The organism is Rhodanobacter lycopersici, assembly GCF_040812335.1.
In the GTDB taxonomy this organism is placed as follows: Bacteria; Pseudomonadota; Gammaproteobacteria; order Xanthomonadales; family Rhodanobacteraceae; genus Rhodanobacter_A; species Rhodanobacter_A lycopersici.
Window position 1 is genome coordinate 227,084 of the sequence record NZ_JBFOHK010000002.1, and the last position, 114,543, is coordinate 341,626.

Here is a 114,543-nt window from a genome sequence, read left to right on the forward strand (position 1 = left end):
GTGCGTTTCCTGCTCGACTGGCAGCACGCGAGCCCCGCCACGCAACTGCGCGGCCCCGACGCGCTGTCGGCGGTGCTGGCCCAGCTGGAAGGCTACGAGGCGGCGGCTGGGGCCTGGGAGGCGGAGATCCTGCCCGCACGCATCGCCGACTACTCGGCCAGCTGGCTGGACGGGCAGTGCCGCGCCGGCCGCATCGGCTGGAGCCGGCTGCGCGCGGGTGGCGGCAGCGGCCCGGTGCGCGCCACGCCCATCGTGCTGCTGCCACGTCGGCAGATGGCCGTCTGGACGGCCGTCGCGCAAGACGATTCGCCGCAGGAAGGCCTGCTGTCCTCGCGCGCGCAGGCGGTGGCCGACGCGCTGCGCGAGCACGGCGCGCTGTTCTTCGACGAACTGCAGCACATCGCCCACCTGTTGCGCACCGAACTGGAGGACGCGCTGGGCGAGCTGGTCGCCGCCGGCCGCGCCAGTGCGGACAGCTTCGCCGGCCTGCGCGCGCTGCTGCTGCCCGCGGCGAAGCGCGAGGCGCCGCGGCATCGGCGGATGCATCGGCATGTATTCGGCGGCATCGAGGATGCGGGGCGCTGGTCGCTGGTGGCTCGTTCCCTTCTCCCCGCTGGGGAGAAGAAGGTGCCCGGCAGGGCGGATGAGAGGCGGGTGCTCGCGGGAAAGTCGGATGCAGCGTCAGCGCAAGACCAGCCCCTCACCTCAATCCTCTCCCCGAAGGGGAGAGGAAGCGATGGCGGCGCTTCGCGCGATGTTTATTCGATGGAAGCGGAAGCCGTGGAGCACGTGGCGCGCGCCCTGCTGGCGCGCTACGGCGTGGTGTTCTGGCAGCTGCTGGAACGCGAGGCGCCGTGGTTGCCGCGCTGGCGCGAGCTGCTGCGCGTGTATCGCCGGCTGGAGGCGCGCGGCGAGATTCGCGGCGGCCGTTTCGTGGAAGGCCTGGTGGGCGAACAGTTCGCGCTGCCCGCGGCGATCGCGCCGTTGCGCGCGATCCGCCAGCGCGCGGACGATGGCGAGCTGGTCGTGGTCGGCGGTTGCGATCCGCTGAACCTGCTGGGCGGCGTGCTGGCCGGCGACAAGGTGCCGGCGGTGCCCGGCTCGCGCGTGCTCTATCGCGACGGCATGCCGCTGGCCGCGCAGGTCGCGGGCAAGTTCGTGCCGCTGGCGGAGCTGTCCGCCGCAGAGACGCAAGTGGCGAAGCAGGCGCTGCTGCAGCGCGCGTGGCGCACGGGCGGAGATGCGGGGCCGCGCGCCGCGGCGGCCATTTGATCCATGCCGGGCATGGATGGGCGCCGTCGCGGCGCGGACAAAAAAAGCCGCAGCCCTCGCGGGCTGCGGTGGGGAAGACGAAACGTTGCCGGTGCCTCGTGCTGAAGTGATGCTCAGAAGTCGTAACTGATCGACATGCGCACGTAGCGCGGCGCCTGCCGGTAGACCACGCGGTCGTAGCTGTCGGTGGGTACCGCGCCGGTGCTGCCCCAGCCGTAGCTGAGCAGGGTCGGGCGCTGCTGGTTGAGCAGGTTGAACACGTACAGGTCGAAGGCCAGCTTCCTGCCCGCCCATGCCGGCCGGTATTCCACGTTGGCCGACAGCTGCCACTGCCAGGGCAGGCGCCCCGCGCGGCCCGGCGGCTCCGCCTGGTGGTTGCAGAAGTAGTAGGCCGAGTAGCCGTAGCTGATCGGGTCGGGGTTGCTGTCGTCGTAGCCGTACGAGCCGAGGCAGCTCTTGGGCGCGCCCGAGCTGACCGCGAGGTTCGCGCCGACCAGCCATTCGGGCGCCAGCTGGTAGTAACCGTTGAACTTGAACTGGTGGCGGCGGTCGCTGGCCTGGTCGCCGTTCGAGTTCACCATCAGGGCGGGGTCGTCCCACGAGGTGGTCGCCGAGATGTCGGACTGGCTGACGTCGGTGCGCACCTGGCCTTCGGTGTTGCCGTAGCTGCGCGAGAACACGTAGTTGAAGGAACCGTACCACTTGCCGTCGAACGGATGCTCCAGCTTGAACTCCAGGCCGTAGTACTTGCGCTTGAGCTGCGGGAAGCCGTAATCGGCGTTGCTCACCCGCACCGTCTGGTGCGTGCCGGCGTTGGTCAGCAGCACGTAGTCGTTGGCGACGCCAGGGTTGAAGATGCGGCAGCCCTTGAGCGGTGCGAGCGTGCTGGTGTCAATGCCCTGTGCCGCGGCGGCGGCGAGGATCACGTCGGTGTCGCAGACGTCGTCGATCGCGCTGCGCAGGTTGCGCACCGTGCCCTTGACGCCATAGACCCAGGCCGGGGTGAGCTGCTTCTCGAAGCCCAGGATGTACTCGTCCTGGTATTCCGACTTCAGGTTCTGCGCGGCCACTGTGGCCGGGTCCGGCGCCACGCCCAGCTCGCCGTCGGGCGACACCGGGTGGTATGGCGGCAGTTCGGTCAGGCCGGTCGGCGTGCCGTCCGCATTGATGCCGGTGTAGGTGTAGTAGTGGTTGGTGTACAGACTGCCGCCGGCGGCGCGGATGGCGACCTGGTTCGGCAGGGCGAGGTAGTAGCGGCCGACGTTGCCGAACACCTTGAAGCTGGCATCGCCGTCCACGTCCCAGGCGAAGCCCAGGCGCGGCGCCCACTGCGGCTTGGTCTGCCGCACGTAGGGCTCGCTGTTGACGTTGTAGTTGGTGAACGTGTCGTTGCGCAGGCCCAGTTTCAGCAGCAGGTGGTCGTTGACCTGCCACGCGTCCTCGACGTACTGCGCGCGCTGCACGGTGCGCGCCGAGGCCATCGCGTTGTACGAATACTGGCTGACGTAGTAGCCGGTCCCGCCGCCCGGATAGCCGACCGGGGCGGGCACGCCGTGCGCCGGATCGATCGGCGCGGTCGGGTCGTTCGAGGCGTTGTGGTAGATCCACCAGTAGCCCGGGCCCGAGGTGAGCGAACCCTGGTCGATGGCGCGCGCCACCTGGTTGTCGATGCCTGCGCTCAGCGTGTGGTCGCCCAGGTGCCAGGCCAGGTCGATGCGCAGGTTGGTGGTGCGGTTGGCGGCGCCGGGGGCGTTGATGTAGCCGAACGGCTGCGGGCTCTTGACCGGGTTGCCGCCCACGATCGCCGGGTTCTCGGAGGTGATGCCGCTGATGTACGTCTTGCTCGGGTCGTAGCCCGGGTAGTCGGTGTAGTTCACCTGGCGCATCTTGCCGTAGAGCACGTTCAGGGTGAGGTCGTCGGTGAGGTAGCCGGTGTACTTCAGCACGCCCATCTTGCTGCTGTTCTTGGTGGGCGAGCCCAGCGAGCGGAAGCCGCCTTCCGTGTCGGTGGCGTAGTCGTAGTTGTACTGGGTGGAGTCGTACGTTGTCTTGGACGAGGCGGCGGTGAACTCGAGGATGTTGCTGTCGGTGATGTTCCAGTCGACCTTGGTGTACCAGCGCGGCATCTTGTACGCGTACTGCGTCTTGTACGGCGCGTCGATGCTGCCGACGCTGCTGCCCTGCTGGCGTTCCGACTCGTAGGCCGCGTACAGGAACAGCCTGTCCTTGATCAGCGGGCCGCTGAGGTAGCCGCTGACGTCGGTGTCCCAGCTGCTGTTGTGCGCATAGCGGCCGTACAGCTGGCCACGCTTGCTGCCGCTGACGTAGTAGGTGTTGGCCGTGTCCGCGTGCAGCGAGCGCGGCGTCCACGACGCATGGGCGCCGAAATGCCATTCGTTGCCGCCGCGCTTGCCCACCTGGCTGATCACGCCGCCGTCGGAGCGGCCGTACTGCGCACCGTAGCCGCCGGACAGCACCTCCTGCTGCTCGATCGCGTCGTAGGGCAGCTGCATGCCGCCGATGTTGGTGAGCGGATTGCTGGTGTCGAAGCCGTTGATGTAATACGCGTTCTCGCTCACCGAGGAGCCGCTGAACGACACCGCGCTGCCGAAGGCGGGGCTGCCCGCGACCACGCCGGGCGCCAGCATCGCCACTGCTTCCGCGTTGCGCGCGATCGGCAGCTTGGCGAGCTGGGTCGCGGTGATCACCGTGCGCGAATCCACGCTCGTCACGTCGATCGCGGGCAGGGCGCTGGCACTGACTGTCACGCCGGAAAGGCTCTTCGCGTTGTCGCTGCTGGCAGCGGTGGCCGCGAACGACACCTGGGTGCTGGTACCCACGCGCAGCTCGACGTCGCGGCGCGCGTCGAGCGTCTGCCCGCCGCGCTGCAGGCTGACCGTGTAGTTGCCGATCGGCAGCGCCGTGGCGCTGAACCGGCCCTGCGCGTCCACCGGAACCTCGCGCAGCAGGCCCGAAGTGGTGTTGCGGATCTGCACCGTCTCGCCCTGGGCGGCCGGGGCGGTGCCGAAGATGCTGCCGGTGGTCGACTGCGCCATGGCGAGTCCGTTGCCGGCCAGCATCAGGGCGACGCCCAAGGCGGTACGGCGGCATCGGCTCAACGAAAGGTTTTCTTGCGAATTCATGTGTTCGGATCCCTGCAACGTATGAAATGACAAGTAATCGAAATATCGCGGCCGCATCGGGCCGTGCCGCACAAGAGCCTTGTGCAGCAAGCAGGACAGAAGAATCTCGCGCTCCCCAAAGCGCCGGCAGATGACGATCTGCCGGACCAAGCTAAACTTGCGAAAAAGAAATTGTCAACATTCGAAAGCAAAAAATGTTACGTAGAGGTTTCACTTGAAACTTGATGTGCAAGCCACGGTGGCGCGGCGGCGCGCATGCGTGGCCGGCCGGATGGGGCGGATGGCTGATCGCAGGAGCGTGCGGGGCAACGCCGCGAGTCCACGGACGTCGAAGGAAGATCCGCAGCGGGCTCCCTGACGGACGTGGCGCATCGCGCTCACGTCATGGCGCACGGGTCCCCAAGGCTAGCGCCGATCCATCCGCCGCCCGGCATGCCCCGGTGGTCGGCGCATGCGATTCCGATGGACGCAATCGTTGGCCGGCAGCATGCCGGTCACGGCAAGGTCACGCGAGGCGTCGCGGAAAGCGGGGTGTGCGCATCATGCGTGATGTCCCGTTGCCGGCACAGGAGCACCCCGTGCGCGAATGGCCCGTCATGGAGAGCCACTCGCGCACGGGCTGCACTCCGGCCGCGGGTTCACGGCCTGGACTGCAGCGACACCCGGCCCAGTGCGTACAGCGGCCCGTCGATGGGTGCGGTGTAGATCAGGCACAACGCATGCTCGCCGCTCTGCGCAGGCAGCTTCGCATCAAGCCTGAACTGGCGCGGGCTGTGTGCGGGATCGGGCAGCGGCATCGTGGCCAGCACCGGCCCGTCGCAGCGATCGGCATGCACTACCAGTTCGCCGAACGGCGTGGTGTGCGGGCGCGATACCACCAGTTTCTGCTCATGCGCCAGCGCGAAGTTGCGCGGCAGCCGTACCGCGTCGACATGGATCGCGTCGACGCCGCCCATCAGCGTGGGCGGGAACAGCTGGCAGGTGTCGAACACGTTCACCGCGTACACCGGCTGCGTGCTCGTCGCGTCGGGCATCGGCTGCACGCGCAGGCGGAAATCGCTGCCGGGGCAGTTCCCCAGTGCGGTGCCGGGCAGGCTCAGCAGCGCGGCGCGGTCCAGCACGCGCTCGCGTGGCGCGGCGAGTTCGCCGCCGTCGGTGGCGAAGTTGGCGGCGCGCACGGTGGCGGGCAGCTTCACGTTGAACGGCGCGTCGTAGCGCGGCGAGGCCGGCGTGGGCGCGCTGCCGTCCAGCGTGTAGCGGATGGTGCCGAAGCCGGTCTGGTCGGTGAGCGTCACCGTGGCGTTGCCGGTGGCCAGCGTCACGTTGCGGTCGGCCTGGATGTCCACCGCGAAAGCGCTGTCGGCATAGCCGACGTGCTGCGCGCGATAGCGTGCGAGCTGCGCCGGCAGGCGGGCGAGGAAACCCTGCCAGTCGTTCGCGGCGGCCGGTGACCAGGCCACCTCGCTGAGCGCGTCCAGTCGCGGGAAGATGGCGTGCGTCACGTGCGCCATCGTCGGCAGGTGCTCGGTCCACACATTGGCCTGCACGCCCAGCACGTGCTTCGCCTGCGTGGCGTTGAGCACGTCGGGCACGGCCTGGAAGCCGTACACGTCCTGCAGCGATTCCACGTCGAGGCGGCCGGAGTATTCGTCGGCGAGGTCGCCCTGCACGTGGTCGAAGTAGAGGACCGGCGACGGCGACATCACCACGTCGTGGCCGAGCAGTGCGGCCTTGATCGCGCCGTCGATGCCGCGCCACGACATCACGGTGGCGTCGGCGGGCAGGTTGTCGCCTTCGAGGATCTCGTCCCAGCCGATCAGCTTGCGGCCGTGCCTGTCGAGGTACCGGCCGACGCGGCCGATGAACCAGCCCTGCAGCGCATCCTCGTCGGTGATGCCCAGCGCGCGCATCTTCGCCTGCACCGTGGGCGAGGCCTTCCACTGGTCCTTGATCGCCTCGTCGCCGCCCACGTGGATGTACTGCGATGGGAACAGCGCCATCACCTCGTCGAGCACGTTGTCGATGAAGGTGAAGGTGTCGTCGTCCACGTTGTAGAGCCAGGGGTTCACCCCGGAGTCGACGGAAACCTGCGGCCGCTTGCCGGTGACGCCGACCTGCGGATACGAGGCCACCGCGGCCTGCGCGTGGCCGGGCATGTCCAGCTCCGGCACGATGGTGACATGGCGTGCAGTGGCGTAGGCCACCACGGCGCGGATCTGGTCCTGCGTGTAGTAGCCGCCGTAGCGCTTCGGCTCGCCGTCGTGGCCGGCGTCGGGCGGCGTGCGCCATGCGCCGATGCGGGTGAGCTCGGGATAGCGCTTGATCTCGATGCGCCAGCCCTGGTCGTCGGTGAGGTGCCAGTGCAGCACGTCGAGCTTGAGCTGGGCCATCTGGTCGATCAGCTTCTCGATGTCGGCCACGCTCTGGAAATGGCGCGCGGAATCCAGCATCAGCCCGCGCCAGGCGAAGCGCGGCCAGTCGCGGATGGACAGCGCGGGTACGTCCACCGCGCCCTGCTCCGCATCGGGCGTCAGCAGCTGGTACAGCGTCACCGCGCCGTGAAACAGGCCGGCACCGTCACGCGCGGTGATGCGAATACCCTGCGCCGTGACGTCGAGCGCATAGCCGCCGGCCTGCGTCACCGGCGCTTGCGGGTCGAGCTGCAGCACGATGGCGGAGGTCGCCATGTGGCCCGGTGCCACGAGCAGATGCAGACCGCGCGTACGCGCCACCAGGTCCATGAACCAGGCCGCCGTCTGCCGCGTCGAGGCGGAACGGTCGGCAAGCACGATCGGCGTGCGCGCATCGACATGGAAACGGCCTGCGGCCATCGTCATCTGCACCGGCTGCGGGATCAGCGACGGGGATGGCGCGACAGCACCGGCAGCGCGGCCCGGAGTCGGCAGCATGGCCGCGCAGGACAGCAGGGAAGTGCACAGCAACCCGACAAAACGATGTGTCATCGGTCATCTCCAGAGCGAGCGGCGCAGCATGTCATGCACGGCGTGACATGTGGAGTCGATACCAAAAAAAACGGGCCCGTAAACAGCATGCCGGACCCGTTCGGGGAGAGTGCAGAGCCGTCCCTGGCTCGCGATTTGGATGCAACCGGCAACTCAGAACTTGAAGTGCGCCTCGAGCTCGAACTGGCGCCCGGTCACATACTCCTGGGCGATCTGGTTCTTGCTGCCCAGGTACTGGTAGTACTTGGAGTTGAGCAGGTTCAGCATGTTGAGCGACAGCGAGAAGTTTTTGCTGATCTGGTACCCGGCCGAGGCGTCGAGCTCCTTGAAGCTGGCCGTGTTGGTCGGCGCCGCGCCGGCGACGTAGCCACCTGCGAGGTAGCTGCTGCGCCAGTTGTAGGCGATGCTCGCGGTATACGGGCCCATCTCGAAGTACGGCGCGATGTTGTACGAGTTCTTCGAGTTGTACGGCAGCGCACCACCGTCGCTGGTCTTGGCATTCGAGTAGGTGTAGTTCGCGCGCAGACCGAAACCGCTGCTGCCGAACGCCTGCTGATAGCTGAGCGTGGCGCCCTTGACCTTGGCGTGGCCGCCATCGACAGGTGCGGTCACGCTGTACTGGCAGATGCCCGCCGCGGTGCAGAGGCCGGCGGCCACTTGGGCGTTGCCTTCAGCCTGCATGTAGCCGGGCAGCGTCCAGGAACCGTTGATGCGATCCTGGAAGGTCGCCGCATTGACGATGTAGTTGATGATGTTCTTATAGAAACCCGACAACGCGATGACGGACTGGTTGTTGAAATACCACTCCAGCGAGGTATCGAAGTTCACCGAGCGATACGGATTCAGGTCAGGATTGCCGCCAGCCGCCGTGAGCACGGTGTCGTTCGACTCGAAGTACGGAGCCATCTGGTTGTAAGGCGCATAGGCCACCGTCTCGGACGCCGCGCCGCGCAGGATGAGGTCCGGCTGGATGTTCCATGCGATGTTGGCTGCCGGCAGCCAGTTGCTGTGCGTGCTCTTCTGGGTGATGTAGCCGAAGCCTGCCGGGAAATCGCAGTCAAACGTATCGGCGGAAGAGCATGCATTGGGCACGTTGAAACCGGAAGACGTGTTCGCGGTATGCACGTAGCGTGCGCCAATGTTGCCACGCACGTAATCGTTGCCGAAATCAGCCTGCAGATAGAAGGCGCTGTTCTGCTGCTGGATGTTCCAGGTATTGTCGTAATAGACGTTCGCGTCCTTGGCAACGCCAAAGCCGGGTGTGCTGAGAACGGCATTCTTGATCGCATTCAGACCCAACGTCTGCACGTGGGCGATGAAGCTCTGGGTGAGCCCCAGGCTGCGCGCACCCGACAGGTCACTCAGGCCACCGTAGCCGATCTGGTCCAGGGTCAACAGCTGCGGACCCGTGAACGCGTTCTCGACCTGGCTTTCCCAGTGGCTGGCGTAACGCACGCCAACGTCCAGCTCGTTGAAGAAGCCGTCGAAATCCTTGCTGAAATCAAGCTGGCCGTAGGAGTCCTTGGCCTTGTACAGGATGGTTTCTTCGTTGCCGCCCCAGCCATTGTCGGCCCAGTAAGCGGGGTTGTCGGCCGTGCTTGGATCCGTGTACTGGGCACCCTGGTTGATATTCCAGTTGAACGCACCGCCGTAGTAGATCTCCTTGTTGAATTGAGTCATCGGGTTGCTAGACGTGCTGATGCCCACATCGCCACCGAGCCGCCAGCCATCACCGAAATACGTGCCTTTCCAGTCGGCACCCTTGGTGCTGACCATCGATTGGCGCGCATAGTTGTCCATGGTCGTATTCGCCGAACTGTTGCAGGTGGTGGTGTTGTAGCAAGGCGTGCCCACCTGCTTACCGGCAACGATGATGCCATTCGGACCCTCGGTGAGCGACGTGATGCCACCCGGCTGGTTGGTGGCCCACGGATACATCGACTGGTTGACGTTGTTCAGCCCGTCCTTCATGTACATCAGGCTGAGCGTGCTGTCGAAATTGTCATTCGGCCTGTACTGCAGGTTGATCAGCACGCTGTTGCGCTTCTCGGTCTGCTGGAAGTTCGACGCGCTGACCTCGTTGGGGATCTGGTCCGTCGGCTTGATCTGGCCGGCATTGATCTCGTTCTGGATCGCGTCGTTGCCGGCGGCCAGTGCCCCCGCATTCACCGAAGCAACACTGCTGTAGCCGTAGTTCTCCATGCCCTCACGGGATGTGTACTGCTCGTAATGCTGGGCGGAGACATCGACGCCGAAGGTCTTGTCGTCGTTGTGCCAGGAGTAGAGCAGCGAGCCGTTCGGGCGGGAATTGCCCACCATGTCGTTGTAATTCGCGCCGAATGAACCGCTCACCGTGTTGGACGGCAGATCGAGCGGCTGCAGGGTATGCATGAGCACCGTGCCACCCATGCTGCCCTCGGGCAGGCGGGCTTCGGGGCTCTTGTAGACCTCCAGCGAACCGAGGATTTCAGGCGGCAGCAAGGAATAGTTGAAACCGCGGTTCGGGCTGTCGCCGAACAGCCAGACAGCCTGTGCCACCGGATGGCCATCGAGCAGGCTCAGGTTGAGGCTCGGATCCATGCCGTCGATGCTGACGCGCTGGGTGCCCGGAATGCTGCGATCCAGCGTCACGCCGGGAATCTGCGCCAGCGCCTCGGCCACGTTGGTGGTCGGGAACTTGCCGATGTCAGTGGCGGTGATCGCATCGACGATGGCGTCGGCATTGCGCTTGGTGTCCAGCGAGGCCTGCAAGCTGGCACGAATGCCGACGACGGTGACCGTCGCCAACTCCTTTGCGTTCTTCGCGTTGGGCTTGTTGTCGCTGTTCGTCGTACCGGTCGTCGGCGTGGTGCCGCTGGTTTGGGTATTGCTGTCCTGCGCGTACGCGCCGACGGACAGGCACAGGCCGGCGACGATGCTCGCGGCAAGCAGTGTCTTGCGGTGGTTCATGATGTCCTCCCCTCAGAGGCTGGATCGGTCTGGGACCGTGTGGTCGTAGTGGTGCTTGGTTGGTTGGTTGGCGGTGTTCGGCGCCGTGTCGCTAGAGCGGTGGCATGGCTGGATCTCCCTGCCGCTCGTCCAGAAACCAGCTGGCGGCGCCGATGACACCTAGCTGGCCGTGCTCGATCAGTCGTACGGGAATCTTTTGCAGGAAGGCGCGCATCACGCCCTTGTCCAGATAGCGCTGGGCGAAGCTGCTGGCGCGCAGGAAGGCGTGGATCTGCGGCAGGATGCCGCCGGCGAGGAACACGCCGCCGCTGGCGCCGTACAGCATGGCCAGGTCGCCCACGAAGCTGCCGAGCAGGCCGCAGAACACCTGCAGCGTTTCCTGCGCCGCGGCATCGTGGCCGGCCAGTGCGGCGGCGGTGATTTCCGCCGGCGTCATCAGCGCCACCGGGCAACCGCGCAGTTCGCACAGCGCGTGGTAGAGATTGAGCAGGCCGGGGCCGGAGAGCGCCGCCTCGTAGGAGACGTGCGTGTGGCCGCGCGCCAGCACGCGCAGGATCTCCATCTCGCGCTCGTTGCCGGGCGCCAGCGAGATCTGGCCGGCCTCGGTGGGCAGCACCTCGGCACGGCCGGCGCGCGGCAGCAGTACCGCCGAACCCAGCCCGGTGCCCGGGCCCATCACCAGCACCGGGCCGCGGGCCGCGGGCTGCGTGGTCTCGATCACCGGCAGCGTCTCGTCGGCATCGAGGAACTGGGTGGCCCAGGCCACTGCCTCGAAATCGTTGATGACTTCCAGCTGGGTCAGGCCGAGCTGTTCGCGCAATGCACCGATCGATACCGGCCAGGGCAGGTTCTCGTTGACGATGGTGTCGTCCAGCACCACGCCGGCACAGGCCACCACGCAGCGGCGGATGCGTCCCTGCGCCGTGGCGTGACCGGCCGATGCCAGTTGCGCCACGAAGTCGCACAGCAGGGCACCGAGGTCGGACCAGTCGGCGCAGGGGTAGCGGTGGTAGTGCAGCACGCTGACCGGATGCCGATGGTCGGATGTGCCGAGCACCAGGCCGATGCGCGCGTGGGTGCCGCCGACGTCGGCGGCGAGGAAAGGCTCGCCGTGGTCGCGCATGCCGCTCTGCGCCGACGGTTGCGGCGACGGTTGGGCGGCATGGCGCTGGCTGGCGAGCTCTCCCACGTGAAATTCCCCTTGTCCGCTGCAGTCAGCCGGTGTGGATGCGCGGTCCGCGCACAGCTCCCGGCAAGCGATGGGGATGGAGTCTGGAATCGGCATGACAACGTTGTCAAGTGACTGTCCCGGAATTTTCACCAGCGGGCGTGAAGCGTTGCAACATGACCCTTGGCAGGGGTTATGGCACTGGATCGATTTAAATTTTCCCGACGCGCCAGGTGCTGTCGTGTTGACCCTTGCGGCCAGCGGCGGGAGCAGGAAAAAACGCCTGTGGAATTGCCTTCCGCGCGTGAAGGACTTGCGCCTGGAGCGGAGCCGGAAGTCATCGCGCAGGGGCGGTCGCTCCCATGGGGGCTTGTCGGCGGGTTCAGGGGAGGCCGATGCAATTTCTGTTGACAACGTTGTACTTCGCAGCCAATAAAGGTGCTTCGGCGGCCGCTTGTACCGTTATGCTCATGGCCGACCACGCCGTTCCTCGGGGAGAGTCTTCAATGGCAAGCACGCTGGCGGCCGCGCCGTCCGAACGTTCCTACATCGGCCCGATGATCATCATCGGCGTGCTGTTCTTCATCATGGGCTTCTTCACGTGGCTCAACGGGCCGCTGACGATCTTCGTGAAGCTCGCCTTCAAGCTCGATGACGTCAGCGCATTCCTGATCCCGGTGGCGTTCTACCTGTCCTATTTCGTGCTGGCGCTGCCTTCGGCGGCGATCCTCAAGCGCACCGGCATGAAGCACGGCATGGCGCTGGGCCTGTTCGTGATGGCGATCGGCGCGGTGCTGTTCGCCGAGTTCATCAACCTGCGCGTCTATCACGGCGCACTGGTGGGCCTGTTCGTGATCGGCGCCGGCCTGTCGTTGCTGCAGACGGCATCCAATCCCTACATCAGCATCCTCGGCCCGATCGACAGTGCGGCGCAGCGCATCGCGGCCATGGGCATCTGCAACAAGTTCGCCGGCTTCCTTGCCCCGTTCGTGTTCGGTGCGCTGGTGCTCAGCGGACTCGACACCTTCGCCGAGCAGGTGAAGGCGGCGCCCAGCCAGGCGGCGCACGATGCCCTGCTCAACAGCTTCGCGGCGCGGGTGTACTGGCCGTACATGACGATGGCGGTGCTGCTGGTGCTGCTGGCGATCTGGGTGGTGCGTTCCTCGTTGCCGGCGATCAAGGCCGCCGGTGCGAACGACGAGCATGCGATCGGCCACGCCGGCCGCAGCGTCTTCAGCTTTCCGCACCTGTGGCTGGGCGTGCTGTGCCTGTTCCTGTACGTGGGCGTGGAGGTGATGGCGGGTGACGCCATCGGCATCTACGGCCAAGGGTTCGGCCTGCCGCTGGACGCGACCAAGCATTTCACCGCCTATACGATGTTCGGCATGCTGCTGGGCTATATCGTGGGTCTGGTGCTGATCCCGCGCTTCGTTTCGCAGCAGCGTTACCTGGCGGTGTCGGCGGTGCTCGGCGTGCTGTTCGCGGTCGGCGCCTACGCGACCACCGGCTACACCTCGGTGACCTTCGTGGCCGCGCTGGGCTTTGCCAACGCGATGATGTGGCCGGCGATCTTCCCGCTCGCGATCAAGGGCCTGGGCAGCCATACCGAAGTGGGTTCGGCGCTCCTGGTCATGGGCATCGTGGGCGGCGCGCTGATCCCTCAGGTGTTCGTGCACCTGAAGGAGGCCATCAATTTCCAGCTCGCGTTCCTGCTGGTGATCGCGCCGTGCTACCTGTACATCCTGTACTACGGCCTGCGCGGCCATCGCGTGGGCCAGCACGTGGCGGGCTGAGCGCCGTGTCGCGCCCGCGTATCCGTCCGCTAGACTGTGCCGCGCGGCCGCCTGGCCGCGCCCGCGTCGTTCCATTCCACCACGGCATCTGAGGTCCAGCGGTTGCGCAGCGCCACCATCAAGGATGTAGCCGAGCAGGCGGGCGTCTCGCTGAAGACGGTCTCGCGGGTCATCAACAACGAACCCTCGGTGCACGCGCGCACGCGCGAGAAGGTGCAGCGAGCGATCGACGCGCTGGGCTACCGGCCCGACCCTTCCGCGCGCAGCCTGCGCAGCACGCGCGCCTACGCGGTGGGGCTGGTCTATGACAACCCCAACGCGCACTACATCATCAGCATGCAGAGCGGCGTGCTGGCGGCCTGCCGCGCCAACGGCTACGGCCTGCAGATCCATCCCTGCGACTCCACCTCGCCGCGGCTGGCCGAGGAACTGGTGGCGTTGGCGGCGCATGCGCGGCTGGCCGGCCTGGTGCTGGCGCCGCCGATGTCCGAGCAGCCGGAGCTGATCCGCACGCTGGCGGCGGCGAAGATCCCGTTCATGCGGGTGATCTCGGCGCGGCGGGACCCGCAGGACGGCTACCCCTGTGTCTACGTGGACGACCGCGATGCCGCCTACGCGATCACCGAACACCTGATCCAGCTCGGCCACACCCGCATCGGCTTCCTGTGGGGCGGCCGCGACCATCGTTCCAGCCCCGAGCGCTACCAGGGCTACGAGGACGCGCTGAAGGACTACGGCATCGCGCTGGACCGCAAGCTGATCCTGCCCGGCGACTACTCCTTCGACGACGGCTTCCGCGGCGCGCGCAAGCTGCTGGCGCTGAAGGACCGCCCCACCGCGATCTTCGGCTCCAACGACGAGATCGCCGCCGGCGTGCTGGCCGCCGCGCATTCCGGTGGCATCAGCGTGCCGTGGGAGCTGTCGATCGCCGGCTTCGAGGACAGCCCGTTCTCCAAGCAGTCCTGGCCCGCGCTCACCACCGCGCGCCAGGCCACCGAGGAGATCGCCCATCACGCCGCCCAGCGGCTGATCGGCAACCTGCAGCGCGCGGCCAACGGCGAGCCGCTGGAGGAGGGCAACGAGGGCTTCAGCCCCGAGCTGGTGGTGCGCGGTTCCACCGCGCCGCTGCGGAGTGCGCCGGCGAAGCGCTGACGCGCGCCCTTCTCCCTCTCCCCAGTGGGGAGAGGGAGAAAGTAAGGCGCACCCGCGCCCACCCTCATTCGCTGTAATCAGCGATATAGATCAGCCTTCCGTCATGCTGGCGAAACTCGCTGCGCCCTTCGAGTGCGATCGACTGCCCCGCGCGCACGCCGCTCGGTAGATCGATTGCGAAGGTACCCTCGAAGTGGATGTTGGCGTGGGCAGTGTCGCCATCCTCGCGCCATGCAGTGATGGTCTGCCGGCGCATCGAGAACAGGTGGCGCGAGCTTTCGGCGAGGTGTCGCAATTCAGTGATGCCGATGGTGCGCAGGGCCAGCACGCCGGCGGTGTAGTTCTCGAACACCACCTCGTCCTGCATCGTCGCCAGCATGGCGGCGACGTCCATGCGGTTGTAGGCATCGATGTAGCGATCGATCAGGGCGCGCATGTTCGTTCCGGCTTCAGGCGGGGCGTGCATTTCAGCACGCGACCGCGGTGCCCGCCAGCCACGCTCAGTGCTTCACGTTGTCCGTGTTCTCGATGAAGCGCGCCACGTTGTCGTGCAACTGCTTCAACGAGGGCTCGTGCGCGTAGACCATATGGCCGGAGGGGTACCAGTGGTAAGAGATGTTCTGCTGCAGCGAGTCGGGGATGGGCAGGTGGTGCATCTCGTACTCGGCGGCGTAGAACGGCGTGGCGAGGTCGTAGTAGCCGCCGTTGAGCATCACCTTGAGGTCGGGGTCGGTCTTCATCGCCATCGCGAGGTCGGGCATCACGTTGGTGGACTGCTGCAGCGCCTCGTGGCTGCCGGGCGCCTTGTGCGCCATGTCCCAGTGATTGATGTCGGCGTATTCGCGGTAGTGCTGGCCGTCGCCGTATTTCAGATCCTTGCGCACGTAGTCGTTGAACGCGGCGATGTAGGCCGAGCTGATCGCCGAGGACTGCGGGTCGTATTCGGATTCCTTGCCCAGCGGATCCAGCGAGGGGCCGGAGAAGCGGGTGTCGAGGCGACCGGTGGTGGTGTCGTCGTTCGCCTGCAGTTCGTGCTCGAACATGCCGCCGGAGACGCGCAGGTCGGCCTTGACCCAGTACGCCGCTGGCAGGCCGGTGTACTGGTACAGCTTCTCGGCGACGGCCTGCTTGCGCGAGGCGTCGAGCTGCGAGCCGGCCATCAGCGCCTGCGCGTATTCGCCTGTGGCGAACTGCTCCACCTCGCCGAGCAGGGTCTCGAGGTCGGCGGGTGGCGACGGCAGCTTGTGGTGGTAGTACGCGGTGGCGGCGTAGGTGGGCAGCGCCAGCTCGTAGGGCTGGTCCACGCCGGGGTTGGTTTCCGGGCCGTCGATGCTGTTGTCGAAGCTGAGGATCTGCGACAGCAGGATCACGCCGTTGAGGTCCACGCTGTCCTCGTTGGTGAGGATGTTCGACACCACCGCCGAGCGGGTGGTGCCGTAGCTCTCGCCGAACAGGTATTTCGGCGAGTTCCAGCGGCCGTACCTGGACAGGAACTCGGTGATGAACTGGGCGAACGCATGGCCGTCGCCGTCCACGCCGTAGATCGCCTTCTTGCGGTCCTTCATCTGTTCCGCGCGCTTGGCCGGATCCTTGTCGTCGGCGATCAGCCGGCTGAAGCCCGCGCCCGGCGCGTCGATGAACACCAGGTCGGAGGCGTCGAGCAGGCTGTAGTCGTTGTTCACCAGCTGGTACGGCGCCGCCGGCGTGTGGGTGTCGTCGGCGGTCACCACGCGCTTCGGCCCGAACGCGCCCATGTGCAGCCACACCGTGGCCGAGCCGGGACCGCCGTTGTAGATGAAGGTGACCGGTCGCTCGCCCGCCTTCGCGCCTTTCTTGAAATAGGCGACGTAGAACATGCTCACCGTGGGCTCGTGCTCCTTGTCGCCCGAACCGTGCAGCACCAGGGTGCCGGCCACCGCCTGGTAGCCGATGCGGTGACCCTCCACCGACACCGAACCCTCGCTGGCCGACGACTGCGGCTTGACCAGGGCCGCCTCGGGCGCATTGGCCGGCTGCTCCTGCGCGTGCTTCTTGCCGGTGTCGGCGGCGACGGCGGTGCTGAGCAGCAGGGCGGCCACGGCCGCGGCGAGGGGAAGCTTGCGCATGGGCGAATATCCTCGGGGTTGCGGAGGCGTGCGACGCCTCGTGGAGCGGACAGCATAGAAACCGCTTCCGCACCCTCGCATGCCCCGGAAGTCACTGCCTTCCAGCAATATCCTGCTTTCGGCTCAGGTCCAGGCCAGCAACGTGATCGCCAGCAACGCCAACAGCAGCCCGGCGAGGTTCGTGCGGCTCAGGTGTTCGCGGAACAGCAGCACGCCAGCCAGCGCGCCCAGCACCACCACGCCGAGGTTCATGCTGGCGAACACCAGCGCCGGGTGTTGCGGCAGCGCGCGGTGCGCGCGCAGGTAGAACAGGATGTTGCCGAAGTTGAAGAGTCCCAGCAGCACGCCGCCCAGCGTGTTGCGCAGGGTGAAGCGTGCACCGCCGCGCGCGGCGCGCCACGTCGCCAGCACGAACGCCACCGGCAACGCCAGCGCGAACATCGCCGCGAGCGAGGTGCCCAGCGGCACGCCGGCTGCAGCCACGCGCTTGAACAGCACGTCGATCATGCCGAAGCCGGCGAACACCAGCAGCGGCCACAGCCATTGCGCCGCACCGCCTTCGCCGCGGCCCTGCCCTGCCCGCCACACCATGCCCAGCAGCGCGAGCAGGCCCAGCACGCAGCCAAGCGCCTTCGTGGCGTCCAGCCGCTCGCCGAACAGCAGGAACGCCGCCAGCAGCGAGAGCAGCAGCGACAGCCGCTGCGCCGCGTCCGAGCGCACGATGCCCGCATGCCGCACCGAGGCGCCCAGCGCCAGGAAGATCGTGGGCAGCAGCACGCCCAATCCCGCCAGCGCGAACCACGGCGCAGCCGGCTGCCGCAGCGGCGCCAGCGAGGGTTGCAGCAGCAGCGCGGCCAGCGCAACCGCCGCCGCATAGTTCCACGCCACCATCTGGCCGATGTCCAGCCCGAAGCGTCGCGCCAGCTTCAGCAGCACCGACACCAGCACGCTGCAGATCGCGCTCGCCAGCACGTAGATCATCGAACGGTCCCCGATCCGGAAGGATCGGCGAGCTTAACGCCTGTGGCGCGGATTGCCGCGAACCGCATCGCCGTGGAAGGATGGCTGCCCGGCACTTTTCACTGCGCAATGGCAGACGACTTCCATGGAGATCCGACTGCTCGACCGCCGCGATGCTTCCGCCTACCAGGCGCTGCGGTTGCAGGCGCTGCGCGAGAGCCCGCACGCGTTCAGCGCCAGCCATGAGGACGAGGCGGGCCGCAGCATCGACGAGGTGGCGGCGCGCATCGTGCCGGCCGCGGACGGCTCGGCATGCGTGTCCGGCATCTTCGAAGCTGGCGTGTTGGCCGGCTTCGTGGCCCTTGTCCATCTGCAAAGGAAGAAGCTGCGCCATGGCGCCGAGCTGGCGGGCATGTACGTGGCGCCGGCATACCGTCGGCGGGGGCTGGGCGCCGCCTTGCTGCGGGCGGTGATCGTACATGCGCGTTCCATCGACGGCGTGCGCCAGCTCGGGCTCGGCGTCAACGCGACGAATGCGGCGGCGCAGGCGCTGTACCGCTCGGCGGGTTTCGTGAGCTGGGGCGTGCAGCCGCGGGCGCTGCAGATCGACGGCGTGTTCCACGACGAAGAACACCTGCTGCTGCGCTTCGACGCCGCAGGCTGAGCTTCCATCGGAAGCCTCCGCGGGCCGCGGTCGATCCGCCGCGCACGCACCTGCGCAGCCCGCCGGCACGGAACCAATCGATGCGTGGCCGGTCTCCGCCAAGGCCTGTGCGTCGTTCGGCGCCGCATGACCGGGATGGAACCTCGCAGCATGAGTGGACGAAGGGCATCGCTGGAGCGGAGGGCCCCGGGCCGGCATGGCCACCGCCTGCGCTGGGCGCGTGTCGCCACGCTGGCGGCGGTGCTGCTGGTCCACCTGGGTTTCCTCGCCTTCCTGCTCGCGTCGCCGCCCGGCTGGCGCTGGGCTGCCGCGGAAATGTCGGCCGCGTCGCCGGATGCGCTTGTCGTGCGCTTGCTGTCGCCGCGGAGCAAGCCGACCGAACCGCTGCGACCGGCCATGCCACGGCCGCCGCAATCTGTTCGTGCCGCCTACCCGGCAAGCCGCTCGAGGCCCGTGGCACAGCCCACCCATGCGACGGCGCAAGCGGCGCCGCCGACACCGGCTGCGGCGCCGCGTTCCATCGACAGCCTGATCGTCGCCGCGCCGCCAAGCTATGTTGCCGGTGGCGGGCGGTTGTCCGGCCCGGGCTACGGACGGCAGAACGTCCGCGTGCCGGGCAGCAGCCAGCCGGTGCGCGGCGTGCCGGTGTTCCGCATGGCCGATCCGCGCATGCAGGGCATTGCCGGCGTGGTCCGCTTCATCGGCCACCTGACCGGTGCCGTCGACCCGCATTGCCTCAAGCTCGACGCCGAGAGCGGCATGACCATCCGGGAACGCATCGCGAACCACGTCGATGCCGACGATGCGCAGATGGCTGCCACCGCCGAACGCTATGGTTGTCCCGATCCGCTGAAGCCGGGCGCTCCGATGTACTACCTCACGCATTGATACCGGTTGCGGCGCCGTCATGCGGGCGTTCCGATTCGGTCCGGCAACATATTTCGCCCGGGTGTTATTGACATTGCTTTTGACCCGGGCAAAATAGGTGGCCGATTTCATCCGGATCGTCACCATGTCCTCGCCCGACAACTCCAGCTGTACTGCCTTCGACGGCCATGTGCTCATCGCCTCCGGTGCACTTGCCGAAGTGGCGCTGGCGGTGAAGCGTCTGCTCGACCGCCACCCGGCACGTACGCCACTGATCCTCGACGACGCCACCGGCCAGCCGGTGGAGGTCGACTTCCGCGGCAGCGCCGACGAGGTGCTGGCCCGCCTGCAACCGGCCGCGAGCGACGAAGCGCCGCGTGGCGCGGGGCGGCCCCGGCTCGGCGTGGTGGCGCGCGAGGTGACCTTGCTGCCGCGCCACTGGTACTGGTTGAACAGCCAGCCCGGCGGCGCTTCGGCCACGCTGCGTCGGCTGGTCGAGGAGGCTCGGCGCAACGGCAGCGCGAAGGATCGCGCGCGCCTCGCGGGCGAGGCTGCCGACCGCTTCATGCGCGTGGTCGCCGGTGACCTTGCCGGCTATGAGGAAGCCTCGCGCGCGCTGTGGCGCGGCGACCGCGATGCTTTCAACCGCCATACTCGCGGCTGGCCGAAGGACGTGCGCGAACACGCCCGCCGGCTCGCCGCCATCGCCCGCGATGCACAGGCCGAGGCCGGCTGAATCGTCGCGTGCATGCGCAACGGACACCTCATTCAACCGGAACTTCCATGCCCTCCTCTCCCACTGCTTCGCCGCTTGCCCAACGCGACTTCCGGCTGCTGTTCGGCGGCAGCGGCATTTCCGCGATCGGCGACCAGTTCACCCTGGTGGCGCTGCCGTGGCTGGTGCTCAAGCTCACCGGCAGCCCGGCCGCGCTGGGCCTGGTACTGGCGACGATGGCGCTGCCGCGGGCGGCCTTCATGCTGATCGGCGGCGCGGTGGTGGATCGCCTGTCGCCGCGCCGGGTGCTGCTGGCGGGGCGCGGGGTGAATGCGCTGCTGGTGAGCCTGCTGGCCGCGCTGGTGCTGGGCGGCGCCATCCACATGGGGTTGGTGTATGCGCTGGCGCTGGGCATCGGCCTGGCCACCGCGTTCGCCTATCCGGCAGGCTCGGCGATCCTGCCGCAGCTGGTGCCGCCGGCGCAGCTGCGCGCGGCCAATGCGCTGTTCATGGCGATGCGCCAGCTGAGCATGCTGGTGGGGCCGGCGCTGGCCGGCCTGCTGATCAGCGTGGGGGCGCATGGCGGCCACGGCAACATGGCCGACGCCACCGGGCTCGGTCTCGCCTTTGGGGTCGATGCGCTGAGCTTCTTGTTTTCGCTGGCCTCGCTGGCATTGATCCGTATCCACGGCGACTACCATCCGCGCCCGCGCGATGGCGGCGTGCTGGCCAACGTCAACGCAGGCGTCCGCGCGGTGTGGGCCGACCTGCCGCTGCGCGCGTTCGTGCTCTATGCCGCGGTGGTATCCGTGTTCGTGGGCGGCCCGATCCAGGTCGGCCTGCCGATGCTGGCCGACACGCGGCTGGATCTCGGCGCCGCCTCGCTGGGCATCCTGATGACCGCGAACGGCGGCGGCATGCTGGTGGGCAGCATGCTGTCCGGCTTCGCCGCGAAACTGGTGCGCAACCGGCTGGGCCTGATGGTGCTGGGCATCGACAGCTTCGCCGGGCTGGCGCTGGCCGCGCTGGCCTTCGATCACTCCACGCTGGCCGGCGCCGCCCTGCTGGCCGCTACCGGCGTGCTGGGCGGCATCGTGCAGGTCACCATCGTCAGCTGGATCCAGCACCGCGTGGCGCCGGAAATGATGGGCCGCACGATGAGCCTGCTGATGTTCACCTTCATAGGGCTGGGCCCGTTGTCGGCGGCGGTCGCCGGCAGCCTGCTGAAGGTGGTGTCGCTGCCCGCACTGTTCGCCGGCGCGGGCCTCACGCTCACGGCGATCGCGCTGGGCTGCATGAGCAGCCCGGCGCTGCGCAGCATCGGTACGCCGCTGCGCGTGCCGGCGGAAGCCTGAGCGGCGACTAGCGCGGCGCGCGCAGCGCCGCGGCCTCGCGCGCCAGTTGCTCGATGCCGGCCCAGTCGCCGGCCTGCAGCTTGTCCTTCGGCGTGAGCCAGGAGCCGCCCACGCAGGCCACGTTGGGCAAGGCGAGGAAGTCCGGTGCGCTGGCGAGGCTGATGCCGCCGGTGGGGCAGAAGCGGATCTGCGGCAGCGGGCTGGCCCAGGCGGCCAGCAGTTTCGCACCGCCCGCGGGCGCGGCCGGGAACAGCTTCAGGTGCCTGTAGCCGCGTTCGAGCAGCGTCATCGCCTCGCCTGCGGTGGCCACGCCGGGCAGCAGCGGCAGCGCACTGGCGTCGGCGGCGTCGAGCAGCTTCGGCGAGACGCCTGGCGATACGGCGAAACGCGCACCGGCGGCCCGTGCGGCTTCGAGCTGGGTACCGTCGAGCACGGTGCCCACGCCCACCACGGCGCCTTCCACTTCGCTGGCGATCGCGCGGATCGCGTCCAGTGCGGCCGGCGTGCGCAGCGTCACCTCGATGCTGCGGATGCCGCCGGCGACCAGGGCGCGCGCCATCGGCACGGCGTGGGCCACGTCGTCGATGATCACCACCGGCACCACCGGGGCGAGGGCGAGGATCTCGGCGAGGACGGTCTGCTTGTGGTCGTTGCTGTTCATGGGTTGGCTCGCGAAAGAAGGTTGGTGTCGTAGGGGCGGTCGTAGGAGCGGCTTTAGCCGCGATTCCGAGCCGGTCGCGGCTGAAGCCGCTCCTACGGAGGGGCGGATCAGGCGTCGGCGGCGTGGTGGCGGTCGTGCCTGGCGAAGATGGTGGCGCCGGCGTCGGCCGAGCCCACGGCATTGCGCAGGCTGGCGAACAGTTCGCGGCCCATGCCCACGTGGTGCGCGGAAAGGTCGGCGTGCACCTGCGCGCGCGCGGCCCACTCGGCGGCGTCCACCTTCGCCTCCAGCGTGCCGGCGATGGCGTCGAGACGGACGAGGTCGCCGTCGCGCAGCTTGCCCAGCGGGCCCGCGTCGATCGCTTCGGGGGTGACGTGGATCGCCGCGGGGATCTTGCCGGAGGCGCCGGACATGCGCCCGTCGGTGACCAGCGCCACGCGGTGTCCGCGCGCCTGTAGCACGCCCAGCGTGGGGGTGAGCTTGTGCAGCTCGGGCATGCCGATCGCCTTCGGTCCCTGGAAGCGCACCACGGCCACGAAGTCGCGGTCGAGGTCGCCGCGATCGAAGGCCTGCTTCACCTCATCCTGGTCGTGGAAGATCACCGCCGGCGCCTCGATCACCAGGCGGTCGCCCGGCACCGAGGACACCTTGATCACCGCGCGGCCGAGGTTGCCTTGCAGCACGCGCAGGCCGCCGTCGGCGCGGAACGGTTCGCCGGCCGGGCGCAGCACGTCGAGGTTGCCGCTGGCGGTGACTTCGTTCCATGCCAGCTGGCCGGCCGCGTCCAGCGCAGGCATGCGGCGGTAGGCGTCGAGGCCCTTGCCCCACACCGTGTGCGCGTCGCCGTGCAGCAGGCCGGCGTCGATCAGCGAGCCGATCAGGAACGGCATGCCGCCGGCCTGGTGGAAGTGGTTCACGTCGGCGTGGCCGTTCGGGTACACGCGCGCCATCAGCGGCACCACCCCGGACAGCGCGTCGAAATCCTCTAGCGTCAGCACGATGCCGGCGGCGTGCGCCATCGCCACCAGGTGCAGCAGGTGGTTGGTCGAGCCGCCGGTGGCGTGCAGGCCCACCACGCCGTTGACCACGCTGCGCTCGTCGAACATGCGGCCCAGCGGGGTGTAGTCGTCGCCCAATGCGGTGAGCGCCGCGGCACGGCGCACCGCGGCTTCGGTGAGCGCATCGCGCAGCGGTGTGTTCGGGTTGACGAAGCTGGCGCCCGGCAGGTGCAGGCCCATGATCTCCATCAGCATCTGGTTGGAATTGGCGGTGCCGTAGAAAGTACAGGTGCCGGGCGCGTGGTAGGAGGCGGCCTCGGCCTCCAGCAGCTCCTCGCGCGTGGCCTTGCCCTCGGTGTAGCGCTGGCGCACCGCGGTCTTGGCGTCGTTGCTGATACCGCTGGGCATCGGCCCCGCCGGCACGAACACCGCGGGCAGGTGGCCGAAGCTCAGCGCGCCGATCAGCAGGCCCGGCACGATCTTGTCGCAGATGCCAAGGAACAGCGCGGCGTCAAACATGTCGTGCGACAGCGACACCGCGGTCGCCATCGCGATCACCTCGCGCGAGAACAGCGACAGCTCCATGCCGGCGCGGCCCTGTGTGATGCCGTCGCACATCGCCGGCACGCCGCCCGCCACCTGCGCGGTGACGCCGGCCTCGCGCGCCACGCGGCGGATCAGCTCGGGGTAGTGCTCGTACGGCTGGTGCGCCGAGAGCATGTCGTTGTACGCGGTGACGATGCCGAGGTTGGGCACGGTGCCCGCGCGCAGCGCGGCCTTGTCGTCGGCGCCGCAGGCGGCAAAGCCGTGTGCGAGGTTGCCGCAGGACAGCTGGCGGCGGTGCGGGCCGTTGCCGCGTGCGGCGTCGATGCGTGCCAGGTAGGCGGTGCGGCTGGCGCGGCTGCGCTCGGCGATGCGGGCGGTGACTTCGGCGAGGAGGGGATGCAGGGTCATGACACGAATCCGGGAATCGACGGGAATCATCAAGCGGAGCGGGCAGCGGGCCAGGGATGGCCCGCCCGCGAAGCAGGCGCTTTGCGCCTGTTTCGGCGGAGCCTGCGCCGGGCTATGCCCGGCACAGGCGAGTCGACCATGGGCAGGAGCCCATGGTCGACATCAGGCACGGCGCTCTTGATCTGGTGCCGTGCCTGCAACAAGCTCCGCCTTTTATCGAACCGTCAAAAAGCGAAGCCTTTACTGATGCCATGCGAGTGCAGTCCTGCACTTGCATGGCTCGGCCAGCCCGGCTGCGCCGGCCTGACCTCCGTCGGTCCACGGTGAAGCCGGTGACCGACGTGCGGCCCCTCCATGGGCCGCGACCGCTCCGATCAAGGACACCAGTAAACCGCCAACGGTACGCGATCCTGCCGTACGACAGCGCGCACCGGATAATTCTTCGCCTCCGCCAGCCCCAGTCGCACATCCGCCAGCAGATCGCGCTTCTTCTCCCCGCTCACCAGCAGGTACAGCGCGCGGGTGTCCAGCAGCACGGGCAGGGTGAGCGTGATGCGCGGCTCGCCGGCGCCCGGCGCCTGCATCGGCAGCACCTTCGCCGTGCCCTGCGGATCCAGTGCCGCGGCCAGGTGGTCGCCGCCGGGGAAGAAGGAAGCGGTATGACCGTCCTCGCCCATGCCCAGCACCACCACGTCGAATGGCACGGGCAGCGCAGCGATGCGCGCATCGGCCTCGGCCAGCCCCGCTTCCGGAGTGGGCGCGCCGGTGTACAGCGGCACGAAGCGGGCGGCCCGGGCCGCGTTCTGCAGCAGGGTGGTCTCCACCAGCTTCGCGTTGGAGCGCGTGTCGGTGTCCGGCACCCAGCGTTCGTCGACCAGGGTGATCGTGACCTGCGCCCAGTCCAGCGCCTCGCGCGACAGCCGGGCGAAGAAATCCCTCGGCGTGCTGCCGCCGGAAACCGCGATCACGGCGTGGCCGCGTGCCGCGATCGCCTCGCGCAGTTGCGCAGCGACGCGCTCGGCCAGCGCCACGGCCTGGGCGTTGCAATTCGTGAAGCTGTGCGTGGTGACGTTCGACATCGCGTGTGTCCGTTTACTCGCTGTCTTCGTGCCAGGTGCGGCCGTCGCGCTCGATCAGCGCCACCGAGGCGCTCGGACCCCAGCTGCCGGAGGCGTAGGGGCGCGGCGCTTCGCCGCTGGCGGCCCAGGCGGCGAGGATGGGGTCGGCCCAGCGCCACGCCGCCTCCACCTCGTCGCGGCGCATGAACAGGGTGGGGTTGCCGCGCACCACGTCGAGCAGCAGGCGCTCGTAGGCATCCGGCTGCGCCACGCCGAAGGCTTCGGCGAAGCTCATGTCCAGCGGCACGTGGCGCAGGCGCAGGCCGCCGGGGCCGGGGTCCTTGATGGTGAGCCACAGCTTCACGCCCTCGTCGGGCTGCAGGCGCAGCACCAGCCGGTTCTGCGCCAGCGGACCCGCGCCGGCGCCGAAGATCGAATGCGGCACCGGCTTGAACGCCACCACGATCTCCGACACGCGCTCGGGCAGGCGCTTGCCGGTGCGCAGGTAGAACGGCACGCCGGCCCAGCGCCAGTTCTCGATCTCGGCCTTCAGCGCCACGAAGGTCTCGGTATCCGACTTCGCGCCATTCAACTCGTCCGGATAGCCCGGCACCGACTGGCCCTCGGCCACGCCGGCGCGGTACTGGCCGCGCACGGTGAGCTGGCTGGCATTGCTTTCGTCGATGCGCTTGAGCGAGCGCAGCACCTTGAGCTTCTCGTCGCGCACCGCGTCGGGCGTCAGCGAGGCGGGCGCTTCCATCGCCACCATGCACAGCAGCTGCAACAGGTGGTTCTGCACCATGTCGCGCAGCGCGCCGGCGCGGTCGTAATAGCCGGCGCGGCGGCCCAGGCCCAGCGTCTCGGCCACGGTGATCTGCACGTGGTCGATGTGGCTGGCGTTCCACAGCGGCTCGAACAGCGCGTTGCCGAAGCGCAGCGCCAGCAGGTTCTGCACCGTTTCCTTGCCGAGGTAATGGTCGATGCGGTAGGTCTGCGACTCGGCGAACACCTGGCCCACCGCGTCGTTGATCCGGTTCGCGCTGGCGAGGTCGCGGCCGATCGGCTTTTCCAGCACCACGCGCGAGCGTTCGCCGTTCAGGCCGCACTGGCCGAGCCGGCGGCAGATGTCCTCGAACAGCTCGGGCGAGGTGGAGAGGTAGAACACGCGGACGTGCTCGGGCTGCTCGCCGATCAGCGCGGCGAACGCATCCCAGCCTTCGTCCTTGCGCGCGTCCAGCGGGCGATAGAACACCTGCTGCAGGAAGGCATCCAGCTTGGCGGGATCGGCGCCGTTGCCGGCCAGCGATTCGTGCAGCTGGGCGCGGTAGCCGGCATCGTCCAGCGGCTCGCGGGCCACGCCGACGATGCGGCTGCCGGCCGGGATCTGGCCGTCGGCGTAGCGGTGGAACAGCGCGGGCAGCAGCTTGCGCAGGGCGAGGTCGCCGGTGCCGCCGAAGATCACCAGGTCGAAGGTGTCGACCTTCTGGAAAGTAGCCGTCACGCAATCACCTCAGATACGGGTAGAGACAGGCGGGCTGGAGGGGAGTTCGGCCCGTGCCGTGACGATAGTACCAGTGGAATACCAGAGCAAGCACGGCCGTGCATACGAATTCATTGGCACCCGGCATGCCGCCTGGGGACCGGGTTTTCATCGGTATGCAGGAAATGGACATCCGGCCGACTTGCGGCCAATGGTTTGCTATTGGTATCTTCTACGTATGGAAACCGCATTGGCCCGCGAATACCGCCGCATCTGCCGCGACCCGACCAGCCACCAGCCGCTGGCCTACCTGCGGCTGCGCAGCGCGATCCGCAACGTGGTCGAGCACCGCGCGATCGAGCCGGGCCAGGCGCTGCCCAGCGAGCGCGACCTGTCGCAGGCGCTGAAGCTGTCGCGCGTCACCGTGCGCAAGGCGATCGCCGGCCTGGTCGAGGAAGGCCTGCTGACCCAGCGCCACGGCGCTGGCACCTTCATCGCCGAGCGCATCGTCAAGCCGATGTCGCGGCTGTCCAGCTTCACCGAGGACCTGCGCGACCGCGGCCTGCATCCGCGCTCGGAATTCTTCGAGCGCAGCGTGGGCGAGGTGACGCCGGAAGAGGCGATGGCGATGAACCTGTCGCCGGGTTCGCTGGTGGCGCGCCTGCACCGCGTGCGCTACGGCCAGGACGAACCGCTGGCGATCGAGCGCAGCGTGGTGCCGGCCAGCGTGCTGCCCGACCCGATGCTGGTGCGCGATTCGCTGTACGAGGCACTGGAGACGCTGGGTTGCCGCCCGAAACGCGCGCTGCAGCGCCTGCGCGCGGTGTCGCTGGGCCCGCAGCACGCTCGCCTGCTGCACGTGGCCGCCGGCAGCGCCGGGCTCAACATCGAGCGGCGCAGCTTCCTGGACGATGGCCGCGTGGTCGAGTTCACCTGCTCCTGGTATCGCGGCGACATCTACGACTTCGTGGCCGAACTGCACGCCGACTGAGGTGTGCCGGCCCTCCAACCTCGCTTCGCCGGACCGTGGCGGGGCTCACCCTGAATGAGATCACCATGCACGCCAGCGACACCCTGATGTACCGCGAAGCGCACGAATCCGCCGACGTGGTGGCGCGCCAGTTCGCCGCCAACGAGCGCGTGGTCGGCGAACTGGCGGCCGCGCTGCGCGCCCGGCCGCCACGTTTCATCGTCACCTGCGCGCGCGGCAGTTCCGATCATGCCGCCGCCTACGCCAAGTACGTGTTCGAGACCCAGCTCGGCATCGTCACCGCTTCGGCCTCGCCCTCGGTCACCTCCGTGTACGCGGCGCCGCAGCAGTGGGAAGGCGCGCTGTTCATCGCGATCTCGCAGTCGGGCAAGAGCCCCGACCTGGTGCGCAACGCGCAGGCCGCGAAGACCGCCGGCGCCCGCGTGGTGGCGATGGTCAACGTGGAGGACTCGCCGCTGGCCGCGATCGCCGATACCGTGATCCCGCTGCACGCCGGCCCCGAACGCAGCGTGGCCGCCACCAAGAGCTACCTCGCCGCGCTGGCCGCGATCCTGCACCTGTGCGCGCGCTGGCATGGCGACGCGAAGCTGCTCGCCGCGCTGGAGGCCTTGCCCGGCGCCCTGCGCGCAGGCTGGGACGCGGACTGGTCGGCGCTGGTCGATGGCCTCGCCGACGCGCACAACCTGTTCGTGGTGGGCCGCGGCTTTGGTTTCGCGGCCGCGCTGGAGGCCGCGCTGAAGTTCAAGGAAACCTGCGGCCTGCATGCCGAGGCGTTCAGCGCCGCCGAGGTGAAGCACGGCCCGATGGCGCTGGTCGGCCCGGACTTCCCGGTGCTGTGCTTCGCCCAGGACGACGGCACGCTGGAAAGCACGCTGGCCGTGGCGAACGAATTCCGCGGCCGTGGCGCACAGGTGCTGGTGGCCGCGCCGGGCCTCGCCGGCGAAGGCTTCCTGCCGCTCGCCTCCGGCCTTCCGGCGATCTGCACGCCATTGCTCACCATCCAGAGTTTCTATCGCGCCGCCAGCGCGCTGGCGCTGCGCCGCGGCTACAACCCCGACGTGCCGCCGCACCTCAACAAGGTCACCGAAACCGTCTGAACCCCGTAGGAGCGGCTTCAGCCGCGACTAGGAGGGAGAATCGCGGCTGAAGCCGCTCCTACGCCGCTCCGACGGCCGCTCCTGCCGATCGTTTTCCATCGAGTTTTTGCCATGACCACCGCCCTCACGAACGCCCGCGTCCTCACCGCCCACGGCTGGCGCGACGATCTCGCCGTGCTGGTCGAGGGCGGGCGCATCGCCGCGCTGCTGCCGGATGACCATGCCGCCGTGCGCGCCGTGCAGGCGCAGGACCTCGGCGGCGCGCTGCTGGTGCCGGGCTTCATCGACGTGCAGGTGAACGGCGGCGGCGGCGCGCTGTTCAACGCCGCGCCCACGGTGGAAACGATCCGCACGATCGGCGCGGCGCACCGCAAATTCGGCACCACCGGCTTCCTGCCCACCCTGATCAGCGACGGCACCGACGTGATGCGCGCCGCGCTGGCCGCGGTGGAGCAGGCCTTCGACGAAGGCGTGCCGGGCCTGCTCGGCATCCATCTCGAAGGGCCGTACCTCGCGCCCGAGCGCAAGGGCGTGCACGACCCCAGGTGGTTCCACGTACCGGGTGAGGCAGAGCTCGAACTGCTCTGCGCGCCGCATCGCGGCGTGCGGCTGCTGACGCTGGCGCCCGAGCGCGTGCCGCACGAGATGATCGCGCGGCTCGCCGCCGCCGGCGTGGTCGTCAACGCTGGCCACACCGCCGCCGACCACGCCACCATCCGCGCCGCGCTGGCTGCCGGGGTGCGCGGCTTCACCCACCTGTTCAACGCGATGACGCCGCTCGGCAGCCGCGAGCCCGGCGTGGTGGGCGCGGCGCTGGACGATGCCGGCAGCTGGTGCGGCATCATCGTCGACGGTCACCACGTGCATCCGGCCAGCCTGCGCAACGCCGTCGCCGCCAAGCCGCGCGGCAAGATGCTGCTGGTCACCGACGCGATGCCGCCGGTGGGGGCGGATTCTCCCGAGTACGTGCTCAACGGCGAAACCATCGTGGCGAAGGATGGCATCTGCCAGACCGCGAACGGCGTGCTCGCCGGCTCGGCGCTGGACATGGCCGCTGCGGTGCGCAACACCGTGGACATGCTCGGCCTGCCGCTGGACGAGGCGGTGCGCATGGCCAGCACCTATCCCGCCGATTTCCTCGGCCTCGGCGCAAGCCACGGCCGCATCGCGGTCGGCTATCGCGCCGACCTCGTCGCGATGGATGCCGACTGCAACATCCGCCGCAGCTGGATCGCCGGCGAATCGCCGTAGGAGCGGCTTCAGCCGCGATGCTTTGGGCGGAATGTTCGAAAAGCCGAGAAGCTATCGCGGCTGAAGCCGCTCCTACGCCGCTCCTGCGGCAGCGTGTACCGGGCGTGTGCGGCCGTCCCCAGTCCACGACCTGCTAGACTGCGCGGCGTCCAGGTGTCCCGGCGGCATTCGCCGCAGGGATGAAACGGGAAGCCGGTGCGTGGTGTTCCACACCGCAAGGCTGGCGCTGCCCCCGCAACGGTAGGCGAGTACACGCGCGGCCATCCGCCACTGTGTCGAGGACACGGGAAGGCGCCACGCGGGACGGTGCAGGCATCGTCCGCTCGCAAGCCCGGAGACCGGCCCGGACATGACTGCTGGCTCGCGGTGGGCGAGACCGGACAGACGCGTCCGGCCCTTGCCGTGCCTGCCTGTTCCCGTCTCCCCGTACCCGCCTGCCGGTCCATGGAACACCATGTGCCGTGCGGTGCGCGCGGCCGAGGAACGAGACGTGAAAAAGACCCTGCTGGCCGCGGCGCTGCTGTGCTGCCTGCCTACCGCCTACGCTGCCGACCAGAACGACGCGAGCACGCTGAATCCGGTGGTCGTCACCGCCACCCGCACGCCGATCACCGCCGATGACGCGCTGTCCTCGGTCACCGTGATCACCCGCGCCGACATCGAGCGCCTGCAGCCGGTCTCGCTGATCGACCTGCTCACCGGCCTGCCTGGCGTGAACCTTACCCAGAGCGGCGGCATCGGCCAGGTGAGCACGCTGTTCATGCGTGGCACCAACTCCACGCACACGCTGGTGCTGATCGACGGCGTGCGGATCGGCTCGGTCACCGCCGGCTTCGCTTCGCTGGAGCAGATCCCGATGGAGCAGATCGAGCGCATCGAGATCGTGCGCGGCCCGCGCTCCAGCCTGTACGGCGCCGACGCGATCGGCGGCGTGATCCAGATTTTCACGCGCCACGGCCAGGCCAACGGCGGCATCGCGCCGTCGCTGAGCATGACCGCGGGCAGCCACGGCCTGTTCGGCAGCCAGGCCGGCCTGTCCGGCGGCGACCAGCACGCCTGGTACAACCTCAGCCTGGGCGGCGAATACACCAGCGGATTCCCGGGCTGCAAGATGGGCGCGGCCGAGGCGATGGCCGGTTGCTTCGTGGACGATCCGCGCGACGACGCCTACCGCAACTGGAACGGCGCGGCCGATTTCGGCTACCGCTGGGACAACGGCACCGAGCTGGCCTTCACCTGGCTGCGCAGCAAGAACGACGTCGAATACGCCGGCAGTCCGTACGGCGGCGACGATGCCGTCAACGAGCAGCGCGTGGCCGGCGTGCGCCTGAGCTTCTCGCCGCTGGAGGCATGGAAGGTCACGTTGAACGCGGGCCAGAGCAAGGATCTCGCCACCACCTATTACCAGGGCACGTACTACGGCGAGTACTACCCGCTGGCGCAGACCGGCTACTTCAACTCGCGGCGCAACCAGTTCTCGTGGCAGAACGACATCGCGCTCAGCTCGAACCAGTTGCTGACCGTGGGCGTGGACTACCAGCAGGAACACCTGGACAGCAGCACCGGCTACCTGGCCGACAGCCGCGCCGACACCGGCGCCTACGCGCAGTACCAGGGCACGTTCGGCCGCAACGAAGTGCAGCTTTCCGTGCGCCACGACCACAACCAGCAGTACGGCGACCACGACACCGGCGCGGCATCCTGGGGCTACCACTTCGACCACGGCCTGCGCGTGTACGCCAGCTACGGCACGGCCTTCCACGCGCCGACCTTCAACGACCTGTACTACCCGCCGTACTACGGTGTTCCGTCGGCCAACCCCGACCTGAAGCCGGAGAAGTCGCGCAGCGCCGAAGTGGGTGTGGCCCAGCAGCTGGGCGTGTGGAACTGGGGCGTGAGCGCCTACCAGACCAGGATCGACGACCTGATCCTGCTCGACCCCAGCCAGAACTATGTGCCGTTCAACGTCAGCAAGGCGCGCATCCGTGGCCTGGAGGGCCAGGTCGGCGCGGACCTCGGCGGCTGGCAGGTGCAGGCTTACCTCACGCTGCAGCAGCCGAAGGACGTCGGCAGCGCCACCGCGGACGCCAACAGCGGCAACCTGTTGCCGCGCCGCCCTGAGCGTATGGCGCGCATCGACATCGACCGCCGCTTCGGCGCGTTCGGCATCGGCACCACATGGTATGCCGCGGGTCGCAGCTACGACGATGCCGCCAATACGCACCGCCTCGGTGGCTACAGCACGCTGGCGCTGCGCGCGAGCTGGCACTTCACGCAGGACTGGCAGGTCGAGGCCAAGCTGGCCAACGCCTTCGACCACGAATACGAGACCGTGTACTACTACAACCAGCCCGGCCGCACCTGGTACCTGACCCTGCGCTACAGCCCCGCGGCGCACTGAATCCCGTCGGGCCAGGGAAGGCCTGCCGCGCAGGGACAGGGGAGGAGACATGAACAGGGACGTTCGCCGCCGGCGCCCTGCGGACCTGCCGCAGACAGGGCGGCCCCTGCCTTTCGACAGGGGCCGCCTTCAGGCATATACATCGCGGCGCGAGGTCAGGCATAAAGGGCACATGGTCGGGAACCCGTTCATGCCGCCGCAGGTCGCGTGTGTTCTCCCGCTATGCTTGCGCGCCACGGAGGACACGTGAACATCTTCGCTCCCATGATCCGACGGCCCGTCGGTACTTCGCTGCTGGCGCTCGGCCTGGCCCTCGCCGGTTTCTGCGCCTACCTGCTGCTGGGCGTGGCGGCGTTTCCGTCGATCGAATTCCCGTTCATGGCCGTGTCCGCGCAGTTGCCGGGCGCCAGCGCGCAGACCATGGCGAACACCGTGGTGGCGCCGCTGGAGCGGCACCTGGGCCGCATCCCCGGCGTGTCGCACATATCCTCCACCGCCACCGAAAGCGGGGCGCAGATCTTCCTGCAGCTGGACTTCGGCCGCAGCCCCGACGAGATGGCGCGCGACGTGCAGGCGGCGATCAACGCCGCGTTGCCCGACCTGCCGCAACTGCCCAGCCCGCCGACCTACTTCAAGGCCGACAGCTCGCAGATCCCGATCCTGCTGGTGGCGCTGACGTCCACCAGCCTGCCGCCGGACAAGCTCTACGACCTCACCGATACGCTGCTGCAACCCGCCGTGGCGCAGATTCCCGGCGTGGCGCTGGTGCAGGTGGGCGGCGGCGCGCCGCATGCGGTGCGCGTGGCGCTGAACACCGCCGCGCTGGCGCACGCCGGCATCACCGCGAACGACGTGGCGAACGCGTTGCGCGCGGCCAATGTCACCTCGCCGCAGGGCACGATCGGCAACAACGCGACCCAGATGACGGTGAGCGCCAACGATGCGCTGCATACCGCGCAGGACTTCGCCCAGCTGGTGATCGCCACCCACAACGGCGTACCGGTGCGCCTGGCCGACGTGGCCACCATCACCAGCGGGCAGCAGGACAACTACGCCGCGGCCTGGTTCAACGACCAGCGCGCCGTGGTGCTGCGGATCACCAAGCGCCCCGAGGCCAATGCGGTGGCCACGGTGGAGGCGATCCGCGCGCGGCTGCCCGAGTTGCGCAACCTGCTGCCCGCCGACGTGCAGATCACCCCGATCTTCGATCTCACGCCCACCACGATGTCGGCGCTGCACGAGGTGGAGGTGGCGCTGCTGATGAGCGTGGTGATGGTGGCGCTGGTGATGCTGGTGTTCCTGCGCCGCAAGCGGCCCACGGTGATCGCGATGTTCAGCGTGCCGCTGTCGCTGGCCGGCGCGTTCGTGGTGATGTGGGCGCTCGGCTTCACGCTCAACATCTTCTCGCTGGTGGCGCTGGTGCTGTGCGTGGGCTTCGTGGTGGACGACGCCATCGTGGTGATCGAGAACATCGTGCGCCACATGGAGAAGGGCATGCCGGCGCTCGAGGCCGCACTCACCGGCGTGCGCGAGATCGGCTTCACGGTGATCTCGATCACGCTGTCGCTGATCGCGGTGTTCGGGCCGATGGTGTTCGGCAACAACATGTTCATCCTGCTGATGCGCGAGTTCTCGGTGACCCTGATCGCCACCATTGTGATCTCGGCGCTGGTGTCGCTGACGCTCACGCCGGCGCTGTGCGGCCACTGGCTGGCCGGCGACGACGTGCATGCCGCGCGCCGGCCGGGGCGGCTGGAACGCTGGGCCGAGCGGTTCGACCAGGGCTTCCTGCGGCTGTACGAACGCGGACTGGACTGGTCGATGCATCACCGCCGGCTGATGCGCTGGCAGCCGCCGATCCTGCTGGTGCTGACCATCGTGCTGGCGGTGCTGGTGGGCATGACCGCGGGCGGCGGGCTCATGCCCAAGGAGGACACCGGCCTGATCAACGCGAACATCACCGCCGACGCCAACATCTCGCCCACCCTGATGATGAAGCGCACCCAGCAGGTCGTGGCGCAGATCCATGCCGATCCGACGGTGCTGGACATCACCGCGTCGGTCGGTGGCAACGTCGGGTCGACCGCCAACCAGGCGAACCTGTTCATCGACCTGAAACCGCTGGGCGACAAGCCCGGCGACCGCCGCGACTCCGCGCAGCAGGTGGTGGACCGGCTGACCAGGAAATTCAAGGATGTGGCGGATCTCGACGTGACGCTCACCGCGCAGCAGTTCATCAACATGGGTGGCGGCGGCAGCAGCGGCGTGGGTCGCTACTCGTTCCAGCTCACCAGCATCAGCGGTACGCCGCTGCAGCAGCCCACCCTGGACCTGGAACGCGTGATGCGCGGCATGAAACAGTTCCGCGACGTCACCTCGAGCTTCGACAGCATCGGCAAGCAGCAGATGCTGGAGGTGGACCGCAATGCCGCCGCGCGGCTGCAGCTGGGCATGGGCATGATCGATTCGGCGCTGTACGACGCGTTCGGCCAGAACCAGATCTCGACGATCTATTCGGACATCAACCAGTATCGCGTGGTGCTCACCTCGGACAAGGCCGACACGCTGAGCCCGGACGCCCTGCTCAACACCTACGTGCGCAACAGCGCGGGCACGATGATTCCGCTCTCCGCGGTGGCGCGCATCCAGCCGCACATGGCGCCGGTGAGCGTGCAGCACTACGACCAGGTCGAATCGGCTTCGATCAACTACAACCTGGCCGAGGGCGTGACCCAGGCGGACGGGCTGAAGCTGGTGGACCAGGCGATCTACGCCGCCCACCTGCCGGACGGCGTGCAGAAGAAGTACACCGGCGAGAATCAGAACCTGCTCGACGCGCTCACCAACTCGCTGCTGCTGCTGCTCGCGGTGATCGGCGCGATGTACGTGGTGCTCGGCATCCTGTACGAGAGCCTGATCCATCCGCTGACCATCCTTTCGACGCTGCCGGCGGCGGGCATGGGCGCGTTCCTGGCCATGCTGCTCACCCACACCCAGCTCACCGTGATGTCGGTGATCGCGGTGCTGATGCTGATCGGCATCGTGAAGAAGAACGCGATCCTGATGGTGGACTTCGCCCTGGTCGCCGAGCGCGAGCACGGCATGGCGCCGCCGGCGGCGATCCGCGAAGCGGCACTGGTGCGTTTCCGCCCGATCACCATGACCACCCTGGTGGCGATGGGCGCGGCGCTGCCGCTGGCGGTCGGTTTCGGTGCCGGCTCGGAGATGCGCCAGCCGCTGGGCATCGCGATCCTCGGCGGCCTGTTCGTGTCGCAACTGCTGACCCTGCTCAGCACGCCGGCGATCTACCTGTGGCAGCACGACCGCCGCGAGCGCAAGGCGAAGCGCAGGGCGCTGCGCGAGGCGATCCGCCGCCAGCGCCTGCTGGTGAAGCAGGTGCCGGCGCTACCGAAGTAGGAGCGGCTTCAGCCGCGACTGGCGCGGGAGTCGCGGTTGAAGCCGCTCCTACGGCCGCTCCCTCGACAGGACAAACCTGCTCGTCACCTGGATGGCGAGCCTGCGAAAGCGATCCGGCCGCGCCTTCCGCCCGCGAACCAGGCCGGCGTACCGCCCCTGCCTTTCGACAGGGGCCGTCTTCAGGCACATACGTCGCAGCGCGAAGCCGGGCATAAAGGTCGCATGATCGGGAACCCTTCCATGCCGCCGCTGGTCGCGTGTGTTCTCCCGCCACGCTTGCGCGCCACGGAGGACACGTGAACATCTTCGGCCCCATGATCCGACGGCCCGTCGGCACCTCGCTGCTGGCGATCGGCTTGGCCCTCGCCGGTTTCTGGGCGTACCTGCTGCTGGGCGTGGCGGCGTTGCCGTCGATCGAATTCCCGGGCGTGGTGGTGTTCGCCTCGGCGCCGGGCGCCAGCGCGCAGACCATGGCGAACACCGTGATGGCGCCGCTGGAGCGGCACTTGGGCCGCATCCCTGGCGTCAAGCAGATGAGCTCCAGCGCCAACGAGGGCGGTGCGCAGATCCAGATCATCTTCGACATGAGCCGCAACGCGGACCAGGCCGCGCGCGACGTGCAGCAGGCGATCAACGCCGCCATGCCGGACCTGCCCGCCGGCATCGCGCCGCCGCAGTACTTCAAGTTCGACACCTCGCAGATCCCGATCCTGCTGGTGGCGGTCACCTCCACCAGCCTGTCGCCGGACAAGCTCTACGACCTCACCGACACGCTGCTGCAGCCGGCGGTGGCGCAGGTTCCGGGTGTGGCGCAGGTGCAGGTGGGCGGTTCGCCGCACGCGGTGCGCGTGGCGCTGAGCAGCGCCGCGATGGCGCATGTCGGCATCACCGCGAACGACGTGTCCAACGCGCTGACGGCGGCCAACGTCACCGCACCGCAGGGCACGCTCAGCAACGGTGCCGTCCAGTTCACGGTGAGCGCAGACGACGCCCTGCACACCGTGGGCGATTTCGCCAGGCTGGTGATCGCCAGCCGCAACGGCGTGCCGATCCGGCTGGCCGACGTGGCCACCATCACCGGCGGCCAGCAGGACCAGTACGCCGCGGCCTGGTTCAACGACCAACGCGCCGTGCTGCTGCAGATCAGCAAGCGGCCGGAGGCGAATTCCGTGGCCACGGTGGAGGCCATCCTCGCCCGGCTGCCCGAGCTGCACAACCTGATGCCGGCGGATGTGCAGATCCGCCCGATCTTCGACCTCACCGCCACCACCAAGTCCGCGCTGCACGAGGTGGACGTGGCGCTGCTGATGAGCGTGGTGATGGTGGCGCTGGTGATGCTGGTGTTCCTGCGCCGCGTGCGGCCCACGATGATCGCGATGTTCAGCGTGCCGCTGTCGCTGGCCGGCGCGTTCGTGCTGATGTGGACGCTGGGGTTCACGCTCAACACGCTGTCGCTGGTGGCGCTGGTGTTGTGCGTGGGCTTCGTGGTGGACGACGCCATCGTGGTGATCGAGAACATCGTGCGGCACATGGAGGAAGGCATGCGGCCGCTCGAGGCCGCGCTGACCGGTGTGCGCGAGATCGGCTTCACGGTGGTGTCGATCACGCTGTCGCTGATCGCGGTGTTCGGGCCGATGGTGTTCGGCAACAACATGTTCACCATGCTGATGCGCGAATTCTCGGTGACCCTGATCGCCACCATCGTGATCTCGGCGCTGGTGTCGCTGACGCTCACGCCGGCGCTGTGTGGGCACTGGCTGGCGCATGACGAGGTGCAGGTCGTGCGCCGGCCGGGGCGGCTGGAACGCTGGGCCGAGCGGTTCGACCAGGGCTTCCTGCGGCTGTACGAGCGCTGGCTGGACTGGTCGATGCATCACCGCCGGCTGATGCGCTGGCAGCCGCCGATCCTGCTGGTGCTGACCGTCGTGCTGGCGGTGCTGGTGGGCATGACCGCCGGTGGCGGCATGATGCCGAAGGAGGACATCGGCCTGCTGCAGGCGCAGATCACGGCGGACGCCAACATCTCGCCCACGCAGATGGCCGTGCGCACGCAGGCCGTGACGGCGGCGGTGCGCGCCGATCCCGACGTGCTCGACGTCACCACCCTGCTCGGCGGCAACAACAACAGCGGCGCGGTCGGCAACAACTCCACCCTGTTCATCGACCTCAAGCCGCGCGGCGACGGCCCGGACAGGCGCCGCGCCACGGCGCAGCAGGTCGTCGACCGGCTGGCCGAACAGTTCAAGAACCTGGCCGACATGAACGTGTCGCTGACGCCGGTGCAATTCCTCGGCGGCGGCGGCGGCGGCGGGGGCAGTGGCGGGCCGCAGTTTTCGGTCCAGCTCACCAGCACCAGCGGTACGCCGCTGCAGCAGCCCACGCTGGACCTGGCCAGGGTGATGCGCGGCATGAAGCAGTTCCGCGACGTCACCACCAGCTTCGACAGCATCGGCAAGCAGCAGATGCTGAAGGTGGACCGCGATGCGGCGTCGCGCCTGCAGGTAAGCATGGGCGAGGTGGACGATGCCTTGAACAAGTCCTTCGGCCAGACGCCGGTGTCGACGATCTACTCGAACATCAACCAGTACCAGGTCGTGCTCACTTCGGACCAGGCCGACTCGCTGAGCCCGGAGAGCCTGCTCAACACCTATGTGCGCAATGCGCAGGACAAGATGATCCCGCTGTCGGCGATAGCGCGCATCCGGCCGCAGATCGCACCGGTGAGCATCAGCCACTTCGACCAGATCGAGTCCTCCACCATCAGCTACAACCTCGCCAAGGGCGTGACCCAGATCGAGAGCCTGAAACTGGTGGACCAGGCGATCTACGCCGCCCACTTGCCGGACGGCGTGCAGAAGAAGTACACCGGCCAGAACCAGGATCTGCTCGACTCCCTCACCAACTCGTTGCTGCTGCTGCTCGCGGTGATCGGCGCGATGTATGTGGTGCTCGGCATTCTGTACGAAAGCCTGATCCACCCGTTGACCATCCTCTCCACCCTGCCGGCGGCGGGCATGGGCGCCTTCCTGGCCATGCTGCTCACGCATACCCAGCTCACCCTGATGTCGGTGATCGCGGTGCTGATGCTGATCGGCATCGTGAAGAAGAACGCGATCCTGATGGTGGATTTCGCCCTGGTCGCCGAACGCGAACGCGGCATGGCGCCTCCGGCGGCGATCCGCGAAGCGGCACTGGTGCGTTTCCGCCCGATCACCATGACCACCCTGGTGGCGATGGGCGCGGCGCTGCCGCTGGCGATCGGTTTCGGCACGGGTTCGGAAATGCGCCAGCCGCTGGGCATCGCGATCCTCGGCGGCCTGTTCGTGTCGCAGCTGCTGACCCTGCTCAGCACGCCGGCGATCTACCTGTGGCAGCACGACCGCCGCGAACGCAAGGCCAGGCGCAGGGCGCTGCGCGAGGAGATCCGTCGCCAGCGCCTAGTGGCGAAGCAGGTGCCGGCGCTACCGAAGTAGGAGCGGCTTCAGCCGCGACTGGCGCGGGAGTCGCGGCTGAATCGCGCTTGCGGGGAAGGGAAGCGTGCAGGCCAGACATCGCAGGCATGGTCCAGCCGGGCTTGTTGTGGTTGTCGGTCCCGCGGCCTGGCCTGCCGCCCGGTTCGCGCCGCCACTCCGCAAGACTTGGCCGACGGCCGGCATGCCGGAAACGGACAGGCTGGATCTGGAAAGTCCCGGCCCGCAGCCGGCAGCGGCCACCGGGCGCTGAAAGACCTCTCATGCAGTACCCGAAACCCCGGCTCCGGCCGGGTTTTCCATGGGGCATGCACGAATCGGCGCTGCACGGTCGGCGCCTGCGGAATGGGGTTCGCCGCGGTCGCAAACACGGGCCGACGACGCTTCATTTACAATACCGTGCGGTATAGTTCATGAATGACGCCCCCTGTCCCCACAGGCATTCCTCATGGCTATTTCCCTCCGTTTCCTCCGCCTCCCCGTGGCGGCCGCACTGGCGTTTGCCGCTTTGCCTGCCGCGGCCACCCAGATCGAGCTGCAGGCCGGCCGCAGCTACATGGACAACCACGCCGCCAACACCGTGTTTGTCGAAAGCGTGTTCGACGAACATCCGCTCGGCAACACGAGCCTGCACTGGGCACCCGACGTGTCGCTGGGCTGGATCGACGGCCGCGATATCGGCCGCTACCAGCATGCCCGTTACGGCACGCGCGGCGCGATCTGGCTGGCGGCCGGCGGCGTGCGCCTGAACGCGGGCAGCTCTTCCGACTGGTACCACCATTTCTTCTACAGCTTCCAGGTCGCCCTGCACAGCGGCCGCACCCAGGCACTCAGCAGCGCCTACGAATTCGTCAACAGCGTGGGCTGGCAATGGCACCATTTCAGCTTCGAGATCCGCCACATTTCCAACGGCAAGCTGCACGAGCCGAACCGCGGCGAGACGATGGCGCTGGTGGGCGTCGGTTTCGATATCCAGTGACCGCAGCGTTGCGGCGCGCTCATTCGGCCGCGGCGCGGAACAGGCCGGCGGCCGCATCCTCCAGTTGCAGGCGCAGCAGGTGCACCGCGGCCAGCAGGTGCCGGCGCGTGGCGATGGCTTCGCCGGTGTCCGCACGGGTGAACCAGGCGGTCAGCGCGCGCTCGCCGCTGGCCAGCGACTGCAGCGCGCGGCGGTGCGTTGCTTCGTGCGGATGCTCGAACAGGCGGGCCAGCCTGGGCAACGCACCGTGTTCGATCCGTGCGCGCAGTGCGGGCGGCGGCGCGGCGGCAGCCAGTCGCGCGCGCAGGTCGAGCACACCACGGCCGGTGTTCATCACCAGCTGTGCCCATTGCACGGTGCGGGTGGTGGCCTCCGCGGACAGGCCGGGTTGGGACAACAGCTTCTGCAGCAGGTCGCGTGGCGCGGTTTCGAAGCGTGCGTGCTGCCCGGCCAGCGGCGCCCGGCAGGTCGCCACCACGTAGCGGCGCAGACCCAGCAGCATGCGCCGCCGCAGCCAGCGGCCACCCGCAGGCATGAACACGCTCAGCAGCACCAGCGCCAGCAGCACGCAGGAGAGATCGGCGAATACGTCGTTGAGCAGGCCGGCCCAGTCGTAGTCCATCGACACGCGGATGTTGATGCCGTCCACGAACAGGATGTTGAAGCCGGCGCCGATCGAGGCCAGCGCAGGCCGGGTGAGCATGTAGTTGCCCACGATCAGGAAGGGTGCCAGCGCGAAGGCCAGGGTGGCGAAATCGTGCAGCTGCGGCAGCACCAGGCTGTAGCACAGCACCGCGCATACCGCGGCGATCAGGAAACCGGTGACGAGGAAGCGCAGCGAGGCGATCGGGTTGGGGCTGGAGCCGTACAGCGCCACGAACACCGTGCCCAGGATCACCATGCCCAGCCCGCTGGGCCACGCGGTCCAGATCCAGATCGCCGAGCCGATCAGCAGCGCCAACCCTGCGCGCAGGCCGACCAGCAGATCCACCAGGGTGTCGGTGTGCGGCACGAAGGCATGCCGCCGCGAGGCCGGCTCGGCGCCCGCCTGCACGGGCGCGTCGCGCAGCGTGGCATAGGTGGCGGCGTAGCGCTCCAGTTCCTGCGCATAGTCGTCCAGCAGGCCCAGCGCCACCTCGAAATCCACCTGCGCCGAAGCATCCATTCCCGCGCGCAGCGCGGTTGCCTGCGCCGGCAGCCCGGCGCGGAAGCGCGCGAGTGCGCCGGCCAGTTCACGCGCCTGCTCGCCGGTGTGCGCACCCAGTTCCACCGCCAGCGCGTCGGCCAGCGGCCGGTACAGCGTCTCCACCGCAGTTACCACCACAGCGGCGGCCTCGTCGCACGGTGCTTCGCCGGCCTCGCCGCGACGCAGCCGCAGCCGGTGCATCCAGTGGTGCAGGCGCAGCAGCCGGGTGTTGGCGCTCATGAACTCCAGGTTCAAGCGCTGCACCATCGCGCTGCGCATCCGGGTCTGCGGGTTCTCGAAGATGGTGGAGCTGCGCTGCGCCTCCAGGCCGATCGCGTCGGTGACGAACGCGCGCCAGTGCGCCTCGATCCGCGCGTGGTCCAGCGCGCCGGTGAGCGCCGCGTGGCTGTAGCCGGCGAACTTGCCGAAGCGCGCACGCACCGTGCGCACCAGCGCGTCGCGCAACTGTTGCGGGAACACCACGGCGCCCACCGTGCCGGCGCAAAGGATGCCGAGCATCACCTCGGACACGCGCGCCACCGCGTCCTCGAAGATGTCGCCGGGCGCGGATACCGCGGGCAGGCCGATGATGCAGGCGGTGTAGCCCGACAGCACGAAGGCGTAAGAGGCGAAGTTGCGGTAGCGCGCCGCACCGAAAGTGCACAGGCTCACCCACAGCGCCAGCCCGAGCAGGAACGGCACGCGCTGCTGCGGCACCAGCGCATACAGCAGCAGCGTCGCGGCGGCGCCGGCGAGAGTGCCGATGGTGCGGTAGAAGCTCTTGGCCAGCACTAGGCCCGACTGCGGACGCATCACGATGAACACCGTGAGCATCGCCGTGTAGGGCTGCGGCAGGGCGAAGCGCAACGCCAGCCACAGCGCCAGCAGCGCCGCGGCGAGCGACTTGGCGACGAACAGCCAGGACAGCGCCTCGCCGTGCAGGAAGTCGCGCCACGCGACCTGCGCCGCCTCGGCCCGCCATGCCTGCATCACACCCATGTGCCGCCTCCGTCGCCCGGATCATGCACCATCGCGGCGGCTCGACGGAGACGGCGCCGCCGGCGTCAGTGGCCGCCCGACGCGGCTGGTCCCGCCTTCGGCGTGAACGGCGGCCTGGCCAGCCAGATCACCACGATCAGGCTCAGGAAGATCCAGCCCAGCGCATGCAGGACCTCGTTGAAGGCCATCTGGAAGCCCTGCTGCGTGATCATGCCGTTGAGTGCCTCGGCGCCGCGTTGCGGGTTGCCGTGACTGAGCTGCTGCAGCGCCGCTTGCGCGGTGGGGTTGTACGGGTTGATGTGCTCGGTGAGCTGCTCGTGGTGGGTCACCGCGCGGCGCGTCCACATCAGCGTGGTGATCGAGGCGGCGAAGCTGCCGCCCAGCGTGCGCAGGAAGGTGGCCAGGCCCGAACCGGCGGCGATCTCGTTGGTCTGCAGGTCGGACAGCAGGATGGTCAGCGTGGGCATGAAGAACAGCGCCACGCCCAGGCCCTGCCACAGCTGCACCATTGCCACGTGGTAGAAGTCCACCTGCACGTAGAAATCCGAACGCATGAAGCAGGTGCCGGCCATCACCACGAAGGACGCCGCGGCCAGCAGGCGCAGGTCCATGCGCGTGGCGTACTTGCCCACGAAGAAGGTCAGCAGCACCGGGATGATGCCCAGCGGCGCGGTGGCGAAACCGGCCCAGGTGGAGGTGTAGCCCAGGGTCTGCTGCAGCCACAGCGGCACCAGCAGCGAGATCGAGAAGAACGCGGCGTAGGCCAGCACCAGCGCCAGCGTGCCGGCGCTGAAATTGCGGTGGCGGAACAGTTTGAGGTCGACGATCGGGTCCTTGTCGGTGAGTTCCCAGATCAGGAACACCGCCAGCGCGATCGCCGAGACGACGCTGGTGATCACGATGAACTGCGAATTGAACCAGTCTTCGTCGTTGCCCTTGTCCAGCACGACCTGCAGCGCGCCCACGCCGATGATCAGCGTGACCAGGCCCACGTAGTCGATCCGCGGCCGCTCCAGCTTCTCCACCTTCTCGCGCAGCTGGTTCGCCACCACCACGCTGGCGAAGATGCCGATCGGCACGTTGATGAAGAAGATCCACGGCCAGGAATAGCTGTCGGTGATCCAGCCGCCAAGGATCGGTCCGGCGATCGGCGCCACCACCGTCACCATCGACAGCAGCGCCAGCGCCATGCCGCGCTTGTCGTTCGGATAGGTGCCGATCAGCAGGCTCTGCGTGATCGGGTACATCGGCCCGGCCACCGCGCCCTGCAGCGCGCGGAACAGCAGCAGCATGCCCATGCTCTGCGACACGCCGCACATGAACGAGGTGAACGAGAACAGCAGCGTGCACCACACGAACAGCTTCACCTCGCCGAAGCGGCGGGTGAGGAAGCCGGTCAGCGGCAGCGAGATCGCCATGCTCACCGCGAACGAGGTGATCACCCAGGTGCTCTGGTCGTTGCTCACGCCGAGGTTGCCGGCGATGGTCGGCAACGACACGTTCGCGATGGTCGTGTCCAGCACCTGCATGAAGGTGGCCAGCGACAACCCGATCGTGGTGACGGCGAGATTCGGTGGACGGAAATGGGTGCTCATGAGGTCGCGTTATTGGTGTAGGAGCGCGCCCTGTGCGCGAATGCTTTTGCTTCGATCAGCGCCAGAGCGTTCGCGCACAGGGTGCGCTCCTACGGGGGAATCAATGGGCCTGGTTGCCCGCCATGTTGGCGTGGATGATCTGCGCGATCAGCGCGTCGGCCTTGGCCGCCTGCTGCTCGTACACGTCGGTGCTGAAGGCCGGCTGCGCCGGCGGCTGCTGCGCCAGCATCGGGCCGTTCTGGTCGTGCAGGCTCACCTCCACGTCCAGCGACATGCCGATGCGCAGCGGATGTGCGTCGAGCTGCTTCGGATCGGTGAACACCACGCGCACCGGGATGCGCTGCACGATCTTGATCCAGTTGCCGGTGGCGTTCTGCGCCGGCAGCAGCGAGAACGCGCTGCCGGTGCCGATGCCCAGGCTCTGCACCTTGCCCTGGTACTTCACCGCGCTGCCGTAGACGTCGGACTCGACCGTCACCGGTTGGCCGATGCGCATGTGGGTGAGCTGGGTCTCCTTGAAGTTCGCGTCGATCCACACCTCGTGCAGCGGCACCACCGCCATCAGCGGCGCGCCCGGCGCCACGCGCTGGCCGAGCTGCACCGAGCGCATCGCCACGTAGCCGGTCACCGGCGCCACCAGGGTGGTGCGCTCGTCGTCGAGGTAGGCGGCGCGGAACTGCGCGGCGGCGGCCTGCACGTCGGGGTGCGAGGCGACCACGGTGTCGTCCACCAGCACCTTGCTGGTCTGGTACTGCTGCTGGGCGGTGACCAGCGCGCTCTGCGCGGCGGTCAGCTCGTCGCGGACGTGCGACAGTTCCTCGGCCGAGATCGCGCCGGACCTGGCCAGGCCCGTGCGGCGGTCGTAGTCCGCCTTGGCCTTGGCCACCGCGGTCTCGCGCGCCGCCACGATTGCCTGCTGGCCGTTGACGCTGGAATACAGGCCGCGCACCTTGCGCACGGTGTTGGCGAGGTTGGCCTTGGCCTCGGCCAGCGCCACGTCGGCGTTGGAGCGGTCGAGCTTCACCAGCACGTCGCCCTGCTTCACCAGGTCGCCGTCGTCGGCGCCGATGGTGACCACGGTGCCGGGGATCTGCGGCGTGAGTTGCACCACGTTGCCGCCCACGTAGGCGTCGTCGGTGCTTTCGTACCAGCGGCCGTCGAGGAAGTACCACAGCGTCCAGGCGATGCCGGCGATCACGATGACCGCCAGCAGCATGCGCAACAGGAAACCGCGCCGCTTGTTCTGCGGCGGTTGGGCGGCTGTATTGGCGGCCGCGGGGGAAGTCTGGCTGGACATGGATCTGCCTCAGGAATGGTGTTCGGATGCGGGGGAAACGGATGCGGTCGGTGCCGGCGGCTGGTCGGCCGCGGGGCGGTAGCCGCCGCGACGTGCCTGATCTTCAGGGCGGTAGCCACCGCCCAGGGCCTGGATCAGCTGCACGGACTGGTCGGATTGCTGGGCCTGCAGGGCGGCCATGCGCTGCTCGGCCACCAGCAGCTGCTGGCGCACGCTGAGCGTTTCCAGATAACTGCCCACGCCGGCCTTGTAGCGCTGCTCGGCGAGTCGTTCGGCGTCCCGCGCGGCGGTCAGCGCGCGTTGCTGCGCTTCGGCCTGCTGCAGCAGCGACTGCAGCGCATCGACGTCGTCGGCGACGTCGTTGACGGCGCGCACCAGGGTCTGGTTGTACTGCGCCACCGCGAGGTCGTATTGCGCATCCTTGCCGGAGAGGTTCGCGCGCCGGCGGCCGCCGTCGAAGACTGGCAGGCTCACCGCCGGTGCCACGTCGTAGAAGCGCGCCGGCAGCTGGAACAGGCTGGCCTCGCCCATCGAGATCAGGCCGACCATCGCGCCCAGGTTGAGGTTGGGCAGGAACTGGGTCTTGGCGGCCTTGATGTCCTTGCCGGCGGCTTCCACGCGCCAACGCGCGGCGACCAGGTCGGCGCGATGTCCCACCAGGTCCACCGGCAGGTTGGCCGGCACGGCGAGCGCGGCGGGTGACAGCAGGTGCGGGCGGCCGATCCCGCGGCCGCGATCCGGACCCTTGCCCAGCAGCACCGACAACGCCGACTGCGCGGCATCGATCGCGCGGCCAGCTACCGCCAGCTGCTCCTGCGCACTCGCTACTTCGGCGTCGCCCTGTTTCAACTGCATCTGGTTGTCGATGCCGGCGGCCACGCGCTGCGCGGTGAGCCTGCGCGCCGCGTCGGCGCGCTGCAGCTCGGCTTTGGCCAGGTCTTGCTGGGTATAGGCGTAGCCCAGTTGCACGTAGGCACGGGCCACGTTGCTGGAGAGCTCCACGCGCGCGGCGCGGGCCTCGATCTCGGCGGCGCGGGCCTGGCCCACCGCGGCTTCCCAGGCGGCGCGCTTGCCGCCCCACAGGTCGATGTCCCAGTTGAAGCTGCCGTAGACGTAGCGGGCCGGCGTCATGTGGCCGTTGCCCAGCCCCGGCAGGGTGGTGGGGATGCGCGCGTCGGCCACGCTGCCGCCCACGTTGAAGGTGGGCTGCCGCGTGGCGTCGGCCGCGCCCACCACCGCCTGCGCCTGATGCGCGCGGGCATCGGCGATGGCCAGCGTCGGGTTGTCGGCCAGCGCTTCGCCGATCAGTGCGTCGAGCTGGGGATCGCCGAGGCCGGTCCACCAGTCGGCGGACGGCCAGGCCGCGCTGGCCGGCACGTTCGCCAGGCTTTGCGCGGCCTTCAGCGATGACGGATCGATCGGCGTGCCGTCGGGATGCAGGCCGCCGCTGCTGGCACAACCGGCCAGCGCGAGGCCCAGTCCGACCGCTGCCGCAAGGAGATGCAGACGCATGAGCTTTCGGTCTCGAAGCAGAGTGGGTGTGTGGATCAGTTCTTGTTGCGGAGCGCGTGCAGCACGCGTTCCAGGTAGTCGTGCAGGTGCTTGCGCTCGGTGGCGTTCAGCGAACGCTGGGCCGCCTTGAGCACACGTTCGTTGCAGTTGGTGAGCTGCTGCCACAGGGCGTCGCCTTCGGCGGTGAGTTCGATGCGCAGCGCACGCCGGTCCTGCTCGTGCGGGCAGCGGCGCAGATAGCCGCGGCTCTCAAGCTGGTCGAGCTGGCGCGTCATCGCACCGCCATCCAGCTCCACCGAGCGGGCCAGCTCCGTGGCGCCCATCGGTCCCAGTTTGGCCAGCCGCTTCAGTATCAGGAACTGGGTGAAGCGCAGCTCAAGTCCCTTGGCCGCGATCTCGGCTTCCATCGCGCGCACGATCTCCGTCCGCACCAGGCCGAGCAGCACGCCGAGGCTCTCGCGGGAACTGGAATGGGCCAGGGGGTCGTTGTTCATGGACGCGCATTCTATTGCCGAAAATATATTTGTCAAGGCAAATATGTGTGCGTTGAATTTTGTTTCAGCAAGATCAGGCGCGGCGCTGCTGGCGCGCCTCCAGTTCGTCCCGCACCATGGCGTGCAGCGCCGGATCGCGGATCGCGAACAGCTCGAACACCCCCAGTGCATGCAGCGCGGGCAGCACGGCGAGCAGGCGGGGTTCGGCGCGGCGCCGCGCGGCTTCGGGCGTGGCCGGATCGAGCATCTCGTGGGCACAGGCGACGAAGGTTTCCAGCGGCGAACGGAACGGGGCGGCGACAGACGGCGTGGACGAAGACATGCGGGCTCTCCGATGGGGGCGCCGGGATGGCGAACGGGGAGGCGGGAAACCGCGAGCGATGGCAGCGGCAGTGCGATCCGGCAGTCGGCTCCGGATGCCAGCCAGCCTACACACGCGGGGCGGCAAGCTGATAACGTTATTTGGTCAACAAATATCGAGAACCGGACATGGGTTCCTGGCACGAACAGCTTCACGACCGCATCGAGCGCGCCGACGGCCCTGCCGTGATCGCCTACTGGGACGAGGGGGAGGCGGCCAGCGAACAGGACGGGGAGACGCGCACGCACGACTGGCACCGCCACCTGCGCGGGCAGGTGTACTGCATCGAGAGCGGCCTGGTGCATGCGCGCACCCGCTACGGCTCCTGGCTGCTGCCGCCGCATCGCGCGGGCTGGATGCCGCCGGGTGAACTGCACACGGTGAGCGTGAGCGGGCCGATGAGCGGCTGGGGTCTGTTCCTCGCGCCCGCCGCATGTGCGGGCCTGCCCGAGCGCCCCTGTGTGCTCGGTGCGAGCGAGCTGATGCGTGCCCTGGTGCGACGCGCCAGCGACTGGTCGATGGCCGGACAATTGCAGCCGGAACAGGAGCGCGTGTGCGCGGTGCTGCTGGACGAGTTGCGTCGCGCGCCGCAGGAGCCGCTGCACCTGCCGATGCCGGTCGACCGCCGCCTGCTGCGCATTGCCCATGCGGTGCTGAAGGCGCCACAGGACAACCGCAGCCTGGAGTCCTGGGCCGGGCACGCCGGGCTGTCGGCGCGCAGCCTCAGCCGGCTGTTCCGCAGCGAAACCGCACTGAGCTTCGCGCAATGGCGCCAGCAGGCGCGCTTGAGCCGCGCGCTGGAACGGCTGGCCGAAGGCATGCCGGTGGCGCAGGTGGCCGAGGCCACCGGCTACGCCAATACCAGCGCGTTCATCGCGATGTTCCGGCGCGCCTGCGGCCAGTCGCCGGCACGCTACTTCGAGCGCGCGTCGAGCTTTGCTTGAACCGGGGCTGCGTGCAGATACCGGACGGGCCCCCAGAGGCTGTTTACGCTCTCCGCAAGGCCCACGTCGCCTTGCCGTGGCCACCACGCGGCGGCAAGACAACGGGCGGATGCCGAACGGTAGGAGCGCACCCTGTGCGCGAAGGCTTTTGCTCCGATCGGCGCCAGAGCGATCGCGCACAGGGTGCGCTCCTACCCGGCCCGGGCTGCGGGGAGATCGTGAACAGGCCCTCAGCACCGGCGCTCCAGCAGTTCGTCGCCAACCATCGTGGCGAGTGCCGGGTCGCGGATGGCGAACAGTTCGAACACGCCCAGCGCCTGCAGCGTGGGCAGCAGCGCGAGCAGCCGCGGCTCGGCCTCGCGGCGTACCGCCTCGGGTGTCACCGGGTCCAGCATCAGTTGTGCATTGACGACGAAATCGGTCAGCGCGTCGGTTTCCACCGGCGCGTGGTTGGCGGTTTCGCTGTCGGTGATCAGCAACGGCATGTCGATCTCCTTCCATAGCAGCAGGGACGTGGGATGCAGCCTCGACGTTACCGACGGCGCGCGCGGGACTTCCATCCGGGGCGTGCGGGGGTGGGGTGCGAGGGATCGAAGGGGCTGCGCGTTGCACGCAACCGCGGGATGTCCCGGCCCGGCATGGGTCGTCCGTGACGGACGGGCCGGGACATCCGTTGGATCAGTGGGGTAGCGTCACCATAAATCCGTGGCCAGTACCATGGGGAGACAGTTCCCGCTGCTGGTATTCCCACTACCACCCGATGTCACGCGCATGCAGCATTCCCGGCAACGCACCGAGTTGAAGGCCTTCCTGCGCGCCCGTCGCGCCGCGCTCGCCCCCGAGGCGATGGGCTTGCCGCGCGGCGGACGCCGGCTCACCCCCGGCCTGCGCCGCGAGGAGGTGGCTGTGCTCGCCGAGGTGGGCGTCACCTGGTACACGTGGCTGGAACAGGGGCGCGCGATCAACGTTTCCGCCGCGGCGCTGGCGCGCATCGCGCGGGCGCTGCGGCTGGACGCCACCGACGAGGCCTATCTGTTCTCGCTGGCCGGGTTGGCGCGCGCCGAGCCGGTGCGCAACCACGTCGTGCTGCCGCCCACGATGCAGGGCGTGCTCGACCTGTACCAGGCGCCGGCCTTCGTGCTCGATCCGGCGTTCGACGTGCTGGCCTGCAATGCGATGGCCGAGCGTCTGTACCAGTTCCGCGAGTTCCACGGCCGCTTCGCGGCCAACCACCTGTGGAACGCGTTCATGAATCCGGCACGGCGGCGCCTGTACGAGCCCTGCTTCGAACCGGGCATGCTCAACCTGCTCGGCATCTTCCGCGTGAACCAGGCGGCGCATCCCGACGATCCGCGCTTCGACGCGCTGATCGAGGCGCTGGCCGAGGCCAGCACCGATTTCCTGGCGCTGTGGCAACGCCACCAGGTGGCGCCGCTGACGGCCTGGATCGCGCACTTCCGCCATCCCGAATTCGGCGAGGTGCGCGTGCACTCCAACCGCTTCCCGTTGCGCGATGCCGACGGCACCGCCAGCGGCGCCACCGCGTTCTTCTTCGTGCCCGAGGATGCGGCGACCGCGGCCAGCTTCGCGCGCATCGCTCGCCGCCTGCAGCGTTCCGGCGAGGCGGCGGCCGCGCCGGCCTGAACATAAGAGGCGTTTATCGTCTCCATCATCAAAACCGTCTTGGCTTATCGGTGCGTGGAGGCCTAGCATGCGGCGACGTTCATCCACGCCGCCACGAATCGCGAGGTCGCCATGCTCCGTCCGCTGCTCTCCAGCCTGCTCGTGCTCAGCCTGTTGCCCGCCGCCGCCATGGCCGGCGACAGCCAGACGCCCGTCGTCACCGCCGCCGGCGCGTTCCACCCGGTACCGCATGCGGCGTTCCTGCCCGACCGCAATGCCACCTACAAGGTGGTTTTCGCGATGACCAGGGCCAGCGACAAGCCTGATCAGGTCAATCCCGCGCTGGAGCGCGTGGCGCGCACGGTGAACCTGTATGCCGCCTCGGGCGTGCCGCTCGACCACCTGAAGTTCGTCGCCATCGCCTACGGCCCGGCCACCGCGCTGGTGCTGGATGACGCGCACTACCGCGCGAAGTTCGGCGTGGCCAACCCCAACCTGGCCGCGATCGCGCAGTTGCGCAAGGCGGGTGTCACGGTGGCAGTGTGCGGGCAGGCGGTGGTCGAGAACCATTTCGAGGACGCCTGGGTGGCGAAGGACGTGGAGGTGGCGTTGTCCGCGCTCACCACGATCACCGAGCTGCAGCAACAGGGCTATGCGCTGATGCCCCTGTAAAGGGGCATCAGCCGGGCCATGGATGGCCCGACGTCGACCCGGCGCGGCACCCGCCAGGGCGAACGGAGCCGGGTCCGGCCTTGCCGGACTCGGCGAGCCAAAAAGTGCAAGACGCACTTTTTGGCATCAAGCACGCGCTCTTGCTCTTGGGGAACACCGATGAAGCACAAGTACCCGTGGATGGCTGCCCTCGTGCTGGCCGCAACCTGCGCCACCGTCCAAGCCGCCGACCAAGCCAAACCCGATTTCCTCCCCCCATGGAACCCGCCGCCCGCAGGCCTGCAATTCAGCGTGCCGCCGTTCGACGCCATCGCCGACCTGCACGGCGACGTGGTTGATCCGCAGCTCACGGTGTTCTTCGCCGGCAACCAGTTCATGGTGGTGCACGACCTGGTCGCGGCGTTCAGGCAGGCGCATCCCGAATACCGGCGCGTGTTCGTGGAAACCCTGCCGCCCGGCATCCTCGCCAAGCAGATCGAGAGCGGTGCGCTGGTGATGGGCAACCTGCGTCTTGCGCTGAAGCCCGACATCTACACCGCCGGCAAGGGCGCGGTCGAACGCCTGCAGAACGAGCACGGCTGGTTCGCCGCCACCGCCGACTATGCGCGCAATCCGCTGGCGATCCTGGTGGCGAAGGGCAATCCCAGGCACATCGAGGGCCTGAAGGACCTCGGCCGCGCCGACGTGCGCGTGAGCATGCCGAACCCGGCCTGGGAAGGCATCGCGAAACAGATCGAGGCCGGCTACCGCAAGGCCGGCGGCGAGGCGCTGGACCATGCGGTCATGGTGACCAAGGTGCAGGACGGCAGCACCTTCCTCACCACCATCCACCATCGGCAGTCGCCGCTGCGCGTGCTGCAGGGCGAATCGGACGCCGCGCCGGTGTGGTCCACCGAGGCGTACTTCCAGCAGCAGATCCTGCATCACCCGGTCGAGACGGTGGCGATCCCCGCCGGGCAGAATGCCGTCGCCACCTACACCGCCGCGCGCATGAAGGCCGCGCCGCATCCGCAGGCGGCAAAGGATTTCCTCGCCTTCATGCAGAGCCCGACGGCGCAGGCGATCTACCGCAAGTACGGCTTCCAGCCGCCGAAGTGAGGGCCTGACGATGCGCCTGCCGCACTTCGCGATCGCACTGCTGCCGCTGGCCGCGTTGCCGTTCGCCGCCGGCGCCACCGATGCCGCCGCCATCGTGCACCAGGGTAATGGCAAGGGCGCGGCGCCCTGCATGGCCTGCCATGGCGTCGACGGCGGCGGCATGGCGGTCAATGGCTATCCCCGGCTTGCCGGTCTCGATGCCGCCTATATCCAGCGACAACTCGACGACTTCGCGAACGGCACGCGCGCGAATCCTGTGATGCGGCCAAATGCCAGCGCGCTCAGCGAAGACGAACGTGCCCAGCTGGCGAAGTACTACAGCATGCTGCCGGTGCCCGCACATGCCGCCACCACGCCGCCCGCCGACGATATCGGCGCGAAGCTGGCGACGCGCGGCGACTGGAGCCGCGAGCTGCCTGCCTGCGTGCAATGCCATGCGCCCGGCGGCGTGGGCGTGGGTGCGAACTTCCCGCCACTGGCCGGCCAGTCCACTGCCTACATCGCATCGCAGTTGCGGGCGTGGCAGCAAGGCACGCGCCACAACGACCCGCTGCAACTGATGCAGCACGTCGCGCAGCAACTCACGCCCCGGGAGATCGACGCCGTGGCCGCCTGGTTCGCCGCACAGCCGCTGCCGGCCAAGGGGAGCACGCCATGAAACACTTGCCGATCGTGCTGCTCGGTACGCTGGCGCTTGCCGCATGCTCGCATCAGGCGCCCGATGCGGCTGTCGCCGCGAAAAGCGCGCCGGCCGCATCGGGCGCCATGCAAACGGCCAAGGCTGCGCCGAAGCAGGCGCAGCCTGCATTCACGCCGCCGCCCGAATCGGCGATTCCCGCCGGCCCGCTGGGCGACGAGATCCGCCTGGGTCGCGCGATCTTCACCGACACGCCGGAACACGCCCACGACTACGTGGGCAACGGCCTCAGCTGCAGCAACTGCCACCTCGACGCCGGCCGCCTCGCGAACTCCGCGCCGCTGTGGGGCGCCTGGGGCATGTATCCGCAGTACCGCAAGAAGAACGGCCACGTGAACAGCTTCGGCGAACGCCTGCAGGGCTGCTTCCGCTTCAGCATGAACGGCAAGGCGCCGCCGCTGGACAGCGACGTCATCGTGGCGCTGGAAAGCTACGCGTGGTGGATGAGCAAGGGCGCGCCGAACGGCGTGAAACTGGCCGGCGCGGGTTATCCCAAGCAGGGCTTCAAGCCGCCGCAACCGCCCGACTATGCGCGCGGCGCCGCGGTGTACGCGCAGGACTGCGCGCTGTGCCACGGCGCCGACGGCCAGGGCCAGCAGGTGGCCGGGCGCAACGTGTTCCCGCCGCTGTGGGGGCCGCAGTCCTTCAACTGGGGCGCGGGCATGCACGAGCTGGACAACGCCGCCGCCTTCATCAAGGCCAACATGCCGCTCAGCCGCGGCGGCACGCTGAGCGACCAGGACGCGTGGGACGTGGCGATGTACATGGACGCGCACGAGCGCCCGCAGGATCCGCGCTACGCCGGCGACGTCGCCGCCACCCGCGCGAAATACCACGACACACCGATGTCGCTGTACGGCACCACGGTGAACGGCCACCTGCTCGGCAGCGGGGTGGCGAAGTGAACACGCCGGTGCATCGCCTCACGCCCGCGTTCGGCGTGGCCGGACAACTCGACGCGCACGACATCGCTGCGCTGGCCGCGCAAGGCTGGCGCAGCCTTATCTGCAATCGCCCCGACGGCGAGACGGCAGACCAGCCGGCCAGCGCCGGACTCCTGCAGGCCGCGGCAGCGCACGGCCTCGTGTGGTGCCACATCCCCGTCGTCTCCGGGCAATGGCGCGACGCCGATGTCGCCGCGTTCGCCGAGGCGCTGCACACGCTGCCCGCGCCGGTGCTGGCGTTCTGCCGCACCGGCACGCGCTCGATCCACCTGTGGGCGCTGGCGATGGCGGGCGCACTGGATGCCGGAAACATCCAGCGCATTGCCGCCGATGCCGGCTACGCGTTGCATCCCGCGGTGCTGCGTCGCGCACCGGGTGCATCGCCCTGATGCTGTCCGCCGACCTGTTGGCGCTGGCCTGCGGCTCGCTGGTAGGTTTTTCGCTGGCGCTGATCGGCGGCGGCGGTTCTATCCTCGCCACGCCGATGCTGCTGTACGTGGTGGGCCTGCACGACCCGCACCTCGCCATCGGCACCAGCGCGGTGGCGGTGGCGGCCAATGCCTTCATCAACCTCGTGCCGCACGCGTGCGCCGGCCACGTGCGCTGGCCCGCCGCGCTGGTGTTCGCCGCATGCGGCGTGCTGGGCGCGTTCGCCGGTTCCACGCTGGGCAAGCGCGTGGATGGCCATCACCTGCTCGTTCTGTTCGCCGTGCTGATGCTGGTGGTGGCGGCGCTGATGCTGCGCGGACGGCGCGGCGGCGCGGACGGCAGCTATCCGAAACCGCGGCTGTTTCCCCGTCTAGGTGCTACCGGCTTCGGCGCGGGCATGTTGTCCGGCTTTTTCGGCATCGGCGGCGGCTTCCTGATCGTGCCGGGCCTGATCTTCGCCAGCGGCATGGAGATCATCGCCGCCATCGGCAGCTCGCTGGTCGCGGTGGGCGCGTTTGCTTCCACCACCGCCATCAACTACGCCGCTTCGGGACTGGTCGACTGGCACATCGCCGCACTGTTCGTGGCCAGTGGCATCGCGGGCGGCTGGCTGGGGGCGCGTCTCGCGCAGCGTCTGGCACGCACGCGCGGCGCGCTCAACCTCGTGTTTGCGGTCGCTGTCATTGTGGTGGCGATATACATGCTGGTGCGGAACCTGCATGTTTGAGCCTGCTGGCGGCTGGATGGCACTTCACGTCGTTAAGACCTTAGCTTCCATTCTGCCCAGCGGCCATTGGTGGAAGCTGGCTGGGCTGAAGCCGGGCTGGCGGCACAACTGGCAGCCTCACCCACGTAGGCAAGAATGGGAGCCACCTCAGTCAAGGTGTAAGCCACAAGATTATCTTTGCTGTGTAGAACATTTTCTACGAAATCTAAATCGTCGAACAAGTCGCCTACAGTAAGTTCGGTTGGCTCGCTGTTCACTTTGTATTTCTCGCTGTCGCTGACCTTCCAGTAAAACTGCTCCTCTAAGGCGATGCTATCGGAGCCCTTATCAATGACGTGATCAAGAAGGAGGTTTATGGCCTCTTTCAATTTTCGAATCTCGATATTTCGCATGCAATTATTCTCCACCGTGCTCAGCCCGACACTTCGCAAGTTGCCTAGCGCGGGTTGGCAAGCCCCTGACGAAGACACGTTCTCCCGGTTCGGTGCGATTTTCCCTAGACGCGAGTTTCGGCTCGCATCCGGCACGCGCGCATACGAGACAGGCGTTCCGACTCATGCTCCGGTTTCAGTTGGCTCAGCAGCGGAGAAAGTCTCTCTTAGCGGCTCTTATCCAGCCACGGCTATTCACATTCATTGGGCAATTTTCCAAAACCATTTTTAATGGTTAAATCAGCGCCGTGCGACAACAAAAATTCGATAAGATCTTGGTTTTTACTCCTATACGCCCAATGCAGCGGAGTATAGCCCATATCGCCCATTTGATTGATATCCTGACCGGCGGAAATCAGTAGCTCAACAGTCCTAAGATCGCCCAAGCCTGATGCAATATGAATCAAGCGATCACCCGAGGAATCAATATAATTTAACGGGTCTATTGGATCATTCAACTCCTCGTTATTATTATATAAGTAATAGTAACGAGACTGAATTTCCGATTTCTCTTCAGGGGTCATTTCTGAGATTGACATTTGCAGGCCTTTTCAACTCGTTTCTGAGCATTTCGAACAGCATTTTCTGACTCTTGGATAGCCTGGGCATGCGTACCCGGTCCCCACTGAGCATCCCACGCAATGCGAGCCACCAATAAAGCTTCCTCGCGTGCCAATTGCCACTTAGCCTTTTCACACGGATCTAAGCCATCCGGCGGCGGTTGCCTGTATGCGGATTTATATGCCTCATACTCTGCGATTGCTGCCGGATCTGAATTCCAGCTCATCTGTTGACTCATACCAGCGACAGATCCCGCGAAGACGCCAAGCGCAACCAAATCGCCCACTGGATCTTCCGGGCCACCGCCCACTGCATCCACAGCCGCCGCGCGCTCGGCAGCAACTGTCCAGGGAGATGTAGGAATGGCTCCTACGGCCAACCCTAACGAATCCGTGTAACTCAGCGGGTCGTTACCAACCGCTGCATAGGTACTGATGCCGCCCTCCAGCCCCAGCGGATCGCTCTGCAGGAACCGCCACGCGCTCGTATCCCGTGTGCGGAAGCCGTTGCTGTTGAGGCCAGTCTCGGCATCGAAGTATTCGCCCGCGCTGCGCAGGTTGTACACGTAACCTGTCGAAGACGTCGGCGATAGTTCCTCGAAAGCGTTGCCCTGATACGGCCACTGCCAGATCGTCGCTCCACTGCCGTTGCTGATGGCCCGTGGCGTGCCCAACTGGTCAGCGGTAACGTAAGCGATGGTGCTGGTGGTGTCGGTGGTATCCACGTTCGCCACCGGGATGCCGTCCATCCACACGTAGTCCCGATTGGTGGCCCCCAGCTCGCTGAGCAGCTGCTGGCCTTCGTCGTAGCTGTAGCGCTCGCTGGCCGTACCGGCAACCTTCTGGATGCGCTCGCCCAGCGCATCGTAGGTGTAGCTGCCCACCGTGCTGCCGCCGACCTGGGCCACGACCATGCGGTTGCAGTCGCTGTAGCCAAAGCTGTAGTCGCCGCTGGCCCCGTCGATGGCCGTGGTGTTGCCGTCGGCATCCACCGTCCGCGCCATGTTGCCGGTCGCGATGAGCTGGTGGGTGTTGGAGTTGTAGCTGTACGCACCCGTGGCCAGGCCGCTGCCGGTCTTGCTCAGCCGGTCGCCCGTCGGATTGTAGGTGACGCCCTCCAGCACGCTGCCGTTGGCCTCGGTGATCTGCGTCAGCCGGTCCAGCGCGTCGTAGCTGTAGGTCTCCGTCGCCGGGTTCGCCCCCGGCGCGTTGCCGAGGGCCGTGATGTCCCCCATCGCATCCCGCGCCACGTGCAGGCTGAAGGCCGGGCTCGTCAGGTCCGTCAGCCGGTAGTTCGCATCGTACGTGCGCGTGATCGTCTGCCCGTTGCCCAGCGTGTAGCCGCTGACCGGGCCGAACGGTTGGTAGGTCACGCCGCTGACGACGCTGCTGGCCGCGCCGGAAGGTGGCGTGACACTCAGGCTCTGGATGCGTCCGTCGCCGTCACGGGTATAGGCGACCAACGTACCGCTGGGATACAGCAGGCCGCTCAGCCGGCCGGCGGCGGTGTACGCGTAGCCGGTGGTATCGGTGGTGGCGCCGGTGGCCTGCTGCTTCTCGATCACCCGGCCCTGGGCGTCGTAGCAGTACACCGTGGTGACGGTGGCCTCGACGATGCGGGTCAGGCGGCCGACCGGGTACGAGCTGCTGCAGCCGGTGACGCTGTTGGCCTCGTCGTAGTGGTAGGCCACGTCCTGGGTGCTGTCGGCGTAGCTGGTCCCCGTCAGCCGGTCCAGCGCGTCGTAGCTGTGCGTGGCCGTGATGCCCTTGGCGTCGGTGCCCGTGAGCATGTCGCCGGCCGTGTCGAAGATGCGGCTGGTGGTACCGGTGTCCGGGCTGGTCTGGCCAGTGGCGTCGTTGAGGCCGTCGTAGCGGTAGGTGGTGGCGAGCTTGCTGGGGTCGGTGACCTGGGTGAGCCGGTCCAGGCTGTCGTAGGTGAATTGGGTGGTGGTATTCGCCGTGGCCGTGTCGCTACCGTCGTAGTTTGCGATGGTGCTGACCAGCCGGTTCAACGCGTCGTAGCTGCGGTCCTGCTGGATGCCCAATCCATCCGTGCTCTGCAACAGGTTCCCGTTGGCATCGTAGTTGCCACTCGCGCTGGAGTTGAACACGGTGTTGTTGAGGCCATCCATCACCGTGGTGAGCTGGCCCAGCGCGTTGAAGGTGCGGGTGAGCTGCTTGTGCAGCGTGCCGCTGGAGTCGTAGACCTGTTCGGCGGTCTTGTTGCCGGCGGCGTCGAGGGTGTACTGGATGACATTGCCCAGCGCATCGGTGATCGAGGTCAGGCGATGCGCGGCGTCGTAGCCGTAGGTGGTGGTGACGCCATCGGGATCGGTGACGGTTTGCACCGCGCCGTAGGGGGTATAGGTGAAGCTCGTGGTGGCACCGCCCACGCTGCGCGAGGCCAGCCAGCCGCGCGGGGTGTAGGTCATGTCGGTGTCGACGCCGTTGGCGTCGGTCTCCCGCGTGATGCGGCCGTCGGCGTCGTAGGAGGCGATCGTGGTGACGTGGCCCAGGGCATCGGTCACCTGGGACAGATCGCCGGCCTGGTAGCAGGCGGCGCCGGGGGAGCCGCAATCGGTGGCGCTGCTGCTGGTGTAGTAGCTGTAACTCGTTGTTTGCGTGAGATCGGTGCGCGGGCCCGTGGCGGTGAGCATCAGGCCTGCGAGCGGACAATCGGTGCCGACGGTAGTGCAATAGGTATAGGTCCAGCGGCGGATACCGGCTGGAACGGTGCCGGTATTCGAGCATGCATACGACGTTGCACCCGATACCGAGGGGTTGGCATCACAGCGTGCGAGCACTTGGCCGGCGCCGTTGTACACCCATTCGGTCTGCGCCACCGGCGCGGAACTGGCGTTAAAGACGATCCGCTGGGTCGGGACATGGAACGTATCATTCCATGTGGTCATCGTCGTTCGTTGCGCGGGACTTCCCGAGCCATCGACCCGGTTGTTCTGCATGCCATCCACATCGTGTTGATAAGTAGTGATATTGCCGTTGAAATCCGTGGTTTTGCTTTGTACACCAGTAAGGTCGTACGACCAGGAACTGATGTTCGAGCAAGCCTCACACGTACCATTGATGCTGGCTACATGCGGAACCCCCATGATTGTACTGAAGGTGTGGAGGCGAGAAGTTCCCATCGGGTCGACCACATCGGCGGAACCGTCGCTGTTGTAGGTTATGGAATAGGACTCGACACCTCCGGCCATCTGGTTGTTGATGCCCTGGCCCGAAGCGTTGTAGCTGTAGCTGAAATAGCGATTGCCGTCTTCGTCGAGAATGCCGGTCAACAGTCCCGGAGTGGTATCGCCGCCGTTGTTGGGCGATTCATCGTAGAGATAGGTCCAGGTCTTGCCGTCCGGGTAAGTGACCGTTTGCAGTTCGTCATTGCTGTCGTAGGCATAGCCGTAAGTCGATCCATCCGGCGCGATGACCTGATTGATCAGGCCAGCGCCGTTGTAGATCAGTTGAATAGTCCGCTGCTGCGGATCGACCACCGAAATCAAATAACCCGATCCAGGCGCCACATTGGCGGGCGTGGCGGCCGTGCTGTAGTTGAGGGTGGTCACAAACCCGTTCGGGTCCTGGATGCTGACCAGCTGACCGGATGCGTTGAACAGCTCCGTACTCCGGTTGTCGACACGCAACAAGGTCCATCCGGTGGGATTTCCGCTGCTGTCTTTTTGCTCGGTCAAGGCATCGGGGACGTCGGGCTCGCCCGCCCATGTGCCGTTCGACAACGAATATGTGCTGACCCGCCCATCTTCGCGCGTGATGGTCACTGTGCCTGTGCCGGACGTCGACCCTGCTACGTAGTCAAGACTGCTGGCGTATGTATGACGCCAGCGCAGACCCAGAGTGCTTGTACCCGCGCTGGAAGCACTGTTGTAGAACCGCTCGAACTTGAGCCAACGACCCGCACTGAAGTCTTCATCCTCGCGAAAGACATTGCCCGTGCCGGCGTTAATGGGGTCACCCACACCATTGGAACCCGGCGGCTTTCCATTCTGTTTGCCGGAGGACGGTTGAGTGACACCATTGCACAAGAAGTCCACCGTCTGATTGGAGTAGCCCCCCAGGTATGTCCATGTAGCTTCCCACACCCCTTGGTAGCCACCCCCCGATGCTGCCGTCATGCTGTAGATATGGCAGGGATTGATGAGCGTCCAGTAACTCGTCTGCTCCGTTGCCTGCATTTCGGTTACACAGGTTTCATATGCACTTTCATAGGAAGCGTAACTTTGGCTTGGAGGTACGCACCAGCCGCTGTTCGCCATGACAGATGTTGGATAGGCGATAGCAAACAGCAGGAGAGCGAACAGCGCACCCAGACGTTTGAGGCCCGAGATGGGTGCTGTGCCAGCTGTCACTACCAATATAACGGCCAAGCAACGCGGCGCAGCAGTGCGCGGAACAAGCATGATTTACCCCCTTCAAGGATGAGCTCGAATGCTCACGCTGGGAAACCTATCACTATCCAATCTTGCATGATTGTGAACGACGCCCTCAAAAGTTGACGGGGGTATTGCTGATGATGGGGGTCAATTTCCTTCGCAACGATCAAGAGGTTGCTGCGCTACTTCCCGGTGGCTCGTCTGCACGAGCCACCGAGCGCATCCCACCTCCTTACGCACCACGCCGCTTCACGTAGGTATCGAACAACTCGTCGATCCGCCGGTACTCGTCGTACCAGTCGTCCGCATGCTCGAAGTCGTGGCGCTCCAGCGGGTACAGCGAGATCCAGAAGTTTTTCTTGTGCAGTTCGACGAAGCGCTGGTACAGGCGGATCGAGTCGCTGGCCATCACGTTGTCGTCGATCAGGCCGTGCTCGATCAGCAGCGGGTCCTGCAGGTTCTGCGCGTATTCGATCGGCGAGCTGGCCTTGTACGCCTCGGGATCGAGCTGTGGGTCGTTGAGGATGTTCGAGGTGTACTCGTGGTTGTAGGTGGCCCAGTCCGCCGGCGGGCGCAGCGCGGCGCCCGCCGCGAACTGGCCCGGCGCGCGCAGCAGCGCCATCTCGGTCATGAAGCCGCCGTAGCTGCCGCCGTAGATGCCAACGCGTTTCGGGTCGACGCCGTGGTGCTGCACCAGCCAGGCCTTGCCGTCGAGCAGGTCTTCCAGCTCGGGGTGGCCCATCTTGCGGTAGATCGCGTCGCGCCAGTCGCGGCCGTAGCCGGCCGAGCCGCGGTAGTCCATGTCGAGCACCACGTAGCCCTGCTGCACCAGCAGGTTCTGGAACATCTGCTCGCGGATGTAGTAGGTCTCCTGCTTCGACACGTCCTGCAGGTAGCCGGCGCCGTGCACGAAGATCACCGCGGGGCGCGAATCCGGCGCGTCGGTCTCGTCGGCGGGGCCGTAGTACTTGGCGTAGACCACGCCGGCGCCATGCGACGAGGGCACTTCGACGAACTGCGGCTGGATCCACGGCTGCGCGGTGTACGCGCTCTTCATGGTGTCGGTGAGTTCGCGCGGCGCGCCGCCGGCGGCGTCCTGCACGGCGAGCTGGCTGAGCAGGTACGGTGCCGAGTGCAGCACGGCGAGCCGGCTGCCGTCGGGCGACAGCGTGAAACCGTCCACGCCTTCGTACTGCGTGACGCGGGTGAGCGGACCGCCACCGGAAGGCAGGCGATATACGTCATAGCTGTACGGCGCCAGCTTGTTCGCCAGCACGTAGAACCACTGGCCGTCTTCGCTGAGCTGGGGCTGGCTGACCTCGAACCGGCTGTTGTCGATGAGCGCCTTCGCCTTGCCGTCCAGCGGCTTCACGTAGAGCCGCGACCAGCCGCTGGCTTCGCTGAGGTACCACAGCGTGCGGCCGTCCTTCAGCCAGCCGAAGTCGTTGAAGCTCCAGTTGATCCAGGCGCCGTCGTGCAGGCGGTCCTGCGGCACCAGGGCGTGGCTGGCGAAATCGACGCTGGCGATCCAGCGGTCCTTGTTGTCGATCGCGCGCAGCTGCACGGCGGCCTGGTTGCCGTCGTCGCTCCATACGATGCCACCGCCGCTGCCTTCGCTGGCGATGGTCACCGGGCGCACGGCCGGCGCCTTCAGCGCCTTGGCTTCGTCGCCGTGGCCGGCCTTTTCCAGCGCGGCGATGGTCTGGTCGCGGATCGCCTTCAGTGGATCGTCCTTGATGCCGGGCAGCGTGTTGGTGGCGAGCGGCCAGACCTTGTGCGCGGAGAGATCGAGCAGCAGCAGCGACTGCGGCGCGGGGTCGTTGCGGCCGACGTAGTCGCGCGCTTTCTGCACCTCGGTGTAACCCGAGTCGGTGACGTAGTGGATCACGCCCGGCGCCTTGCCGTCGTCGCGGTGCGCGGGTTCGGTGACCACCAGCATCCAGCGGCCGTCGGGCGACAGCTCGGTGTCCACCGCCTTGACCTTGTCGCCCAGCCAGAACGGCTGCGGCGCGCGCCCCGGATCGGCGACGTCCAGCGCCTGTTGCCGGGCATGGCGCGCATCGCGGTCGGCCTTCATCTCGCGCAGCGTGCTGAACAGCGCCAGCTGCTGGCGTTCCAGCGCGTCGGGCTGCTGCGCCTGCGGATCGTCGGCGAACTTCAGGATCGCCGTGGGCGACGTGATGCCGCTGGCGAGGTCGTAGCCGTACCAGTCGTTGCCGTCGCGGAACTGCAGCGTGCGACCGTCGGCGGAGAATTGCGGCGAGGATTCCGGCTGCGGCGAGCGCGTCACCTGCATGCGGCGGCCGCTGGCCAGGTCCACCAGGAACACGTCGCCGTGCAGGATGAAGGCGGCGTGCGTGTGGCTGCGGTCGTACACTGCCGGGCCTTCGGCCTGCGCCATCGCGGCGGGATCGAGCCTGGTGCCGGTGCCGCCCGCCGCGTTCACGTGGTAGAGGTCGCGCACCGGGTCGCCATCGCGCTTCAGCGAGTAGTACAGGTTGTGCCCGTCCACGCTCCAGTACGGGTTCTCCACCGGCTGGCCGATCCAGTCGGGGCTGGCCATGATCTGCTCCAGCGTCAGGCCGCCGGCGAGGGCCGGCGCGGCGGTGAACAGGAGCGCGGCGACAAAGGCGATACGGCGCATGGCGGTTCCCTGCGACAAAAGAGCGGAGCATAGCCGAGCGCGCCGGCCGGCCGGCTTCGCCCGTGCCGAAAGTCAGGTGCACGCGGGGCCGCCTGGCGTTACGCTCGAATACCTCGCCATCGTCTGGAGAATCCGCATGCGCACCGTGCTGGCCTTCTCTCTTGCGCTGTTCGTCGCCACCGCATCCGCCGCCGGGCAGCAAATGCCGTCGCCCGTCCGCAACGATGTGTCGCTGATCGGCGGTCACCCGCCGCTGCCACCCGCGTCGCCCCGCCATGACGACGCCACCGTGCTGCACGGCGTGCGCGTGGCCGATCCGTACCGCTGGCTGGAAAACGCCGGCCAGCCCGATGTGCAGCACTGGATCGCCGCGCAGAACCGCTACACCGACTACATGATCGCGGCGATGCCCGACGGCAAGACGATGAACGCGCGCGTGCAGCAGCTGGCGATCACCTCCACCACGCGTTCCTCGCCGCTGCTCGCGGGTGGCACGCTGTTCTACCTGCAGGAAACGCCGCCGCAGCCGCAGCCGCAACTGATGGCGCAGGCATGGCCGGACGGCAGGCCGCGCGTGCTGGTCGACCTCAACGCCGGCGGCGGCAACACCGCGATCACCGGTTACTGGCCCTCGCCCAGCGGCCGCTATCTCGCCTACGGCACCGCCGAGGGCGGCAGCGAACTCACCACCATCCATGTGCTCGATGTGCGCAGCGGCAAGACCCTGCCCGATGCCCTGCCCTGGGCCGGCGGCGGCACCACGCCGCAGGGTCTGGCCTGGGACGCCGACGAGCAGGGCTTCACCTACGTCCGCTTCCCGCCGCCGCCTGCAGGGCATGCAGTGGTGCAGTTCCACGCCGCGCTGGTGCATCACGTGCTGGGCGAGCCGGCCACGAAAGATGTCGCGGTATTCGGCAAGGATTACTCCAAGGTGGCCGAATACCGGCTGCTCTCCTCGCCCGGCGCGAAGCAGCTCGCCGTGCTGGCCAACAAGGGCGATGGCGGCCCGGCCGAGGTATGGCTGCGCGAAGGCGACACGTGGAAGAAGGCGCTGGGCGATGCCGCCGACGTGCGCTTCGCCGGCTGGGTGGGCCAGCGCCTGTACGCGGCCAGCTTCGCCGCCGCGCCGCGCGGCAAGCTGCTGGCGGTGGACGCGAGCGGCAAGGCCAACGAGGTGCTGGGGCAGCGCGAAGGCGCGTTGCAGCAGGTGGCGCCGATCGCCGACGGCTTCCTGGTGGTGCGCAGCTGGGGACCGGACTGGTGGGTGGAGCAGTACGATCGCGCGGCGAAGTTCGTGCGTCGCCTGCCCTTGCCGGCGCACGGCATCGGCATCGACGGCATCGCCGCCGAACAGGGCCAGGACCATGCGCTGATCGATTACGGCGGCTGGACCTTGCCCTCGCGCTGGGCCGAGTATGACGCCAGGGCCGGCACGCTGAAGACCGTGTTCGAGGTGAAGGCCGCCGCCGATTACTCGAAGGTGGAGGTGCATCGCATCGACGGCACCTCGAAGGACGGCACGAAGATCCCGGTCACCGTGCTGGCCATGCAGGGTGTGGCGCCGAACGGTGCACGGCCCGCCATCCTCTACGGTTACGGCGGCTTCGACATTCCGGTGGCGCCGCACTTCGTGGGCCCCGAGCTGGCCTGGCTTGAGCGCGGCGGCGTGCTGGCCGTCGCCAACATCCGCGGCGGCAACGAGAACGGCGAGCTGTGGCACGAGCAGGGCCAACAGCTGCACAAGCAGAACGTGTTCGACGACTTCCACGCCGCCGCGCTGGCGCTGATCGACACGCACTGGACCGACCGCCAGCACCTCGGCATCCTCGGCGGCAGCAACGGCGGCCTGCTGATGGGCGCCTCGCTGGTGCAGCATCCGCAGGATTACCGCGCCGTGGTGAGCATGGTCGGCATCTACGATGTGATCCGCCACGAGACCGAGTTCGCCAACGGCGCCTACAACGTGCCCGAATACGGCACGGTGGCCGACCCCGCGCAGTTCAAAGCCACGCTGGCATACTCGCCGCTGCAGAACGTGCAGCCGCACACCGCCTATCCCGCCGTCTTGATGACCACCGGCGCGAACGATCCGCGCGTGGCGCCGTGGCAGTCGCGCAAGTTCACCGCCGCGCTGCAGGACGCCACCACGTCGAACCAGCCGATCCTGCTGCTCACGCGCATGAACGCCGGCCACGGCATCGGCGCGCCGTTCTCCCAGCGCGTGGGCAACACCGCATTGATGCTGACGTTCTTCGCGCAGGAGCTGGGCTTGCCGGCGAAGTAGCTCCTAGCCGCCGCGAAATTCGCGGCGGTACAGCGAAGGCGTGGTGTGCAGTGCCGCACCGAAATGCTGGCGCATGGACAACGCGGTGCCGAAACCGGCGCGTTCGGCGATGCGCTCGATCGGCTGCGCGGTGGTTTCCAGCAGACGCTGCGCCAGCGCCAGCCGCTGCGCCAGCAGCCACTGGCCCACGGTGGCGCCGGTGTGCTGGCGGAAGTGGCGGGTGAAGCTGCGCCGGCTCATCGCGGCGCGGGCGGCCAGCGAGTCGAGGCTGTGCGCCTCGTCGAGGTGGCGTGCGGCCCAGTCCAGCGTCTTCGTCAGCGGCGTGTCGCGCGCGGTCGCCAATACCGGGTGCTCGATGTATTGCGCCTGGCTCCCCTGCCGGTGCGGCGGCACCACCAGGGTGCGCGCCACGCGGTTCGCCGCCTCCGCACCAAGGTGGTGGCGCAGCACGTGCAGGCAGCAGTCGATGCCGGCGGCGGTGCCGGCCGAAGTCAGCACGTCGCCCTCATCCACATACAGCACGTTGGGATCGACCCGCACCCGCGGATAGCGTTCTGCGAAGCGCGCGACCCAGCGCCAGTGCGTGGTGGCGCGGCGACCGTCCAGCAGACCGGCCTCGGCGAGCACGAAGGCGCCCACGCACAGGCCGACGACCAAGGCGCCGCGCGCATGCGCCCGCCTGAGCGCTGCCAGCAGCGATGGCGGTGGCGTCTCGCGCGGATCGCGCCACGAGGGAACCACCACGATGTCGGCCCAGGCCAGAGTGCGCAGCCCATGCTGCGCCACGATGCCGAAACCCGCACGGGTGCGCAGCTCGCCAGGATCGACGGCACACACCCGCAGGTCGAACGGCGACGCGTTTTCGCCGGCCGCCTCGCCGAATACCGCGCACGGTACCGACAGGTGGAATGGCCGTATCTGGTCGAACGCCACTACCGCCACGCGTGTCCTGGTCATTCCGGAACCCTCCGCATCGATTGGCCCGATTCTAATCAGGATTGGCAATCAGGCCACTGTCGGCCATGCCTGCGGATGCGGATCATGGCGTCACCGGGACAGGCCGTCCCATGTATCCCAGGAAAGCCACCATGACTGAAGTCCACACCCCGCGCCGTGCACTGGTCGTGATCGACGTGCAGAACGAATACGAGAGCGGTGGCCTGCGCATCCAGTACCCGCCGGTGGCCGATTCGTTGCGCAACATCGGTCGCGCGATGGACGCCGCGCATGCCGCCGGCATCCCGGTGATCGTGGCGCAGCAGTCCTCGCCGGCCGATGCGCCGCTGTTCGCCACCGGTTCGCATGGCTGGGAATTGCACCCGGCCGTTGCGGGTCGCCCGCGCGAGCACTACCTGCGCAAGACCCTGCCCAGCGCCTTCGCCGGCACCGATCTCGGCGACTGGCTCGAAACGCAGGCCATCGACACCCTGGTGGTGGTGGGCTACATGACCCACAACTGCAACGACACCACGATCAAGCACGCTTTCGACGCGGGTCTTGCCGTGGAATTCCTGATGGATGCCTCCGGCAGCGTGCCTTATGCCAACCGGGCCGGTCGTGCCAGCGCCGAGGAAATCCATCGCGTGTTCGCCGTGGTGGAGCAATCGCGCTATGCGGCGGTGATGACGACCGCGGAGTGGGTCGCCCACCTGGCCAGCGGCACCATGCCCGAGCGCGACAGCATCCACGCTTCGCACCAGCGGGCGCTGGCGCGGCTCGACGAGGCGGCCTGAACTGCGGCTGGCAGCGGGGAGGTGCAGGCAGGGATCGCCGCAGGCGCTAAGCTGTGCGCCTTTCCGCAACGATCCCGCCATGTCCGCCCTGCTCCCCGCCGTCGAACACGAAACCGCCGCCAGCCCCCGCTACAGCATCTTGTGGCTGCATGGCCTGGGTGCGGACGGCCACGACTTCGCGCCGATCGTGCCGGAGCTGGTGGCGGCGGACTGGCCGGCGCTGCGCTTCGTGTTCCCGCATGCGCCGGTGCGGCCGGTGACGATCAACGGCGGCATGGCGATGCACGCGTGGTACGACATCTACGGCTTCGACCTGGTGGCGCAGCAGGACGAGACGGGCATCCGCGCCTCCATCGCCGCCACCGAGGCGCTGATCGACCGCGAACGCGAACGTGGCGTACCCGACGAGCGCATCTTCCTCGCCGGCTTCTCGCAGGGCGGCGCGATCGCGCTGGCCGCGGGCCTGCGCCATGTGCGGCGGCTGGCCGGCATCGTGGCGCTGTCCACCTACCTGCCGATCGCCGACACGCTGGCCGCCGAGCGCAGCGCAGCGAATGCGGACGCGCCGATCTTCCAGGCGCACGGCAACCTCGATCCGGTGGTGATCCCGCCGCGCGGCAGCGCCAGCCGCGACCTGCTGCAAGGCCTCGGCTATCGCGTCGACTGGCACAGCTACCCGATGGCACATGCGGTCTGCGCCGAGGAAATCGCCGACCTGCGCACGTGGCTGGGCGCACGGCTGACCTGATCCGGCTCGGCGCTGCGGCATACTCTGCGCATGCGCGAACCTCTTTTCCGTACCCGCGACGAACCGAGTCCGCTGCCGGATTTCTGCAGCCTGCCGGTGCTGTTCACCCTGCTGGTGACCGGCGCGCTCGCCGCCACCGTGGTGTGGCTGGCCGCGGGCAACCATCGCGACTTCTCCGGCTACAGCGTGGGCATCCTGTTCGTGACCTGGCTGGTGCTGGTGCTAGGGGTGATGCTGTGCCTGCTGCGGGCGTGGCTGCAGCGCCTGCCCGGACACCTGCCCTACATCGCTGCGTGGCTGCTGATCATGCCGATCGTCGGCACGGCAAGCTGGGTGGCACATGGCCTGGACGAATCCCTGCGGATGGGGCTGCTGAGCGACGGCGCGACAACCTTCGTGTTCGACAACGTGCTGATCGCGGCCCTGCTCGGCGCGGCGATCCTGCGCTACTTCTATGTCGCTGCGCAGTGGCGATTGCGCCTTGCCGCGGTGACGCGGGCGCAGGTGGAGGCGTTGCAGGCGCGCATCCGTCCGCACTTCCTGTTCAACAGCATGAACACCGTGGCGGCGCTGATTCCGGTCGATCCGGCGGCGGCCGAACGTACGGTGGAGGACCTGGCCGAGCTGTTCCGTGCCGCGCTGGGCCAGCACGAGCAGGGCGACGGCACGCTGGGCGAGGAGCTGGCCCTGCTCGACCGTTACCTCGCGATCGAGCAGCTGCGTCTTGGCGAACGCCTGCGCGTGCAACGCGAGCTGGACGACCTGCCGCCCGGCTTTCCGTTGCCCCGCCTGCTGCTGCAGCCGCTGCTGGAGAACGCGGTGCGCCACGGCGTCCAGCCCCTGCGCGAAGGCGGTGTGGTGACGCTGCGCGGCGAACGCCGGGGCGACGCCATCGTGATCGAGATCGCCAACCCGTTGCCGTCCTCGCCCGCGCGCGGCGGCAACGGCCATGGCCTGGACAGCGTGCGCCGGCGCGTGGCGTTCCGTTACGGCCCGCGCGCGGCAGTGCAGGCCGGACCGCAGGGCGAGCGCTACGTGGTGAGCCTGCAGTTGCCGTTGGAGAACAAGGAGAGTGGCGATGCGCGTCTTGATCGTCGATGACGAGCCACTGGCGCGCATGCGGCTCGCCACGCTGCTGGGCGAGTGCGATGGCGTGGAGCTCGCCGGCAGCGTGGGCGACGGCGAGGCCGCGCTGGCGGCGCTCGGCGGACTGCAGCCCGACCTGCTGCTGCTGGACATCAACATGCCGGGCCTCGACGGTATGGCACTGGCTGCGCGCCTGGCCGGACGCGCGCGGCCGCAAGTGGTGTTTTGCACCGCCTACGAGAACCACGCGCTGCACGCCTTCGAACTGGAGGCGGTGGATTACCTGCTGAAGCCGGTGCGGCTGGAACGCCTGCGCGAGGCGTTGCAGCGTGCGCGCAAGCGTCTGGCCGAGGCGCCGCGCGCCGCCGCCGCGTGGCTGCATGCGCGCGTGCGCGACGAGCAAGTCCGCGTGGCGCTGGACGAGGTGATCTGCCTGCTCGCCGAGGAAAAATACGTGTGCGTGCGGCACGCTGGCGGCGAACTCCTGATCGACGAGTCGTTGCGCCAGCTGGAGGAAGCCTATCCCGCCCAGTTGATCCGCCTGCACCGCAACTGCCTGGTACCGCCCGCCCGCCTGCTTGGCCTGAGGAGCCTGCCCGATGGACGCGTGCTGGCACGCCTCGCCGGCACCGACTTCAGCCCCGAGGTGAGCCGGCGTAACCTGCCGGCCCTGCGCAAGCTGCTGCGGATGGGGTGAGCGGTCCGCGCGGCGCGTCGATTCGTCGCTGTCTGCGCAATCGTCGTGGCATCGGCGACAATGGTGCACGAGTCAGACCACGGAGCCTGCATGACCCCGAACACCCTGCGCATCGCCACCCGCAAGAGCGCGCTCGCGCTGTGGCAGGCCGAGCACGTGGCGGCGTTGTTGCGTGCGGCTCATCTGGGGTTGATGGTGGATCTGGTGCCGTTGTCCACGCGCGGCGACGAGATCCTCGACCAGCCGCTGGCGACGATCGGCGGCAAGGGGCTGTTCCTCAAGGAACTGGAGGTGGCGATGCTGGAAGGCCGCGCCGACCTTGCCGTGCACTCGCTGAAGGACGTGCCGGCGGAGCTGGAGCCGGGCTTCGCGTTGCCGGCGATCCTGCCGCGCGCGGATGCCGCGGACGCCTTCGTCAGCAAGGATCATGCAGATCTCGCCGCCCTGCCGCTGGGCGCGAAGGTGGGTACGTCCTCGCTGCGCCGGCAGGCGCAGCTGCGTGCGCTGCGGCCGGACCTGGAACTGCTGGACCTGCGCGGCAACGTGGGCACGCGGCTGGCGAAGCTGGATGCTGGCCACTACGACGCGATCGTGCTGGCCTGTGCGGGGCTGGAGCGGTTGGGCCTGGCCGCGCGCATCCGCAGCCGGCTGGCCGCGCCGGACTGGCTGCCGGCGCCGGGACAGGCGGCGATCGCGGTCGAGGCGCGCGTCGACCAGCCGGCCACGCTCGCCCTGCTCGCGGTGCTGGACGATGCCGACACGCGGCTGGAGGTGAGCGCCGAGCGCGCGATGAACCAGGCGCTGGGAGGCAGCTGCACGGTACCGGTGGGCGCGTGGTGCACGGTCACCGAACGCGGCCTGCACCTGAGCGGCCTGGTGGGCGATGCGGCCAGCGGCCGCCTGCTGCACGCGCAGGCGGCCGGCGAGGACGCCGTGGCGCTGGGGCATACGGTGGCGCAGGCGCTGTTCGCGCAGGGTGCGGCCGCGTTTCTGGGAGTCTGACTCCGGAACGAAAGCGGCCCCACCGGTGGCTGGGGCCGTTTTGCAGTTGCGTATCCCTGACATGATGTCGAGAAAGTGCTTGCCTGCACTTCCTCGACTCGCCAAGTCCGGCCTGCAGCCGGACCTGGCTCCGCCGATCAAGCCCCAAGGTGCCTGATCGGCGCGCAATCCATCCGTGGAATGCGCTGACCAGCGATCTGTCGGACGCTGGTCAGAAGTTGTAGACCAGGTTGGTGGTGGTCAGCGTGTCGGTCTTCTTGATGCCCGGCAGCACGCTGCTGTTGTGGCGCACCTGGAAGCCCACCTTCAGCGCCAGCTTCTTGGTCATGCTGACGGCAAGGCCAGCGTCGTTCTGGATGTAGGTGTTCTTGGAGCCCGCTTCAGTGAGGAACGTGTCCTCGAGCGAAGTATTGGCGGTGAGGCGGAGCTTGTAGTTGATCAGCCCGCGGGCCACCATCTCGTGTTCCACCGGCTGCGTCTGGTTGATGCTGACGCCGTCGACGAGTATCGGAAGCTCTGCCGGCCGGTATTCCTTGTAACCGGGGCCGATTTCGAACGACAGCTCGTTGCGTGCGTCCTTCAGCGCGATGTAGCCGTAGCCCAGCGAGACCACGCCCTGCCACAGGTTGGCGCCGAAGTCGTCGTGGTCGTAGCGCGCCGCGCCCACGATGTAGCTGCGCGGGTCGAGCTTGTAGCCCACCGAGGCGCCGCCGTCGTAGCGGTTGGCGGTGGTCTCGAACTCATTGACGGTGTTGCCGGCCGGGGTAACCACCTTCTCCTGCACCTTGGTGCGCAGCACGTCCAGGAAGAAGTTGTTCTTCCACTGCTCGTTTTCCTGGTTCAGGCCGAGCTTGGCATTGACGTTCTGCGAGCGGGTGTTGCCGGTGGCCGAGGCGTAGCCGAACTCGCCCGAGCCGCTCCAGCCGCCGTTGTTGGCGCTGTTGCCGTTGCCGTTGCCGGCGTCTTGCGCCTGCACGGCAAAGCTGGCGCAGGCTGCCAGCAGCAGGGCGGCGATCAGAGTCTTGTTCATCGATGGGGGTTCCATTTCGTTAAACAATTGTAAGTCGCACACCTTAACGGAATGGCTTGAATTTTCAATGAACACGAGCCGGTGGAGCGGGCCTCGCGGCTGCCGTATCGGTCAGCGCGACCTCGTACAGGTAACGCTCCAGCAACTGGCCAAGCACGCCACTGGGCGCGGCGAGCGCGGCCGCCAACAGGCTGCCTGCGGTGCCACCCAGCAGCAGTGCCATGCAGGGCAGCGCGTAGGTCAGCAGTGCCGCGACGAGGCGTGCGGGGAATCGGCTGCGGCTCGCCGTGACTTCGCCGGAGACGGCCTCGGGCTCGCGCAGGGACTGCCACATCCCGCTTTCGAGCAAGCCCAGGCCCAGTGCCAGTGCGAACAGCAACAGGATCCACAGGTAGGCATCGTGGCTGCCGTCGAACCCGCCTTGCGCCAGCACGCTCAGCCACAACCAGAGGCCGCCCGTATAGGCCGCGGTGGTGATGCGGCAGGCCGGCAACAGGGCGGTCGCGCGTTGCAGTGGGGCTGGCAGGCAGGCGCGATCATCATGGGTGGCCTGCAGCAGGCTGACGAGGCTGCACAGCATCAGCAGTGCGCCGGCCAGCCGGGTCACCCAGAAGCTGTTGTCGCCATGCGCCAGGCCCGCCACCGCCAGCACTGGCAACCAGGTGACCAAGGCTGTCAACGCGGAACGCGTGGGGCGATGGCCCGGGCGCGGCTGCCAGCCGTGCCAGTACGCGAGCCCCGGTATCCGCAGGCAGGCCAGCAGCAGGCCGGCACCTACCAGCACCGCACCCAGCCCCAGCGGAACCAGGGTACCGTTGCGGCCCAGCCGGCTCAGCCCCAGCAGCAGGGACAGGCCCAGCCACAGCCACACACCGTAGCCGCCGGTCGCCAGCACCTGCAGGAGTGCGGCGGCTCGGGTAGGGCGGACGCTCGGTGGTGCTGGCGGCGCGGCGCCGGCGGCGCTCGCATCGGGCCACTCGCGGGTGGACTGCATGGATGGGTACCGTCCGGGGAAGGCGGGAATTCCAAGCTTAAGCCAGCCGTCGTGTGCGCGGGTTAGGCAAACGTTCGGCAGGCTTGCGGGCGCCGGCAGGCGTACCCATGCTAGAAGTCCCGTCCTGCATCACTGCCCGCGACCACCGAGCCTGCCATGGACCGCTACGAACGCATCCTCACCCTGCATCGCCTGCTCAAGTCAGCGCATTACCCGGTGCCGCTGCCCAAGCTGATGGACGAGCTGGAATGCTCGCGCGCCACGCTGTACCGCGACATCGGCTTCCTGCGTGATGCGCTGGGCGCGCCGCTCGAAAGCGCCGGCGGCGAGCATGCCGCGTTCCGCTACGAACTGGGCGAGGGTGAGCGCTTCGAGTTGCCGGGGCTGTGGCTCACCTCCGACGAACTGGCCGCGCTGCTGGCCCTGAACGAGCTGATCGGCCGCAGCGGTCCCGGCGTGCTGGCCGGCGCGCTGGCGCCGTTCAAGTCGCGCATCGAGCACCTGCTGTCCGATCGCGGCAGCGGCAAGGCGCTGCCGGTCGAGCGCATCCGGGTGATCCCGTGGGGCGCGCGCAAGCTCGACCAGCAGGCGTTCCGCATCGTGGCCGGCGCCGTGCTGGAGCGGAAGCAGCTGCGCTTCCGCTACCGCGCGCGCACCACCGGCGCGGACAGCCGCCGCACCGTATCGCCGCAACGCCTCACCCATTACCGCGACAACTGGTATCTCGACGTGTGGGACCACGACCGCGAGGCGCTGCGCAGCTTCGCGGTGGACCGCATTGCCGAGGCGCAGGCGCTGGACGCTCCGGCGCGCGACGTGCCTGATGCGGAGCTGGACCAGGCGCTTGCCTCCAGCTACGGCATCTTCGCCGGCCAGCCCAAGGCCTGGGCCACCATCCGCTTCTCCTCGCACGCCGCGCGCTGGGTGGCCGACGAACACTGGCATTCGCAGCAGAAGGGCGAATGGCTGGCCGACGGCCGCTACGAGCTGCAGCTGCCGTATTCCAACTCGAAGGAACTGCTGATGGACGTGCTCAAGTACGGCCCGGACGCCGAGGTGGTCGCGCCGCTGCCGCTGCGCGAGGAAATGAAGATCCTGCTGCAGCTGGCGCAGGGCGCGTACCAAGGTCCGCCGCGGTAGGAGCGCACCCTGTGCGCGAATGGCCTGGTGCTTGATCGAAACCAAAAGCCATCGCGCACAGGGGGCGCTCCTACCGCAGCGTCGATTGCGACGCCGCGTAGCTCAGCTTGCCGTCCTCGACCTGCGCGGCCGAGCTCCACGGGTGCACCACGCCGTGTTGCAGGCCGAGGATATGGATCACCTCGATGCCGCGCTGCTTCAGCACGTCGGCGATGATCGAACGGTGGCAGCGCCACCACACCGCTTCGGCGCACATCACTGCGGTGCGCTGGCGCGCCGCGAACGCCAGCAGCCCGGCCAGCCCCTCGGCGAATTCCGCGCTGGCGAGGTGGTCGGCGTAGCCGCGGAACGCGGCGTTGCGCCAGGCGGTGTTCGGCGAGTCCGGGCGCGTGCGGCGGCGCCCACCCAGTTGGGGAAACCATCGGTAGCCGATGCCGTGTGCGGCCAGGCTGACGGCCAGTGCGTCGCGCGCGAACTGCGGCCAGCGCCGCGAACCGGGGAAACGGCGCACGTCGGCGACCGCCTCGATGCGGAAGGCCGCAAGCAGGGCGAGGAACTCCTCCAGCGTGCGGGTGGAGTGGCCGATCGTCCAGACCGTGGCGGGGGCGGCGGCGTTCACGCGATCTTCTGCAGCGCCGCGCCCTTGTGCATGGCGATGTGGTCGGTCTTGTCGCTCTTGATCTCGTATTGCGGGTCGTCCGGGCTGCAATGGCGCGGATAGCCCTTGTACAGCGTGTCGGCCGTGTGCACCTTCACGATGCGGCCGGTGACGTAGCCGGCCTCGGAATTCCAGCGCACATGGTCGCCGACGTGGAACTGCAGGCTCATGATGGCGGTCTCTGCCTGTTGACGATGCCCGTCATCCTTGCACCGGAGGCGTGCAGGCGGGGTCGCTGCCGGCAAGCCGTATCGCGACCGGCTAGGATGGATAGCAACTGACTGGAGTACGACATGCAAAGCGGCAATCCCGCACTCAACAAGAACACCTTCCTCGACGCGGCCAGCGGCACGGTGTTCAGCCGCGACGGCGCCGCGATGACCTTGAACGGCACGGTCAACAAGACCGGCCTGCTGCTGCTGCTGGTGGTGGTCGGAGCGATGTTCAGCTGGAGCCGTTTCGCTGGTCCGGCCAGCCTGCCTGCGATGGCGCCGCTGGTGCTCGCCGGTGCGCTGGCCGGTTTCGTGCTGGCCATGATCACTGCGTTCAAGAAGACCTGGGCGCCGGTCACCGCACCGCTCTACGCGCTGGCCGAGGGCGTGTTCGTGGGGGCGCTGTCGGCGATCTTCGAGATGCGCTATCCCGGCATCGTGATGCAGGCGGTGGCGCTGACCTTCGGCACCATGGCCGTGCTGCTGCTGGGCTATCGCAGTGGGCTGATCCGCGTCACCGACAAGTTCCGTGCGGGCGTGGTCGCCGCCACCGGCGGCATCCTGCTGATTTACCTGGCCAGCTTCGTGATGGGCTTCTTCGGCCATTCCTTCGGCTTCATCACCGGCAGCAGCGGCATCGGCATCCTGTTCAGCCTCGCCGTGGTGGTGATCGCGGCGCTGAACCTGGTGCTGGACTTCGACATGATCGAGCAGGGCGTCAATGCCGGCGCGCCGAAGTACATGGAGTGGTACGGCGCCTTCGCGCTGGTGGTCACCCTGGTGTGGCTGTACCTGGAGATGTTGCGCCTGCTGTCGAAGCTGCAGTCGCGGAATTAGCCGATAGCGGGGAAAGGGCTTCTGCCCTTTCCCCGCTCGTCGAATCCGGTACATGCCCGGATTCGACTCCTGCGAATCAGTCAGCTCGTGCTTGATTCGCGGGCCATCCATGGCTGGCCGCGGAGGGATCGGGCCGCGGGGTGGCATCGGCTAAGCTGAGCGCCGACTCCGCTGCCATGGATCCGCATGAGCCAGTTCGCCCTGTTCGGCCAGCGCCGGTTCGCGCCGTTCTTCTGGACGCAGGCGCTGGCGGCGTTCAACGACAACGCCTTCCGCAACGCATTGCTGGTGCTGGTGGCGTTTCAGCTGGGACTGGATGACCGCGCGGCCTCGATCTACACGAACTTCGCGCCGGCGCTGTTCATCCTGCCGTTCTTCCTGTTCTCGGCCAGCGCGGGCCAGTTGGCGGAACGATTCGAGAAGACGCGCATCATCCGCTGGGTGAAGCTGTTCGAGATCGCGGCGATGGTGGTCGCGGCGGCAGGCTTCATCACCCATCACGTCGCGCTGCTGCTGGTGGTGCTGTTCATGATGGGCCTGCACTCCACTGTGTTCGGGCCGATCAAGTACGCGATCCTGCCGCAGGCGCTCAAGCCCGCCGAACTGGTGGGCGGCAATGGCCTGGTGGAGATGGGCACGCAGCTGGCGATCCTGCTCGGCATGATCGCGGGCACCACCGCGATGGGTGTAGCCGGGCCATGGCTGGCGGCGGCCATCACCATAGGCGTGGCGGTGGCCGGCTACCTGGCCTGCCGCGCGATTCCGCCGGCGCCGGCCACCGCGCCGGAACTGAAGATCAGCTGGAATCCGTTCGGCGAGACCGCACGGGTACTGCGCATCACCCATGCCGACCGCGCAGTGTGGAACGCGGTACTGGGCATTTCCTGGTTCTGGTTCTTCGGCACCGTGCTGGTGGCGCAGCTGCCGATCTACACGCGCGAGACGCTGGGCGGCGACAACACGGTCTACACCCTGGTGCTCACCCTGTTCTCGATCGGCAGTGGCATCGGCGCGCTCGCCTGCGAGAAGCTTTCGGACCGGCGCGTGGAGATCGGCCTGGTGCCGCTGGGCGCGTTCGGACTCACCGCGTTCGGCGTGGACCTGTACTTCGCACGGCATGGCCTTGCGCCGGTGCGCGGACTGAACTGGCTGGGCTTCCTGCACACGCCGGGCAGCTGGCGCATGGTGCTCGACCTCACCCTGATCGGCGCCTTCGCGGGCCTGTACGTGGTGCCGCTGTTCGCCTACGTGCAGGCGCGTGCGCCGCGCGAGAAGCTCTCGCGCATCATCGCCGGCAATAACATCATGAATGCGGTGCTGATTGTGGCCGCGGCCGGCTTCGGCCTGGGCCTGGGCGCGCTGGGGCTGGATGCGGTGCAGATCTTCCTCGCCGCGGCGCTGCTCAACGTGCTGGTGGCGGCGTACATCTTCACCCTGGTGCCCGAGTTCATCCTGCGCTTTGTCACCTGGCTGCTCACCGGCACGCTGTACCGCGTGCGCGCGGATGGCCTGCAGCACGTACCGGAGGAGGGCCCGGCGTTGCTGGTGTGCAACCACGTGAGCTTCGTCGATCCGCTGCTCCTGATGGCGAACCTGCGCCGGCCCGCACGCTTCGTGATGTATTACAAGATCTTCAGCATCCCGCTGCTGAAGTTCCTGTTCAAGACGGCGAGAGCCATTCCCATCGCGGGGCAGAAGGAAGATCCAGCCGCGTTGCAACAGGCGTACGACACCATCGACGCCGCGCTGGCCGATGGCGAACTGGTTTGCATCTTCCCCGAGGGGGCGCTTACCCGCGATGGTGCCATCGCGCCGTTCCGTCCCGGCGTTGAGAAAATCCTCGCGCGTCGTCCGGTGCCGGTGCTGCCAATGGCCCTGCGCGGGTTGTGGGGCAGCATGTGGAGCCGGCGCGATTCCGCGCTGCATCGCGCGCGCCTGCCGCGGCGCTTCCGCGCGAGGGTGGAGCTGGTGGTGGATGCGCCAGTGTCGCCGGAACGTGCCAGTGCGGCGGCGTTGGAAGCGCGCGTGCGCGAGCTGCGCGGGGAGATGGCGTAGGCCGTCCCGGCGGGCGTAGGAGCGGCTTCAGCCGCGATTGGACATGAAATCGCGGCTGAAGCCGCTCCTACCGCTGGTTCATGGGCTCAGCGCAACCAGCCGCCGATCACGATCAGCGCCACCATGCTGAGCCAGGCCAACAGGGCGCGCAGCAGCGCGCTGCGCAGGCGCCGCAGTTCCAGCAGCACGTCGCTGCGTTCCTCGGCATAGCCTTCGCCACCTTCGATGTCGACCTGGATGTCCGCACGCGCCGCGGCACCGAGGAAGCCGGGTCCTTCGCGATACCAGCCATTCGGCAGCGCCTGCTGGTGCCAGCGCCGCCACGCACCGATCACCGCATCCCAGTGGCCGACCAGGGCAAGGGTGAACACCAGCAGCTGCGCGGGGAGCCAGTCCAGCGCATTGGCGAGATGGTGCGAGGTGGTGCGCGCCTCCCCGTCCAGTCGCAGCGTGTCGTCGTGGCCCAGCGCGCGGGTCAGCCGGTACAGCAGCGCACCCAGCGGTCCGAACAGGAAGAACCAGAACAGCACGCCGAAGCGTCGGCGCAGTGCGGCGTAGACGGTGGCTTCGCCCAGCTCGGCCGCGCTCCACGGCACCTGCTCGCCATCCTCACCCAGCGCCTGCGCGGCGGCTTCGCGACTGGCGCCGTCGGGTGCGGCCAGGATCGCCTCCAGGTCGGCTTCGAACGCGTGCGGGCCGCAGCAGAACAACAGCACCGCCAACGCGAACAGCAGCTGCAGCAGATCGGCCAGCGGCAACAGGTGCAGCAGCCAGATCGCCAGCGCACACAGGGCCAGCGGCAGCAACAGGGCCAGCACCACGCGACCGGTGCCGTTGGTGTCGTTCAGCTGGTCCACCCAGCGGCGGAAGCCACCATCGTTGCGCCAGTGTGCGAGGCGCGGCTGCCAGTGCAGCAGGCCGAGGGCAATCAGGGCGACGAGCAGACGGATGGCCATGTTAGAGCCTGTTCAATGTCTCTCCGTAGCCCGCGCCGGAAGCTGTTTGCGCGCAGGCCAAGGAAGAGCGAAGGAGTGGACGTCCGTCCACGACTGAGTGATGACGCAGGGATGTGGGCAAACGGACCCGGCCCTTCGGGTTGCCTTGCCGTGGCCGCCATGCGGTAGCGCGCGGCTTGACCTGCCAGCCAGGCAGGCGCTGCGCCACGCGCCACCACCTGACGGCCACGGCAAAGCAACGCGGGCAACGGGGAGACATTGAACAGGCTCTATTCTCCGGGGGATCGCCGCATTGTATGCGAGGCGCCTTGCCGTCACATGGCGCGCCGCGTTCGGCTCAGGCGTGTTCGATGCGCGCCGCGAGCAAGGCGTCGAGTTCCATCCCGGCGCGCTCGCGCAGCCAATGCTGCAGCAGCCGGTAGGACACCGACAGCGGCGTGGACGGCAGGAAGCTGCCGTCGGCGATGCCATCGGCGATCTGTCGCGGCGTGAACCAGCGCGCGTCTTCCAGCTCGCGGTCGCGCAGCCGGATCGTGGGGTCGCGTGCCACCGCGGTGAAGCCCACCATCAGCGAGGCCGGCATCGGCCAGGGTTGCGAGGAGTGGTAGTGCACCTCGCCCACGATCACGCCGGATTCCTCGGCCACCTCGCGGCGTACCGCGTCTTCCAACGCCTCGCCCGGCTCGATGAAGCCGGCCAGCGTGGAGTAGCGTCCGGGCGGCCAGCCGGCTTGGCGGCCGAGCAGGCAGGCGCCCTCGTGCTCCACGACCACGATGATCGCGGCATCGGTGCGCGGGAAATGCATGCGTCCGCAGGCGGCATTCGTGCAGTGCATGCGATGGCCGGCGGAAACGATGGCGAGCGGCGCGCCGCAGTATGCGCAGTGCCGCGTCTCGCGATGCCAGTGCGCGAGGCCCTTGGCGTAGGCGAACAGGCCGGCCTCGTCGGCGGACAGCAGCAGGCCGGCCTCGCGCAGGCCGGCACGGCGTGCAGACAACTCCACTTCCAATGCTTCGACGCTCGAATCGTCCTTCAGCGTCAGCAGGAAGTGCGGACGACCGTCAGCGATGCCGAGCAGCCACGCCGGAGCATCGGCACACAGCCGCTGGCGTTCGCCGGCGGCTAGCCAGCGCAGCGCGTCGTCGTCGATGTGCAGGAAGCCGCGGCCTTCGGCGTCGAGCAGCAGGTAACGTGCCGTTGGTGCCGCGGCCTGTGCAGCCACCCACGCCGCATCATCGCGGCGTTCGGCCATGCGGTCGAGGATCAGGCTGAGTCCGGCGAAGGTATTGGGCGGCGTCGCGGGCATGCGACGTTCAGGCCGAGAACGAGGAGCCGCAGCCGCAGGTGGTCTTCGCGTTCGGATTGCGTATCACGAACTGCGAACCGCCAAGGTTCTCGCTGTAGTCGATCTCGGCGCCGGTGAGGTATTGCAGCGACAGCGGATCGCACAGCAGGGTCACGCCCCCGCGCTCCAGCGCGAAGTCGTCCTCGGCCTGGGCCTCGTCAAACGTGAAGCCGTACTGGAAGCCCGAGCAGCCGCCGCCGGAGATGTACACGCGCAGCTTCAGCGCGGGATTGCCCTCTTCCGCGATCAGCTCGTGCACCTTGCGCGCGGCGGCCTCGGTGAACAGCAACGGTGCACCGCTGCTGCGGTAGTCGGGAACGGCGGGAAGCGGGACGACGGTATCCATGGCACTCAGATGGGGTCACTGGCGGACGGTACAAGCATACTTCGCCCGCCTTGCGGCGGCATGACCGTCGTCGCGGTCGGCACCTGTGGAGAATTCCCCAGGATGTGGAATCCTCCATCGGCGCGTCCGGCGCATGTCCATACGCGCCTCCGCGAATCAGTCACCTGCGTGACCGATCCGCGTCCGGCTATCCGTGGCCGGCCGAGAGGCTGAAAATTCATGGCCTCTCAGCCCTGCATCTTGCTCTGCAGGTAGCGCTCGGCGCCGATGTCCTTGACCAGGCTCTGCTGGGTCTCCAGCCAGTCGATGTGCTCTTCCTCGTCGTGCAGGATGCCCTTGAACAGGTCGCGGCTGACGTAGTCGGCGATGCCCTCGCTGTGCGCGATCGCGGCGCGCAGGTCCTTGGCCGCGGCCAGTTCCAGGTCGAGGTCGCCCTGGATGCACTCCAGCACGTTCTCGCCGATGTGCAGCTTGCCCAGGTGCTGCAGGTTGGGCAGGCCGTCGAGGAACAGGATGCGCTCGATCAGGCGGTCGGCGTGCTTCATCTCCTCGATCGATTCCTTGTACTCGTGCTCGGCCAGTTCCGCGTAACCCCAGTCCTTGAACATGCGGTAATGCAGGAAGTACTGGTTGATCGCGGTCAGCTCGTTGTAGAGCACCTTGTTGAGGAATTCGATGACCTTGGCGTCGCCCTTCATGGCTGTCTCCGCTGTGTGGGGATGCGACGACTATACGAAGTTCGCCACCCCAAGGGCGGAACACGAATGGCAATGGTTTGCGCGCGGGAACGCGCGGGCGGCTCAGGCGACCGCGACGAAGGCGGGTAGCGTGGCCGCAGATTCGTGCTGTTCGACCGCCTGCTGCAGGCAGGCGCGGGCTTCAGGTTCGCAACAGCCGCAGCAATCCGAGCAGCCGGTGCGCGCCTGCAGTTCGGCAAACGTGCGTACGCCGTCGGCGACTTCGCGGCGGATGTCGTGATCGGTGACGGCGTTGCACAGGCAGACGTACATGCCGCGCATAAGAACGCAAATGCGAATGATTGTCAACTATTTGGGGGTGTTGGCTCCCGCCGTTCAGGCGACGCGCCAGCCGTGCCCCGGCTCGTCCGCTGGAGCGTCGCCGGCCTCGCGCGGCGGCGCGTTGCCCAGCTCGATCCGGCACATGCCTTCCACCAGCGGCGCGAAATGGCGCAGGGCGCGCTCGTACACCTGCCGCTTGAAGTTCACCACATGGGCGGCCGGGTACCAGAAATCCACCCAGCGCCAGATGTCGAACTCGGGCTTGTCGCAGGCATCCAGCCGCAGCGAGGCCTCGTCGCTGACCAGCTTGAGCAGGAACCACACCTGCTTCTGGCCGATGCAGGTAGGGTGCTGGTGGTGGCGCACGTAGCGCTGCGGCAGCTTGTAGCGCAGCCAGCCGCGGGTGGCTGCCACCACCTCGACATGCTCGGGCGCCAGGCCGGTTTCCTCTTCCAGCTCGCGGTACATCGCCTCCAGCGGCGTCTCGTCGCTGCGCATGCCGCCTTGCGGGAACTGCCAGCCGTCGCGGTTGATGCGGCGCGCCCAGAACAGGCGCCCGTCTGCATTCAGCAGCACGATGCCCACATTGGGACGGTAGCCATCGACGTCGATCATCTCGTCATCCTCGGGCCTGGTCGCGCGCCGGCAGCGGTGACGCGCGCAAGGCGATGGCCCGATTCAACCATGCACGCCGGACCGCGGCAAGCCGAAAAGCTTGAACCGGAGCGTGCACGCCATTAAACTGCCGCGCCCCGCTTCCGGCATCGTCGCGATCCGGCGCGGCGGCTTTCCCCATGGCTATGTAGCTCAGCCGGTTAGAGCACAGCACTCATAATGCTGGGGTCGGTGGTTCGAGTCCACCCATAGCCACCATGCGCTCCATCCCGCGCCCGTGCGATTCGCGGTCGACGGATCGCCGGAGCAACAGCATGCGCATCTTCAAGGTTTTCCAGATCGAGGCGGCCCACCGTCTGCCCAACGTGCCGCCAGGGCACAAGTGTGCTCGCCTGCACGGGCATTCGTTCCGCGTTGAGGTGCATGTGGCGGGCGAGCCTGGCGCGCATAGCGGCTGGGTGATGGATTTCGCCGACGTGAAGGCGGCTTTCGCGCCGCTGTTCGAGCAGCTCGACCACCATTACCTCAACGACATCGAGGGGCTGGAGAATCCCACCAGCGAGGTGCTGGCGCGCTGGATCTTCCAGCGACTGGAGTCGCGCCTGCCGGGCCTCGACGAGGTAGTGGTGCATGAAACCTGCACCTCCGGTGCCAGTTGCAGCCGGGTCAATCGTTGACGCGGTGCGATGACAGGTTCGTGACATGCAAAAGGCTGTGTTACATGAATATTTTCCAACTGGTCTGGCCAGTCGACAAAAAATATATTGCATTGCACAAAATTGCCTGCTAGAGTCACTTCCACTAACCGCATACCCCACGAGGGCAAGCTCATGACTCAGCAGTTCAACAACCAGTTTTTCGCTTACACCAAGCAGGTCACCGAGGGCGCGTTCAAGGCGCAGTCGCTGGCCCTGAAGAGCCTGGAGACGGTCGCCGGTCTGCAGCTCAAGGCGCTTGAGCAGCAGACGCGTGATTCGGCCGCGTTCGTGGCCGAGGCGCTGGAGACGCGCGACGCCGATGCCTTGCGCAGCCTGTGGGAAAAGGGCGCCAGCCTGAGCCGCGAGCAGGCCGAGCGCGCGGTGGCGGTTTCGCAGGAAATCATCGCCGTGACGCAGAAAGCTGCGGAGTCGCTGCAGGCTCTGGTGCAGGAACAGCGCCAAGCCGCCAATGAGGCGGTGACTGCGCCGGCCGCCGTGAAGAAGGCCGCGAAGTAAGGCAACGCACAACCCCGAGTGGCACCCTGCCGGCGGCTCCCCTCCCGCGTGGCAGCAAGGGCCGGACTTCCCCAGTCCGGCCCTTTTCTTTATGCGAATCAGGCGGCCGCGCAGCCATCGCGGGACAAGTTGCCGCAGTGCCTGCGGCTTGTCGCTGCAATCGGGGCACTGATATACTTTTACGGATTGGATCGTAGTTCGTGGCTGGTATCGGTGCCACCTGGTGGGAACCGGTGCGGAGAGGTTACGTGCTCAACAGTCTCGACGCCGGCCGACGCCTTGCGCTGCGCCTAGTGCTGCTGCAGCTCATGGTGGCGGTGATGATCGGCGCGATGTTCCTGCTGAAGGGGCATCGGGAGGCGGTTTCGGCCGCGGCCGGGGGATTTGCGGTGGCGCTGGGTACCGCGCTGATGTCCGCGCAAGTCTTCGGTCGCCTGGTCGGCGGCGCGGCGACTTTCGCCCGTCTGCTGCTCGGCATGCTGCTGAAGTGGGCAGTGGTCGTCGGCGGGTTGGGGCTGATCCTGTTCAAGTACAAGTTGCCGCCGCTGGCCGCCGTGACGGGGCTGGTGGCTGCTTACGCGGTTTATCTGGTGGCGTTCAGATTCAAGGGTTGATACATGGCGAGCGAGCCGCAGGGCGGACTGACCGAATACATCCAGCACCATCTGACCCACCTTATCCCGGTGGGCGCGGATCACCGCGATTTCTGGGCGGTGCACATCGATTCGATCACCGTGTCGCTGGTGCTGGGCGTGCTGTTCTGCCTGTGGTTCTGGTCGAAGGCGCGCAAGGCCACCTCCGGCGTGCCGTCCAAGGGCCAGGCCTTCGTCGAAATCATCCTCGAATTCGTCGACGGCCAGGTCAAGGACGTGTTCCACGGCGATCGCCGTTTCCTCGGTCCGCTGGCGCTGACCGTGTTCGTCTGGGTGTTCCTGATGAACGCGATGGACCTGCTGCCGGTGGATCTGCTGCCCTGGATCACCGAGAAGTTCGGCATCGGCCACTTCCGCGCGGTGCCCACCGCCGACACCAGCATGACGTTCGCGATGTCGATCACGGTGTTCCTGCTGATCATCGTCTACAGCTTCAAGGCCAAGGGCTTTAACGGCTACATGCACGAGCTGTTCACCGCACCGTTCGGCAAGCACCCGTTGCTGTGGATCCCCAATTTCGCGCTGAACCTGGTCGAGCTGCTGTCCAAGCCGGTGAGCCTGGCGATGCGACTGTTCGGCAACATGTACGCGGGCGAGCTGGTCTTCATGCTGATCGCCGGCCTGTTCAGCGCGGGCGCGGGCGTGGCCGGCTGGGCGCTGTACGGCGCCGGCATCATCGGCTACACGGTGTGGGGCATCTTCCACATCCTGATCATCTCGATCCAGGCCTTCATCTTCATGGTGCTGACCATCGTGTACATCTCGATGGCGCACGACCATCACTGATTCCGGTTTCGTTTCAACTTTCCAACCCTTCAACGCAAAACCGTTTTTTCGAGGAGACCACCGTGGAACTAGTCGCTCACATTGCTCAAGTCCAAGGCTTCACCGCCATCGCGCTCGGCCTGATCATCGGCCTCGGCGCCCTGGGTGCCTGTATCGGCATCGGCGTCATGGGTTCGAAGTTCCTGGAAGCCGCTGCCCGCCAGCCGGAGCTGGTGCCGCTGCTGCAGGGCCGCATGTTCCTGCTGGCCGGCCTGATCGACGCGGCGTTCCTGATCGGCGTGGCGCTGGCGATGTACTTCGCCGTGGCGAACCCGCTGCTGGCGAACCTGACGGCCGCGGCTGGTCACTAATCGGCTTGGTTCACGGCGCCGTCCCGGCGGCGCCGTTGCCTCGTACGGGAGCCTCGGCACCCGTACTCGTAAATCCACGTTACAGGTAACGCAGCGATGCTTCCCAACGGCACTCTGATCGGCGAAATGATTGCTTTCGCCATCCTCATCTGGTTCTGCGTCCAGTTCATCTGGCCGCACATCAGCAAGGCCATCGAGGAGCGGCAGATCAAGATCGCCGAGGGCCTCAGCGCCGCCGAGCGCGCGCACGCCGAGCTGAAGAGCGCCGATACCAAGGTGGCGGACGAGATCCGCAAGGCGCGCCAGCAGGCGTCCGAGATCATCGACAAGGCGCAGCAGCAGGCCAACGGCATCCTCGACAAGGCCCGCGCCGACGCGATCGTCGAGATCAACCGGCTGAAGGCCGCCGCGCAGGACGACATTGCCGCGATGGCGCAGCAGGCGCGCGAGCAGTTGCGCGAGCGCGTGGGCGCGCTGGCTGTGCAGGGTGCGTCGAAGATCGTGCAGCGCGAGGTGGATGCCTCGACGCACAAGGCGCTGCTCGACCAGCTCGCCGCCGAGGTCTGATCCATGGCCCAGGCAATCACCCTCGCCCGTCCCTACGCCCGCGCCGCGTTCGAGCTGGCTCATGCCCATGGCGCGCTGGCCGCGTGGTCGCAGGCACTGGCGTTCGCGGCGCAGGTGGCGGCCGATCCGCGCGTGGCCGCGCTGGGCAACGACCCGCGCATGCAGCCGGCGCAGCTGGTGGCGCTGCATCGGCCCGAGGGCATGGCGGCCGATGCGCCGTTCGCGCAGTTCCTGGGTGAACTGGCCGAGCATCGCCGCATGGCGCTGCTGCCGGAAGTGGCCGCGCTGTACGAGCAGTACCGCCGCGAGTCCGAGTCGCAACTGCTGGTCAAGGTGACCAGCGCGATGGCGCTGGACGCCGCGCAGGCCGAGCAGCTCAAGGCTTCGCTGAAGCGCCGCTTCAAGCGCGAGATCGAGCTGGAGACCCGGGTCGATGCCTCGCTACTGGCCGGTGTGGTGATCGATACCGGCAGCGAAGTGATCGACGGTTCCGCGCGCGGACGCCTTGAGCGCCTGGGCAGCGCCCTCGCAAGCTAGTTTCACGTTTTACGCGAATCCTTGGTTCGCGAAGAGCCAACCGGCCGTTCAAGGTCGGACGACAAAAGTTTCATGCGAAGTCCTTTCGCACAAGAGCTAAAAACCGGCCGTCCATGGCCGGACTCTTGAAAAGGCTTTCAAATTTCAGGATCACGACCATGTCCAGCACCACCCTGAATCCGTCCGAGATCAGCGAACTGATCAAGAACCGCATCGAGCAGTTCAAGCTCGGCGCGGAAGCCCGCAACGAGGGCACGATCATCAGCGTGTCCGATGGCATCGTGCGCATCCACGGCCTGGCCGACGTGATGCAGGGCGAAATGATCGAACTGCCGGGCAACGCGTTTGCGCTGGCGCTGAACCTGGAGCGCGACTCGGTCGGCGCGGTGGTGCTGGGCGAATACCAGCACCTGCGCGAGGGCGACGTCGCCAAGACCACCGGCCGCATCCTTGAAGTGCCGGTCGGCCCCGAACTGCTCGGCCGCGTGGTCGATTCGCTGGGCAACCCGATCGACGGCAAGGGCCCGCTCAACGCCAAGCTCAGCTCGCCGATCGAAAAGGTCGCGCCGGGCGTGATCTGGCGCAAGTCGGTCGACCAGCCGGTGCAGACCGGCTACAAGTCCGTCGATTCGATGATCCCGATCGGCCGCGGCCAGCGCGAGCTGATCATCGGCGACCGCCAGACCGGCAAGACCGCGCTGGCGATCGACGCGATCATCAACCAGAAGGATTCGGGCATCTTCTCGATCTACGTGGCGATCGGCCAGAAGCGCTCGTCGATCGCCAACGTGGTGCGCAAGCTGGAAGAGAACGGCGCGCTGGCCAACACCATCGTGGTGGTCGCCTCCGCCTCCGAATCGGCCGCGCTGCAGTACATCGCGCCGTACGCCGGCTGCGCCATGGGCGAATACTTCCGCGACCGCGGCCAGGACGCGCTGATCGTGTACGACGACCTGTCCAAGCAGGCCGTGGCCTACCGCCAGATCTCGCTGCTGCTGAAGCGCCCGCCGGGCCGCGAAGCCTACCCGGGCGACGTGTTCTATCTCCATTCGCGCCTGCTCGAGCGCGCTTCGCGCGTCTCCGAGGAATACGTCGAGAAGTTCACCCACGGCGAGGTGAAGGGCAAGACCGGTTCGCTGACCGCGCTGCCGATCATCGAGACCCAGGCCGGCGACGTGTCCGCGTTCGTGCCGACCAACGTGATCTCGATCACCGACGGCCAGATCTTCCTGGAAACCGATCTGTTCAACGCCGGCATCCGTCCGGCCGTGAACGCCGGCATCTCGGTGTCGCGCGTGGGCGGTTCGGCGCAGACCAAGATCGTGAAGAAGCTCTCCGGCGGCGTGAAGCTGGCGCTGGCGCAGTACCGCGAGCTGGCCGCGTTCGCGCAGTTCGCCTCCGACCTCGATCCGGCCACCCGCGCCCAGCTCGACCGCGGCCAGCGCGTCACCGAGCTGATGAAGCAGTCGCAGTACGCGCCGCTGTCGATCGCCGAGCTGGCGCTGTCGGTGTACGCGGCCGAGAAGGGCTACCTCGACGACCTGCCGGTGAACAAGGTGCTGGCGTTCGAGAAGGGCCTGCACGCCTTCATGCACCAGAACCACGCCGAGCTGATGAAGAAGATCGTCGCCACCGGCGCCTGGGATGCCGAGATCGAAGGCGTCTTCAAGGCCTCGCTGGACGAGTACAAGAAGACGGGCAGCTGGTAATCCCGGAACGGCACGCCGGCTCCTGAGCCGGCATGGCACAGACCCGACAGATCGAGGCAGACGTGGCTAGCGGACGCGAAATCAAAACCAAGATCAAGAGCACGCAGAACATGCGCAAGGTGACGCGCGCGCTCGAGATGGTCTCGGCCTCGAAGATCCGCAAGGCGCAGGATCTGATGAAGGCCTCGCGTCCCTATGCGCGTTCCATGCGCAAGGTGATCGCGCACGTGGCGCAGGCCAGCACCGACTTCAAGCACCCGTTCCTGGTCGAACGCGACAATGTGGCGCGGGTGGCCTACATCGTGGTGTCCACCGACCGCGGCCTGTGCGGCGGCCTGAACTCCAACCTGTTCCGCCGCCTGCTGCCCGCGATCCAGGAGTGGCAGGGCAAGGGCGTGCAGGTCGACGTGGTGGCGATCGGCCAGAAGGCCGTGCAGTTCTTCCGCCGCATCAAGGGCGTGAACCTGATCGGCAGCACCACCCACCTCGGCGAGCGGCCGAAGCTGGAGCAGCTGATCGGCGTGATCAAGGTGGTGCTGGACGCCTACACGGCGAACGCGCTGGACCGCGTGTTCCTCGCCTACAACGACTTCGTCAACACCATGACGCAGAAGCCGAGCATCGACGCACTGCTGCCGCTGCCGCTGGTGGCGGCGGAGCTGGAAGCGCACCAGGCGGCCGGCGAGTCGGCGTATGCCGGCATCAAGCTGGAGCAGACCCACGACTGGGACTACATCTACGAACCCGACGCGCAGACCGTGCTGGAACACGTGCTGGGCCGCTACATCGAGTCGGTGGTGTACCAGGGCGTGCTGGAGAACCTCGCCAGCGAGCATGCCGCGCGCATGGTCGCGATGAAGAGCGCGTCGGACAACGCGAACAAGGTGATCGACACGTTGACGCTGGTCTACAACAAGACCCGCCAGGCGGCGATCACGCAGGAAATTTCCGAAATCGTCGGCGGTGCCGCGGCGGTGTGATGTTTGACCCTTCTCCCTGTGGGAGAAGGTGGCGCGAAGCGCCGGATGAGGGTACGGGCGAAGCGGAACCTGCCGCGAGTGCCGAACCCTCACCCCAACCCCTCTCCCGGTGGGAGAGGGGCCAACAGACAAAGATTTGAAGGTTCGAGGAAACCACAATGAGCCAGGGCAAAGTTGTTCAGATCATCGGCGCGGTCATCGACGTCGAGTTCGCGCGCGATCAGGTGCCGCAGGTGTACGACGCGCTGAAGATCGACGGCACCGAGATCACGCTGGAAGTGCAGCAGGTGCTGGGCGACGGCGTGGTGCGCACCATCGCGCTGGGTTCCACCGACGGCCTGAAGCGCGGCCTGCTCGCCCGCAACACTGGCGAAGGCATCAAGGTGCCGGTGGGCAACGCCACCCTGGGCCGCATCATGGACGTGCTCGGCAACCCGATCGACGAAGTCGGTCCGATCGACGCCGAGGACCGCTGGGTGATCCACCGCGAAGCGCCGTCGTATGCCGACCAGGCGCTGGCCAACGAGCTGCTGGAAACCGGCATCAAGGTGATCGACCTGGTGTGCCCGTTCGCCAAGGGCGGCAAGGTCGGCCTGTTCGGCGGCGCCGGCGTGGGCAAGACCGTGAACATGCTCGAGCTGATCAACAACATCGCGACCCAGCACTCGGGCCTGTCGGTGTTCGCCGGCGTGGGCGAGCGCACCCGCGAAGGCAACGACTTCTACCACGAGATGCAGGACGCCGGCGTCGTCAAGCTGGACAACCTGCCCGAGTCGAAGGTGGCGATGGTCTACGGCCAGATGAACGAGCCGCCGGGCAACCGCCTGCGCGTCGCGCTGACCGGCCTGACCATGGCCGAGTACTTCCGCGACCAGAAGGACGCGTCCGGCAAGGGCAAGGACGTGCTGTTCTTCGTGGACAACATCTACCGCTACACGCTGGCCGGCACCGAAGTGTCCGCGCTGCTCGGCCGCATGCCGTCCGCCGTGGGCTACCAGCCGACGCTGGCCGACGAAATGGGCGTGCTGCAGGAGCGCATCACCTCCACCAAGACCGGTTCGATCACCTCGATCCAGGCCGTGTACGTGCCTGCGGACGACTTGACCGACCCATCGCCGGCCACCACCTTCGCGCATCTCGATTCCACCGTGACGCTGAGCCGCCAGATCGCCTCGCTGGGCATCTACCCGGCGGTCGATCCGCTGGATTCCACCAGCCGCCAGCTGGACCCGCAGGTCGTCGGCCAGGAACACTACGACGTCGCCCGCCGCGTGCAGGGCATGCTGCAGCGCTACAAGGAGCTGAAGGACATCATCGCCATCCTCGGCATGGACGAGCTGTCCGAAGAGGACAAGCAGGTGGTGGCGCGCGCCCGCAAGTGCGAGCGCTTCTTCAGCCAGCCCTTCCACGTGGCCGAAGTGTTCACCGGCGCGCCCGGCAAGTACGTGTCGCTGAAGGAAACCATCCGTGGCTTCAAGATGATCGTGGAGGGCGACGTCGACCACCTGCCGGAGCAGGCGTTCTACATGGTCGGCGGCATCGACGAGGCGATCAAGAAGGGCGAGGAGATGGGCGCCAAGAAAGCCGCGTAAGCGGCTTTCGCAAAGGCACGGGCAAGCCTGCGAAAGCGCCGCGACTTGAGCGTGCTCTTCTTCATCCATCGTTCCGAACGTGACGAGTAACCAACCATGACCACCCTCCGAGTCGACATCGTCAGCGCCGAGGCCGAGATCTTCTCCGGCGAGGCCGCGATGCTCGTCGCCACCGGCGAGCTGGGCGAGCTGGGCATCACGCCGCGCCACGCGCCGCTGATCACCCGCCTGAAGCCGGGCCACGTCGACGTGGTGCTGGCTGGGGGCGAGCGCCAGCAGTTCTACATCTCCGGCGGCATCCTCGAGGTGCAGCCACAGGTGGTCACCGTGCTGGTCGACACCGCGATCCGCGCCGCCGACCTCGACGAGGCCGCCGCGCAGCGTGCGAAGAAGGAAGCCGAAGACGCGCTGGCCAACCGCACCGATGCACTGGAAGTGTCCGAGGCGCAGGCCAAGCTGGCCGAGGCCATGGCCCAGCTGCAGGCGCTGGAGCGGTTGCGCAAGAACCTCAAGCATTGATTGGTGCGCTCGTCCTTGAGCGCAGAGCAGGATCAAGAAGCGGCCATCCGTGGCCGCACTCGGGGATGAAGCGGTCGCTTCGATGGACATCGTGGAAAAGGACGCCGGCCTTGCGCCGGCGTTTTTGCGGGCGGGGATAGCCGATGCGGCCATGATGACACTTCAAATTACAAATGTAGTTTGATAGCGTTGCCGTCACTTGCCGGATGGAGAAGGTCATGGTGGCACGCAAGAGGTTGCTGCTTCCCGGCTTGCTCGGGCTGGGGGTGGCGGGTTGCGCCACCGTGGCGAAGCCACCCGCCAAGGCACCCAACGAAGGTTCGACGAGCTACCACATGGTCGACGATGGCCACATGGCACATTACCCGCTGGCCTTGGGCGATGTCGCCATCGGCGGCAAGCCCTTCCAGCGCGTGTTGCCGACCTACCCGCCGACGCTGCTTGCAGCGTGTCCACCGGTCGTGGATGTACAGGTGCAGGTCATCGTGGGCACTACAGGCAGGGCGAGCGAGGTGCGGCGCTATCCGGCGGCCGACAACACGGCAGCGCCCATCCCGCCGCAGTTTTTCGATGCGGCGCGGGCGGCGGTGATGCAATGGCAATTCATCCCGTTGCAGATCAGCCACTGGGCCGCGGATGCGGATGGCAATACCCACGAAGTGGACAGCGACACCAAGCCTTTCAGCCTGGTGTACGCCTTCCGCTTCGAATGCCATGCCGGCAAGGCAACGGTGTCGTCTGCATCGGCGGAACATTGAGCCTGAACCACGCCAGCCCACGGCCATGCGGGTGGCCGAAGTCCGGCAGGGCGGGCTGATAGACTTTCGGACCAGGTCACGCCAAGGCAGACACGCATGAGCCACGCCCCGCTGCACGTCATCGTTCTTGCCGCCGGCGCCGGCACGCGGATGAAGTCTGCGCGCCCCAAGGTGCTGATGCCGCTGGCCGGCCGCCCGCTGCTGGCGCACGTGCTGGCCACCGCGCGTGCGCTCGAGCCGGCCGCGATCCACGTGGTCTACGGTCACGGCGGTGACGAAGTGCGGGATGCGTTCGCGGGCCAGAACGACCTGCATTGGGTGCTGCAGGCCGAGCGCCTTGGCACCGGCCACGCGGTGGAGCAGGCGCTGCCCGACGTGCCCGATGCGGCGCAGGTACTGGTGCTCTACGGCGATGTGCCATTGATTCGCGCCGAGACGTTGCGTGGGCTGGCGCAGGTCGATGGCGGCTTCGGCCTGCTGGCGATCCGCGTCGCCGATCCGCGCGGCTACGGCCGCGTGCTGCGTGACGGTAACGGCCACGTGCGCTGCGTGATCGAGGAGAAGGACGCCACGGACGAGCAGCGCGCCATCGACGTGGTCAACACCGGCATCCTCGTCGCATCCGCTGCCGCGCTGCGCGTGTGGATCGCCGGGCTCGATCGCGACAACGCACAAGGCGAGTTCTACCTCACCGACATCTTCGCGATGGCCAGCGAGGAAAACCGCCCTGCGCTCAGCGTGGAGTGCGCCGATCCGGTCGAAGCTTCCGGCGCCAACGACGCCATGCAGCTCTCGACGCTCGAAGCCGAATACCGCCAGCGTGCCACCCGTGCGCTGCAGCTCGCCGGCATGCGCCTCGCCGATCCCGCGCGCCTCGACGTGCGCGGCGAGGTGAGCAGCGGCCGCGACGTGGAACTCGACATCGACGTGATCCTCGAAGGCGAGGTGAGCCTGGGCGACGAGGTGCGCGTGGGCCCGTTCGTCCGGCTGAAAGACGTGCGGCTCGCCGCCGGCACCGTGGTGCAGGCGCATTGCGATCTGGAAGGCGTGGTCACCCACGGCCCCTGCACGATCGGCCCGTTCGCGCGTCTGCGTCCCGGCACCGAGCTCGATGCCGGCGTGCACGTGGGCAACTTCGTCGAGACCAAGAAGACCCGCATCGGCGAGAACAGCAAGGCCAACCACCTCAGCTACCTCGGCGACACCGTGATCGGCCGCGGCGTCAACGTGGGCGCCGGCACCATCACCTGCAACTACGACGGCGTGAACAAGTTCGCCACCCGCATAGAAGACGGCGCCTTCATCGGTTCCAATGCCGCGCTGGTGGCGCCGGTGACGATCGGTGCCCAGGCCACCATCGGCGCCGGTTCGGTGATCACCCGCGACGCGCCCGCCGGCGAGCTCACCGTGGCGCGCGGGCGGCAGCTCACGCTGGCGGGCTGGAAGCGGCCCGAAAAGCAGTCGTGATTCGGGCGGCTATTCAGGCGTAGCGCCACCCATCCAGTTCCACCAGCAGCTCGCTGCGGCAGACGTCGCCTTGCAGCAGCAGCACCGGCACGCCGGGCAGGCGTTGCTTGAGCAGCTCGCGCACGCGCGGCGCGTCGGCGGGGTGGCGCACGTAGGCCTTCAGCGGTGCGTGGGTGTCGAAGCCGGCGGGCATGCCGGCGCTGGCCAGCAGCGCTTCCAGGTTGACCAGGATCTCCTCCAGCTGCGCGGCGAGGTCGCCTTCGTGCGCGGAAGCGTGGCCCACCACCGCGGCGGTGCCGGAGATCGCCAGCGCGTCCTGCGCGGGCAGCCGCATCGCGCGGGCGAAGCCGGGTGCGGTGCGGCCGTACTGGCGCGGGTAGCGCCAGGCGCTGACCTGGCGCGGGTTCTCCACCGCCGAGCCGGCCTGCGAGCTGGCCAGCAGATACACCTGCAGCAGATGCGGTTCGGCATGGTGGCCGATCGCGGTGGCGGCGGGGTAGCCGTTGGCGAACCAGTCGCCGCAGCCTGCGGCGCGGCCGTCACAGAACAGTTTGTAGCGCTCGGCGTCGTTCTCGCCCTGGTTGATCGCGCCCTGGTAGTTCCAGATGCGCAGCACCTGCCGCTCGTGGCGGCCGTGGATGAACTCGCGCAGCTGCGCATAGGCGACGTGGGCCGCACCCGCGGGGCCGCCGTGTTCGCGTTCGTCCAGCTCCAGCGCGGCGAACAGCCAACCACCACCCGCCGACCAGCGCAGCGCACCATCGCGGCCGTGCTGCACCGGGTCGTCGACCTGCCAGGCTTCCAGCGGTGCGGGGGCGTCGAAGGCCTCCAGCGGCACACGCATCCAGCGCGGGTCGTCGACGGCCGCGGCACCAGCGCCGAAGCCGAATACCGCCAGCGTGTCGGGCTCGGCCAGCAGGGCGGCGGCATCGTTCATGCGATAGGAGATGCGCGGCGCGCGCGCCGGGCCGGCCTCGGCCCACCTGCTTCCACAACCTTCGAGCATATCTGCAACCGGGAAAGACAAGGGCTCCATGTTACACTTCGCCGCCGCTCTTGCCTGTTTCGACGACGTTTCCCGAGCTTCCACGCACATGGCCGAATTGACTGCTGCCCAGCACGAGCTGGCCACCCTGATCGTGGAAAGCCTGAACCTCGAAGCGATCGATCCCGCGAAGATCGACCCGGACGCGCCGCTGTTCGGCGGCGAGCTGGGGCTGGATTCCATCGACGCGCTGGAGATCGCGCTGGCGGTGTCCAAGCGCTACGGTTTCCAGCTGCGTTCGGACCATCCCGACAACCAGCAGATCTTCGCCAGCCTGCGGGGCTTGAGCGCGTTCGTCGAAGCGCACCGCGCGCACGACTGAACCCGCCCCTGGCATGAGCGAGGCCACGCACTGGCGCCAGCACCGCGAAGGTGGCGGCCGCCTTGCGCTGTGGCTGATGCGTACGCTGGCGCTGCGTGGCGGCCGCCGTTTCGGCCGGCTGCTGATGTATCCGGTGACGCTGTATTTCTTCCTGCGCCGGGGGGCCGAGCGGCGCGCCTCACGGCAATACCTCACGCGTGTGCTCGGGCGTCCGCCCGGCATATGGTCGATGCTGCGCCAATTCCATGCCTACGCCACCACCACGTTGGACCGGGTCTTCCTGCTGGCCCACGGCGAACGCGGTTTCCGCATCGAGATCGAGGGCCTGGCGGAGCTGGAGCGGCGCATCGCCGAAGGCCGTGGCGTGCTGCTGGTCGGCTCGCACCAGGGCAGTTTCGAGGCCTTGCGCGTGCTTGGTGCGCGGCGCCCCGACGTGCCGTTGCGCGTGGTGCTGGACAAGGGCAAGACGCCGGCGATGACCGAGCTGCTGGAGGCGCTGGCGCCCGCAGTGGGCGCAGCGGTGATCGACGCCGCGCAAGGCGGGGCGGGCGTGGTGCTGGCCGCCGCCGAGGCCTGCAGGCAGGGCGCGATGGTGGCGCTGCTGGCCGACCGCGCCGGCGAACACGAGGCGCAGCGCGAGGTGGATTTCCTCGGTGCGCCGGCGCCGCTGCCGGTTGGACCGTGGCTGCTGGCAAATGCGCTCAAGGTGCCGGTGTTGTTGTGCTTCGGTCTGTATCTGGGCGGCAACCGCTACCGGTTGGTGTTCGAGCCGTTCGCCGAGTGCGTGGCGATTCCGCGCGAGCAGCGCGGCCCGGCGCTGGATGCGCTGCTCGTGCGCTACGCCGCGCGGCTGGAGCATTACGTGCGGGTGGCGCCGTACAACTGGTTCAACTTCCACGATTTCTGGCAACAGCCGGTGGCCGCGACCATTGTCGCGCCACCATCGGACCCGCCCGGCGCGGATTGAACCGACGCGCGTTCAGCGCGTGCCGGTCAGCGGTGCGAGTGGGTGGACGCTCTCCGGCGCACTGTCGACCACCCGCGGCGCGGTATGCGAGCGCCGGTAGCTTTCCGCGATGCGGCCGTAGTGCAGCACGCGGCCGATCGTGTATGCGGTGATGCGCAAGGTGTCGCGCACCGGTCGCAGGTGGCTGGGCCGTGCACCGGGCGGGTAGCGCGAGGCGATCGGCACCGCGACCACGCCCATGCCCAGCTCACGCGAGGCCGCGATCAGGATCGCCGCCTCGAACACGAAGTTCTGCGCCGGCAGGTCGACCAGGTCCAGTGCGGCACGCGGGTACCAGCGCTGGCCGCTCTGGGTGTCCAGCACCGGCTGGCCGCAGCCCCAGGAAATGCCCCAGTCGGCGAATGCGTTGGCGCGCCGGCGCGCCTTCGGCTGCTGCGCCTTGTCGAGCAGGCGTGCGCCGATCACCAGCTGGCCGGGATACGCGGCGGCGGCGGCCACGATGCGCGGGATGTCGGTTGCCAGATGCTGGCCGTCGCCGTCCATCGTCAGCACCGCCTCGCAGCCCTGGCGCAGTGCCTCGCGGAAGCCGTCGCGCAGGGCCTGGCCCTTGCCGAGGCGCCGCTCGTGGCGCAGCAGGGTCACCGGCAGCGTGGCGAGGATCTGCGGCGTGCGGTCATCCGAGCCGTCGTCGACCACGATGACGGGCACGCCCAATGCCAGCGCCGACTCGACCACGCCGCGGATCGCCACCTCCTCGTTGAGGCAGGGAATCAGCACGCACCAGCGGGGCAGGGCAGCGTTCAGGTGATGGGCTCCACGTCGATCAGCAGATCCAGCGCGGTGGCGGTCCCGAGTCGGCAATGGCCGCCGCGCCCGGCCAGCGACGCGAGCAGCGCCAGCGCGGCGCCGGCGGGATTGCCATCCGCTTCACTAGCCAGCGTAGCGGGCGGCGGCGTGGACACGGCGTGATCCACCGATGTTTCCAGTCGCAGTTGTCCCAGCGTGGTTACGCCAGCTTCCGGTGCCAGCAGCAAGGCACAGCCGAAGGCACGCCCGCATCCGGTCATCTCCAGCAACGGGCCGCGTCCGGCGATGTCGCTGCATGCCAGCAGCACCGGGCGCCGCTCGACCAGTGCCTGGGTCGCCGCTTCCAGCAGCGCGGCGCCAAAGGTGTGGACGCTCGCGCAAACCGCGCTGGACGGCGCCCGGCAGCCGGTGGCGATGGTCCAGTAGCCGGCGGGCGCGTTGTGCACGGAATGGTGGAAGCGGGTGGGCGACAACTCGGCCGGTGCGCGCGCCAGCGTGGCGCAGATCGCGTCGGTGATCGCCTGGTCGCCGTGGGCCGAGGCGAACACGCAGGCGAGTGTGGTCGGGTCGCGCCCGCTCATCGCCAGTGCCTGGCCAGCCACTTCCACCGCCAGTCGCACGCTTTCCGGGGCACGGCGGCGCTCGTTCGCCGGCAGCAGCGCGGCAGCCGGTGCGGCGGGAATGGCAGGCGCGTCGCCGGCGAGCAGGGTGCGCAGCGCGGCGAAGTCGCCCAGCCGCGGCGACCACAGGCCGATGCCTTCGACGTGCAGATGCATGGGGGTCATGGTGCGCGCCCGAACACGAGGCAGGCGTTGTTGCCGCCGAAGCCGAAGGAATTGCTCAGCGCCACGTCCACGCGCTGCGATTCACCCCGCCACGCGAACTGCGGACCGCAGGCGGGATCGGGCGTGGCGACACCGAGGTTGCCGGGTATGAAGCCGTGCTCGATCGCCTGCAGTGCGATCGTCGCTTCCACGATGCCCGCCGCACCCAGCGTGTGGCCGGTGTAGCCCTTGGTCGAGCTTGCGCGCGTGCGCGCGGAGAAGCGGCGCGCCACCAGCGGGGCTTCCATCGCATCGTTCTGCTGGCTGGCGGTGCCGTGCAGGTTCACGTAGTCGACCCGTGCCGCATCGAGGCCGGCGCGGGCCAGCGCCGCGTCCAGCGCCAGTTCCGCGCCGTCGCCGCCGGGATGCGGCGAGGACATGTGCCAGGCGTCGCTGGCCTCGCCGTAGCCGAGCAGGCGTGGCGCCCGCGGCGCGGCCTCCACGCGTTCCAGCAGCGCGAAGCCGGCCGCCTCGCCGATCGAGATGCCGTTGCGCGTCGCGTCGAACGGGCGGCAGGCGGCAGGCGAGATCAGCTCCAGCGCGTTGAAGCCGAACAGCACGTTGTCGCACAGGCTGTCCACGCCACCCACCACGGCCGCGTCGGCCAGGCCCAGCGCGAGCAGGCGCGCGGCACTGGCGAACACCTTGGCGCTGGACGAGCAGGCGGTGGAGACGGTGAGGCAGGGGCCCTCCAGCGCCAGCGCCGCCGCGGCGAACGCGCTCAGCGAGTCGGGTGCGTGCAATGCAGGCCGGCGCAGGTCGGCGGGGAAACGAGCATCGGCACCGAGCCGGCGGTAAGCTTCCTCGGTGGCGCCGATGCTGGCGGTGGAAGTACCCAGCAGCAAGGCCACGCGGCGCGCGCCATGGCGCGTGCGTGCAGCGTGCACACGGTCGAGGAAGCCATCCTGCTGCAGGCCCAGCCAGGCGAGGCGGTTGTTGCGGCATTCCCAGGTGGCGAGTGCGGTGGGCAGGGCGACGGCTTCCACGCCGTCGACGCGGCCGATCCAGCCCAGCCGCGGCGCACTGCCGAAATCGTTGGGGCGCAGCCCGCCGTGGCCGTGCAACAGCGCGTCGTGTTGTGCCGCCAGTCCGCAACCGAGTACGGAGGTGACGGTGCAGGCGCTGACCGCGAGCGGGGTCATCGGTGTCGTCATCGCTTCAGCCTAGCGAGCGTCTTCCGCCCTGCCTAGCTTGCATGCCGCGGGCAACGCCTGCACGTTCAGCTGCGGTGCGCTCCTGATCCGGCGCAGGTCCGCGCGACGCCGCGCCACAGCGGCGATGGGAACCGCTCTTGCTAAGCTCACGACGATAACGATGGAGTGCGACCGATGAGCGAACAAGCCGACCGGGCCGAAACCTTCCTGCGCGAACTGCAGGATCGCATCTGCGCCGAACTGGAACAGCTGGACGGCACGGCGCGCTTCGTCGAGGACGCCTGGACACGCACGGCGGGCGGTGGCGGGCGCACCCGCGTGCTGCGCGATGGCGCGCTGTTCGAGCAGGCCGGCGTGAACTTCTCGCGCGTCAGCGGCAACCAGTTGCCCCCCAGCGCCACCGCGCACCGCCCCGATCTGGCCGGCGGCAGCTTTATTGCCACCGGCGTGTCGCTGGTGCTGCACCCGAAGAATCCCTACGTGCCGACCACGCACGCCAACGTACGCTACTTCGAGGCCAGCAAGGAGGGCGTGGAGCCGGTGTGGTGGTTCGGCGGCGGTTTCGATCTCACCCCGTATTACCCGTTCGACGAGGATGTGGTGCATTGGCACACGGTGGCGCGCGACTTGTGCGCGCCGTTCGGCGTCGGCGTCTACCCGCGCTACAAGCAATGGTGCGACGAGTATTTCCAGCTCAAGCACCGCGGCGAGACGCGCGGCGTGGGTGGCCTGTTCTACGACGACCTCAACGAAGGCGGCTTCGAGCGCTGTCTGGCATTCACCCGGGCGGTGGGCCAGGGTTTCCTCGACGCCTACCTGCCGATCGCCGCGCGCCGGCGCGACACGCCGTACAGCGAGCGCGAGCGCGAGTTCCAGCTGTACCGCCGCGGCCGTTACGTGGAGTTCAACCTGGTCTACGACCGCGGCACGCTGTTCGGGCTGCAGTCGGGCGGACGCACCGAGTCGATCCTGATGAGCCTGCCGCCGCGGGTGCGCTTCGAGTATGCCTATGCACCCGAACCCGACTCCGCCGAGGCGCGGCTGGCCGACTACCTCAAGCCGCGCGATTGGCTTTAACCGCGCGGCACGAAAGGCGGTCGATCACGGTGCGGCGCCGCTGAACTTCTCCGCCGTGGCGCCCTTGACCGGGCCGATCTGCGCGCTGTCGCTGACCTTGAGCACCACCTCGCGGCGGAACTCCAGCGTGCCCCGCACCACCGCGTGCGGGCCGATCACGACCACCGGCTTGCGCTCGCTGCCCCAGTGGAACCAGCCGTTGTTCGGCTGGTCGACCAGGATGCCGCCTTCGACGTGCGAGTTCGCACCCACCGTGATGTCGCCGGCCACGGTCTCGAGGCCGCCGGCCACATGGGCGCCATCCAGCCGGATGGCGCCGTTGACGTTGGAGAGATGGCCGTCGACCTGGGCGCCGTGCGCCAGGCTGATGTCGCCGTTGACCGCATGGACCTGGCCGTCGACCTTGCCGCCGGCGGCAACCTCGATCGAGCCGTTGACGGTGTGCAGCTCGCCGGCCTCGGCCTGGCTGCCCAGGGACACCGAACCGTTCACGGTGCTGGCCAGCTGCACTACGGCGTGGTCGCCCACGTCCACGTCCCCGTTGACGCTCTTGGCATCGCCGGCGTGCTGGCCAGCCTCGACGCGGACGTCGCCGTTGACCTTGTGGAGGTCGTTGTCCGACGCGGCCGCGGCCAGCGGCAGGAGCAGGGCGAGGGAAAGCAGGATGCGGCGCATGGCAGGACTCCGTTCAGTGGATGACGTGGACTGGGATGCATGCCGGCGGATTTTGGTTGGCGTGACCTTTGGCAGGGGAGGCGGCTGCCGCTACCATTTCACCCTTCCCTGTCGAGAATTCCCGCCATGCACAAGCTCGTCCTGATCCGCCACGGCCAGTCGCAGTGGAACCTCGACAACCGCTTCAGCGGCTGGGCCGACGTGGACCTCACCGCGCTGGGCGAGCAGGAGGCACGCGAGGCGGGCGAGCTGCTGAAGCGCGAAGGCTACGCCTTCGACGTGGCGCACACCTCGGTGCTGAAGCGCGCGGTGCGCACGCTGTGGGGCGTGCTCGACACGATGGACCTGATGTGGCTGCCAGTGCACACCGACTGGCGGCTCAACGAGCGCCACTACGGCGCGCTCACCGGCCTCAACAAGGCCGAGACGGCGGCGAAGTACGGCGACGCGCAGGTGAAGATCTGGCGCCGCAGCTACGACATCCCGCCGCCGCCGCTGGACCGTGCCGAGAACGAGGCGGTGCACGACCCGCGCTACGCCGCGTTGGCGCCCGCACAGATCCCCGACACCGAATGCCTGAAGGACACCGTGGCCCGCGTGCTGCCGTACTGGCACGAAGTGCTGGCGCCGGCGATCAAGGCCGGCCGGCGCGTGGTGGTGGCGGCGCACGGCAACTCGCTGCGCGCGCTGGTGAAGTACCTGGACGGCATCTCCGACGCGGACATCGTGGAGATGAACATCCCCAATGGCGTGCCGCTGGTGTACGAGTTCGACGCGGACCTCAAGCCACTCAAGCGCTACTACCTGGGCGATGCCGCGGCGATCGAGGCGAAGATGGCCGCGGTGGCGAACCAGGGCAAGGCCCGGTAGGGGCGGCTTGTAGGAGCGGCTTCAGCCGCGATCTTCTCCGTACCCCGTACCAGTCGCGGCTGAAGCCGCTCCTACCGGTTTGCGGAAATCCTGCTGACACCCGTCATGCGCGATACCTGCACTGCGTCAATCGCGCGACGTACATCGTTCCGTTAGGCTGCGCAGATCCTCCCAGCCGGATGCGCCGACCATGTCTCCCCACCTGATGAGCTACGTGATCATCGTGCCGCTGATGGCCCTGATGGTCTGGCGCCGGATCAGCCGCCAGTTCGGCCGCCAGCCGATCCGGCGCAAGCGGATGATCGCGCGCATCGTGATCTTCGCGGTGATCGGCGCCCTGCTGATGCTGGGCGGCCTGCACGACATCCGCCTGGCCGAGGGCGTGCTCGGCGGCGCGGTGATCGGTGCGGCGCTGGGTTTCGTCGGCTTGCGCCTGACGCGTTTCGAGACCGATCCGGTGAAGGGCGACTGCTACCTGCCGAACCCGTGGATCGGCGCCGTGCTGACCGCGCTGCTGCTGGGCCGGCTGGTGTGGCGCTTCATGGTGCTGGCGCCGCAGATGCAGCACGCCGATGCGCTGGCCGCCAGCGCGCCGCCCGGCACGAGCATGCAGATGGGCTACCAGTCCAGCCCGCTGACCATGCTGGTGATCGGCCTGCTGGTGGGCTACTACATCGTCTATTACGCCGGCCTGCTGGTGCACCACCGGCGCTACCAGCAGTCGCGCATCGCGTCCGCTGCGTAAGAGCCTGTTCAAAGTCTCCGCGAGGCTCGCGCCGGGTAGGAGCGCACCCTGTGCGCGAATGCTCTGGCGCCTGATCGAAGCCAAAAGCATTCGCGCGCAGGGTGCGCTCCTACACCGCGGAATCGGTGCTTGCGTTGCATGGCCGCCATGCGGCAGCGCGCAACTCGGCCCGACGGCCATGGCAAGGCAACGCAAGTTGCGGGGGGACTTTGGAACAGGCTCTAAGTCGGTTCAAGGTGCCACGCTGAAGTCGATTTCCAGCGGATACGGCACCGGCGAGGCTGGCGGCACGGGCAGCGTCCAGCCGGCGATCTGGCCGGCCATGCAGGTGGCGACCGGTGCGGCCGGCTGCACCACGATGCGCTGCGGCTTGCCGTGTGCGTCCACGTCCAGCACCAGGGTGAACGGGGACTTGTCATCGTGGTTGCCGGCGAGGCAGCCCTTGTAGGCGTCCGTGGTGGGGTTGCCGATCTTGCCCCACAGCGCCTTCTGGTAGGCCGGTCCGGTGGCGGCGGCCTCGGCCATCTTCGCCTGGTGCACGCGCGTTTCGAAATCGGCGCCGGCGTTCGACGGCGTGCCGCCCAGCAACAGGGCGAAGGCGAGGGTGAGGGGCATCACGGGGCTTCCGGCGGCGGGACTGCCGAAACCTTAGCAGTTCGCCGCGGCAGGCGAGGCATCGGGTGCGGCGTGCTCGCGCTGCCAGCCGGGCACCGCCGTGCCGGGCATCGGGGGAGCGATGTAGTTGCCCTGCACCTCGTCGCAACACATGCTCCGCACCGCTGCCATCTCGTGCGCGGTCTCCACACCTTCCATCACCACGCGGAAGCCGAGGTCGTGGCCCAGCGCCGCCATCGAACGCACGATGGAAGCATCGTGCTGGCGGACATCCAGGCCGCGCACCAGCGACTGGTCGATCTTCAGGCTGGTGGCCGGCATGCGGCGCAGGGCGTCGAGGTTGCTGTAGCCGATGCCGAAGTCGTCGATGGCGATGCCCACGCCGGCCCTGCGCAGCGCGCCGAGCACGTCGCGGGTGAGCTCGTTGTGGTGGATCGCGGTGCTTTCGGTGAATTCGAGTTCCAGCCGGGTCAGCGGCACGCCGTGATGTTGCGCGGCCGTGGCGATGCGCTTTTCCAGCGTGGCGTCCAGGTCGATGCTGGAGACGCTCAGGGACAGCCGCAGATCGAGTCCGTTGCGCAGCCACTCGGCCAGTTGCGCAAGGCCGTGATCGAGCACCCAGTCGGTGAACGAACGCATCAGGCCGGCCTGTTCGGCCAGCGGCACGAACACGCCGGGCGACACCGTGCCCAGCGTGGGGTGGCGCCAGCGCGCCAGCGCCTCCAGCGTCACGCAGCGTCCGCTGGCCAGGTCCAGGCGCGGCTGGTAGTGCAGTTCCAGTTCGGCGCGCTCGGAGAGCGCGGCGGCCAGTTCGGTGACCAGGAAGAACTCATGCCGCTGGCGCTCGTCCTGGGTGTGGTCGTACACGGACCAGCCGCTGGCGGTGCTCTGCGCGTTGTACGAGGCGTTCATCGCCCGGCGCAGCGGGTCGCCGCCGCGCAGTTCGCCCGCCTCGACCCGGAGCAGGCCCACGCCGGGTTGCAGGGTGAACGGCACGCCGAGGCAGTCGATGGGTTCGCGCAGCATGGCCACCAGGGCATCCAGTTGTGCGGGCGAGGGTGCTTCATGCGTGCCCGGCAGCAGCGCCGCCAGCCGGGTGGGGGCCACCTGGTAGAGCTGCATGCCCGCGATCATCCATGTCTGCATGCGTTCGGCCACCGCGCGCATCAGCGCGTCGGCATAGGCGTGGCCCATGGCACGCACGAAAGCGTGGAAGCGCGCCACCGGCGCGGTTTCGATCGACACCAGCCAGGCGGTGTCGGTTTCGCCCGGCAGTCGTGCATGCAGGTCGGCGAAGAACGCCTTGCGGTGCGGCAGCCGCGTGGCGGGATCGATGCGGTTGAGGTAGAAGCGCAGCGCCGCCCCCGTGCCGGCCAGCGCGGCGGCGTCGCGCAGCGCGGCCTGTTCGCTGGTGGTCAGGGCGAGACGCGGGCGGCGGTCGATCGCAAACAACGCACCCAATGGCTGGCCGTCCAGGCCGAACACCGGCTCACAGGCGAAGAAGGCGATTTCGGCATGCGCGGGATCGGCGCCGGCGGGCAGGAAACGGGCGTCCTCGCGTGCGTCGGGCACCACTTCGGCGACGCCGTGGCGCATGGCCGCGCGGCAGGCGGCCAGCAGTGCACCGTCGAGCGACAGGGGATCCGGCTGGCCGGGCGGGGTGTACCAGAAGGCGCTGCCGTCCGTCAGCAGCAAGGCTACCAGCGGCACGCCCAGCGCTCCGGAGGCCAGTCGCGCCACGGCCTCGAAGCCAGGCAGGGCATGGCGTTCGGCCGCGTCAGGGGTCGCCGGAGCACAGCCGGCGTCGGGTTGCCCGCCCGGGAGCGAGTCCCGCGAGATTCCCATCTTTCCATCCCCCTGCGCGGCAGCATGGTGCCGGCGGTCGGAGCAGGCTACTGCTGCGCCGCTGGCGTGGCAATGAGCCGTTTGGCCGGGGACCTGAACGGGCTCAGTCGGCGCGGTGTGGCAAGGCCAGGTAGTCCTCGCTCTGCATTTCGATCAGTCGTGACTCGGTGCGGCCGAATTCGGCGCGCAGGCGCTCGCCGTCGTACAGCTCGGTGATCGGTGCGACGGCGGAGAGGATCAGCTTCACGTGGCGGTCGTAGAACTCGTCGACCAGCTGCACGAAACGCTTGGCAGCGTCCTCGCTGTAGATGGTGAACTGCGGCACGCCGGAGACGATGATCGCGGGACCGGCCTTGGCCAGCGCGATGTAGTCGGCCACCGCGCGCGGACCCTCGCACAGCGCGGCGAAGTCGAACCACAGGATATTGTCGGCGCGCTTGCGGCAGGGAATCTCGCGGCCGTTGATTTCCAGCGCACCATCTTCGACCACCGTGCCACGGGCGTGGTCGCGGAAAATGCGCTCCAGCGCGCGGTGCGCCTCGATGCCGGGCGGCGTGTAGTAGACCGCGGCCTGGCTCAGTGCGCGCAGGCGCCAGTCGCGCGACGAGGCCATCTCGACCACGCGGCAGTGCTGTTCCAGCAATGCGATCGCAGGTAGGAAGCGCGCGCGTTGCAGGCCGTCCTTGTACAGGTTTTCCGGCGCGGTGTTCGAAGTGGTGACCAACGCCACGCCGCGTGCGAACAGGCCCTCCAGCAGACGCGCGAGGATCATCGCGTCGCCGATGTCGTTGACCAGGAACTCGTCCAGGCACAGCACGCGGCAGCGTGCGGCGAGGCCGGCAGCCACCTCGGCCAGCGGGTCCTGCCGCTCGCCCAGCTCGCGCAGGCGCTCGTGCACCTCGCCCATGAAGCGGTGGAAATGCCGGCGCAACACCACGCCATGCGGCAGGCTGGCGGCGAACAGGTCCATCAGGAAGGTCTTGCCGCGGCCCACCGTGCCCCACAGGTACAGACCCGGCGGTGGCGCGGCCTCGCTGGCGAGCAGCGACTTCAGCCGGCCGAACAGGCTGCCGTTGCCGTTCGCCGTGGCGCACAGCGCGGTGTGCAGGCGGTCGAACTCGGGCAGCACCGCGAGCTGGGCGGGGTCGGATTCCCAGCGGTGCGCGGCCACGCCTTCGTGGTAGCGCACGCTGGGTGCGGGCGAGAGGGATTCGCTCATGCAACGGTCATCGGCATCGATGGCCCGTGCCGCCGCGATGCGCTCAGAAAATTTCCTTGATGTCGACCACCTGGCCGTGGGCGATGTAGATCTGCACGGTCTTGTTGCCCTGCACGTAGTCGAGTCGATAGGCGAGCACGGCGCCGTAGGCGTTCTGCACCTCGGTCCTGCTCGCGGGGGCGCCCGCGATCGCGGTCACCTTTTCTTCCGAGTCCCCGACCGTGACGACCTTGGAACCGAAGCGCACGGTGTCCGCGGCCAGCGCCTGGAAACTGAGCAACAGGCCGGTTGCCAATACGATCCATCGTTTCATGACATTGCCCTCTGGGTTGGGAGTGGCTGGATTATAGGGTGTCGCTGCCGCGCTCAATCGCGCAGTGGCGGCAGCCAGTCGGCGATGGCGTGCTTCACCGCGCCGCGCAGGTCCATCAGCCGGCGGTGGAAGAAGTGGCCGGTCTCAGGCATGCGGATCAGCTCGGGCGGCTGGTCCATGCCATCGATCCAGTCGAACACCGCCTGCGGTTCCACCACCTCGTCGGCCTCGCCCATCACCACCAGCCACGGGCAGGTGGGCAGCACGTCGTCCGTCATTGACCAGCGCCCCACCGGTGGCGCGATGCTGACCAGTGCATCGGCCTCGAGCCGCACCGCGTTGCGGATGGTCACGTAGCTGCCGAACGAGAAGCCGGCCAGCCACAACGCATCGCCGGGACGCACGCGGCGCAGCCAGGCCACCACCGCGGCGAGATCCTCGCTTTCGCCGTCGCCGTCATCGTAGCTGCCCGCCGAGGCGCCGGTGCCGCGGAAGTTGAAGCGCAGCGTGTCCAGCCCCGACTCGCGCAGCGCGCGCTCCAGCATCGTCACCACCTTGTTGTGCATGGTGCCGCCCTGCACGGGGTTGGGATGGCAGACCACCGCCGTGCCCGCGCGCGCGCCGGGGCGCTCGGCCAGGTCGGTGAGGGTCTCCAGCTTGCCGGCCGGGCCGGCGAGCGCGAAGCTGGCGGCCTGGTCGGGAAAGCTGGCGGGGTCGTCGGGAAGCGCAGTGGGATTCATGCCGAAGATGATAACCGCCGGCGCCACCAGCCGCCCCCGGAGGCGCACGGGCGGGCGCCGGTGAACCACCTGGCGCACCTGCTGCTGGCTGGCGACGACGAGGCATTGCGCCTGGGCGGTCTGCTCGGCGATTTCGTGCATGGCGCGCCCGATCCGGCGTTGCCGTCGCGCGTGGTGCTGGGCATCCGTCTGCATCGCGCCATCGACGTCCATACCGACCGCCACCCGGAAGTGGTGGCAGCGCGGGCGCGCTTCGAGCCGCCATACCGGCGCTATGCCGGCATCGCACTGGACCTGTGGTTCGACCACCGCCTGGCGCGTGACTTTGCGCGCTGGAGCGCGGTGCCGCTGGCGGCCTTCTCGGATGCCGCGCGCGAGCTGCTGCGGCGCCACGATGCGTTGCTGCCGCCGGCGCTGCGCCGCTTCCGCGCCTACATGGAGGCGCACGACCTGCCGGCGGGCTATGCGCGTCGCGAGGAAATCGGGCGGGCGCTGGAAGGTGTCGCCGGGCGGTTGCGGCGGGACAACCCGCTGGACCGGATGCTACCGCTGCTGGTGGCGCTGGATGCACCGCTGCAGGCGCATTTCGAGGTGTTCTTTCCGCAGCTGCGGGAGTTTGCGCAAGCGTGGATCGAGGTGAACGCGGCGGGGTGAAGGGGCTGTGCCACGAGGTGGGACCCTCATCCCAACCTTCCTCGCTCCTCAAAGCCGGCGCCATCCATAGCGCCTCCCCGCGTACTTCCCGGCGGGGGAAGGGGCGAACGAAAACGCCGCCCGGGGGCGGCGTTTGCCTTGATCTGACTGAGGCGGGCTCTTACTTGGCCTGGTCCACGATCCAGGTGACCGCGGCCTTCACCTGCGCATCGGTGAGCGCGGGGTTGCCGCCTTTGGGCGGCATGAAGTTGCCATCCGGACCGTGATAGCCGTCGGTGGCGTGCTTGATGAGGGTGTCCAGGCCCTCGGCGATGCGTGGTGCCCACATCGCCTTGTTGCCCACCTTGGGTGCGCCGGCGACGCCGGCGGTGTGGCAGCTGGTGCAGAGGTGGTCGAAGATGGTCTTGCCGTCGGTGGTGCCGCCGTAGGCGACCTGCGAGGCGGCGGCCTTGGTGGCGGCGTCGGCGGCGGCCTGCATGGCGGCGCGGCCGGTGTTGCCGGCGTACACCGCTCCGGCAGGCGCGAGCCGCGCGTCGACCTGCGCCTGCACGTTCGGGTCGGTTTCCTTGGGTTCGTGGCCGTAGATCGCCAGGGCGGTCAGGATCAGCACAACGGTCAGCACGGCCAGTCCGCCGATCAGCTTGGCGAACTGGTGCACGAAAACCCGGTCGGAATTATTCATGGAACCGCTCACGTATGTACTCCAGGTCGGTGGATCGTCCGGAAGGCCCCCGCGGCACCCGGCATGCCGATTGGCTGCCGCGTGCCCGCACCTGCCATGGCCGCGACGCAGTGCGGCGAGTCGGACAGGCGCAAGGCCCGGAGTATAGACGAAGCCGCCGGCAAGTTTTCAGCCGGCGGCAGCGGCGATCTGTCGCGCCGAGGAACCGCGGCGGCCGATACCTGTCCAAGCGGCGCGGTGCGGCGGCAGCGCATCCCTGCCATCGGTCATGCCCCACCCCTGTCGACTGGCATTGTTCCATTTCGTTGCGCTGCACCTATGCTTGGCAACCATAAGCCGACTGCTGGTCGCGTTGGCTGGGGTTCCTACGGTGGCACAGTTCATTCGGGAGTTTTCTGCATGTCGCGTTTTTGGAAGATCGCGCTGATCGTCGTCGCGGTGGTCGTGCTGGCCATCGTCGCCGTGCGGCTGCTGCACAAGCCCGGCGGTGCGGGGCAGGGGCAGCCCGGTGGCATGGGCGGCAAGGACAGTCCCCCGGTGCCGGTCACCGTGGTGCCGGTGGTGAAGGAGAACGTGCCGGTCTACCTCACCGCACTGGGCACGGTGCAGGCACTCAACACCATCACCGTGAACCCGCAGGTGAGCGGCCAGCTGATCAGCCTCGCCTTCACCGAGGGCCAGCAAGTGAAGAAGGGCCAGCTGCTGGCGCAGATCGACCCGCGCACCTTCCAGGCGGCCTATGACCAGGCGCTGGCCAAGCAGAAGCAGGACACGGCTTCGCTGGCCACCGCGCAGAGCACGCTCAAGCGCAACCAGGCGCTGGTGGCCAAGGGCTACGTGGCGGCACTGGACATGGACACCTACCGCAACAACGTGAACCAGCTGGAGGCCGCCGTGGTGCAGGACAAGGCTGCCGCCGAGAGCGCCAAGGTGCAGCTCGACTACACCCAGATCCGTTCGCCGATCGACGGCGTCGCCGGCATCCGTGCGGTGGACCCGGGCAATGTGGTGACCACCACCAGCACCATTGTCACGCTGACCCAGCTGCACCCGATCTACGTGATGTTCAACCTGCCCGAGCAGAATCTGGACATCGTGCGCAAGGCGCAGCTGAAGGCGGCGCTAGAGGTCACCGCGCTCGATCGCGTCGATGCGCACCCGGTGGCCACCGGCGGCGTGCTCCAGGTGATCGACAACGAGATCGACGCCACCACCGGCACGTTCCGCCTGAAGTCGCAGTTCCCGAACGTGGACAATGCGTTGTGGCCGGGCCAGTTCGTCAACGTGCGGCTGCAGGTGCGCACCGATGACGGCGCCCTGGTGATTCCCGCCGAGGCGGTGCAGCGCGGCCCGGATGGCGACTACGTCTACCAGGTGCAGGGCGACAACACGGTGAAGATGCAGCCGGTGGTCGTCGCCGGCGAGGTGGGCGACAGCCACGTGATGATCGGCAGCGGCCTCAATGTCGGCGAGAAGGTCGTCACCGAGGGCCAGTTCCGCCTGAAGCCCGGCAGCAAAGTCAATCCGCTCAAGCCTGGCGAGGTGCCGCCGGCGCCCACCGCGGCGGAGATGCAGAAGGCCAAGCAGCAGGGCAAGAACGGCAATCGCCGCGGCCACTGACGTTCCCCCGGCGACCGTCGCCCTGGCGACGGTCGCCTGACACCCGCCGCCATGATGGCAGCGGGCCACGCATCGCCTCCCGGCGGCCGCGCGCCCCGGCGAGCAGGACGCCACCCAGACAGCAGCACGGACACCCATGGGATTCTCGACGCTCTTCATCCGCCGCCCGATCGCCACCTCGCTGCTGATGGTGGCGATCCTGCTGCTCGGCATCCTGGGCTACCGCCAGCTGCCGGTGTCGGCGTTGCCCGAGATCGAGGCGCCCAGCCTGGTGGTGACCACCCAGTATCCCGGCGCCAGCGCCAGCACCATGGCGGTGCTGGTCACCACGCCGCTGGAGCGCCAGCTGGGGCAGATCTCCGGCCTCACCATGATGAGCTCGGATTCCTCCGCGGGCCTGTCCACGATCATCCTGCAGTTCTCGATGAGCCGTGACATCGATGTGGCCGCGCAGGACGTGCAGGCGGCGATCAACCAGGCGCGCGGCGTGCTGCCCAGCAACCTGCCGTACCCGCCGATCTACAACCGGGTGAACCCGGCCGACGCGCCGATCCTCACGCTGTCGCTGCAGTCGGACAGCCGGCCGCTGCGCGACGTCAACGATTACGCCGACTCGATCCTCGCGCAGAAACTGTCGCAGGTGCCTGGCGTGGGCCTGGTCTCGATCGCCGGCAACGTGCGCCCCGCGGTGCGCGTGCAGGTGAATCCGGCGCAGCTCTCCAACCTCGGCCTGACCCTGGAAGACGTGCGCAGCGCGCTCACCCAGGCCAACGTCAACGCGCCCAAGGGCACGCTGAACGGCAAGACGCAAAGCTACTCGATCGGCACCAACGACCAGCTGGCCGATGCCGCCGACTACAAGAACACCATCATCGCGTACAAGAACAACGCGCCGGTGATGCTCTCCGACGTGGCCAAGGTGGTCGACGGCGTGGAGAACGACCAGCTCGCCGCATGGGCGAACGGCAAGCCCGCGGTGCTGCTCGACATCCGCCGCCAGCCCGGCGCGAACATCGTGCAGACCGTGCAGTCGATCCGCCAGATCCTGCCCGAGCTGCGCGCGGTGTTGCCCGCCGACGTGCACCTCAACGTGTTCGCCGACCGCACCATCACCATCCGTGCCTCGGTGGAGGACGTGCAGTTCACCCTGCTGCTGACCATCTTCCTGGTGGTGGCGGTGATCTTCGTGTTCCTGCGCCGCTTGTGGGCCACGGTGATCCCCTCGGTGGCGGTGCCGCTGTCGCTGCTGGGCACATTCGGCGTGATGAGCTTCACCAGCATGTCGCTGGACAACCTCTCGCTGATGGCGCTCACCGTGGCCACCGGCTTCGTGGTGGACGATGCGATCGTGATGATCGAGAACATCGTGCGCTACATCGAGCAGGGCAAGAGCGGCAAGGAGGCGGCCGAGCTGGGCGCGAAGGAGATCGGCTTCACCGTGCTGTCGCTGACGGTGTCGCTGATCGCGGTGTTCCTGCCGCTGCTGCTGATGCCCGGCGTCACCGGCCGCCTGTTCCACGAGTTCGCTTGGGTGCTGACCATCGCGGTGGCGATCTCGATGCTGGTGTCGCTGACGCTGACGCCGATGATGTGCGCCTACCTGCTGAAGCCCGACCAGCTGCCCGAGGGCGAGGACGCGCACGAGCGCCATCTCGCCGCCGGCAAGCGCACCGTGTGGTCACGCATCGTGGGCGTGTACGAGCAGTCGCTGGACTGGGTGCTCGACCACCAGCGGCTGACCATCCTGGTGGCGGCGGCCACGGTGGCGCTGACCGTGTTCCTGTACATCGCGATCCCCAAGGGCCTGCTGCCCGAGCAGGACACCGGCATGATCACCGGCGTGGTGCAGGCCGACCAGAATGTGGCGTTCCCAGCGATGGAGCAGCGCACCCAGGCGGTCGCCGACAAGCTGCGCAAGGATCCGGCGGTCGCCGGCGTGGCCGCGTTCATCGGCGCGGGCACGATCAACCCCACGCTCAACCAGGGCCAGCTCTCGATCGTGCTGAAGGATCGCGGCAAGCGCGACGGCCTGGACAAGATCCTGCCGCGCATGCAACAGGCAGTAGCCGACATCCCCGGCGTGGCGCTGTACCTCAAGCCCGTGCAGGACGTGACGCTGGACAGCACGGTGTCGGCTACCGAGTACCAGTATTCGCTGTCCGACACCAACATCGACGAGCTGGCGAAATACGCCACCGAGATGACCCAGGCACTGCGCCAGCGACCCGAGCTGTCCGAGGTGGGCAGCAACCTCGCCGACCAGGGCAATGCGCTCAAGCTCACCATCGACCGTGACAAGTCCTCCCGTCTGGGCGTGCCGGTGCAGACCATCGACGACACCCTCTACGATGCGTTCGGCCAGCGCCAGATCTCCACCATCTTCACCCAGCTCAACCAGTACCGGGTGGTGATGGAAGTGGCGCCGCAATTCCGCACCACCACGGCCCTGCTCGACCAGATCACCGTGCGCGGCAACGGCAACGGCGCGCTTACCGGCAGCACGGCCACCAGCTTCGGCCAGCTCACCTCCAGCAACTCCGCCACGCCGTCCGGCATCGGCAACACCGGCAACGTGGGTTTCATCGTCGGCGGCGGCGGCACCATCCCGCTGTCCTCGCTGATCAGCGCCAAGGTCACCAGCGCGCCGCTGGTGATCAGCCACCAGAACCAGCTGCCGGCGGTGACGCTGTCGTTCAACGTGGCGCCGGGCTACTCGCTGTCCGATGCGGTGAGCGCAATCCACCAGGTGGAGGCGCAGCTGAAGTTCCCGCCGCAACTGCGCGGCGAGTTCATCGGCAAGGCGGCGGAGTTCTCCAACAGCCTGGGCGACGAAGTGCTGCTGCTGCTCGCCGCGATCGTGGTGATCTACATCGTGCTGGGCGTGCTGTACGAGAGCTACATCCACCCGCTGACGATCATCTCCACCCTGCCGCCGGCCGGCGTGGGTGCGTTGCTGGCACTGATCCTGTTCGGCATGGACCTGTCGGTGGACGGCATCGTGGGCATCGTGCTGCTGATCGGCATCGTGAAGAAGAACGCGATCATGATGATCGACTTCGCGATCGAGGCGCAGCGCAAGGGCATGAGCGCGCGCGACGCGATCCACCGCGCCTGCCTGCTGCGCTTCCGCCCGATCATGATGACCACCGCCGCGGCCATGCTCGGCGCGCTGCCGCTGGCGCTGGGCACAGGCATCGGTGCGGAACTGCGCCGGCCGCTGGGCGTCTCCATCGTGGGCGGCCTGCTGCTGTCGCAGCTGGTGACGCTGTACACCACCCCGGTGATCTACCTGTACATGGAGCGTTTCCAGGACTGGCTGCACGAGCGCCGCGAGCAGCGCCTGCTGGCCCGCGCGCAGGCCGACGGCCCGGCGCATTGAAGGATCTTGGTCTGCCGGGCATCGTGCGCCGGTGTCGCATTCAACGCGGCGAAACGATCTACTGTTTCGCCGCGTGCACGTTGAGCAGGACATGAACCGCCGCATTGCCACCCGCATTCTCCCGCCGCATTGCCACGGATGCCGGGCATGAACATCTCCGGCATCTTCATCCGCCGCCCGATCGGTACCTCGTTGCTGGCGATCGGCGTGTTCGTGACCGGCATGATCTGCTACATGCTGCTGGGCGTATCGGCGCTGCCGGACATGCAGTTTCCGGCGATCTTCGTGCAGGCCAGCGAGGCCGGTGCGGATGCCTCGACCATGGCTTCCACCGTGGCCGCGCCGCTGGAGCGCCACCTGGGCCAGGTGCCCGGGATCGAGATGATGCACTCGTCCAGCTCCGAGGGCAGCACCTTCGTCTTCATGATGTACAACAGCGGCGTGAACCTGGATGCCGCGGCGCGCGACGTGCAGGCCGCGATCAATGCCGCGATCCCCGATTTGCCCGCAGGGGTGACGCCGAGCTACCAGAAGGCCAATCCCAACGACGATCCGATCATCGCGATCGCGCTGACCTCGACCACGCAGTCCGCGGCAGAGCTGTACAACGTGGCCGACACCCTGCTGGCGCAGCGCCTGCGCCAGCTGAAGGGCGTCTCCTCGGTGGATATCGCCGGTGCCGCCACGCCGGCAATCAGGGTGGACGTGAACCTGCGCGCGTTGAACGCGATGAGCCTGTCGCCCGACCAGCTGCGCAACGCGCTCACCGCCGCCAACGTCACTTCGCCGGAGGGCTTCCTGTCCAACGGCAAGACCACCATGGCGATCAGCTCCACCGCCCAGCTGCACACCGCCGACGACTTCGCCAAACTGGTCATCGCGATGAAGAACGGCACGCCGGTGCGGCTGTCCGATGTGGCCAAGGTGTATGCCGGTACCCAGGACGCCTACCAGGCGGCCTGGTTCCAGGGCAAGCCGGCGATCCTGATGTACGTCTACAAGAAGTCCGACGCGAACGTGATCGCCACGGTGGACGAGGTGCGCGCCCAGCTGCCGCTGCTGCACAACTACCTGCAGCCGGGCACCAGGATGACGCCGTTCTTCGACGACACGCCCACCATCCGTGCCTCGCTGCACGAGGTGCAGGCCACGCTGCTGATCTCGCTGGCGATGGTGGTGCTGACGATGGCGCTGTTCCTGCGCCGGCTGGCGCCCACCCTGATCGCCGCGGTGGCGGTGCCGCTGTCGCTGGCCGGCGGCTTCGTGGCGATGTACGTGCTGGGTTACACGCTGAACAACCTCACCCTGCTCGCGCTGGTGATCGCGATCGGCTTCGTGGTGGACGACGCGATCGTGGTGATCGAGAACATCATCCGGCACATCGACGCCGGCATGACGCGCATGGAGGCCACCCTGGCCGGCGCGAAGGAGATCGGCTTCACCATCGTCTCGATCACTGCCTCGCTGGTCGCGGTGTTCATCCCGCTGCTGTTCGCCGGCGGCTACACCGGCATGTTCATGCACGACTTCGCGATGACCCTGGTGGCCGCGATCCTGATGTCGGCGCTGGTCTCGCTGACCCTGACCCCGGCATTGTGCGGACGCTTCCTCAATGGCCACGATCACCGGGCCGCCGGACCGTCGCGGCTGGGGCGCGCGCTGGACCGCTTCCATGCCGGCATGCAGGCGGTCTACAGCCGCGCGCTGGCGTTCTCGCTGCGCCACACGCTGGCGTTCTCGCTGACCCCGCTGGTGCTGATCGCGCTCACGTTCTTCCTGTTCGGCGTGGTCAAGAGCGGCCTGTTTCCGCCGCAGGACACCGGCCTGATCTGGGGCCGTGCCACCTCCAGCGCCACCGTCTCGTTCGGGCAAAGCGAGCAGCGCATGCAGCGTCTCACCCAGATGCTCATGTCCGATCCGGACGTGGCCACCGTGGGCACTCGCCTGGGCAGCAGCCGGCAGGGCGCCAGCGGCTCGTTCAACATCGATTTGAAGACCCCCGGCCAGGGCCGCAAGGACGACACCTTTGCCGTGCTGGCGCGGCTCAGCGCCAAGGCAGCGAAGTACCCCGACCTCAACCTGCGCCTGCGTCCGCTGCAGGATCTGCCCAGTGCGAGCGGCGGCGGCACCAGCCAGGGCGCGCAATACCAGATCGGCCTGCAGGGCAATGACCTGTCGGAGTTGGAGGAGTGGCTGCCGAAGCTGGTGGCCGAGCTGAAGAAGAACCCCAAGCTGCAGGACGTGGGCAGCGACGTGGACGAGGGTGGCCTGCGCCAGAACATCGTGATCGACCGTGCCACCGCGGCGCGGCTCGGCGTCTCGATCGGTACCATCGACGGCGCCCTGTACGACGCCTTCGGCCAGCGCCAGATATCCACCATCTACTCGGATATCAACCAGTACACGGTGGTGGTGAACGCGCTGCCCAACCAGACCGCCACGCCCGAGTCGATCAACCAGCTCTACGTGCCGTCCAGCAGCGGCACGATGGTCCCGCTCACCGCGTTCGCGCACCAGGTGCCCGGACTGGCGCCCTCGTCGATCTCGCACGAGAACCAGTACACCACGATGGACCTGAGCTTCAACCTCGCCCCCGGCGTGACCATGGGCGAGGCGATGGCGATC

At 68.0% G+C, this 114,543-nt stretch carries 96 protein-coding genes, 1 tRNA gene, 1 pseudogene and 1 riboswitch (2 of these 99 only partly in view); of the genes and pseudogenes, 54 read left to right on the forward strand and 44 right to left on the reverse strand.

Translation table 11 applies throughout. The features are described 5' to 3' along the window. Positions 1-1,272, forward strand: a pseudogene (locus tag ABQJ54_RS19135) (Lhr family helicase); its annotated part reaches 1,569 nt to the left of the window's first position; the annotation flags it as partial. 113 nt (positions 1,273-1,385) lie between these two features. Here ABQJ54_RS19135 and ABQJ54_RS08015 read toward each other — a convergent pair. The 4 genes from ABQJ54_RS08015 to glk all read right to left on the reverse strand — a co-directional run bounded on the left by ABQJ54_RS08015 (position 1,386) and on the right by glk (position 11,516). Further along, positions 1,386-4,415, reverse strand: coding sequence for a TonB-dependent receptor (locus ABQJ54_RS08015; RefSeq protein ID WP_367853773.1), 3,030 nt, complete (start codon positions 4,413-4,415; stop codon positions 1,386-1,388). Between the two features lie 638 nt (positions 4,416-5,053). Then, the gene (locus tag ABQJ54_RS08020) at positions 5,054-7,378 is read right to left on the reverse strand and encodes a beta-N-acetylhexosaminidase (protein ID WP_367853774.1); all 2,325 of its coding nucleotides are present in this window, start codon (positions 7,376-7,378) and stop codon (positions 5,054-5,056) included. Positions 7,379-7,531: 153 nt separating this feature from the next. Then, positions 7,532-10,327 carry a TonB-dependent receptor gene (locus tag ABQJ54_RS08025; RefSeq protein WP_367853775.1) on the reverse strand — a complete coding sequence of 932 codons (2,796 nt, stop codon included), beginning with the start codon at positions 10,325-10,327 and terminating at the stop codon, positions 7,532-7,534. Between the two features lie 91 nt (positions 10,328-10,418). After that, entirely contained in the window at positions 10,419-11,516 is a 1,098-nt protein-coding gene (gene glk / locus ABQJ54_RS08030; RefSeq protein WP_367853776.1) for a glucokinase, read from the reverse strand. Positions 11,517-12,001: 485 nt separating this feature from the next. Between glk and ABQJ54_RS08035 the strand changes: the two genes are divergently transcribed. Beyond that, complete coding sequence (locus ABQJ54_RS08035) at positions 12,002-13,288, forward strand: sugar MFS transporter (protein ID WP_367853777.1); 1,287 nt, start codon at positions 12,002-12,004, stop codon at positions 13,286-13,288. Between the two features lie 102 nt (positions 13,289-13,390). Further along, positions 13,391-14,440, forward strand: a complete 1,050-nt coding sequence (locus ABQJ54_RS08040; protein ID WP_367853778.1) for a LacI family DNA-binding transcriptional regulator — start codon at positions 13,391-13,393, stop codon at positions 14,438-14,440. A gap of 64 nt (positions 14,441-14,504) precedes the next feature. Here the strand turns inward: ABQJ54_RS08040 and ABQJ54_RS08045 are convergent, their stop codons facing one another. From ABQJ54_RS08045 to ABQJ54_RS08055, 3 genes are all read right to left on the reverse strand, one after another. Beyond that, a complete protein-coding gene (locus tag ABQJ54_RS08045; protein ID WP_367853779.1) occupies positions 14,505-14,876 on the reverse strand; it encodes a nuclear transport factor 2 family protein in 372 nt (123 codons plus the stop codon). A gap of 64 nt (positions 14,877-14,940) precedes the next feature. Beyond that, positions 14,941-16,545, reverse strand: coding sequence for a S10 family peptidase (locus ABQJ54_RS08050; protein WP_367853780.1), 1,605 nt, complete (start codon positions 16,543-16,545; stop codon positions 14,941-14,943). A gap of 123 nt (positions 16,546-16,668) precedes the next feature. Further along, on the reverse strand, positions 16,669-17,526 hold the full coding sequence (locus tag ABQJ54_RS08055) for an EamA family transporter (RefSeq protein WP_367853781.1): 858 nt from the start codon (positions 17,524-17,526) through the stop codon (positions 16,669-16,671). Between the two features lie 124 nt (positions 17,527-17,650). Between ABQJ54_RS08055 and ABQJ54_RS08060 the strand changes: the two genes are divergently transcribed. The 4 genes from ABQJ54_RS08060 (at position 17,651) to ABQJ54_RS08075 (ending at position 21,106) form a co-directional block, all read left to right on the forward strand. Then, on the forward strand, positions 17,651-18,169 hold the full coding sequence (locus ABQJ54_RS08060) for a GNAT family N-acetyltransferase (RefSeq protein ID WP_367853782.1): 519 nt from the start codon (positions 17,651-17,653) through the stop codon (positions 18,167-18,169). Between the two features lie 150 nt (positions 18,170-18,319). Then, a complete protein-coding gene (locus ABQJ54_RS08065; RefSeq protein ID WP_367853783.1) occupies positions 18,320-19,057 on the forward strand; it encodes a hypothetical protein in 738 nt (245 codons plus the stop codon). 124 nt (positions 19,058-19,181) lie between these two features. After that, positions 19,182-19,772 (forward strand): DUF2239 family protein, encoded by a 591-nt coding sequence (locus ABQJ54_RS08070; RefSeq protein WP_367853784.1) that lies wholly within the window; start codon positions 19,182-19,184, stop codon positions 19,770-19,772. Positions 19,773-19,819: 47 nt separating this feature from the next. Further along, positions 19,820-21,106, forward strand: coding sequence for an MFS transporter (locus ABQJ54_RS08075; protein WP_367853785.1), 1,287 nt, complete (start codon positions 19,820-19,822; stop codon positions 21,104-21,106). A gap of 7 nt (positions 21,107-21,113) precedes the next feature. Here the strand turns inward: ABQJ54_RS08075 and eda are convergent, their stop codons facing one another. From eda to zwf, 4 genes are all read right to left on the reverse strand, one after another. Continuing rightward, entirely contained in the window at positions 21,114-21,767 is a 654-nt protein-coding gene (gene eda / locus ABQJ54_RS08080; protein WP_367853786.1) for a bifunctional 4-hydroxy-2-oxoglutarate aldolase/2-dehydro-3-deoxy-phosphogluconate aldolase, read from the reverse strand. Positions 21,768-21,874: 107 nt separating this feature from the next. Beyond that, the gene (gene edd / locus ABQJ54_RS08085) at positions 21,875-23,719 is read right to left on the reverse strand and encodes a phosphogluconate dehydratase (protein ID WP_367853787.1); all 1,845 of its coding nucleotides are present in this window, start codon (positions 23,717-23,719) and stop codon (positions 21,875-21,877) included. A gap of 374 nt (positions 23,720-24,093) precedes the next feature. Further along, a complete protein-coding gene (gene pgl / locus ABQJ54_RS08090; protein WP_367853788.1) occupies positions 24,094-24,798 on the reverse strand; it encodes a 6-phosphogluconolactonase in 705 nt (234 codons plus the stop codon). Between the two features lie 13 nt (positions 24,799-24,811). After that, on the reverse strand, positions 24,812-26,278 hold the full coding sequence (gene zwf / locus ABQJ54_RS08095; RefSeq protein ID WP_367853789.1) for a glucose-6-phosphate dehydrogenase: 1,467 nt from the start codon (positions 26,276-26,278) through the stop codon (positions 24,812-24,814). 217 nt (positions 26,279-26,495) lie between these two features. Between zwf and ABQJ54_RS08100 the strand changes: the two genes are divergently transcribed. From ABQJ54_RS08100 to ABQJ54_RS08130, 7 genes are all read left to right on the forward strand, one after another. Then, positions 26,496-27,248: a GntR family transcriptional regulator gene (locus ABQJ54_RS08100; RefSeq protein WP_367853790.1), complete on the forward strand. Its 753-nt coding sequence runs from the start codon at positions 26,496-26,498 to the stop codon at positions 27,246-27,248. A 65-nt stretch (positions 27,249-27,313) separates the two neighbouring features. Then, a complete protein-coding gene (locus ABQJ54_RS08105; protein WP_437343329.1) occupies positions 27,314-28,345 on the forward strand; it encodes an SIS domain-containing protein in 1,032 nt (343 codons plus the stop codon). A gap of 111 nt (positions 28,346-28,456) precedes the next feature. Then, positions 28,457-29,596 (forward strand): N-acetylglucosamine-6-phosphate deacetylase, encoded by a 1,140-nt coding sequence (nagA, locus tag ABQJ54_RS08110; RefSeq protein WP_367853791.1) that lies wholly within the window; start codon positions 28,457-28,459, stop codon positions 29,594-29,596. Between the two features lie 134 nt (positions 29,597-29,730). After that, positions 29,731-29,957, forward strand: a riboswitch (cobalamin riboswitch). 129 nt (positions 29,958-30,086) lie between these two features. Next, positions 30,087-31,997 carry a TonB-dependent vitamin B12 receptor gene (gene btuB, locus ABQJ54_RS08115; RefSeq protein WP_367853792.1) on the forward strand — a complete coding sequence of 637 codons (1,911 nt, stop codon included), beginning with the start codon at positions 30,087-30,089 and terminating at the stop codon, positions 31,995-31,997. Positions 31,998-32,243: 246 nt separating this feature from the next. Beyond that, positions 32,244-35,414 (forward strand): efflux RND transporter permease subunit, encoded by a 3,171-nt coding sequence (locus tag ABQJ54_RS08120; RefSeq protein WP_367853793.1) that lies wholly within the window; start codon positions 32,244-32,246, stop codon positions 35,412-35,414. Between the two features lie 296 nt (positions 35,415-35,710). Beyond that, positions 35,711-38,887, forward strand: coding sequence for an efflux RND transporter permease subunit (locus ABQJ54_RS08125; protein ID WP_367853794.1), 3,177 nt, complete (start codon positions 35,711-35,713; stop codon positions 38,885-38,887). A gap of 445 nt (positions 38,888-39,332) precedes the next feature. Further along, positions 39,333-39,863, forward strand: a complete 531-nt coding sequence (locus ABQJ54_RS08130; protein ID WP_367853795.1) for an acyloxyacyl hydrolase — start codon at positions 39,333-39,335, stop codon at positions 39,861-39,863. A 19-nt stretch (positions 39,864-39,882) separates the two neighbouring features. On the opposite strand, the gene ABQJ54_RS08135 is transcribed toward ABQJ54_RS08130, so the two are convergent. From ABQJ54_RS08135 to ABQJ54_RS08160, 6 genes are all read right to left on the reverse strand, one after another. Beyond that, positions 39,883-42,048, reverse strand: a complete 2,166-nt coding sequence (locus ABQJ54_RS08135; protein WP_367853796.1) for an FUSC family protein — start codon at positions 42,046-42,048, stop codon at positions 39,883-39,885. 65 nt (positions 42,049-42,113) lie between these two features. Next, positions 42,114-43,643, reverse strand: a complete 1,530-nt coding sequence (locus ABQJ54_RS08140) for a DHA2 family efflux MFS transporter permease subunit (RefSeq protein ID WP_367853797.1) — start codon at positions 43,641-43,643, stop codon at positions 42,114-42,116. A gap of 100 nt (positions 43,644-43,743) precedes the next feature. After that, on the reverse strand, positions 43,744-44,940 hold the full coding sequence (locus ABQJ54_RS08145; protein ID WP_367853798.1) for an HlyD family secretion protein: 1,197 nt from the start codon (positions 44,938-44,940) through the stop codon (positions 43,744-43,746). Positions 44,941-44,949: 9 nt separating this feature from the next. Next, positions 44,950-46,452 carry an efflux transporter outer membrane subunit gene (locus ABQJ54_RS08150; RefSeq protein ID WP_367853799.1) on the reverse strand — a complete coding sequence of 501 codons (1,503 nt, stop codon included), beginning with the start codon at positions 46,450-46,452 and terminating at the stop codon, positions 44,950-44,952. 35 nt (positions 46,453-46,487) lie between these two features. Then, positions 46,488-46,946 (reverse strand): MarR family winged helix-turn-helix transcriptional regulator, encoded by a 459-nt coding sequence (locus ABQJ54_RS08155; protein ID WP_367853800.1) that lies wholly within the window; start codon positions 46,944-46,946, stop codon positions 46,488-46,490. Positions 46,947-47,019: 73 nt separating this feature from the next. Further along, positions 47,020-47,268, reverse strand: coding sequence for a hypothetical protein (locus ABQJ54_RS08160; protein WP_367853801.1), 249 nt, complete (start codon positions 47,266-47,268; stop codon positions 47,020-47,022). Between the two features lie 167 nt (positions 47,269-47,435). On the opposite strand from ABQJ54_RS08160, the gene ABQJ54_RS08165 reads away from it, so the two are divergent. Next, entirely contained in the window at positions 47,436-48,251 is an 816-nt protein-coding gene (locus ABQJ54_RS08165; protein WP_367853802.1) for an AraC family transcriptional regulator, read from the forward strand. A 230-nt stretch (positions 48,252-48,481) separates the two neighbouring features. On the opposite strand, the gene ABQJ54_RS08170 is transcribed toward ABQJ54_RS08165, so the two are convergent. Next, on the reverse strand, positions 48,482-48,736 hold the full coding sequence (locus tag ABQJ54_RS08170) for a hypothetical protein (protein ID WP_367853803.1): 255 nt from the start codon (positions 48,734-48,736) through the stop codon (positions 48,482-48,484). Positions 48,737-49,022: 286 nt separating this feature from the next. Between ABQJ54_RS08170 and ABQJ54_RS08175 the strand changes: the two genes are divergently transcribed. From ABQJ54_RS08175 to ABQJ54_RS08205, 7 genes are all read left to right on the forward strand, one after another. Next, complete coding sequence (locus ABQJ54_RS08175) at positions 49,023-49,895, forward strand: helix-turn-helix transcriptional regulator (protein ID WP_367853804.1); 873 nt, start codon at positions 49,023-49,025, stop codon at positions 49,893-49,895. A 111-nt stretch (positions 49,896-50,006) separates the two neighbouring features. Then, positions 50,007-50,546 carry a DsrE family protein gene (locus tag ABQJ54_RS08180; RefSeq protein WP_367853805.1) on the forward strand — a complete coding sequence of 180 codons (540 nt, stop codon included), beginning with the start codon at positions 50,007-50,009 and terminating at the stop codon, positions 50,544-50,546. Positions 50,547-50,705: 159 nt separating this feature from the next. Next, a complete protein-coding gene (locus tag ABQJ54_RS08185) occupies positions 50,706-51,644 on the forward strand; it encodes a molybdate ABC transporter substrate-binding protein (protein WP_367853806.1) in 939 nt (312 codons plus the stop codon). Between the two features lie 10 nt (positions 51,645-51,654). Continuing rightward, the gene (locus ABQJ54_RS08190; protein ID WP_367853807.1) at positions 51,655-52,302 is read left to right on the forward strand and encodes a c-type cytochrome; all 648 of its coding nucleotides are present in this window, start codon (positions 51,655-51,657) and stop codon (positions 52,300-52,302) included. After that, the gene (locus tag ABQJ54_RS08195) at positions 52,299-53,246 is read left to right on the forward strand and encodes a c-type cytochrome (RefSeq protein ID WP_367853808.1); all 948 of its coding nucleotides are present in this window, start codon (positions 52,299-52,301) and stop codon (positions 53,244-53,246) included. Before ABQJ54_RS08190 ends, ABQJ54_RS08195 begins: the two co-directional genes overlap by 4 nt. Continuing rightward, a complete protein-coding gene (locus tag ABQJ54_RS08200) occupies positions 53,243-53,674 on the forward strand; it encodes a protein tyrosine phosphatase family protein (protein WP_367853809.1) in 432 nt (143 codons plus the stop codon). Before ABQJ54_RS08195 ends, ABQJ54_RS08200 begins: the two co-directional genes overlap by 4 nt. Then, positions 53,674-54,441: a sulfite exporter TauE/SafE family protein gene (locus ABQJ54_RS08205; protein ID WP_367853810.1), complete on the forward strand. Its 768-nt coding sequence runs from the start codon at positions 53,674-53,676 to the stop codon at positions 54,439-54,441. Before ABQJ54_RS08200 ends, ABQJ54_RS08205 begins: the two co-directional genes overlap by 1 nt. A 32-nt stretch (positions 54,442-54,473) precedes the next feature. Here ABQJ54_RS08205 and ABQJ54_RS08210 read toward each other — a convergent pair whose 3' ends face one another. From ABQJ54_RS08210 to ABQJ54_RS08225, 4 genes are all read right to left on the reverse strand, one after another. Continuing rightward, positions 54,474-54,833, reverse strand: coding sequence for a hypothetical protein (locus tag ABQJ54_RS08210; protein ID WP_367853811.1), 360 nt, complete (start codon positions 54,831-54,833; stop codon positions 54,474-54,476). A 230-nt stretch (positions 54,834-55,063) separates the two neighbouring features. Beyond that, a complete protein-coding gene (locus tag ABQJ54_RS08215; protein WP_367853812.1) occupies positions 55,064-55,396 on the reverse strand; it encodes an ankyrin repeat domain-containing protein in 333 nt (110 codons plus the stop codon). After that, positions 55,393-59,859 (reverse strand): RHS repeat-associated core domain-containing protein, encoded by a 4,467-nt coding sequence (locus ABQJ54_RS08220; protein ID WP_367853813.1) that lies wholly within the window; start codon positions 59,857-59,859, stop codon positions 55,393-55,395. Before ABQJ54_RS08220 ends, ABQJ54_RS08215 begins: the two co-directional genes overlap by 4 nt. 205 nt (positions 59,860-60,064) lie before the next feature. After that, positions 60,065-62,476 carry a S9 family peptidase gene (locus ABQJ54_RS08225; RefSeq protein ID WP_367853814.1) on the reverse strand — a complete coding sequence of 804 codons (2,412 nt, stop codon included), beginning with the start codon at positions 62,474-62,476 and terminating at the stop codon, positions 60,065-60,067. Positions 62,477-62,612: 136 nt separating this feature from the next. Here ABQJ54_RS08225 and ABQJ54_RS08230 point away from each other — a divergent pair, with 136 nt between their 5' ends. Beyond that, positions 62,613-64,760: a prolyl oligopeptidase family serine peptidase gene (locus ABQJ54_RS08230; protein WP_367853815.1), complete on the forward strand. Its 2,148-nt coding sequence runs from the start codon at positions 62,613-62,615 to the stop codon at positions 64,758-64,760. A 3-nt stretch (positions 64,761-64,763) separates the two neighbouring features. Here ABQJ54_RS08230 and ABQJ54_RS08235 read toward each other — a convergent pair whose 3' ends face one another. After that, positions 64,764-65,717, reverse strand: coding sequence for a GlxA family transcriptional regulator (locus ABQJ54_RS08235; RefSeq protein ID WP_367853816.1), 954 nt, complete (start codon positions 65,715-65,717; stop codon positions 64,764-64,766). A gap of 131 nt (positions 65,718-65,848) precedes the next feature. Here ABQJ54_RS08235 and ABQJ54_RS08240 point away from each other — a divergent pair, with 131 nt between their 5' ends. The 5 genes from ABQJ54_RS08240 to hemC all read left to right on the forward strand — a co-directional run bounded on the left by ABQJ54_RS08240 (position 65,849) and on the right by hemC (position 70,026). After that, positions 65,849-66,493: a cysteine hydrolase family protein gene (locus ABQJ54_RS08240; RefSeq protein ID WP_367853817.1), complete on the forward strand. Its 645-nt coding sequence runs from the start codon at positions 65,849-65,851 to the stop codon at positions 66,491-66,493. Between the two features lie 79 nt (positions 66,494-66,572). Beyond that, positions 66,573-67,241 (forward strand): alpha/beta hydrolase, encoded by a 669-nt coding sequence (locus tag ABQJ54_RS08245; protein ID WP_367853818.1) that lies wholly within the window; start codon positions 66,573-66,575, stop codon positions 67,239-67,241. Positions 67,242-67,271: 30 nt separating this feature from the next. Continuing rightward, on the forward strand, positions 67,272-68,342 hold the full coding sequence (locus ABQJ54_RS08250; protein WP_367853819.1) for a sensor histidine kinase: 1,071 nt from the start codon (positions 67,272-67,274) through the stop codon (positions 68,340-68,342). Continuing rightward, positions 68,320-69,024, forward strand: a complete 705-nt coding sequence (locus ABQJ54_RS08255; RefSeq protein WP_367853820.1) for a LytR/AlgR family response regulator transcription factor — start codon at positions 68,320-68,322, stop codon at positions 69,022-69,024. Before ABQJ54_RS08250 ends, ABQJ54_RS08255 begins: the two co-directional genes overlap by 23 nt. Positions 69,025-69,114: 90 nt before the next feature. After that, a complete protein-coding gene (gene hemC, locus ABQJ54_RS08260; protein WP_367853821.1) occupies positions 69,115-70,026 on the forward strand; it encodes a hydroxymethylbilane synthase in 912 nt (303 codons plus the stop codon). 211 nt (positions 70,027-70,237) lie between these two features. Here hemC and ABQJ54_RS08265 read toward each other — a convergent pair whose 3' ends face one another. Together ABQJ54_RS08265 and ABQJ54_RS08270 are read right to left on the reverse strand one after the other, a co-directional pair. Beyond that, positions 70,238-71,056, reverse strand: a complete 819-nt coding sequence (locus ABQJ54_RS08265; RefSeq protein WP_367853822.1) for a DUF481 domain-containing protein — start codon at positions 71,054-71,056, stop codon at positions 70,238-70,240. Between the two features lie 64 nt (positions 71,057-71,120). Next, the gene (locus ABQJ54_RS08270) at positions 71,121-72,050 is read right to left on the reverse strand and encodes a hypothetical protein (RefSeq protein ID WP_367853823.1); all 930 of its coding nucleotides are present in this window, start codon (positions 72,048-72,050) and stop codon (positions 71,121-71,123) included. A gap of 156 nt (positions 72,051-72,206) precedes the next feature. Between ABQJ54_RS08270 and ABQJ54_RS08275 the strand changes: the two genes are divergently transcribed. After that, positions 72,207-73,190 (forward strand): helix-turn-helix transcriptional regulator, encoded by a 984-nt coding sequence (locus tag ABQJ54_RS08275; protein ID WP_367853824.1) that lies wholly within the window; start codon positions 72,207-72,209, stop codon positions 73,188-73,190. A 70-nt stretch (positions 73,191-73,260) separates the two neighbouring features. On the opposite strand, the gene ABQJ54_RS08280 is transcribed toward ABQJ54_RS08275, so the two are convergent. Further along, the gene (locus ABQJ54_RS08280; protein ID WP_367853825.1) at positions 73,261-73,809 is read right to left on the reverse strand and encodes a DUF488 domain-containing protein; all 549 of its coding nucleotides are present in this window, start codon (positions 73,807-73,809) and stop codon (positions 73,261-73,263) included. Then, entirely contained in the window at positions 73,806-74,018 is a 213-nt protein-coding gene (locus tag ABQJ54_RS08285) for a hypervirulence associated TUDOR domain-containing protein (RefSeq protein ID WP_367853826.1), read from the reverse strand. The genes ABQJ54_RS08280 and ABQJ54_RS08285 overlap by 4 nt, the downstream gene beginning before the upstream one ends. 123 nt (positions 74,019-74,141) lie before the next feature. Between ABQJ54_RS08285 and ABQJ54_RS08290 the strand changes: the two genes are divergently transcribed. Both ABQJ54_RS08290 and ABQJ54_RS08295 read left to right on the forward strand, forming a co-directional pair. Then, positions 74,142-74,897 carry a Bax inhibitor-1/YccA family protein gene (locus tag ABQJ54_RS08290; RefSeq protein ID WP_367853827.1) on the forward strand — a complete coding sequence of 252 codons (756 nt, stop codon included), beginning with the start codon at positions 74,142-74,144 and terminating at the stop codon, positions 74,895-74,897. A 186-nt stretch (positions 74,898-75,083) separates the two neighbouring features. Then, complete coding sequence (locus tag ABQJ54_RS08295; protein WP_367853828.1) at positions 75,084-76,952, forward strand: MFS transporter; 1,869 nt, start codon at positions 75,084-75,086, stop codon at positions 76,950-76,952. A gap of 86 nt (positions 76,953-77,038) precedes the next feature. Here ABQJ54_RS08295 and ABQJ54_RS08300 read toward each other — a convergent pair whose 3' ends face one another. From ABQJ54_RS08300 to ABQJ54_RS08325, 6 genes are all read right to left on the reverse strand, one after another. Continuing rightward, positions 77,039-77,908 (reverse strand): beta-lactamase induction protein, encoded by an 870-nt coding sequence (locus tag ABQJ54_RS08300; protein ID WP_367853829.1) that lies wholly within the window; start codon positions 77,906-77,908, stop codon positions 77,039-77,041. A 337-nt stretch (positions 77,909-78,245) separates the two neighbouring features. Next, the gene (gene nudC, locus ABQJ54_RS08305; RefSeq protein WP_367853830.1) at positions 78,246-79,214 is read right to left on the reverse strand and encodes an NAD(+) diphosphatase; all 969 of its coding nucleotides are present in this window, start codon (positions 79,212-79,214) and stop codon (positions 78,246-78,248) included. Positions 79,215-79,221: 7 nt separating this feature from the next. Next, positions 79,222-79,599, reverse strand: coding sequence for an iron-sulfur cluster insertion protein ErpA (gene erpA, locus ABQJ54_RS08310; protein ID WP_367853831.1), 378 nt, complete (start codon positions 79,597-79,599; stop codon positions 79,222-79,224). Positions 79,600-79,826: 227 nt separating this feature from the next. Beyond that, entirely contained in the window at positions 79,827-80,297 is a 471-nt protein-coding gene (gene bfr / locus ABQJ54_RS08315) for a bacterioferritin (RefSeq protein WP_367853832.1), read from the reverse strand. A gap of 102 nt (positions 80,298-80,399) precedes the next feature. After that, positions 80,400-80,618 (reverse strand): (2Fe-2S)-binding protein, encoded by a 219-nt coding sequence (locus ABQJ54_RS08320; protein ID WP_437343330.1) that lies wholly within the window; start codon positions 80,616-80,618, stop codon positions 80,400-80,402. 54 nt (positions 80,619-80,672) lie between these two features. After that, the gene (locus tag ABQJ54_RS08325; protein WP_367853833.1) at positions 80,673-81,233 is read right to left on the reverse strand and encodes an RNA pyrophosphohydrolase; all 561 of its coding nucleotides are present in this window, start codon (positions 81,231-81,233) and stop codon (positions 80,673-80,675) included. Between the two features lie 181 nt (positions 81,234-81,414). Between ABQJ54_RS08325 and ABQJ54_RS08330 the strand changes: the two genes are divergently transcribed. The 14 genes from ABQJ54_RS08330 (at position 81,415) to glmU (ending at position 92,365) form a co-directional block, all read left to right on the forward strand. Beyond that, positions 81,415-81,491, forward strand: a tRNA-Met gene (locus ABQJ54_RS08330). Positions 81,492-81,547: 56 nt separating this feature from the next. Next, complete coding sequence (gene queD, locus ABQJ54_RS08335; RefSeq protein ID WP_367853834.1) at positions 81,548-81,910, forward strand: 6-carboxytetrahydropterin synthase QueD; 363 nt, start codon at positions 81,548-81,550, stop codon at positions 81,908-81,910. Positions 81,911-82,063: 153 nt separating this feature from the next. Then, positions 82,064-82,447: a phasin family protein gene (locus ABQJ54_RS08340; protein WP_367853835.1), complete on the forward strand. Its 384-nt coding sequence runs from the start codon at positions 82,064-82,066 to the stop codon at positions 82,445-82,447. A 248-nt stretch (positions 82,448-82,695) separates the two neighbouring features. Beyond that, positions 82,696-83,061 carry a hypothetical protein gene (locus tag ABQJ54_RS08345; RefSeq protein WP_367853836.1) on the forward strand — a complete coding sequence of 122 codons (366 nt, stop codon included), beginning with the start codon at positions 82,696-82,698 and terminating at the stop codon, positions 83,059-83,061. A 3-nt stretch (positions 83,062-83,064) separates the two neighbouring features. Further along, positions 83,065-83,886, forward strand: coding sequence for a F0F1 ATP synthase subunit A (atpB, locus tag ABQJ54_RS08350; protein ID WP_367853837.1), 822 nt, complete (start codon positions 83,065-83,067; stop codon positions 83,884-83,886). A gap of 62 nt (positions 83,887-83,948) precedes the next feature. Continuing rightward, a complete protein-coding gene (atpE, locus tag ABQJ54_RS08355; RefSeq protein ID WP_192163903.1) occupies positions 83,949-84,236 on the forward strand; it encodes a F0F1 ATP synthase subunit C in 288 nt (95 codons plus the stop codon). A gap of 96 nt (positions 84,237-84,332) precedes the next feature. Continuing rightward, positions 84,333-84,803 (forward strand): F0F1 ATP synthase subunit B, encoded by a 471-nt coding sequence (locus tag ABQJ54_RS08360; RefSeq protein WP_367853838.1) that lies wholly within the window; start codon positions 84,333-84,335, stop codon positions 84,801-84,803. Between the two features lie 3 nt (positions 84,804-84,806). Next, the gene (locus ABQJ54_RS08365; RefSeq protein ID WP_367853839.1) at positions 84,807-85,340 is read left to right on the forward strand and encodes a F0F1 ATP synthase subunit delta; all 534 of its coding nucleotides are present in this window, start codon (positions 84,807-84,809) and stop codon (positions 85,338-85,340) included. A 158-nt stretch (positions 85,341-85,498) separates the two neighbouring features. Continuing rightward, complete coding sequence (atpA, locus tag ABQJ54_RS08370) at positions 85,499-87,049, forward strand: F0F1 ATP synthase subunit alpha (protein WP_367853840.1); 1,551 nt, start codon at positions 85,499-85,501, stop codon at positions 87,047-87,049. Positions 87,050-87,111: 62 nt separating this feature from the next. Next, positions 87,112-88,029 (forward strand): F0F1 ATP synthase subunit gamma, encoded by a 918-nt coding sequence (gene atpG / locus ABQJ54_RS08375; RefSeq protein WP_367854414.1) that lies wholly within the window; start codon positions 87,112-87,114, stop codon positions 88,027-88,029. 158 nt (positions 88,030-88,187) lie between these two features. After that, positions 88,188-89,621, forward strand: coding sequence for a F0F1 ATP synthase subunit beta (gene atpD / locus ABQJ54_RS08380; protein WP_367853841.1), 1,434 nt, complete (start codon positions 88,188-88,190; stop codon positions 89,619-89,621). 96 nt (positions 89,622-89,717) lie between these two features. Continuing rightward, entirely contained in the window at positions 89,718-90,140 is a 423-nt protein-coding gene (locus ABQJ54_RS08385; protein ID WP_367853842.1) for a F0F1 ATP synthase subunit epsilon, read from the forward strand. Between the two features lie 218 nt (positions 90,141-90,358). Further along, complete coding sequence (locus ABQJ54_RS08390) at positions 90,359-90,898, forward strand: hypothetical protein (protein ID WP_367853843.1); 540 nt, start codon at positions 90,359-90,361, stop codon at positions 90,896-90,898. A gap of 96 nt (positions 90,899-90,994) precedes the next feature. Then, the gene (gene glmU / locus ABQJ54_RS08395) at positions 90,995-92,365 is read left to right on the forward strand and encodes a bifunctional UDP-N-acetylglucosamine diphosphorylase/glucosamine-1-phosphate N-acetyltransferase GlmU (protein ID WP_367853844.1); all 1,371 of its coding nucleotides are present in this window, start codon (positions 90,995-90,997) and stop codon (positions 92,363-92,365) included. Positions 92,366-92,378: 13 nt separating this feature from the next. Here glmU and ABQJ54_RS08400 read toward each other — a convergent pair whose 3' ends face one another. Beyond that, a complete protein-coding gene (locus tag ABQJ54_RS08400; protein WP_437343331.1) occupies positions 92,379-93,302 on the reverse strand; it encodes a chorismate transformation FkbO/Hyg5 family protein in 924 nt (307 codons plus the stop codon). A 157-nt stretch (positions 93,303-93,459) separates the two neighbouring features. Here ABQJ54_RS08400 and ABQJ54_RS08405 point away from each other — a divergent pair, with 157 nt between their 5' ends. After that, entirely contained in the window at positions 93,460-93,732 is a 273-nt protein-coding gene (locus ABQJ54_RS08405; RefSeq protein ID WP_367853846.1) for a phosphopantetheine-binding protein, read from the forward strand. Positions 93,733-93,745: 13 nt separating this feature from the next. Further along, a complete protein-coding gene (locus tag ABQJ54_RS08410; RefSeq protein ID WP_367853847.1) occupies positions 93,746-94,699 on the forward strand; it encodes a lysophospholipid acyltransferase family protein in 954 nt (317 codons plus the stop codon). A gap of 12 nt (positions 94,700-94,711) precedes the next feature. On the opposite strand, the gene ABQJ54_RS08415 is transcribed toward ABQJ54_RS08410, so the two are convergent. Genes ABQJ54_RS08415 through ABQJ54_RS08425 form a run of 3 tightly spaced genes read right to left on the reverse strand, consistent with a single transcriptional unit; the run spans position 94,712 to position 97,484 of the window. After that, positions 94,712-95,503: a glycosyltransferase family 2 protein gene (locus tag ABQJ54_RS08415; RefSeq protein ID WP_367854415.1), complete on the reverse strand. Its 792-nt coding sequence runs from the start codon at positions 95,501-95,503 to the stop codon at positions 94,712-94,714. After that, a complete protein-coding gene (locus ABQJ54_RS08420; protein ID WP_367853848.1) occupies positions 95,500-96,291 on the reverse strand; it encodes a beta-ketoacyl synthase chain length factor in 792 nt (263 codons plus the stop codon). Before ABQJ54_RS08420 ends, ABQJ54_RS08415 begins: the two co-directional genes overlap by 4 nt. Then, entirely contained in the window at positions 96,288-97,484 is a 1,197-nt protein-coding gene (locus ABQJ54_RS08425; protein WP_367853849.1) for a beta-ketoacyl-ACP synthase, read from the reverse strand. Before ABQJ54_RS08425 ends, ABQJ54_RS08420 begins: the two co-directional genes overlap by 4 nt. Positions 97,485-97,658: 174 nt before the next feature. On the opposite strand from ABQJ54_RS08425, the gene hemF reads away from it, so the two are divergent. Then, a complete protein-coding gene (gene hemF, locus ABQJ54_RS08430) occupies positions 97,659-98,561 on the forward strand; it encodes an oxygen-dependent coproporphyrinogen oxidase (RefSeq protein ID WP_367853850.1) in 903 nt (300 codons plus the stop codon). A 24-nt stretch (positions 98,562-98,585) separates the two neighbouring features. On the opposite strand, the gene ABQJ54_RS08435 is transcribed toward hemF, so the two are convergent. Next, positions 98,586-99,236 (reverse strand): DUF4097 family beta strand repeat-containing protein, encoded by a 651-nt coding sequence (locus ABQJ54_RS08435; protein WP_367853851.1) that lies wholly within the window; start codon positions 99,234-99,236, stop codon positions 98,586-98,588. A 126-nt stretch (positions 99,237-99,362) separates the two neighbouring features. On the opposite strand from ABQJ54_RS08435, the gene gpmA reads away from it, so the two are divergent. Both gpmA and ABQJ54_RS08445 read left to right on the forward strand, forming a co-directional pair. Then, positions 99,363-100,106 carry a 2,3-diphosphoglycerate-dependent phosphoglycerate mutase gene (gene gpmA / locus ABQJ54_RS08440; RefSeq protein WP_367853852.1) on the forward strand — a complete coding sequence of 248 codons (744 nt, stop codon included), beginning with the start codon at positions 99,363-99,365 and terminating at the stop codon, positions 100,104-100,106. A gap of 190 nt (positions 100,107-100,296) precedes the next feature. Further along, positions 100,297-100,851, forward strand: coding sequence for a CcdC protein domain-containing protein (locus ABQJ54_RS08445; RefSeq protein ID WP_367853853.1), 555 nt, complete (start codon positions 100,297-100,299; stop codon positions 100,849-100,851). A gap of 231 nt (positions 100,852-101,082) precedes the next feature. On the opposite strand, the gene ABQJ54_RS08450 is transcribed toward ABQJ54_RS08445, so the two are convergent. The 5 genes from ABQJ54_RS08450 to ABQJ54_RS08470 form a co-directional block, all read right to left on the reverse strand. Next, positions 101,083-101,466: a peptidase C13 gene (locus ABQJ54_RS08450; protein WP_367853854.1), complete on the reverse strand. Its 384-nt coding sequence runs from the start codon at positions 101,464-101,466 to the stop codon at positions 101,083-101,085. A gap of 33 nt (positions 101,467-101,499) precedes the next feature. Then, complete coding sequence (locus tag ABQJ54_RS08455) at positions 101,500-103,311, reverse strand: sensor domain-containing phosphodiesterase (protein ID WP_367853855.1); 1,812 nt, start codon at positions 103,309-103,311, stop codon at positions 101,500-101,502. Between the two features lie 103 nt (positions 103,312-103,414). Further along, complete coding sequence (gene zapE, locus ABQJ54_RS08460; protein ID WP_367853856.1) at positions 103,415-104,530, reverse strand: cell division protein ZapE; 1,116 nt, start codon at positions 104,528-104,530, stop codon at positions 103,415-103,417. A 43-nt stretch (positions 104,531-104,573) separates the two neighbouring features. Continuing rightward, complete coding sequence (locus ABQJ54_RS08465) at positions 104,574-104,843, reverse strand: DUF2845 domain-containing protein (RefSeq protein WP_367853857.1); 270 nt, start codon at positions 104,841-104,843, stop codon at positions 104,574-104,576. Between the two features lie 53 nt (positions 104,844-104,896). Then, on the reverse strand, positions 104,897-105,583 hold the full coding sequence (locus ABQJ54_RS08470; protein ID WP_367853858.1) for an alpha/beta hydrolase: 687 nt from the start codon (positions 105,581-105,583) through the stop codon (positions 104,897-104,899). 60 nt (positions 105,584-105,643) lie between these two features. Between ABQJ54_RS08470 and ABQJ54_RS08475 the strand changes: the two genes are divergently transcribed. Then, positions 105,644-106,237 (forward strand): acyl carrier protein phosphodiesterase, encoded by a 594-nt coding sequence (locus ABQJ54_RS08475; RefSeq protein ID WP_367853859.1) that lies wholly within the window; start codon positions 105,644-105,646, stop codon positions 106,235-106,237. 160 nt (positions 106,238-106,397) lie between these two features. On the opposite strand, the gene ABQJ54_RS08480 is transcribed toward ABQJ54_RS08475, so the two are convergent. Further along, positions 106,398-106,919: a c-type cytochrome gene (locus tag ABQJ54_RS08480; RefSeq protein WP_367853860.1), complete on the reverse strand. Its 522-nt coding sequence runs from the start codon at positions 106,917-106,919 to the stop codon at positions 106,398-106,400. A gap of 399 nt (positions 106,920-107,318) precedes the next feature. Here ABQJ54_RS08480 and ABQJ54_RS08485 point away from each other — a divergent pair, with 399 nt between their 5' ends. The 3 genes from ABQJ54_RS08485 to ABQJ54_RS08495 all read left to right on the forward strand — a co-directional run. Next, positions 107,319-108,539 (forward strand): efflux RND transporter periplasmic adaptor subunit, encoded by a 1,221-nt coding sequence (locus ABQJ54_RS08485; protein WP_367853861.1) that lies wholly within the window; start codon positions 107,319-107,321, stop codon positions 108,537-108,539. 136 nt (positions 108,540-108,675) lie between these two features. Next, complete coding sequence (locus tag ABQJ54_RS08490; RefSeq protein WP_367853862.1) at positions 108,676-111,918, forward strand: efflux RND transporter permease subunit; 3,243 nt, start codon at positions 108,676-108,678, stop codon at positions 111,916-111,918. A gap of 147 nt (positions 111,919-112,065) precedes the next feature. Further along, positions 112,066-114,543: the 5' portion of an efflux RND transporter permease subunit gene (locus ABQJ54_RS08495; RefSeq protein WP_367853863.1), read on the forward strand. It continues 648 nt past the right edge of the window; 2,478 of the gene's 3,126 nt are visible here — the first part of the coding sequence; it begins with the start codon at positions 112,066-112,068; the stop codon falls past the right edge of the window.

Coding starts and splice junctions, on each gene's coding strand:
- ABQJ54_RS08015 (WP_367853773.1), bottom strand. CDS start 4,415: ATGAATTCGCAAGAAAACCTTTCGTTGAGCCGATGCCGCCGTACCGCC.
- ABQJ54_RS08020 (WP_367853774.1), bottom strand. CDS start 7,378: ATGACACATCGTTTTGTCGGGTTGCTGTGCACTTCCCTGCTGTCCTGC.
- ABQJ54_RS08025 (WP_367853775.1), bottom strand. CDS start 10,327: ATGAACCACCGCAAGACACTGCTTGCCGCGAGCATCGTCGCCGGCCTG.
- ABQJ54_RS08035 (WP_367853777.1), top strand. CDS start 12,002: ATGGCAAGCACGCTGGCGGCCGCGCCGTCCGAACGTTCCTACATCGGC.
- ABQJ54_RS08045 (WP_367853779.1), bottom strand. CDS start 14,876: ATGCGCGCCCTGATCGATCGCTACATCGATGCCTACAACCGCATGGAC.
- ABQJ54_RS08050 (WP_367853780.1), bottom strand. CDS start 16,545: ATGCGCAAGCTTCCCCTCGCCGCGGCCGTGGCCGCCCTGCTGCTCAGC.
- ABQJ54_RS08055 (WP_367853781.1), bottom strand. CDS start 17,526: ATGATCTACGTGCTGGCGAGCGCGATCTGCAGCGTGCTGGTGTCGGTG.
- ABQJ54_RS08060 (WP_367853782.1), top strand. CDS start 17,651: ATGGAGATCCGACTGCTCGACCGCCGCGATGCTTCCGCCTACCAGGCG.
- ABQJ54_RS08065 (WP_367853783.1), top strand. CDS start 18,320: ATGAGTGGACGAAGGGCATCGCTGGAGCGGAGGGCCCCGGGCCGGCAT.
- ABQJ54_RS08070 (WP_367853784.1), top strand. CDS start 19,182: ATGTCCTCGCCCGACAACTCCAGCTGTACTGCCTTCGACGGCCATGTG.
- ABQJ54_RS08075 (WP_367853785.1), top strand. CDS start 19,820: ATGCCCTCCTCTCCCACTGCTTCGCCGCTTGCCCAACGCGACTTCCGG.
- eda (WP_367853786.1), bottom strand. CDS start 21,767: ATGAACAGCAACGACCACAAGCAGACCGTCCTCGCCGAGATCCTCGCC.
- edd (WP_367853787.1), bottom strand. CDS start 23,719: ATGACCCTGCATCCCCTCCTCGCCGAAGTCACCGCCCGCATCGCCGAG.
- pgl (WP_367853788.1), bottom strand. CDS start 24,798: ATGTCGAACGTCACCACGCACAGCTTCACGAATTGCAACGCCCAGGCC.
- ABQJ54_RS08100 (WP_367853790.1), top strand. CDS start 26,496: ATGGAAACCGCATTGGCCCGCGAATACCGCCGCATCTGCCGCGACCCG.
- ABQJ54_RS08105 (WP_437343329.1), top strand. CDS start 27,314: ATGCACGCCAGCGACACCCTGATGTACCGCGAAGCGCACGAATCCGCC.
- nagA (WP_367853791.1), top strand. CDS start 28,457: ATGACCACCGCCCTCACGAACGCCCGCGTCCTCACCGCCCACGGCTGG.
- ABQJ54_RS08130 (WP_367853795.1), top strand. CDS start 39,333: ATGGCTATTTCCCTCCGTTTCCTCCGCCTCCCCGTGGCGGCCGCACTG.
- ABQJ54_RS08135 (WP_367853796.1), bottom strand. CDS start 42,048: ATGGGTGTGATGCAGGCATGGCGGGCCGAGGCGGCGCAGGTCGCGTGG.
- ABQJ54_RS08140 (WP_367853797.1), bottom strand. CDS start 43,643: ATGAGCACCCATTTCCGTCCACCGAATCTCGCCGTCACCACGATCGGG.
- ABQJ54_RS08145 (WP_367853798.1), bottom strand. CDS start 44,940: ATGTCCAGCCAGACTTCCCCCGCGGCCGCCAATACAGCCGCCCAACCG.
- ABQJ54_RS08150 (WP_367853799.1), bottom strand. CDS start 46,452: ATGCGTCTGCATCTCCTTGCGGCAGCGGTCGGACTGGGCCTCGCGCTG.
- ABQJ54_RS08155 (WP_367853800.1), bottom strand. CDS start 46,946: ATGAACAACGACCCCCTGGCCCATTCCAGTTCCCGCGAGAGCCTCGGC.
- ABQJ54_RS08160 (WP_367853801.1), bottom strand. CDS start 47,268: ATGTCTTCGTCCACGCCGTCTGTCGCCGCCCCGTTCCGTTCGCCGCTG.
- ABQJ54_RS08165 (WP_367853802.1), top strand. CDS start 47,436: ATGGGTTCCTGGCACGAACAGCTTCACGACCGCATCGAGCGCGCCGAC.
- ABQJ54_RS08170 (WP_367853803.1), bottom strand. CDS start 48,736: ATGCCGTTGCTGATCACCGACAGCGAAACCGCCAACCACGCGCCGGTG.
- ABQJ54_RS08175 (WP_367853804.1), top strand. CDS start 49,023: ATGCAGCATTCCCGGCAACGCACCGAGTTGAAGGCCTTCCTGCGCGCC.
- ABQJ54_RS08180 (WP_367853805.1), top strand. CDS start 50,007: ATGCTCCGTCCGCTGCTCTCCAGCCTGCTCGTGCTCAGCCTGTTGCCC.
- ABQJ54_RS08185 (WP_367853806.1), top strand. CDS start 50,706: ATGAAGCACAAGTACCCGTGGATGGCTGCCCTCGTGCTGGCCGCAACC.
- ABQJ54_RS08190 (WP_367853807.1), top strand. CDS start 51,655: ATGCGCCTGCCGCACTTCGCGATCGCACTGCTGCCGCTGGCCGCGTTG.
- ABQJ54_RS08195 (WP_367853808.1), top strand. CDS start 52,299: ATGAAACACTTGCCGATCGTGCTGCTCGGTACGCTGGCGCTTGCCGCA.
- ABQJ54_RS08205 (WP_367853810.1), top strand. CDS start 53,674: ATGCTGTCCGCCGACCTGTTGGCGCTGGCCTGCGGCTCGCTGGTAGGT.
- ABQJ54_RS08210 (WP_367853811.1), bottom strand. CDS start 54,833: ATGCGAAATATCGAGATTCGAAAATTGAAAGAGGCCATAAACCTCCTT.
- ABQJ54_RS08215 (WP_367853812.1), bottom strand. CDS start 55,396: ATGACCCCTGAAGAGAAATCGGAAATTCAGTCTCGTTACTATTACTTA.
- ABQJ54_RS08220 (WP_367853813.1), bottom strand. CDS start 59,859: ATGCTTGTTCCGCGCACTGCTGCGCCGCGTTGCTTGGCCGTTATATTG.
- ABQJ54_RS08225 (WP_367853814.1), bottom strand. CDS start 62,476: ATGCGCCGTATCGCCTTTGTCGCCGCGCTCCTGTTCACCGCCGCGCCG.
- ABQJ54_RS08230 (WP_367853815.1), top strand. CDS start 62,613: ATGCGCACCGTGCTGGCCTTCTCTCTTGCGCTGTTCGTCGCCACCGCA.
- ABQJ54_RS08235 (WP_367853816.1), bottom strand. CDS start 65,717: ATGACCAGGACACGCGTGGCGGTAGTGGCGTTCGACCAGATACGGCCA.
- ABQJ54_RS08240 (WP_367853817.1), top strand. CDS start 65,849: ATGACTGAAGTCCACACCCCGCGCCGTGCACTGGTCGTGATCGACGTG.
- ABQJ54_RS08245 (WP_367853818.1), top strand. CDS start 66,573: ATGTCCGCCCTGCTCCCCGCCGTCGAACACGAAACCGCCGCCAGCCCC.
- ABQJ54_RS08250 (WP_367853819.1), top strand. CDS start 67,272: ATGCGCGAACCTCTTTTCCGTACCCGCGACGAACCGAGTCCGCTGCCG.
- ABQJ54_RS08255 (WP_367853820.1), top strand. CDS start 68,320: ATGCGCGTCTTGATCGTCGATGACGAGCCACTGGCGCGCATGCGGCTC.
- hemC (WP_367853821.1), top strand. CDS start 69,115: ATGACCCCGAACACCCTGCGCATCGCCACCCGCAAGAGCGCGCTCGCG.
- ABQJ54_RS08265 (WP_367853822.1), bottom strand. CDS start 71,056: ATGAACAAGACTCTGATCGCCGCCCTGCTGCTGGCAGCCTGCGCCAGC.
- ABQJ54_RS08270 (WP_367853823.1), bottom strand. CDS start 72,050: ATGCAGTCCACCCGCGAGTGGCCCGATGCGAGCGCCGCCGGCGCCGCG.
- ABQJ54_RS08275 (WP_367853824.1), top strand. CDS start 72,207: ATGGACCGCTACGAACGCATCCTCACCCTGCATCGCCTGCTCAAGTCA.
- ABQJ54_RS08285 (WP_367853826.1), bottom strand. CDS start 74,018: ATGAGCCTGCAGTTCCACGTCGGCGACCATGTGCGCTGGAATTCCGAG.
- ABQJ54_RS08290 (WP_367853827.1), top strand. CDS start 74,142: ATGCAAAGCGGCAATCCCGCACTCAACAAGAACACCTTCCTCGACGCG.
- ABQJ54_RS08295 (WP_367853828.1), top strand. CDS start 75,084: ATGAGCCAGTTCGCCCTGTTCGGCCAGCGCCGGTTCGCGCCGTTCTTC.
- ABQJ54_RS08300 (WP_367853829.1), bottom strand. CDS start 77,908: ATGGCCATCCGTCTGCTCGTCGCCCTGATTGCCCTCGGCCTGCTGCAC.
- nudC (WP_367853830.1), bottom strand. CDS start 79,214: ATGCCCGCGACGCCGCCCAATACCTTCGCCGGACTCAGCCTGATCCTC.
- erpA (WP_367853831.1), bottom strand. CDS start 79,599: ATGGATACCGTCGTCCCGCTTCCCGCCGTTCCCGACTACCGCAGCAGC.
- bfr (WP_367853832.1), bottom strand. CDS start 80,297: ATGAAGGGCGACGCCAAGGTCATCGAATTCCTCAACAAGGTGCTCTAC.
- ABQJ54_RS08320 (WP_437343330.1), bottom strand. CDS start 80,618: ATGCGCGGCATGTACGTCTGCCTGTGCAACGCCGTCACCGATCACGAC.
- ABQJ54_RS08325 (WP_367853833.1), bottom strand. CDS start 81,233: ATGATCGACGTCGATGGCTACCGTCCCAATGTGGGCATCGTGCTGCTG.
- queD (WP_367853834.1), top strand. CDS start 81,548: ATGCGCATCTTCAAGGTTTTCCAGATCGAGGCGGCCCACCGTCTGCCC.
- ABQJ54_RS08340 (WP_367853835.1), top strand. CDS start 82,064: ATGACTCAGCAGTTCAACAACCAGTTTTTCGCTTACACCAAGCAGGTC.
- atpB (WP_367853837.1), top strand. CDS start 83,065: ATGGCGAGCGAGCCGCAGGGCGGACTGACCGAATACATCCAGCACCAT.
- ABQJ54_RS08360 (WP_367853838.1), top strand. CDS start 84,333: ATGCTTCCCAACGGCACTCTGATCGGCGAAATGATTGCTTTCGCCATC.
- ABQJ54_RS08365 (WP_367853839.1), top strand. CDS start 84,807: ATGGCCCAGGCAATCACCCTCGCCCGTCCCTACGCCCGCGCCGCGTTC.
- atpA (WP_367853840.1), top strand. CDS start 85,499: ATGTCCAGCACCACCCTGAATCCGTCCGAGATCAGCGAACTGATCAAG.
- atpD (WP_367853841.1), top strand. CDS start 88,188: ATGAGCCAGGGCAAAGTTGTTCAGATCATCGGCGCGGTCATCGACGTC.
- ABQJ54_RS08385 (WP_367853842.1), top strand. CDS start 89,718: ATGACCACCCTCCGAGTCGACATCGTCAGCGCCGAGGCCGAGATCTTC.
- ABQJ54_RS08390 (WP_367853843.1), top strand. CDS start 90,359: ATGGTGGCACGCAAGAGGTTGCTGCTTCCCGGCTTGCTCGGGCTGGGG.
- glmU (WP_367853844.1), top strand. CDS start 90,995: ATGAGCCACGCCCCGCTGCACGTCATCGTTCTTGCCGCCGGCGCCGGC.
- ABQJ54_RS08400 (WP_437343331.1), bottom strand. CDS start 93,302: ATGAACGATGCCGCCGCCCTGCTGGCCGAGCCCGACACGCTGGCGGTA.
- ABQJ54_RS08405 (WP_367853846.1), top strand. CDS start 93,460: ATGGCCGAATTGACTGCTGCCCAGCACGAGCTGGCCACCCTGATCGTG.
- ABQJ54_RS08410 (WP_367853847.1), top strand. CDS start 93,746: ATGAGCGAGGCCACGCACTGGCGCCAGCACCGCGAAGGTGGCGGCCGC.
- ABQJ54_RS08420 (WP_367853848.1), bottom strand. CDS start 96,291: ATGACCCCCATGCATCTGCACGTCGAAGGCATCGGCCTGTGGTCGCCG.
- ABQJ54_RS08425 (WP_367853849.1), bottom strand. CDS start 97,484: ATGACGACACCGATGACCCCGCTCGCGGTCAGCGCCTGCACCGTCACC.
- hemF (WP_367853850.1), top strand. CDS start 97,659: ATGAGCGAACAAGCCGACCGGGCCGAAACCTTCCTGCGCGAACTGCAG.
- ABQJ54_RS08435 (WP_367853851.1), bottom strand. CDS start 99,236: ATGCGCCGCATCCTGCTTTCCCTCGCCCTGCTCCTGCCGCTGGCCGCG.
- gpmA (WP_367853852.1), top strand. CDS start 99,363: ATGCACAAGCTCGTCCTGATCCGCCACGGCCAGTCGCAGTGGAACCTC.
- ABQJ54_RS08445 (WP_367853853.1), top strand. CDS start 100,297: ATGTCTCCCCACCTGATGAGCTACGTGATCATCGTGCCGCTGATGGCC.
- ABQJ54_RS08450 (WP_367853854.1), bottom strand. CDS start 101,466: ATGCCCCTCACCCTCGCCTTCGCCCTGTTGCTGGGCGGCACGCCGTCG.
- ABQJ54_RS08455 (WP_367853855.1), bottom strand. CDS start 103,311: ATGGGAATCTCGCGGGACTCGCTCCCGGGCGGGCAACCCGACGCCGGC.
- zapE (WP_367853856.1), bottom strand. CDS start 104,530: ATGAGCGAATCCCTCTCGCCCGCACCCAGCGTGCGCTACCACGAAGGC.
- ABQJ54_RS08465 (WP_367853857.1), bottom strand. CDS start 104,843: ATGAAACGATGGATCGTATTGGCAACCGGCCTGTTGCTCAGTTTCCAG.
- ABQJ54_RS08470 (WP_367853858.1), bottom strand. CDS start 105,583: ATGAATCCCACTGCGCTTCCCGACGACCCCGCCAGCTTTCCCGACCAG.
- ABQJ54_RS08480 (WP_367853860.1), bottom strand. CDS start 106,919: ATGAATAATTCCGACCGGGTTTTCGTGCACCAGTTCGCCAAGCTGATC.
- ABQJ54_RS08485 (WP_367853861.1), top strand. CDS start 107,319: ATGTCGCGTTTTTGGAAGATCGCGCTGATCGTCGTCGCGGTGGTCGTG.
- ABQJ54_RS08490 (WP_367853862.1), top strand. CDS start 108,676: ATGGGATTCTCGACGCTCTTCATCCGCCGCCCGATCGCCACCTCGCTG.